The organism is Halococcus qingdaonensis, from assembly GCF_024508235.1.
GTDB classification, from domain to species: Archaea; Halobacteriota; Halobacteria; order Halobacteriales; family Halococcaceae; genus Halococcus; species Halococcus qingdaonensis.
Genome location: NZ_CP101943.1, coordinates 2,073,375 through 2,182,915, shown reverse-complemented (window position 1 = coordinate 2,182,915; position 109,541 = coordinate 2,073,375). Strand labels below are relative to the sequence as shown.

Annotated in this window: 114 protein-coding genes, 8 tRNA genes and 2 pseudogenes (2 of these 124 cut by a window edge); 72 read left to right on the top strand and 52 right to left on the bottom strand. The window is 65.7% G+C overall.

Annotated elements, in window-relative coordinates; all coding sequences use genetic code 11:
- Positions 1 to 32, bottom strand: partial view of a DUF7093 family protein gene (locus NO363_RS11265; RefSeq protein WP_256685152.1) — the beginning only. The gene continues 835 nt to the left of window position 1, outside the view; the window shows 32 of its 867 coding nt (coding positions 1-32); it begins with the start codon at positions 30 to 32; its stop codon lies off the left edge, out of view.
- Between the two features lie 88 nt (positions 33 to 120).
- Between NO363_RS11265 and NO363_RS11260 the strand changes: the two genes are divergently transcribed.
- Positions 121 to 414 carry a DUF6432 family protein gene (locus NO363_RS11260; RefSeq protein WP_007739776.1) on the top strand — a complete coding sequence of 98 codons (294 nt, stop codon included), beginning with the start codon at positions 121 to 123 and terminating at the stop codon, positions 412 to 414.
- 37 nt (positions 415 to 451) lie between these two features.
- On the top strand, positions 452 to 1,534 hold the full coding sequence (gene ygfZ / locus NO363_RS11255; protein ID WP_256685151.1) for a CAF17-like 4Fe-4S cluster assembly/insertion protein YgfZ: 1,083 nt from the start codon (positions 452 to 454) through the stop codon (positions 1,532 to 1,534).
- On the opposite strand, the gene NO363_RS11250 is transcribed toward ygfZ, so the two are convergent.
- Together NO363_RS11250 and hemB are read right to left on the bottom strand one after the other, a co-directional pair.
- On the bottom strand, positions 1,531 to 2,616 hold the full coding sequence (locus NO363_RS11250) for a geranylgeranyl reductase family protein (RefSeq protein WP_256685149.1): 1,086 nt from the start codon (positions 2,614 to 2,616) through the stop codon (positions 1,531 to 1,533). The genes ygfZ and NO363_RS11250 overlap by 4 nt on opposite strands.
- Before the next feature lie 83 nt (positions 2,617 to 2,699).
- Entirely contained in the window at positions 2,700 to 3,728 is a 1,029-nt protein-coding gene (gene hemB, locus NO363_RS11245) for a porphobilinogen synthase (RefSeq protein ID WP_256685147.1), read from the bottom strand.
- An 80-nt stretch (positions 3,729 to 3,808) separates the two neighbouring features.
- Here hemB and NO363_RS11240 point away from each other — a divergent pair, with 80 nt between their 5' ends.
- Positions 3,809 to 4,336: a DedA family protein gene (locus tag NO363_RS11240; protein WP_007739771.1), complete on the top strand. Its 528-nt coding sequence runs from the start codon at positions 3,809 to 3,811 to the stop codon at positions 4,334 to 4,336.
- A gap of 21 nt (positions 4,337 to 4,357) precedes the next feature.
- On the opposite strand, the gene NO363_RS11235 is transcribed toward NO363_RS11240, so the two are convergent.
- The 4 genes from NO363_RS11235 to NO363_RS11220 all read right to left on the bottom strand — a co-directional run bounded on the left by NO363_RS11235 (position 4,358) and on the right by NO363_RS11220 (position 8,668).
- The gene (locus NO363_RS11235; protein WP_256685146.1) at positions 4,358 to 6,514 is read right to left on the bottom strand and encodes a heterodisulfide reductase-related iron-sulfur binding cluster; all 2,157 of its coding nucleotides are present in this window, start codon (positions 6,512 to 6,514) and stop codon (positions 4,358 to 4,360) included.
- Between the two features lie 164 nt (positions 6,515 to 6,678).
- On the bottom strand, positions 6,679 to 7,383 hold the full coding sequence (locus NO363_RS11230) for an energy-coupling factor transporter transmembrane component T family protein (protein ID WP_256685144.1): 705 nt from the start codon (positions 7,381 to 7,383) through the stop codon (positions 6,679 to 6,681).
- Positions 7,377 to 8,090, bottom strand: a complete 714-nt coding sequence (locus NO363_RS11225; RefSeq protein ID WP_256685142.1) for an energy-coupling factor ABC transporter ATP-binding protein — start codon at positions 8,088 to 8,090, stop codon at positions 7,377 to 7,379. Before NO363_RS11225 ends, NO363_RS11230 begins: the two co-directional genes overlap by 7 nt.
- Positions 8,087 to 8,668 (bottom strand): biotin transporter BioY, encoded by a 582-nt coding sequence (locus NO363_RS11220; protein WP_256685140.1) that lies wholly within the window; start codon positions 8,666 to 8,668, stop codon positions 8,087 to 8,089. The genes NO363_RS11225 and NO363_RS11220 overlap by 4 nt, the downstream gene beginning before the upstream one ends.
- A gap of 105 nt (positions 8,669 to 8,773) precedes the next feature.
- Between NO363_RS11220 and NO363_RS11215 the strand changes: the two genes are divergently transcribed.
- Entirely contained in the window at positions 8,774 to 9,364 is a 591-nt protein-coding gene (locus tag NO363_RS11215; RefSeq protein WP_256685139.1) for a conditioned medium-induced protein 4, read from the top strand.
- A 341-nt stretch (positions 9,365 to 9,705) separates the two neighbouring features.
- On the opposite strand, the gene thiL is transcribed toward NO363_RS11215, so the two are convergent.
- Positions 9,706 to 10,575, bottom strand: a complete 870-nt coding sequence (gene thiL, locus NO363_RS11210; RefSeq protein ID WP_256685137.1) for a thiamine-phosphate kinase — start codon at positions 10,573 to 10,575, stop codon at positions 9,706 to 9,708.
- Positions 10,576 to 10,677: 102 nt separating this feature from the next.
- Between thiL and NO363_RS11205 the strand changes: the two genes are divergently transcribed.
- Together NO363_RS11205 and NO363_RS11200 are read left to right on the top strand one after the other, a co-directional pair.
- Positions 10,678 to 11,697: a lysylphosphatidylglycerol synthase transmembrane domain-containing protein gene (locus NO363_RS11205; RefSeq protein WP_256685135.1), complete on the top strand. Its 1,020-nt coding sequence runs from the start codon at positions 10,678 to 10,680 to the stop codon at positions 11,695 to 11,697.
- 61 nt (positions 11,698 to 11,758) lie between these two features.
- Positions 11,759 to 12,214, top strand: a complete 456-nt coding sequence (locus NO363_RS11200) for a 30S ribosomal protein S19e (RefSeq protein ID WP_256685133.1) — start codon at positions 11,759 to 11,761, stop codon at positions 12,212 to 12,214.
- A 108-nt stretch (positions 12,215 to 12,322) separates the two neighbouring features.
- On the opposite strand, the gene NO363_RS11195 is transcribed toward NO363_RS11200, so the two are convergent.
- On the bottom strand, positions 12,323 to 13,165 hold the full coding sequence (locus tag NO363_RS11195) for a polyprenyl synthetase family protein (RefSeq protein ID WP_256685132.1): 843 nt from the start codon (positions 13,163 to 13,165) through the stop codon (positions 12,323 to 12,325).
- 137 nt (positions 13,166 to 13,302) lie between these two features.
- On the opposite strand from NO363_RS11195, the gene NO363_RS11190 reads away from it, so the two are divergent.
- Entirely contained in the window at positions 13,303 to 14,352 is a 1,050-nt protein-coding gene (locus tag NO363_RS11190; RefSeq protein ID WP_256685131.1) for a phytoene/squalene synthase family protein, read from the top strand.
- Positions 14,353 to 14,368: 16 nt separating this feature from the next.
- Here NO363_RS11190 and NO363_RS11185 read toward each other — a convergent pair whose 3' ends face one another.
- The 3 genes from NO363_RS11185 to NO363_RS11175 are packed head-to-tail and all read right to left on the bottom strand — an operon-like array spanning position 14,369 to position 17,244.
- Positions 14,369 to 15,340, bottom strand: a complete 972-nt coding sequence (locus tag NO363_RS11185) for an electron transfer flavoprotein subunit alpha/FixB family protein (RefSeq protein WP_256685130.1) — start codon at positions 15,338 to 15,340, stop codon at positions 14,369 to 14,371.
- Complete coding sequence (locus NO363_RS11180; RefSeq protein ID WP_256685128.1) at positions 15,337 to 16,128, bottom strand: electron transfer flavoprotein subunit beta/FixA family protein; 792 nt, start codon at positions 16,126 to 16,128, stop codon at positions 15,337 to 15,339. Before NO363_RS11180 ends, NO363_RS11185 begins: the two co-directional genes overlap by 4 nt.
- A gap of 42 nt (positions 16,129 to 16,170) precedes the next feature.
- On the bottom strand, positions 16,171 to 17,244 hold the full coding sequence (locus NO363_RS11175; protein WP_256685126.1) for a helix-turn-helix transcriptional regulator: 1,074 nt from the start codon (positions 17,242 to 17,244) through the stop codon (positions 16,171 to 16,173).
- Positions 17,245 to 17,342: 98 nt separating this feature from the next.
- On the opposite strand from NO363_RS11175, the gene NO363_RS11170 reads away from it, so the two are divergent.
- Positions 17,343 to 18,662, top strand: a complete 1,320-nt coding sequence (locus NO363_RS11170; RefSeq protein WP_256685124.1) for a DUF7096 domain-containing protein — start codon at positions 17,343 to 17,345, stop codon at positions 18,660 to 18,662.
- 26 nt (positions 18,663 to 18,688) lie between these two features.
- Positions 18,689 to 19,150 carry a type IV pilin domain-containing protein gene (locus NO363_RS11165; protein WP_256685123.1) on the top strand — a complete coding sequence of 154 codons (462 nt, stop codon included), beginning with the start codon at positions 18,689 to 18,691 and terminating at the stop codon, positions 19,148 to 19,150.
- Here the strand turns inward: NO363_RS11165 and NO363_RS11160 are convergent, their stop codons facing one another.
- Positions 19,151 to 19,771, bottom strand: coding sequence for a methyltransferase domain-containing protein (locus tag NO363_RS11160; RefSeq protein ID WP_256685122.1), 621 nt, complete (start codon positions 19,769 to 19,771; stop codon positions 19,151 to 19,153).
- 419 nt (positions 19,772 to 20,190) lie between these two features.
- Here NO363_RS11160 and ahaH point away from each other — a divergent pair, with 419 nt between their 5' ends.
- The 9 genes from ahaH to NO363_RS11115 all read left to right on the top strand — a co-directional run bounded on the left by ahaH (position 20,191) and on the right by NO363_RS11115 (position 29,148).
- Complete coding sequence (gene ahaH / locus NO363_RS11155) at positions 20,191 to 20,517, top strand: ATP synthase archaeal subunit H (RefSeq protein WP_256685121.1); 327 nt, start codon at positions 20,191 to 20,193, stop codon at positions 20,515 to 20,517.
- Positions 20,518 to 20,527: 10 nt separating this feature from the next.
- Positions 20,528 to 22,735 (top strand): V-type ATP synthase subunit I, encoded by a 2,208-nt coding sequence (locus NO363_RS11150; protein WP_256685119.1) that lies wholly within the window; start codon positions 20,528 to 20,530, stop codon positions 22,733 to 22,735.
- Positions 22,736 to 22,903: 168 nt separating this feature from the next.
- Positions 22,904 to 23,167: an ATP synthase subunit C-like protein gene (locus NO363_RS11145; protein ID WP_004051688.1), complete on the top strand. Its 264-nt coding sequence runs from the start codon at positions 22,904 to 22,906 to the stop codon at positions 23,165 to 23,167.
- Positions 23,168 to 23,180: 13 nt separating this feature from the next.
- Positions 23,181 to 23,759, top strand: coding sequence for a V-type ATP synthase subunit E (locus NO363_RS11140; protein ID WP_007739727.1), 579 nt, complete (start codon positions 23,181 to 23,183; stop codon positions 23,757 to 23,759).
- Entirely contained in the window at positions 23,756 to 24,817 is a 1,062-nt protein-coding gene (locus NO363_RS11135) for a V-type ATP synthase subunit C (RefSeq protein WP_256685116.1), read from the top strand. Before NO363_RS11140 ends, NO363_RS11135 begins: the two co-directional genes overlap by 4 nt.
- A gap of 40 nt (positions 24,818 to 24,857) precedes the next feature.
- A complete protein-coding gene (locus NO363_RS11130) occupies positions 24,858 to 25,184 on the top strand; it encodes a V-type ATP synthase subunit F (protein WP_007739725.1) in 327 nt (108 codons plus the stop codon).
- A 3-nt stretch (positions 25,185 to 25,187) separates the two neighbouring features.
- Positions 25,188 to 26,945 (top strand): ATP synthase subunit A, encoded by a 1,758-nt coding sequence (locus NO363_RS11125; protein ID WP_256685114.1) that lies wholly within the window; start codon positions 25,188 to 25,190, stop codon positions 26,943 to 26,945.
- A gap of 9 nt (positions 26,946 to 26,954) precedes the next feature.
- Entirely contained in the window at positions 26,955 to 28,418 is a 1,464-nt protein-coding gene (locus tag NO363_RS11120) for a V-type ATP synthase subunit B (RefSeq protein WP_256685112.1), read from the top strand.
- A 25-nt stretch (positions 28,419 to 28,443) separates the two neighbouring features.
- Positions 28,444 to 29,148 (top strand): V-type ATP synthase subunit D, encoded by a 705-nt coding sequence (locus NO363_RS11115; protein ID WP_007739718.1) that lies wholly within the window; start codon positions 28,444 to 28,446, stop codon positions 29,146 to 29,148.
- On the opposite strand, the gene NO363_RS11110 is transcribed toward NO363_RS11115, so the two are convergent.
- Positions 29,145 to 29,438: a hypothetical protein gene (locus NO363_RS11110; RefSeq protein WP_256685110.1), complete on the bottom strand. Its 294-nt coding sequence runs from the start codon at positions 29,436 to 29,438 to the stop codon at positions 29,145 to 29,147. The genes NO363_RS11115 and NO363_RS11110 overlap by 4 nt on opposite strands.
- 40 nt (positions 29,439 to 29,478) lie before the next feature.
- Positions 29,479 to 30,072 carry a DUF6663 family protein gene (locus tag NO363_RS11105; RefSeq protein ID WP_256685108.1) on the bottom strand — a complete coding sequence of 198 codons (594 nt, stop codon included), beginning with the start codon at positions 30,070 to 30,072 and terminating at the stop codon, positions 29,479 to 29,481.
- Between the two features lie 69 nt (positions 30,073 to 30,141).
- On the opposite strand from NO363_RS11105, the gene NO363_RS11100 reads away from it, so the two are divergent.
- On the top strand, positions 30,142 to 31,059 hold the full coding sequence (locus NO363_RS11100; RefSeq protein WP_256685106.1) for a BtuF-related (seleno)protein: 918 nt from the start codon (positions 30,142 to 30,144) through the stop codon (positions 31,057 to 31,059).
- On the opposite strand, the gene ubaA is transcribed toward NO363_RS11100, so the two are convergent.
- Positions 31,056 to 31,868 (bottom strand): SAMP-activating enzyme E1, encoded by an 813-nt coding sequence (gene ubaA, locus NO363_RS11095; protein WP_256685105.1) that lies wholly within the window; start codon positions 31,866 to 31,868, stop codon positions 31,056 to 31,058. The two genes, NO363_RS11100 and ubaA, sit on opposite strands and share 4 nt — an antisense overlap.
- A 91-nt stretch (positions 31,869 to 31,959) precedes the next feature.
- On the opposite strand from ubaA, the gene NO363_RS11090 reads away from it, so the two are divergent.
- Complete coding sequence (locus tag NO363_RS11090) at positions 31,960 to 32,721, top strand: DUF7282 domain-containing protein (protein WP_256685103.1); 762 nt, start codon at positions 31,960 to 31,962, stop codon at positions 32,719 to 32,721.
- Between the two features lie 91 nt (positions 32,722 to 32,812).
- Here NO363_RS11090 and NO363_RS11085 read toward each other — a convergent pair.
- Both NO363_RS11085 and NO363_RS11080 read right to left on the bottom strand, forming a co-directional pair.
- Positions 32,813 to 32,885: transfer RNA gene (locus NO363_RS11085), tRNA-Ile, on the bottom strand.
- A 149-nt stretch (positions 32,886 to 33,034) separates the two neighbouring features.
- Positions 33,035 to 33,107 (bottom strand) — tRNA-Asn (locus NO363_RS11080).
- 84 nt (positions 33,108 to 33,191) lie between these two features.
- On the opposite strand from NO363_RS11080, the gene cca reads away from it, so the two are divergent.
- Complete coding sequence (cca, locus tag NO363_RS11075) at positions 33,192 to 34,541, top strand: CCA tRNA nucleotidyltransferase (protein ID WP_256685101.1); 1,350 nt, start codon at positions 33,192 to 33,194, stop codon at positions 34,539 to 34,541.
- On the opposite strand, the gene NO363_RS11070 is transcribed toward cca, so the two are convergent.
- The 4 genes from NO363_RS11070 to NO363_RS11055 all read right to left on the bottom strand — a co-directional run bounded on the left by NO363_RS11070 (position 34,520) and on the right by NO363_RS11055 (position 38,232).
- Positions 34,520 to 35,530 carry a histone deacetylase family protein gene (locus tag NO363_RS11070; protein ID WP_256685100.1) on the bottom strand — a complete coding sequence of 337 codons (1,011 nt, stop codon included), beginning with the start codon at positions 35,528 to 35,530 and terminating at the stop codon, positions 34,520 to 34,522. The genes cca and NO363_RS11070 overlap by 22 nt on opposite strands.
- A 34-nt stretch (positions 35,531 to 35,564) precedes the next feature.
- The gene (locus tag NO363_RS11065; protein ID WP_256685098.1) at positions 35,565 to 36,011 is read right to left on the bottom strand and encodes a histone family protein; all 447 of its coding nucleotides are present in this window, start codon (positions 36,009 to 36,011) and stop codon (positions 35,565 to 35,567) included.
- A gap of 45 nt (positions 36,012 to 36,056) precedes the next feature.
- Positions 36,057 to 37,493, bottom strand: coding sequence for a single-stranded DNA binding protein (locus tag NO363_RS11060; RefSeq protein WP_256685096.1), 1,437 nt, complete (start codon positions 37,491 to 37,493; stop codon positions 36,057 to 36,059).
- Positions 37,494 to 37,605: 112 nt separating this feature from the next.
- Positions 37,606 to 38,232 carry a hypothetical protein gene (locus tag NO363_RS11055; RefSeq protein ID WP_256685094.1) on the bottom strand — a complete coding sequence of 209 codons (627 nt, stop codon included), beginning with the start codon at positions 38,230 to 38,232 and terminating at the stop codon, positions 37,606 to 37,608.
- Positions 38,233 to 38,320: 88 nt separating this feature from the next.
- On the opposite strand from NO363_RS11055, the gene NO363_RS11050 reads away from it, so the two are divergent.
- Positions 38,321 to 38,393: transfer RNA gene (locus NO363_RS11050), tRNA-Arg, on the top strand.
- A gap of 290 nt (positions 38,394 to 38,683) precedes the next feature.
- On the opposite strand, the gene NO363_RS11045 is transcribed toward NO363_RS11050, so the two are convergent.
- Positions 38,684 to 39,310: a YegP family protein gene (locus NO363_RS11045; RefSeq protein ID WP_256685092.1), complete on the bottom strand. Its 627-nt coding sequence runs from the start codon at positions 39,308 to 39,310 to the stop codon at positions 38,684 to 38,686.
- A gap of 98 nt (positions 39,311 to 39,408) precedes the next feature.
- Between NO363_RS11045 and NO363_RS11040 the strand changes: the two genes are divergently transcribed.
- Positions 39,409 to 39,681: a hypothetical protein gene (locus NO363_RS11040; protein WP_256685091.1), complete on the top strand. Its 273-nt coding sequence runs from the start codon at positions 39,409 to 39,411 to the stop codon at positions 39,679 to 39,681.
- On the opposite strand, the gene NO363_RS11035 is transcribed toward NO363_RS11040, so the two are convergent.
- Entirely contained in the window at positions 39,678 to 40,118 is a 441-nt protein-coding gene (locus NO363_RS11035) for a MaoC family dehydratase (RefSeq protein WP_256685089.1), read from the bottom strand. The genes NO363_RS11040 and NO363_RS11035 overlap by 4 nt on opposite strands.
- Before the next feature lie 127 nt (positions 40,119 to 40,245).
- Between NO363_RS11035 and NO363_RS11030 the strand changes: the two genes are divergently transcribed.
- Positions 40,246 to 40,629, top strand: coding sequence for a DUF4112 domain-containing protein (locus NO363_RS11030; protein ID WP_256685087.1), 384 nt, complete (start codon positions 40,246 to 40,248; stop codon positions 40,627 to 40,629).
- Positions 40,630 to 40,655: 26 nt separating this feature from the next.
- Positions 40,656 to 41,267 (top strand): DUF309 domain-containing protein, encoded by a 612-nt coding sequence (locus NO363_RS11025; protein ID WP_256685086.1) that lies wholly within the window; start codon positions 40,656 to 40,658, stop codon positions 41,265 to 41,267.
- A gap of 1 nt (position 41,268) precedes the next feature.
- Here NO363_RS11025 and azf read toward each other — a convergent pair whose 3' ends face one another.
- Positions 41,269 to 42,024: an NAD-dependent glucose-6-phosphate dehydrogenase Azf gene (gene azf, locus NO363_RS11020; protein WP_256685085.1), complete on the bottom strand. Its 756-nt coding sequence runs from the start codon at positions 42,022 to 42,024 to the stop codon at positions 41,269 to 41,271.
- A 50-nt stretch (positions 42,025 to 42,074) separates the two neighbouring features.
- Positions 42,075 to 42,683, bottom strand: coding sequence for a translation initiation factor IF-2 subunit beta (locus tag NO363_RS11015; protein WP_256685083.1), 609 nt, complete (start codon positions 42,681 to 42,683; stop codon positions 42,075 to 42,077).
- A 367-nt stretch (positions 42,684 to 43,050) separates the two neighbouring features.
- Between NO363_RS11015 and NO363_RS11010 the strand changes: the two genes are divergently transcribed.
- On the top strand, positions 43,051 to 43,419 hold the full coding sequence (locus NO363_RS11010) for a dihydroneopterin aldolase family protein (RefSeq protein ID WP_256685082.1): 369 nt from the start codon (positions 43,051 to 43,053) through the stop codon (positions 43,417 to 43,419).
- 9 nt (positions 43,420 to 43,428) lie between these two features.
- On the opposite strand, the gene NO363_RS11005 is transcribed toward NO363_RS11010, so the two are convergent.
- Entirely contained in the window at positions 43,429 to 43,734 is a 306-nt protein-coding gene (locus NO363_RS11005; protein ID WP_256685081.1) for a MazG nucleotide pyrophosphohydrolase domain-containing protein, read from the bottom strand.
- A gap of 112 nt (positions 43,735 to 43,846) precedes the next feature.
- On the opposite strand from NO363_RS11005, the gene NO363_RS11000 reads away from it, so the two are divergent.
- Complete coding sequence (locus NO363_RS11000) at positions 43,847 to 44,323, top strand: DUF5790 family protein (RefSeq protein WP_256685079.1); 477 nt, start codon at positions 43,847 to 43,849, stop codon at positions 44,321 to 44,323.
- Here the strand turns inward: NO363_RS11000 and NO363_RS10995 are convergent, their stop codons facing one another.
- A complete protein-coding gene (locus tag NO363_RS10995; protein ID WP_256685078.1) occupies positions 44,324 to 45,049 on the bottom strand; it encodes a creatininase family protein in 726 nt (241 codons plus the stop codon). It abuts the gene before it with no gap.
- A 71-nt stretch (positions 45,050 to 45,120) separates the two neighbouring features.
- On the opposite strand from NO363_RS10995, the gene NO363_RS10990 reads away from it, so the two are divergent.
- Positions 45,121 to 45,441, top strand: coding sequence for a DUF5789 family protein (locus tag NO363_RS10990; protein ID WP_256685076.1), 321 nt, complete (start codon positions 45,121 to 45,123; stop codon positions 45,439 to 45,441).
- Here the strand turns inward: NO363_RS10990 and NO363_RS10985 are convergent.
- The gene (locus NO363_RS10985) at positions 45,438 to 47,360 is read right to left on the bottom strand and encodes an ABC transporter ATP-binding protein (protein WP_256685074.1); all 1,923 of its coding nucleotides are present in this window, start codon (positions 47,358 to 47,360) and stop codon (positions 45,438 to 45,440) included. The genes NO363_RS10990 and NO363_RS10985 overlap by 4 nt on opposite strands.
- Before the next feature lie 87 nt (positions 47,361 to 47,447).
- A complete protein-coding gene (locus NO363_RS10980; RefSeq protein ID WP_256685072.1) occupies positions 47,448 to 47,957 on the bottom strand; it encodes a DUF192 domain-containing protein in 510 nt (169 codons plus the stop codon).
- 80 nt (positions 47,958 to 48,037) lie between these two features.
- Between NO363_RS10980 and NO363_RS10975 the strand changes: the two genes are divergently transcribed.
- Together NO363_RS10975 and NO363_RS10965 are read left to right on the top strand one after the other, a co-directional pair.
- Positions 48,038 to 48,111: transfer RNA gene (locus NO363_RS10975), tRNA-Val, on the top strand.
- Positions 48,112 to 48,548: 437 nt separating this feature from the next.
- Positions 48,549 to 48,622 (top strand) — tRNA-Phe (locus NO363_RS10965).
- A 403-nt stretch (positions 48,623 to 49,025) separates the two neighbouring features.
- Here the strand turns inward: NO363_RS10965 and NO363_RS14160 are convergent.
- Positions 49,026 to 49,112 (bottom strand): annotated as a pseudogene (locus NO363_RS14160) (ArsR family transcriptional regulator); the annotation flags it as partial.
- Positions 49,113 to 49,396: 284 nt separating this feature from the next.
- Here NO363_RS14160 and NO363_RS10960 point away from each other — a divergent pair.
- Entirely contained in the window at positions 49,397 to 51,655 is a 2,259-nt protein-coding gene (locus NO363_RS10960; RefSeq protein WP_256685068.1) for an Aq_aa27 family P-loop NTPase, read from the top strand.
- A 139-nt stretch (positions 51,656 to 51,794) separates the two neighbouring features.
- On the opposite strand, the gene NO363_RS10955 is transcribed toward NO363_RS10960, so the two are convergent.
- A complete protein-coding gene (locus NO363_RS10955; protein ID WP_256685066.1) occupies positions 51,795 to 52,802 on the bottom strand; it encodes a glutathione S-transferase family protein in 1,008 nt (335 codons plus the stop codon).
- Positions 52,803 to 52,903: 101 nt separating this feature from the next.
- On the opposite strand from NO363_RS10955, the gene NO363_RS10950 reads away from it, so the two are divergent.
- Both NO363_RS10950 and NO363_RS10945 read left to right on the top strand, forming a co-directional pair.
- Positions 52,904 to 53,434 (top strand): 50S ribosomal protein L16, encoded by a 531-nt coding sequence (locus tag NO363_RS10950; protein WP_256685065.1) that lies wholly within the window; start codon positions 52,904 to 52,906, stop codon positions 53,432 to 53,434.
- 26 nt (positions 53,435 to 53,460) lie between these two features.
- Positions 53,461 to 54,324: an ATP-grasp domain-containing protein gene (locus NO363_RS10945; RefSeq protein WP_256685063.1), complete on the top strand. Its 864-nt coding sequence runs from the start codon at positions 53,461 to 53,463 to the stop codon at positions 54,322 to 54,324.
- A 271-nt stretch (positions 54,325 to 54,595) separates the two neighbouring features.
- Here NO363_RS10945 and NO363_RS10940 read toward each other — a convergent pair whose 3' ends face one another.
- Together NO363_RS10940 and NO363_RS10935 are read right to left on the bottom strand one after the other, a co-directional pair.
- Positions 54,596 to 54,976, bottom strand: coding sequence for an Hsp20/alpha crystallin family protein (locus NO363_RS10940; RefSeq protein ID WP_007739636.1), 381 nt, complete (start codon positions 54,974 to 54,976; stop codon positions 54,596 to 54,598).
- Between the two features lie 125 nt (positions 54,977 to 55,101).
- The gene (locus NO363_RS10935) at positions 55,102 to 56,115 is read right to left on the bottom strand and encodes a type II glyceraldehyde-3-phosphate dehydrogenase (protein ID WP_256685061.1); all 1,014 of its coding nucleotides are present in this window, start codon (positions 56,113 to 56,115) and stop codon (positions 55,102 to 55,104) included.
- Between the two features lie 120 nt (positions 56,116 to 56,235).
- Here NO363_RS10935 and NO363_RS10930 point away from each other — a divergent pair, with 120 nt between their 5' ends.
- The 5 genes from NO363_RS10930 to NO363_RS10910 all read left to right on the top strand — a co-directional run bounded on the left by NO363_RS10930 (position 56,236) and on the right by NO363_RS10910 (position 61,643).
- Positions 56,236 to 57,204 (top strand): aminopeptidase, encoded by a 969-nt coding sequence (locus NO363_RS10930; RefSeq protein WP_256685059.1) that lies wholly within the window; start codon positions 56,236 to 56,238, stop codon positions 57,202 to 57,204.
- A gap of 42 nt (positions 57,205 to 57,246) precedes the next feature.
- The gene (locus NO363_RS10925) at positions 57,247 to 57,891 is read left to right on the top strand and encodes an HVO_0476 family zinc finger protein (protein ID WP_256685057.1); all 645 of its coding nucleotides are present in this window, start codon (positions 57,247 to 57,249) and stop codon (positions 57,889 to 57,891) included.
- On the top strand, positions 57,891 to 58,511 hold the full coding sequence (locus NO363_RS10920) for a protein-L-isoaspartate(D-aspartate) O-methyltransferase (RefSeq protein WP_256685056.1): 621 nt from the start codon (positions 57,891 to 57,893) through the stop codon (positions 58,509 to 58,511). The genes NO363_RS10925 and NO363_RS10920 overlap by 1 nt, the downstream gene beginning before the upstream one ends.
- A gap of 50 nt (positions 58,512 to 58,561) precedes the next feature.
- Positions 58,562 to 59,299, top strand: coding sequence for a protein-L-isoaspartate O-methyltransferase family protein (locus tag NO363_RS10915; RefSeq protein ID WP_256685054.1), 738 nt, complete (start codon positions 58,562 to 58,564; stop codon positions 59,297 to 59,299).
- Between the two features lie 226 nt (positions 59,300 to 59,525).
- The gene (locus tag NO363_RS10910) at positions 59,526 to 61,643 is read left to right on the top strand and encodes a right-handed parallel beta-helix repeat-containing protein (RefSeq protein WP_256685052.1); all 2,118 of its coding nucleotides are present in this window, start codon (positions 59,526 to 59,528) and stop codon (positions 61,641 to 61,643) included.
- A gap of 172 nt (positions 61,644 to 61,815) precedes the next feature.
- Here the strand turns inward: NO363_RS10910 and NO363_RS10905 are convergent, their stop codons facing one another.
- Together NO363_RS10905 and NO363_RS10900 are read right to left on the bottom strand one after the other, a co-directional pair.
- Positions 61,816 to 62,760, bottom strand: coding sequence for an alkaline phosphatase family protein (locus NO363_RS10905; protein ID WP_256685051.1), 945 nt, complete (start codon positions 62,758 to 62,760; stop codon positions 61,816 to 61,818).
- Between the two features lie 107 nt (positions 62,761 to 62,867).
- Positions 62,868 to 62,940: transfer RNA gene (locus NO363_RS10900), tRNA-Asp, on the bottom strand.
- A 228-nt stretch (positions 62,941 to 63,168) separates the two neighbouring features.
- On the opposite strand from NO363_RS10900, the gene NO363_RS10895 reads away from it, so the two are divergent.
- The 12 genes from NO363_RS10895 to NO363_RS10840 all read left to right on the top strand — a co-directional run bounded on the left by NO363_RS10895 (position 63,169) and on the right by NO363_RS10840 (position 76,760).
- Positions 63,169 to 63,396, top strand: coding sequence for a DNA-directed RNA polymerase subunit H (locus tag NO363_RS10895; protein WP_256685049.1), 228 nt, complete (start codon positions 63,169 to 63,171; stop codon positions 63,394 to 63,396).
- The gene (locus NO363_RS10890) at positions 63,396 to 64,955 is read left to right on the top strand and encodes a DNA-directed RNA polymerase subunit B'' (protein WP_256685047.1); all 1,560 of its coding nucleotides are present in this window, start codon (positions 63,396 to 63,398) and stop codon (positions 64,953 to 64,955) included. The genes NO363_RS10895 and NO363_RS10890 overlap by 1 nt, the downstream gene beginning before the upstream one ends.
- Before the next feature lies 1 nt (position 64,956).
- Entirely contained in the window at positions 64,957 to 66,792 is a 1,836-nt protein-coding gene (rpoB, locus tag NO363_RS10885; protein WP_256685046.1) for a DNA-directed RNA polymerase subunit B, read from the top strand.
- A gap of 12 nt (positions 66,793 to 66,804) precedes the next feature.
- Positions 66,805 to 69,762, top strand: coding sequence for a DNA-directed RNA polymerase subunit A' (locus tag NO363_RS10880; protein ID WP_256685043.1), 2,958 nt, complete (start codon positions 66,805 to 66,807; stop codon positions 69,760 to 69,762).
- Positions 69,755 to 70,936: a DNA-directed RNA polymerase subunit A'' gene (gene rpoA2 / locus NO363_RS10875; RefSeq protein WP_256685042.1), complete on the top strand. Its 1,182-nt coding sequence runs from the start codon at positions 69,755 to 69,757 to the stop codon at positions 70,934 to 70,936. Before NO363_RS10880 ends, rpoA2 begins: the two co-directional genes overlap by 8 nt.
- Before the next feature lie 42 nt (positions 70,937 to 70,978).
- Positions 70,979 to 71,398 (top strand): NusA-like transcription termination signal-binding factor, encoded by a 420-nt coding sequence (locus tag NO363_RS10870; protein WP_256685041.1) that lies wholly within the window; start codon positions 70,979 to 70,981, stop codon positions 71,396 to 71,398.
- A gap of 340 nt (positions 71,399 to 71,738) precedes the next feature.
- Positions 71,739 to 72,167, top strand: a complete 429-nt coding sequence (locus tag NO363_RS10865; RefSeq protein WP_007739600.1) for a 30S ribosomal protein S12 — start codon at positions 71,739 to 71,741, stop codon at positions 72,165 to 72,167.
- Positions 72,164 to 72,775, top strand: a complete 612-nt coding sequence (locus NO363_RS10860; protein WP_256685039.1) for a 30S ribosomal protein S7 — start codon at positions 72,164 to 72,166, stop codon at positions 72,773 to 72,775. Before NO363_RS10865 ends, NO363_RS10860 begins: the two co-directional genes overlap by 4 nt.
- 284 nt (positions 72,776 to 73,059) lie before the next feature.
- A complete protein-coding gene (locus tag NO363_RS10855) occupies positions 73,060 to 73,737 on the top strand; it encodes a DUF6230 family protein (RefSeq protein WP_256685037.1) in 678 nt (225 codons plus the stop codon).
- A 45-nt stretch (positions 73,738 to 73,782) separates the two neighbouring features.
- Entirely contained in the window at positions 73,783 to 75,765 is a 1,983-nt protein-coding gene (locus NO363_RS10850) for a DUF6114 domain-containing protein (RefSeq protein WP_256685035.1), read from the top strand.
- Positions 75,762 to 76,136, top strand: a complete 375-nt coding sequence (locus tag NO363_RS10845; RefSeq protein ID WP_256685033.1) for a DUF6114 domain-containing protein — start codon at positions 75,762 to 75,764, stop codon at positions 76,134 to 76,136. Before NO363_RS10850 ends, NO363_RS10845 begins: the two co-directional genes overlap by 4 nt.
- A 90-nt stretch (positions 76,137 to 76,226) precedes the next feature.
- A complete protein-coding gene (locus NO363_RS10840) occupies positions 76,227 to 76,760 on the top strand; it encodes a hypothetical protein (RefSeq protein ID WP_256685031.1) in 534 nt (177 codons plus the stop codon).
- 16 nt (positions 76,761 to 76,776) lie between these two features.
- Here NO363_RS10840 and NO363_RS10835 read toward each other — a convergent pair whose 3' ends face one another.
- Positions 76,777 to 77,526, bottom strand: a complete 750-nt coding sequence (locus NO363_RS10835; protein ID WP_256685030.1) for a DUF5781 family protein — start codon at positions 77,524 to 77,526, stop codon at positions 76,777 to 76,779.
- Between the two features lie 312 nt (positions 77,527 to 77,838).
- On the opposite strand from NO363_RS10835, the gene NO363_RS10830 reads away from it, so the two are divergent.
- Positions 77,839 to 80,022, top strand: coding sequence for an elongation factor EF-2 (locus tag NO363_RS10830; RefSeq protein WP_256685029.1), 2,184 nt, complete (start codon positions 77,839 to 77,841; stop codon positions 80,020 to 80,022).
- 354 nt (positions 80,023 to 80,376) lie between these two features.
- On the opposite strand, the gene NO363_RS10825 is transcribed toward NO363_RS10830, so the two are convergent.
- Complete coding sequence (locus tag NO363_RS10825) at positions 80,377 to 80,595, bottom strand: hypothetical protein (protein ID WP_256685028.1); 219 nt, start codon at positions 80,593 to 80,595, stop codon at positions 80,377 to 80,379.
- A 123-nt stretch (positions 80,596 to 80,718) separates the two neighbouring features.
- Between NO363_RS10825 and NO363_RS10820 the strand changes: the two genes are divergently transcribed.
- From NO363_RS10820 to NO363_RS10785, 8 genes are all read left to right on the top strand, one after another.
- Positions 80,719 to 81,246, top strand: coding sequence for an amino acid-binding protein (locus NO363_RS10820; protein WP_256685027.1), 528 nt, complete (start codon positions 80,719 to 80,721; stop codon positions 81,244 to 81,246).
- Positions 81,243 to 82,193, top strand: coding sequence for a homoserine dehydrogenase (locus NO363_RS10815; RefSeq protein ID WP_256685026.1), 951 nt, complete (start codon positions 81,243 to 81,245; stop codon positions 82,191 to 82,193). The genes NO363_RS10820 and NO363_RS10815 overlap by 4 nt, the downstream gene beginning before the upstream one ends.
- A gap of 132 nt (positions 82,194 to 82,325) precedes the next feature.
- Positions 82,326 to 83,591, top strand: coding sequence for a translation elongation factor EF-1 subunit alpha (tuf, locus tag NO363_RS10810; protein ID WP_256685023.1), 1,266 nt, complete (start codon positions 82,326 to 82,328; stop codon positions 83,589 to 83,591).
- Positions 83,588 to 83,899 carry a 30S ribosomal protein S10 gene (gene rpsJ / locus NO363_RS10805; RefSeq protein WP_204365460.1) on the top strand — a complete coding sequence of 104 codons (312 nt, stop codon included), beginning with the start codon at positions 83,588 to 83,590 and terminating at the stop codon, positions 83,897 to 83,899. The genes tuf and rpsJ overlap by 4 nt, the downstream gene beginning before the upstream one ends.
- 57 nt (positions 83,900 to 83,956) lie before the next feature.
- Positions 83,957 to 84,565, top strand: a complete 609-nt coding sequence (locus NO363_RS10800) for a rhomboid family intramembrane serine protease (protein ID WP_256685022.1) — start codon at positions 83,957 to 83,959, stop codon at positions 84,563 to 84,565.
- A 10-nt stretch (positions 84,566 to 84,575) separates the two neighbouring features.
- A tRNA-Ala gene (locus NO363_RS10795) sits at positions 84,576 to 84,647 on the top strand.
- 171 nt (positions 84,648 to 84,818) lie between these two features.
- Positions 84,819 to 85,100, top strand: a complete 282-nt coding sequence (locus NO363_RS10790) for a hypothetical protein (protein ID WP_256685021.1) — start codon at positions 84,819 to 84,821, stop codon at positions 85,098 to 85,100.
- A gap of 49 nt (positions 85,101 to 85,149) precedes the next feature.
- Complete coding sequence (locus NO363_RS10785) at positions 85,150 to 85,422, top strand: DUF5827 family protein (protein WP_256685020.1); 273 nt, start codon at positions 85,150 to 85,152, stop codon at positions 85,420 to 85,422.
- Between the two features lie 12 nt (positions 85,423 to 85,434).
- Here the strand turns inward: NO363_RS10785 and surE are convergent, their stop codons facing one another.
- The gene (gene surE / locus NO363_RS10780; RefSeq protein ID WP_256685019.1) at positions 85,435 to 86,217 is read right to left on the bottom strand and encodes a 5'/3'-nucleotidase SurE; all 783 of its coding nucleotides are present in this window, start codon (positions 86,215 to 86,217) and stop codon (positions 85,435 to 85,437) included.
- Between the two features lie 72 nt (positions 86,218 to 86,289).
- Here surE and NO363_RS10775 point away from each other — a divergent pair, with 72 nt between their 5' ends.
- Both NO363_RS10775 and NO363_RS10770 read left to right on the top strand, forming a co-directional pair.
- On the top strand, positions 86,290 to 86,802 hold the full coding sequence (locus NO363_RS10775; protein ID WP_256685018.1) for a hypothetical protein: 513 nt from the start codon (positions 86,290 to 86,292) through the stop codon (positions 86,800 to 86,802).
- Complete coding sequence (locus NO363_RS10770; protein WP_256685017.1) at positions 86,799 to 86,954, top strand: hypothetical protein; 156 nt, start codon at positions 86,799 to 86,801, stop codon at positions 86,952 to 86,954. Before NO363_RS10775 ends, NO363_RS10770 begins: the two co-directional genes overlap by 4 nt.
- A gap of 1 nt (position 86,955) precedes the next feature.
- Here the strand turns inward: NO363_RS10770 and NO363_RS10765 are convergent, their stop codons facing one another.
- The 3 genes from NO363_RS10765 to NO363_RS10755 are packed head-to-tail and all read right to left on the bottom strand — an operon-like array spanning position 86,956 to position 90,344.
- Positions 86,956 to 88,407, bottom strand: coding sequence for a small ribosomal subunit Rsm22 family protein (locus NO363_RS10765; protein WP_256685016.1), 1,452 nt, complete (start codon positions 88,405 to 88,407; stop codon positions 86,956 to 86,958).
- Positions 88,404 to 89,138, bottom strand: coding sequence for a prephenate dehydrogenase/arogenate dehydrogenase family protein (locus NO363_RS10760; RefSeq protein ID WP_256685015.1), 735 nt, complete (start codon positions 89,136 to 89,138; stop codon positions 88,404 to 88,406). The genes NO363_RS10765 and NO363_RS10760 overlap by 4 nt, the downstream gene beginning before the upstream one ends.
- Before the next feature lie 48 nt (positions 89,139 to 89,186).
- Positions 89,187 to 90,344: a M24 family metallopeptidase gene (locus NO363_RS10755; RefSeq protein WP_256685014.1), complete on the bottom strand. Its 1,158-nt coding sequence runs from the start codon at positions 90,342 to 90,344 to the stop codon at positions 89,187 to 89,189.
- Positions 90,345 to 90,425: 81 nt separating this feature from the next.
- Between NO363_RS10755 and NO363_RS10750 the strand changes: the two genes are divergently transcribed.
- From NO363_RS10750 to aroC, 3 genes are all read left to right on the top strand, one after another.
- Complete coding sequence (locus NO363_RS10750) at positions 90,426 to 92,273, top strand: glycoside hydrolase family 15 protein (RefSeq protein ID WP_256685013.1); 1,848 nt, start codon at positions 90,426 to 90,428, stop codon at positions 92,271 to 92,273.
- Positions 92,274 to 92,735: 462 nt separating this feature from the next.
- Positions 92,736 to 94,028: a 3-phosphoshikimate 1-carboxyvinyltransferase gene (gene aroA / locus NO363_RS10745; RefSeq protein ID WP_256685012.1), complete on the top strand. Its 1,293-nt coding sequence runs from the start codon at positions 92,736 to 92,738 to the stop codon at positions 94,026 to 94,028.
- A 285-nt stretch (positions 94,029 to 94,313) separates the two neighbouring features.
- Complete coding sequence (aroC, locus tag NO363_RS10740; RefSeq protein WP_256685011.1) at positions 94,314 to 95,501, top strand: chorismate synthase; 1,188 nt, start codon at positions 94,314 to 94,316, stop codon at positions 95,499 to 95,501.
- Positions 95,502 to 95,503: 2 nt separating this feature from the next.
- Here the strand turns inward: aroC and NO363_RS10735 are convergent, their stop codons facing one another.
- On the bottom strand, positions 95,504 to 95,755 hold the full coding sequence (locus NO363_RS10735) for a hypothetical protein (protein ID WP_256685010.1): 252 nt from the start codon (positions 95,753 to 95,755) through the stop codon (positions 95,504 to 95,506).
- 121 nt (positions 95,756 to 95,876) lie between these two features.
- On the opposite strand from NO363_RS10735, the gene NO363_RS10730 reads away from it, so the two are divergent.
- The 4 genes from NO363_RS10730 to NO363_RS10715 all read left to right on the top strand — a co-directional run bounded on the left by NO363_RS10730 (position 95,877) and on the right by NO363_RS10715 (position 98,760).
- Positions 95,877 to 96,620 (top strand): hypothetical protein, encoded by a 744-nt coding sequence (locus NO363_RS10730; protein WP_256685009.1) that lies wholly within the window; start codon positions 95,877 to 95,879, stop codon positions 96,618 to 96,620.
- Positions 96,621 to 96,646: 26 nt separating this feature from the next.
- Positions 96,647 to 96,729 (top strand) — tRNA-Ser (locus NO363_RS10725).
- Positions 96,730 to 96,945: 216 nt separating this feature from the next.
- The gene (locus NO363_RS10720; protein ID WP_256685008.1) at positions 96,946 to 97,266 is read left to right on the top strand and encodes a DUF5785 family protein; all 321 of its coding nucleotides are present in this window, start codon (positions 96,946 to 96,948) and stop codon (positions 97,264 to 97,266) included.
- A gap of 60 nt (positions 97,267 to 97,326) precedes the next feature.
- On the top strand, positions 97,327 to 98,760 hold the full coding sequence (locus NO363_RS10715) for a hypothetical protein (RefSeq protein WP_256685007.1): 1,434 nt from the start codon (positions 97,327 to 97,329) through the stop codon (positions 98,758 to 98,760).
- 389 nt (positions 98,761 to 99,149) lie between these two features.
- On the opposite strand, the gene NO363_RS10710 is transcribed toward NO363_RS10715, so the two are convergent.
- The 3 genes from NO363_RS10710 to NO363_RS10700 are packed head-to-tail and all read right to left on the bottom strand — an operon-like array spanning position 99,150 to position 101,706.
- Complete coding sequence (locus NO363_RS10710; RefSeq protein WP_256685006.1) at positions 99,150 to 100,151, bottom strand: lysylphosphatidylglycerol synthase transmembrane domain-containing protein; 1,002 nt, start codon at positions 100,149 to 100,151, stop codon at positions 99,150 to 99,152.
- Positions 100,148 to 100,789, bottom strand: coding sequence for a PHP domain-containing protein (locus NO363_RS10705; RefSeq protein WP_256685005.1), 642 nt, complete (start codon positions 100,787 to 100,789; stop codon positions 100,148 to 100,150). Before NO363_RS10705 ends, NO363_RS10710 begins: the two co-directional genes overlap by 4 nt.
- Positions 100,789 to 101,706, bottom strand: coding sequence for a decaprenyl-phosphate phosphoribosyltransferase (locus NO363_RS10700; RefSeq protein WP_256685003.1), 918 nt, complete (start codon positions 101,704 to 101,706; stop codon positions 100,789 to 100,791). The genes NO363_RS10705 and NO363_RS10700 overlap by 1 nt, the downstream gene beginning before the upstream one ends.
- 140 nt (positions 101,707 to 101,846) lie before the next feature.
- Between NO363_RS10700 and NO363_RS10695 the strand changes: the two genes are divergently transcribed.
- Positions 101,847 to 102,941, top strand: a complete 1,095-nt coding sequence (locus tag NO363_RS10695) for an NAD-dependent epimerase/dehydratase family protein (RefSeq protein ID WP_256685001.1) — start codon at positions 101,847 to 101,849, stop codon at positions 102,939 to 102,941.
- 134 nt (positions 102,942 to 103,075) lie between these two features.
- On the opposite strand, the gene NO363_RS10690 is transcribed toward NO363_RS10695, so the two are convergent.
- The 3 genes and pseudogenes from NO363_RS10690 to NO363_RS14205 all read right to left on the bottom strand — a co-directional run.
- A complete protein-coding gene (locus NO363_RS10690) occupies positions 103,076 to 103,417 on the bottom strand; it encodes a type II toxin-antitoxin system PemK/MazF family toxin (protein ID WP_256684999.1) in 342 nt (113 codons plus the stop codon).
- Positions 103,414 to 103,773 carry a MarR family transcriptional regulator gene (locus tag NO363_RS10685; RefSeq protein ID WP_256684997.1) on the bottom strand — a complete coding sequence of 120 codons (360 nt, stop codon included), beginning with the start codon at positions 103,771 to 103,773 and terminating at the stop codon, positions 103,414 to 103,416. Before NO363_RS10685 ends, NO363_RS10690 begins: the two co-directional genes overlap by 4 nt.
- A gap of 87 nt (positions 103,774 to 103,860) precedes the next feature.
- Positions 103,861 to 104,000 (bottom strand): annotated as a pseudogene (locus NO363_RS14205) (DUF7558 family protein); the annotation flags it as partial.
- Positions 104,001 to 104,269: 269 nt separating this feature from the next.
- On the opposite strand from NO363_RS14205, the gene NO363_RS10680 reads away from it, so the two are divergent.
- The 3 genes from NO363_RS10680 to NO363_RS10670 all read left to right on the top strand — a co-directional run bounded on the left by NO363_RS10680 (position 104,270) and on the right by NO363_RS10670 (position 107,055).
- Positions 104,270 to 105,034 carry a GTP cyclohydrolase III gene (locus NO363_RS10680; protein ID WP_256684995.1) on the top strand — a complete coding sequence of 255 codons (765 nt, stop codon included), beginning with the start codon at positions 104,270 to 104,272 and terminating at the stop codon, positions 105,032 to 105,034.
- A gap of 68 nt (positions 105,035 to 105,102) precedes the next feature.
- A complete protein-coding gene (locus NO363_RS10675; RefSeq protein WP_256684993.1) occupies positions 105,103 to 105,630 on the top strand; it encodes a CBS domain-containing protein in 528 nt (175 codons plus the stop codon).
- 66 nt (positions 105,631 to 105,696) lie between these two features.
- Entirely contained in the window at positions 105,697 to 107,055 is a 1,359-nt protein-coding gene (locus tag NO363_RS10670; RefSeq protein ID WP_256684991.1) for an ABC transporter substrate-binding protein, read from the top strand.
- 9 nt (positions 107,056 to 107,064) lie between these two features.
- Here NO363_RS10670 and NO363_RS10665 read toward each other — a convergent pair whose 3' ends face one another.
- The 3 genes in view from NO363_RS10665 to NO363_RS10655 are tightly spaced (each overlapping or abutting the next) and all read right to left on the bottom strand, a layout consistent with a single transcriptional unit that may run on beyond the window.
- Entirely contained in the window at positions 107,065 to 107,829 is a 765-nt protein-coding gene (locus tag NO363_RS10665; protein ID WP_256684990.1) for an ABC transporter ATP-binding protein, read from the bottom strand.
- Positions 107,826 to 108,707 (bottom strand): ABC transporter ATP-binding protein, encoded by an 882-nt coding sequence (locus NO363_RS10660; RefSeq protein WP_256684988.1) that lies wholly within the window; start codon positions 108,705 to 108,707, stop codon positions 107,826 to 107,828. The genes NO363_RS10665 and NO363_RS10660 overlap by 4 nt, the downstream gene beginning before the upstream one ends.
- On the bottom strand, positions 108,700 to 109,541 hold the 3' portion of the coding sequence (locus tag NO363_RS10655) for a branched-chain amino acid ABC transporter permease (protein ID WP_256684987.1). It continues 490 nt past the right edge of the window; 842 of the gene's 1,332 nt are visible here — the last part of the coding sequence; the start codon falls outside the window, past its right edge — the gene reads right to left on this strand; it ends in the stop codon at positions 108,700 to 108,702. The genes NO363_RS10660 and NO363_RS10655 overlap by 8 nt, the downstream gene beginning before the upstream one ends.

Sequence of the window (109,541 nt, the reverse complement as noted above, 5' to 3'; positions counted from 1 at the left end):
TCGTGCCCGAGCAGCGAACACTTGACTCCCATCGGGATGTGCTTTCGTATCGCGTGCAATAAACTCTACTGTTGGCTGCCGAGGGATAAGCGTAAGACCGGTCCGGACGAACCCCGTTCCATGAGGGCAAAGCGCGAGTTTCGCGACCGCGGCGACGTCGAGGTGGCCATCCTCGACGCGCTGGTCGACCGTCAGGAGGGGCTGACGGTGTTCGAACTCCGCTCGCACGCCGACACCGGTATCGACGAACTCGAGGACGCACTCGCCGCACTCAACGACGACGGCCTCATCGAGACCGAAACCGAGGACGGGCGCTTACATATCACGCCCGACGAGCGAGTGGTGCCCGATCCCGACGAGGACAACCACGAGCCGACGTTCTTCGACCGCCTCCGCGAGCGCTTCGGGCTGTAAGACACGCCTTATCCGCGATCGGCCCCAATCGTGGGCAATGACGCTCGTCGAAACGCTTCACGAGTCCCACGGCGCGACCTTCGAGGACCGGGGCGGGGTCCGCGTCGCCGCCCACTACGGCCGGCCCGAACGCACGCATCTGGCCGTCAGAAACGTCGTCGGCGTCATCGAGATGGGCTACGGCGTTCTCACCGTCACCGGCGACGACCGGATCGAGTTCGTCGACAACGCCGTCTCGAACCGCGTCCCCCGCGAGGACGGAGCGGGCTGCTACGCGCTTCTCTGCGATCCACAGGGCAAGATCGAGACCGATCTCTACATCTACACCACCGCCGAGCGGCTGCTGGTGTTCACGCCCCCCGAGCGCGCCGCCGCGGTCGCCGAGGAGTGGTCGGGAAAGACGTTCATCCAGGACGTCGAGATCACGGTCGCGACCGAGGGGTTCGGCGTCTTCGGCGTGTATGGCCCGAAGGCGACCGAGAAGATCGCGAGCGTCCTCAACGGCGCGAGCTCGCCCGAGTCGAAACTCGCCTTCGTCCGCGGCTCGATGGGCGACGACGGCGTGACGGTGATCCGCGACGACGGGCTCACCGGCGAGGAGGGCTACACGGTCGTCTGTGACGCCGACGCGGCCGAATCGGTGTTCGACACGCTCATCAACAACGGCCTGAACGCCGCGCCGTTCGGCTACGATACGTGGGAGGCGCTCACGCTCGAAGCCGGAACGCCACTTTTCGAGACCGAACTCCGCGGGCGGATCCCGAACGTGCTCGGCCTGCGGAACGCGCTCGACTTCGAGAAAGGCTGCTACGTCGGCCAGGAAGTCGTCTCGCGCGTCGAGAACCAAGGTCGGCCGAGCCGCCGACTCGTCGGGCTCGCTCTCGATCGCCTCCCCGAAGCGGGCGCGGCAGTCTTCAACGGCGATGCGACGGTGGGCGAGGTGACGCGCGCCGTCGAGAGCCCCATGTGTGAAGAACCGATCGCGCTCGCGCTCTGCGAGTTCACTCTCGATGCGGACGAACTGACGGTTCGTATCGACGGCGAGGAACGTGCAGCGACCGTCGCGACGCTCCCGTTCGTCGACGGGAGCGACCGGTCGGCGCGACTCCCCAACTACTAGGATCGCGAGAGCAGCGTCTTGAGGCTCTCCAGCGAGAACAGCGTGGAGGGTTTGTCCATGTGGACGCCGATCTTCCCCGAGAGCGCCGACAATCCCGTCCGTTGGACGGCATCGGGCAGCGAGTACGCCCGGCGAACCCAGTGGCCGAGGCGGATCTCGCGCACGAGATCCGAGCGCCAGGCTCGTTCGTACTTTCCGAGAGTCTCGGGCTGCTGGGGGTCGATCTCGTGGGCAGCGTGATCGGCGGCCGTCATCCCGTAGAGAATGCCGCCGCCGGTGAACGGTTTGGTCTGGGCGGCGGCGTCACCGACGAGGAAGACCCGATCGCTCGTGACGCGCTCGGCCGGCCCGATCGGGATCATCCCGGCGCAGGTCTCGCCCGTCTCGACGCCGTACGCGTCGAGGAATCGGTCGAATAGGTCGGTGGCGTTCTCGCCCGGTGCGGCCCCGAGACCGTACTCGACGCCGGCGTCGCCTCTGGGGATGCGCCAGGCGAAGAACTCGGGCACTGTGAGGTGGACGTCGACGTGCGAGCCCGGATCGCGTTCTTCCGAAAAGGCGAGAATGCCCTGGAGTTTCTCGCCCGGTTCGGGCATGTCGAGTTCGCGCCGCACCCGGGAGACCGGCCCGTCGCAGCCTGCGACCATCCGCGTACGAACGGTCTCGGTGCCGTCGGGCGTTCGTACCCGGACCGTCACCCCGTCTGCGTCCTCGTCGAGGCCGACGACACTGTGGTTCTCCCGGAGATCGGCTCCCGCTTCGCGGGCCGCACGCGCAAGCGTGCGATCCAGACCGATCCTGTCGATGACGTTCGAGATGGTCTCGTCCTTGTAGAACAGGTGGCTCTCGCTTCCGGGGCCGCCGACGTGAAAGCGCGCCCCCGAGACCTCGTTCTGTAGTAGCTCGTTGCGTGCGCCTTCGGGCGTGAAGTTCCAGATATCGGTGCTGACGTGGCCCGAGCAGGCGAGCGGGCGTCCCACCTCGCCGCGTTCGAGACAGAGCACGTCGTGGCCCGCCCGCGCGGCCTGTCGTGAGAAGCGCGAGCCGGCGGGTCCGGCCCCCACGACGACGAAATCGTACATCGAGTAGGTCTACCCGCCGTCGGTCAAGTATCTTCTCTCTCGGCCTCGTTCCTTGTCTCCCCATCGACCCGCTGCGCGCAGCCTCAGAGCGACTCGGCGACGTCCTCGGCGAAGTAAGTGAGTATGAGGTCCGCACCGGCGCGCTTGATCGACAGCAGCGACTCGTGAGCCACGGCATCGATGTCGAGCCACCCTTTCTCGGCGGCGGCCTGCAACATCGCGTACTCGCCGGAGACGTTGTAGGCCGCCACGGGCTGGTCGGCTCGTTCGTCGACTCGCTGGACGATGTCGAGATAGGGAAGCGCCGGTTTGACCATCAGTACGTCCGCGCCCTGCTCGACGTCCAGATCGACCTCCCGGAGCGCCTCGTCGGCGTTCGCGGGATCCATCTGGTAGTGCCGGCGATCGCCGAAGGCCGGCGCGCCGTCGGCGGCGTCCCGGAACGGCCCGTAGAACGCGCTCTCGTATTTGGCGGCGTAGCTCATGATCGGCACGTCGGTGTGGCCCGCCCCATCCAATGTCTCCCGGATCGCGCCGACCATCCCGTCGGTCGCGCTACTCGGGGCGACCATGTCCGCCCCCGCCGCGGCGTGGCTTTCGGCGATCTTCCCGAGCAGCTCCAGGGTTTCGTCGTTGTCGACCGTGAGACTCGCTTCCCGCTCGCTCGTCGCTACGCCCCCGTCGGTTTCCGCACGCTCCCAGCGTTCACGCGCGCCGTCGTCGAGCACGCCGCAGTGGCCGTGATCGGTGTACTCGCAGAGACAGACGTCGGTGATCGCGAACACGTCGGTCTCGGCGGTGACGCGCCGGAGCGCGCGCTGAACGACGCCGTCCTCGGCCCACGCGCGCGTCCCGCGCGCATCCTTCGACTCGGGGATCCCGAACAGGATCACCGATTCGACACCCGTTGCCTGGATTTCCTCGACGCGCGCGACCGCCTCGCTCACGGGCACGCGCTCGTGGCCCGGCATCGATTCGATCGGTTCGCGTTCGTCGGTCGTGGCGTCGACGAACATCGGCGCGATGAGATCGTTCGCCTGCAACGCCGTTTCGCTCACGAGATCGCGGAGCCCGTCCCGGCGGAGCCGTCGCGGGCGACGTGTGGGATCCATGCGTTCACTCCGCTCGCGAGCGGCAAAACACCCGCGGCATGACGCAAACGATTTAGGAGCCTGCGGAGTAGCCCCGGTCGATGGCCGTTCCGGTCCTCCAAGTCGCCGAGATGCCGCCCTATCTCCGTGACCTGCTCGACTCCGAGTACGCCCTCGTCGCGCTCTTCGGCGTGTTCGTCCTCGAAGGAGCCATGCTGATGTACTTCATGCCGAGCGAGGCCATCGTCCCCGTCTCGATCGGCCTGCTCGGCCACTCGGTGCCGAGCATCGCGACGATCATCGGCGTCGCCGTGCTCGGCGCGACCGTCGGACAGGTCGGTCTGTTCGTGCTCGCCAAGCGCGGCGGCCGCGAGTGGCTGCTCGAAAAGCGCTGGTTTCGGGTCAGCGAGTCGACTCTCGACCGCTTCGACGGCTGGTTCGAGCGCTGGGGCCCCGTCGTCGTGCCGGTGAGCAACGCCCTCCTGTTCACCCGTGGGATGCTCACCGTGCCCGCCGGCTTCGCCGAGATGAGCACTCGGAAGTTCGTCGTCCTCTCGGCGATCGGCACCGTGATTTTCGAGTCGGCGCTCGCGGCGATCTCGCTCGGCGTCATCGAAGTCGCGTTCTGAAACTGCTTTCCGCAAACGATCTCAGTCGTCCGCCGGGGCCGCGTCCACGCCCGTCCCGGTCGCTCCGGCTACCGTGTCCGCTTCGAGCGCCTCGGCCAGTAGCTCGGAGAGTCCGATGATCTCGATGCGCTCCTCGAAATCGCCCGTCTTCCGGCCGTCCTCGTACATCGTCATGCACATCGGGCAGGCGACGACGAACTTCTCGATCTCGTTACCAGCGTCGGTATCCTCGAGCGCCTCGCGCAGGCGCTCCTCGCTGGGTTTGGGCTCCTCGTCGAAGTCCATCCAGAGCCCGCCACCGCCGCCGCCACAACAGAAGGAGTTCGACCGGTTTCGTGGCATCTCGTGGAGGCTTGCACCAGTACGCCGGACGAGATCGCGCGGCGCTTCGAACTCGTCGTTCATCCGGCCGAGATGGCAGGGATCGTGGTAGGTCACGGTGTAATCGAGTGCCGTCCCCGAGAGATCGAGCGCGCCAGCGTCGGCGAGCTCCTGAACGACCTGCGTGTAGTGGTGGACGTCGATCTCTCCATCAGAATTCCACTCGACGCCCTCCAGCTCGGGATACTCGTTCTTGAACGTGTTGTAGCTGTGGGGATCGGTACAGACGAGCGTCTCGAACTCGCAGTCCTCGAAGGCGGCGGCGTTGTCCTCGGCGAGCATCTCGTAGAGCCCTTCCTCGCCGACTCGCCGCACGTCGTTGCCGTCGTTCTGCTCGTCCTCGTAGAGGATGCCGTAGTCGACGCCCGCGTGCTCGAAGATCGTCGCCATCGAGCGCGCGATGCGCCTGTTGCGCTCGTCGTAGCTCGGGTAGTCGCCGACGTACCAGAGATACTCCACGGGGCCATCACGCGCGTCCGGCACGTCGAAGTCGAGCTCCTCGACCCAGTCGGGGCGTTTGCGCTCGGGCTCGCCGAACGAGTTGCCCTGCTGGAAGACGTCCATCATCGTCTCCTGGACGTTGTCGTCCATCTCGCCCATCTCGGTCAGCCGGCGGTTCATCTCGGTGAACTGCGGGACGTGCTCGATCTCGACGGGGCAGGCGTCCATACAGGCCATACAGGACATGCAGGACTCCATCGTGCGCGAATCGATGACGCTCGCGCCGCCGTCGGCGACGATCTCCTTGGTCTCGCCGCCGGCGCCGACCGACTCGCGATAGCTCTTGAGGTCGAGGATCACGTTTCGCGGATCGAGCGGTCGACCCGACGCCTTGGCGGGACAGACCGACGAACAGCGGCCACATTTGGTGCAGGCGTCCTGGTCGAGCATCTGTTTCCAGGACATGTCCTCGACCTCGGTGAAGCCGATCTCGTCGGGGGCCTCGTCGGCCGGCACTCCCGGGAGACGGACACCCGACTTCTCGTCGCGCGTGACGACGTTGGCGAAACTCGACAGCATGTGGAACGGTTTGGCGTACGGCACGGCGGCGACGAACCCGAGCGCGAGCAGCGAGTGCGACCACCATGCGGCCGGATACGCCGTCGTCGCCAGCTCCTGGGAGACGCCAGCGCCCTGGAAAACGAGCGCGACGAACCAGCCGACGAAGCTCACCGTCTCGAAGTCGGGGAAGCCGGTCGCGAGAATGCGCACGCCCTCGACGAGATAGCCGCCGACGCCGAGCAGGAACAGCGTCCAGACGAACGCGCCGTCTTCGAGGCTCGTGTGGCGATCCCAGAGTCGATCGTTGCGGACGCCGTACCGCCGGTAGATCGCCATGCCGAGGCCGACGACGAACAGCAGTCCCAGCGCGTCCATCACCAGCGAGTAGGAGAGATAGAAGTCGCCGATGAAGAAGGACTGCTCCTCGCCCAGGAGGCCGGTGACGAGCTGGTAGCCATCCATGTCGATCATCAGAATGGTGGTGCCGATCAGGAGAGTGAGAAAACCCCACATGATGAACGCGTGCATCAGCCCGCCGTAGAGATCGCGGTTGAACTGCTTCTCGTTCGAGAGCACGGTCTTGACGCTGCTCGCCACCCGCTCGGGCAGATCGTCGAGTCGGGTAACGGCGTCGTCCGTGCCCTGAAGATAGCCCGCGAACCGGTCGTAGACCCCGTAGAGCAGTATCGCGATCGCCAGGAAGGCGAGGAAGTAGAACAGCGCCTTCCCGACCGGGCCGATCCGCCAGAAGGTCTCCCGGGTGATGGTTTCACCGGCCTGCAGCACGAGTGTCATTGATTATCGTTGGAGTGTCGGGCGGCCGGGTTAAGTCTTGCCAACGCACACCGTCTGCCTGCTGTCGGGTGGGAACGAACAATCCGTTCCGAGTTTACGTGTCTTCCACGGCCGCCAAGCGAGGTCGTGTCGTCGCCATTCGTCCGCCGATATCGCCGATCGGTTCACAGCAGCGCCCAGACGAACAGCACGAGCGCGAACGCGAGGGCAGGACCGTCGAGCGCGGCGAACCGCAGCGCCGGCAGCGTCGGGTTCCAGGCGAAACAGCGGGCACGGAGCGCCACCGCGAGCCTGTCGGCCCGCATGTCCGCACGGCGAACGCCCGCGATGGCGACGAGTTTCATCCGTTCGGCGAGCGAGCGTTCGCTTCCGAGGCGCGCCCGCATCGCCGCCCGCGCCCGCGAGAGATCGGCGAGTACCACCGGTAGAAAGCGGAAGACGAGCGCCACGCCGACGCCACAGAGCCGTCCGAATCGCCCCGGCAGCAGTCGCTGGATGGCCGCTCGCGAATCGCGCACCGGCGTCGTCCTGACGTACGCGACGCTCACGACCAACACGAGCAGGACGCGATAGCTCGCGAGCGCCGGCGCGATCGCCTCGGCGGGGACGATCCACGGCGGAGCCGGCGAGAACGCGGCGAGCAGCGGTCCGGCGAGCACGAACGGGAGCGCGTAGCGAACCTCCCAGACGGCGACCTGCGGGAGGAGTTCCGCGACCACGAGAACGACGCCCGCGAGCACCGTTCCGATCGCGAGCCCGCGCGGGCTGGTGTGGGAAAACGCCGCGAGCGCGAACCCCACCTGCACGGCGAGTTTCGCCCGTGGGTCGAGTCGGTGGGCGATCGATCCTCCTGGCTCGTAGCTCAACACGGTGCGCGAACGGCGAGGCCCGACAACTGTTCGCGCGCGCGTTCGGGGTCCGCATCGAGCGCCACGCGCCCCTCGTTCATGACGAGCACGCGGTCGGCGAGCGCGAGCAGATCCCGCAGATCGTGCGTGACGACGACGATCCCCGTTCCCGCCTCACCGAGCGCTTCCAGCCGCGAGAGCACCGACTCGCGTGCCGGCTGATCGAGCCCGGCGAACGGCTCGTCGAGCACGAGATGGTCGGGCTCCATCGCGAGCGCGCCCGCGATCGCGACGCGTGCCTGCTCACCCCCCGACAGCCGATCGATGCGCTCGTCACCGCGCCCGTCCATCCGTACCGCCGCGAGCGCGTCCGCGACACGCTCGTCGATCGTCCCCCTCGCGAGTCCGAGGTTCTCCGGCCCGAAGGCGACGTCGGCGGCCACCGTCGCGGCGACGAACCCGTCGCGGGGGTCCTGAAACGTCATCGCCACGGCCGTCCGGGCGGCCACGACGTTCTCGTCGACAGGTTGGTCGTTCACCGACACGCTCCCCGCGTCGGGTTCGAGCAGCCCGTTGAACTGTCGGACGAGCGTCGATTTGCCCGACCCGTTCGGGCCGGCGAGCACGACGAACGAGCCATCCCGAATCGTGAGCGAGACGTCGTCGACGGCCGGAGCACCCGATTCGTCACTCCCGTACCGAAAGGTCAGCCCACGCGTCTCGATCATGCAGCGGTCATTACGTCGCTGCGGACGATGCCGACGGCGGCGGCGATCTTCACGATCTCGGCTGGAATGAACACCGCCGCGCCGACGAGAAACGCCTCGACGGGCCCAAGATTCTGGACGATCATCATCCCGGCCACGCCGATCGCGTAGATCACGACCGTGCCGAGCGCCAGCCCGCCGACCAGTCGACCGAGCCCAACCGCTCCCGGATCGACGGGTGTGCGACCACCGTGGACGACGCCCCCGATGACGGCCGCCGCGAGCGGATAGGAGAGCAGATAGCCGGCCGTCGGGCCGACCAGAACGCCGATCCCCGCCGCCCCGCCGGCGAAGATCGGCGCGCCGAGCGCGCCCGCGAGCAGATACAGCCCGCAGGCCACGCCGCCCCACAGCGGCCCGAGGAAGATCCCGGACAGGAAGACGCCGAGGACCTGCAGCGTCACCGGTGCGGGCGAGATCGGGTTCGGAAAACTCACGTAGGCGAACGCGCCGGTCAGAGCGGCGAACAGCGCTGCACGGGCGAGGTTGCTCACCACTTCGTCGCCGACGAGTTCGGTGTCGGTGTTCTCGATGCTCATACATCCACCCTTCCGTCAACCCATATAATACGATCGGTTGACGAACGCGCTGTTGCCGGCGGCAGGCTTTTACCGATAGCTCGCCGACAGTTCGGTCCCCCACTGATGGACGAGAAAACGGAATCGCTACGCGACATCTTCATCGACGTCACCGAGGAGTCGACCGTGACCGAACACCAAGAGGACGTGCGCGGCTCGCTCACGCGCGACGGCTCGACCGAGGAACGCACCGCGGATGTCATCACGGCGATGGCCGACCGCTACGACCTCCCGACGAGCCTCGACGACGCCCAGCGCGTCGACCTCGTCGCGGCGTTCTACGCGGGCGCGGACGACGACTCCATCGCCGAATCGCTCGACACCACCACCGAAACCGTCGAACGCACCCGCCTCGCGCTCCACCTCGTCCGCGAGCGCGAGACCGACAGCCCGATCGAACCGAGCGAGCTCCGCGACCGCCTCGCCGACGCCGACGTCGCGACGGTCGCCGCCGACCTCGACACCAGCCCCGAAACCGTCGAACGCCACCGCCGCGTCGCCGAAACGCAGGCCGCCCGCCGCGCCGTCGGCGATCGCTTCCGCGAAGCCTTCGACGAGATCTATCTCGACGCCGACCTCGCCAGCCACACCGACGACGTCACTCGCGACGGGCTCGACGAGGCGACCGAAGGAATGGAGAACGAGCTTTCGCTCTGAACGTTTTTGCAAGCGGGGGTCGCGCTCGCTCACCACGTTCGCTCGCCCGACCCCCGCTTGCAAAAACGTTCATGAAAAACTTCCCGCTCACTCGCTGCGCTCGTTCGCGGTGAACCGCGCTCGTTCCACTCGCGCGGATGCTGGCTTTCCGCAAACCACACAGCAGCGCAGAAGCCCTCGCTCCCTCACTTCGTTCGCGATCTCGCCCTTCATCCACCAGGAGGGCTATGCTCTCCTGAGCCTCGGCTCGCGCCGCTCGCCGAGACGCCAGGCCCGCACCGCAACCGCACCGCCGGCCGCAGCCGGCGGCTGCGACCGTTGCACCAGCTACCGCCTCGGTCCTATCCGTGAGTGAACCCGCGGTCGGGGAGGGACTCCCCGTCGAGCGTGACGCCGTCCTCGACGACCGTCCCGATGCGCGTGATGGCCACGGGTGAGTCCTCGCGGACCGCTTCGAGGTCGTCCTCGGAAACCGTGAATACCAGTTCGAAATCCTCGCCGAAAAACACGCCCAGTTCGTGAGCCTCGTCGCGATCGTCGGCGACTTCCTCGACCGATTCGTCGATCGGGAGCGTCTCTGAAACGCACATTCCGCAGTCGCTCGCGTCGGCCAACTGGTGCAGCGAGCGTGCGAGCCCATCGCTGCTGTCCATCATTGCGGTCGCGTGCTCGCTGATGGCCTTTCCCGCTGCGACCCGCGGGTTGAACTGGAACAGTTCGTTCGCGCGCGCGTCGTCGCCGCGCTCGAACAGCCTGAGTGCCGCCGCGCTCCGCCCAAGCGTGCCGGTGACGCAGATCGCCTCGCCGGGGTTCGCGCCGGAGCGAAGAACCGGATCTTCGGCCCGCCCGAGCACCGTCGTCGCCGCGGTGAACTCCTCGTGCGTGTCGAGATCGCCGCCGACGTACTCGGCAGCGACCGACTCGCAGACATCGCTGGCTCCCTTGACGAACGCCGTCAGCTCGTCCTCGTCGAACGCGGGGGCAGCGTAGACCGCGACCGCCGCGCTGGCCGCTCCGCCCATCGCCGCTACGTCCGAGAGCGAGGCCGCGACCGCCCGCCAGCCGGCCGTGTATCTGGTGGTGCCATCGGGGAAGTCGGTCGTCTCGTGGAGCATGTCCGTCGTGAGCAGCGACCCGTCGAAGACCGCACAGTCGTCGCCGGCTCCCGCGACGCGCCCGGAGAGCAGCGCGAGCGCCGCCCGTTCGTCCATGCCCCGCATGACGGGGCGGCGACCAAAACCGGTCCGGTTCGCCCGAGGGACCGACGGCGGGCGTTCCGGAGGGTTCATGCCACGGTCGGTCTTTCGGCGGATATGACACGCGGCGGAAACCTCAGAGCGACGCTCGTCGGTTTCGCGGGCGCGCTCGTCGCTCTCGCCGCTCTCTCGTTGCTCGTCGGTATCGAGGACATCCTCGGTGCGCTGTCGCTGGCCGACCCCTCGGTGATCTTCGTCGTGGTCGCCGTCGCGGTCTGCTGGCTCACGGCGTGGGGGCTCTCGCTGCGCACGGTGCTCGGCGTTCTCGGTGCGCCGATTACGGCTCCGGTCGCCGTGCTCGTCTTCGCGGGCGCGACCTTCGCCAACAACGTCACGCCGTTCGGACAAGCCGGCGGCGAACCGGTGAGCGCGCTGCTGGTCTCGCGGGCCTCCGACAGCGAGTACGAGACCGGGCTGGCGGCGATCGCCAGCGTCGACGCGCTCAACTTCGTCCCCTCGATCGTGCTCGCGTTGATCGGTTTGGGCTACTTCGCGACCACGATCACCTTCGGCGAGAACCTCCTGCTCGTCTCGGCCGTCGTCGTCGGTTTCGCGATCGCGCTGCTCCTCGCCGTCTACTTCGGCTGGACGAACCGCTATCGCGTCGAGCGCGTCGCCGTCGACACGTTGACGCCGCTCGCCAGACGGGTCGGCGCGTTCGTTCCAGGCGTCTCGCCGCCGAGTCGCGCGGGGCTCGAACGCCGGATCGAGGGCTTCTTCACCGCCGTCGAGCGCGTCGGCACCAACCCGCGGGGACTGCTGCTCGCGCTCTGTTTTTCGGCCGCTGGCTGGGTCGGTCTCGCCACGTCTCTCTGGCTCTCGCTGTTCGCGCTCGGCCACACTGTCCCGGCGGCGGTCGTACTCGTGGCGATCCCCGCGGGCGCGATGGCCGGTGTCACGCCGCTCCCTGGAGGGCTGGGTGGCGTCGAGGCGGTCCTCGGCGCGCTCGTGACCGCGACGACCGGCAGCATTCCGGCGGCGACGGTTCTTGCGGCCGTCCTCATCCATCGTGGAGCGACCTACGCGCTGCCGACGGTCGTCGGCGGGGCCACCGCCGCAGTGCTCGCCGACCGGTGACCCCGACCGGCGGTCGAACGCTAACGACGCGTTTAAACCCCGCGCCGAGCGTTTTGGAAGCATGGCAACTCTCTACGACGTTCCGGCGAACGAGCTCATCGCGGCCGTCGCCGCGGAGCTCCCCGATTCGGTCGAAGAGCCCGACTGGGCACGGTTCGCCAAGACCGGCATGAGTCGCGAACTCCCACCCGAACAGGACGACTTCTGGCGCACCCGCGCCGCGAGTCTCCTCCGTCGCGTCGCCATCGACGGCGAGATCGGCGTCGATCGGCTCACGACCGCCTACGGCGGCTCGAAGGGTGGCTCGAATCGGTACACGGTCGCCCCGACGAAATCCACCGAGGGCAGCGGGAAGATCATCCGTACCGCGCTCCAGCAGCTCGAAGAAGAGGGACTGGTCGAGACCGCCGAAGGCGAGGGGCGACGCGTCACGCCCGAGGGTCGTAGCCTGCTCGACGAGACCGCCGGCGACGTGCTCGCCGACCTCGATCGTCCGGAACTCGAACGCTACGCCTGAACTTTCTCGTACTGTCGGACGGGGCTGATCGGAATCTCCTGACACGAACAGCCGATCGCCAGAGTGTGGTTCCGAGACCCGTTCTTCGGAGACGTCTGTCTAACAGTATCAGCGCTCGCGTTCCACGACGAACTCTGCGAGATCACGGAGATAGCCCGCGGCCTGTTCGTCGGCCAGCTCGACGGAATCGAGTGCCGATAGCGCCGCGTCGGCCTTCCGGCGTGCGCGGTCGGTCCCCTCCGTGGGCGTGAGATCGGTGATCTCGACGAACGACGGCCGCTCCATCGCGCTGTCCTGCCCGGTCGGTTTGCCGAGCTCGTCGGCGTCGGCGGTCGCGTCGAGCACGTCGTCACGGATCTGGAAGGCGACACCCACCCCTTCGGCGTACTCGCCGAACGCCTCGACGGTGCGCGCGTCGGCGTCGGCCGCCACCGCACCCAGTTCCGCGGCCGCGCGAAAGAGCGCGCCCGTCTTCCGGCGCGCGAGTTCCATGTACTCGTCCTCGGCTGTCGGGCGGTCGACGAGTTCGGTCGCTTCGCCCTCACCGAGTTCGACCAGCGCCTCGCTGACGACCTCCATCGCGCGCTCGTCGGTCGCGAACAGCGCGAACGCCTCGCCGAGCAGGCCGTCCGAGGTGATGAGCGCCGGGCCGTAGCCGAACGATGCCCACGCGCTGTCGGTCCCCCGGCGGACGGCCGAATCGTCGATGATGTCGTCGACGACCAGCGACGCGCTGTGGACGAGTTCGATGCCGACCGCGAAATCGACCGCCGCCTCGCTATCGCCGCCGGCGGCCTCGCAGGCCAGCATCGTGACCGTCGGGCGGACACGCTTGCCACCCGAGAGCGCGACGTGGGCGATCCGCGCGCCGAGCGTGTCGGGTTCGACCACCTCGCAGACGGCTTCGAGGCGGTCCTCGACGAGCGCCCGCCGGCGTTCGAGATCGTCCATCGTCCGATGTTGGGTCGGCGCGTGAAAGTAGGTGACGGTCCCGCCATCGATCCCTCGCTGCCGATATGCCGTGTCACTCCTGAACGTGTGGTTCGTATTTCTCAGAGCTTTTGTAGTTCAGACGCCTATCAACAACGATGATTGCTGATACACCGACCGATTCCGAGCGCGAGTGGTGTCACGACGCGCTCGACGGTACTTCGCGCACCTTCGCCATCACCGTCGATCTGCTCGACGAGCCGATGGCGACGCAGATCTGTGTCAGCTACCTGCTCTGCCGGATCGCGGACACGATCGAGGACGCCGGTCACATCCCACCGGCCACCCAGAGTACGCTGCTTCGCGACTACGATCGCGTGCTCGATCCTGACGACGACCACACGGTCGAGGCGTTCGAGCACGCCGTCGAACCGTGGCTCCCCGACGATGGTGGCGAGGACTGGCGCGTCGTCGCCAACGCGCCGCGGGTGCTCCGGGCGTTCGAATCGCTCGCACCCGACGCGCGCGCCGCGGTGCTCGACCCGATTCGCGAGCTCGTCTCCGGGATGGCGCTGTTCGTCGAGCGCCACGCCGACACCGACGGCCTCCGGATCGAGACGATCGAGGAACTGGAGGAGTACTGCTGGTACGCCGCCGGGACGGTTGGCACGCTCGTCACGAACCTGCTCGCCCGCGATGCCGGCCCCGAGCGGACCCGCAGACTTCGCGAGACAGACCGTTCGTTCTCGTTGCTCCTCCAACTCGTGAACGTCGCGAAGGACGTCAGTGACGACTATCGCGAGGAGAACAACGTCTATCTCCCGACGGAGTGGCTCCGTGCCGAGGACGTCGATCCCGAGAACGTCTGTGAGCCGTCGAACACAGGGTCGGTCGCGCGCGTCATCCGCCGCGTCACCGATCGGGCGGAGAGCTATGCCGACGACGCACGGCGCTATCTCGCCGCCGCACCCGAGACGAACGGCAACACGCTCGCGGCGTGGGCGGTGCCGTATCTGCTCGCGATCGGGACGCTGCGCGAACTCGACGCCCGCGCCGAGGACGTGCTCCGCGAGGGCGGGGTGAAGATCTCCCGTGCGGAAGTGCTCGCGATCGTGGGCCAGTTCGCCACCGACGACAACCCGCCGCTCGAACGGCTGCGGACGGAGATCGAAGCGCAGCCGTACGATCTCGCGGTGGCCGAATCCTGAAAAAGTGGAACTCTCCTCAGAGTGCGGGCGGTTCGCCACCGAAGGCTTCGATGAGGGCGGGGACGACGTCGAAGAGGTCGTCGACGACGCCGTAGTCGGCGAGATCGTAGATGGGAGCGCTCGCGTCGGTGTTGATGGCGACGATGGTGTCGGCACCCTTCATGCCGGCGACGTGCTGGACGGCCCCCGAGATGCCGATGGCGATGTAGATGTCGGGCGTCACGACCTTCCCGGATTGGCCGACCTGCCGGTTTTTGGGCAGCCAGCCGTTGTCGACGATCGGGCGTGATGAGGAGAGCGTCGCGCCGAGGGTGTCGGCCAGCGCTTCGACGAGCGCGATGTTCTCTTCTTCCTCGATACCGCGGCCGACGCTCACCAAGACATCAGCGTCGGTGATGTCGACGTCGCCACCACCGACTTCTTGGAACCCAGTCACGGTCGAGCGGACGGCCGATTCGTCGATCGAGACGTCGAATTGGCTGATTTCGGCATCGCCAGTGCTCTCGGCGGGTGGCCACTCGCCGGGGCGGATCGTCAGTGCTACCCGATCGGCGTCGACCTCGACCACTGTCTCGACCTTCGAGCCATACATCTCGCGAGTGACGGCCAGTTCGTCACCGTACTCGACGTCGATGGCGTCGGTGACGAGTGGCAGTGACAGACTGTTAGCAACAGCTGGTGCGTAATCGAGCCCGTTGACCGTGTTGGGTAGCAAGAGCAGTTCCGGAGCCAGTTCGTCGAAGAGCGCTTCGACAGTTTGGGTGTAGACGTCGTGGTTGAACTCCTCGCCCTCACTAATCGTGTGAATCGTATCGACGCCCTCGCGGTTCAGTTCCTCGGCGAACCCGTCGACGTCGCCGCCGATGACGGCCACGTGAAGGTCGCCACCGGCGGCGTCGGCGAGGTCGCGCCCGGCAGTGACGAGTTCGAAGCTCACATCACGAAGATCGCCACGGCGGTGTTCGGCGACGGCGAGTACGTCGCTCATGCTTCGACCCCCTCGTCGCGGAGGAGCTCGGCGAGTTGGTCGGCCTCCTCGTCGGGGCTGCCCTCGAAGAGGGTGGCGTCGCTTTCGGTCTCCGGTTCGTAGAGCTCGGTGAGTGACACCGCACTGTCAGTAACGCTGGCGTCGAGACCCAGTTCGTCGAGGGTTTTGGGCGCGATCTCCTTGGACTGGGCCTGTCGAATCCCGCGCAGGCTCGCGTACCGTGGTTCGTTGATCCCCGTCTGGATGGTCAACACGGCGGGTAGTTCGACGTCAGTGAACTCCTCGACGCCGCCTTCGAGTTCTCGGTGGACCGATGCGGTGTCGCTTCCTGGCTCGTATTCGAGATCGTTGACGACGGCGGCCCACTCGAAGCCGACTTCCTCGGCGAGGGACACTCCGGTCGCGCCGAAGGCGGTGTCGTCCGATTGGACGCCAGTGAGAACGAGATCGGGCTGTTCGTCCTCGACGACGGCCGCCAGAACGTCGGCTTTGGTCTCGCTGTCGAGATACTCCGTCGCCTCCAGATTCTCGTCCCAGACACGGACGGCACGATCGACGCCTTTGGCGAGCGCCATGCGGATGGTTTCGTCGGCGCGCTCGGGCCCGATCGTCACCGAGACGACCTCGACGTCGTCGCCCGCTTCCTGGAGCTGGACGCCCGCCTCGACGGCGTAGTCGTCCCACTCGTTGAGATCGTAGTTCAGGTACTGCTCGTCGATGGCCAGCCCGTCGATTTCGAACTCGTCCTCGACGTCGGCCACCTCCGCCACTGCCACCAGAACCTTCATGAACGATTCACTCATCGCGCGGCTGTTAACGGTTCCGGAGTGTCACCCTTCCCCATCATCCGGGAGGCTGATGAGGTTCTCGCGCCCGATGCGGAGTTTCTCGACGCGGCCCTCGTCGGCCATCGCCGAGAGCAGCTGTGAGACCTTCGCGTTCGACCAGCCGGTCTCGGTGACGATGGCGGCCTGTTTCATCCGTCCGTCGTTGCGTTCGAGCAGGTGCTCGACGCGCTCCTCGTCGGAGAGCAGTTCGGTCTCCGTTTCCGTCGGCGGTGGCGCGGCGGGTTCGCTCGCCGTCGATTCGTCGGTGGATGGCGCGTCGGCCGTCGATGCATCGTCGCCGTTGTGCCGTGCGAACGCGTAGACCCCGACGACGGTGAGCGCGACGATCCCGACGCCGACCGCCAGCGCAGGCAGCGACGCCAGCGGACCGCCCGATTCAGGCGTCCGATTCGCACTCTCACGGCTCGTGAACACGGCTCTCGGCGATCCCGGCTGGAAGCTTTCCGGGCCGTTCCAGACGAGCGTGCCGTTGGTGAATCCGACCGGCGAACGGGTGACGACGTATCGCGGTGGCGACTCGACGATCAGGGTCTGGTTCGCGGCGAGGCCGGGCAGCCACGTCCCGCGGGTGGTGTTGAACGCATCTCCGACGATCAGCCGATCGCCGCTCGTCCGGGCGAATCCCGTCCACGTGAATCCCAGAACGAGCCGTCCGGTGTCGGGCCCGCTTGCGTTTTCGCCGACGATGGTCGCGTTTCGCGTGACGTTCGTCACGTTCATCGACCGGCCGGTGACGATGCTCGATTCGTTGGCGGCCCGCCGGAAGGTTCCGACCGAGAAACCGGCGCTTCCCTCCTCGAACCGTCGCCCGAGCGCGCGAAACGCCGACGAGTCGTTCGTGTTGTCGAGGACGAACCCCGTCGACACCCTGAACCGTGCGTCACCGTTCGACCGTGGGTGGATGGCGATGGTCGTGTTGGTCGCGCCGCTGGGTTGGCCGGCGTCCGCCTGCGCCGTCGGCGCGAGCCCCTCTGTATCGGGCGTGACCCCTCCGGTCACTGGAGTGGTGACGACGGCCACGAGGGCGAGGACGACGAGTACCGCCCGGACGCGCATACGGGCCGTCCTCGGGCCGACGCGAAAACGGTTTCCATCCCTGACCTGTCCGTCGTCGGCGACATGGTTTTAATACCAGCCGTTCGTTCCCTCTCCCAATGCGTCGTGCGCTCGTCGTGGTGGTGTGTTGCTGTCTGCTCGCCGGGGCTGCGGTCGCGGTGCCGAGCGCCGGCGATCGGCAGCACGCCCGGCCGGCGACGCCGGCAACGAACACGAGCGAGTATCTGACGATCGGCCCGAATACGGCCGAATCGTCCGGCTATCAACGGGCGACGCTTGACGTGTCGGGGACACTCGCGCTCGATACGCGCGGTCTCGACGGTCGCTACCGACAGCTCGTCCTCGACGAGCGCTTCGCCGCGACCGACTCGACGGCCAAACGTCGAGCAATGCTCCAAACGAACGCCGACCGCATCGAATCGCGTATCGACGGGCTGCAGCGCCAGCAGTCGACGGCGGTGCGCGAGTACAACAACGGGACGAGCACGGCCCGCGAGTTCGTCATCGAACTCGCGCACATCCACACGGCGGCCGGACGGCTCGGCGTGGCCGCCGGCCGTGTGGCCGATCGCGCACGCTCGATCCCCGGTTCGACCATCGACGGCCAGCCGGCGGTCAGCTGGGCACGCAACCGCGGCGTCGAGCTCGGTCCGCTGCGCGGCCCGGTCCGCGAGAGCATCGCCACGACGCTGCGCGGGCAGAACACGGTTCCGCTCGATGCGTCGACCGCTCCCGATCTCGAAGCTGCGCAAACGGCACCCGACGAGCGCCTCGAAGCGCTTGATCTGTACGTTGCAACCTCAAACGAGGGCGTCGTGCTGGCGACGGTCGACGACGGTCGCCACTCCCGCGAGGCGTATCTCCCGAGTGAACGGGCCAACGAATCGGCGGGCAGTCTGACCGACATCACCGCCGCGCTCGATCGCGTGGCCGATCGCTACCCGTGGGCGTGGAACAACTCCGTGTCACGGGACGCGAGCGGCGATCGACGGGCGGGCGTCTATCGCTTCACGCTGTTTTACGATCACGGCCGCCTGACAACCAACCTCGACAGCCGCTCGGGCGCGGTGTTCTCCGAACAGCAGCGAAACCGTCTCTCGGCCATGCCCACGACCGATCCGCTCCGCCGGACCAGCGGCGGCCTCCGACTGATCGTCAACCGTACCTACCCCACGGGCCCGGTCGAACTCTCGCTCGCGGACCGCGCGGGCGATCCGGTCGATGGGCGCATCACGATCGCCAACCACTCGATCGGTCGCACCGGCACCGATGGCTCCCTCTGGGCGGTCGCGCCACGGAACAGCGCCACCGTCGTCGCCCGGGCGAACGGCGACACCGTCCGGATCGAGACGGGATTCTCCCCGGCTGGCAACCGGACCACGACCATCGCTGGCTCTCCATCCACAACCGAACGTTGAAATAGCAGGCCGAGGCCAGCCGTGGTGTGTCACGCCGTGCCGTCGCCCCGGTCGTCGGCGTCGTCCTCCTCGTCGGCGTCACCGTCGTGCTCGCGGCTATCGTCGGGGCGTTCGCCATCGGCATCGGCGATTCGGGAAACGCACCGGAAGCCGCCATCACGGCGACGTTCGGCAACGAACATCCGAACCAGATCAATCTCACACATCACAGCGGCGACGTGCTCGACGTGACCGAACTCACCGTCCGTGTCTACGTCGACGGTGAACCGCTCGAAAAGCAACCGAATGTCCCGTTTACAGGAACTCCGGGTTTTAAAGACACGCCTACCGGCCCGTTCAATCCCGAAAGCGATCCTCGATGGACGGCAGGCGAGATGGCATCGCTGACCATCGCCAGCACGACCAACGCCCCACAGCCGACCGCTGGTTCGCAGGTCACGGTCAAGATCTATTCCGAGGGCGAACCGGTGGCGACAGCGCGAACCTGACTACTCAGGTACGCGTGCGAGCGTCGTGATCGCACGCGGGCTCCCGGGGTTGGCCTGCTGGATGCGATGTTCGACCACGTCGAGATCGGCCGCAGCGAACATCCGATCGGCTTCGTCCTCGTCGTAAAACAGCATGATCGCGTCGGCGAGTCGGCCGACCACCGAGGTCTTCGGCGCGTCGGGGCCGACGACCAGGACGTTGCCGCCCGGCTCCGTGACGCGCCGGCACTCGCGCAGGGCCGCCACGGGATCGGGCCAATATTCGATCGAACCGGACGACCAGAGCGCGTCGAACGTATCGTCCTCGAACGGCAGGCGCTCGGCATCCCCACGGTAGAACTTAACCGGTCCGTCCCGCCCGAACTTCCCGTGGGCACGCTTCAGCTGGTGGGGGCTCTGATCGAGTCCATGCACGCGTTCGGTGTGTTCGAGCAACCCCTCGGTGCCGAAGCCGGTCCCGCAGCCGACATCGAGCACGCGATCGTCCTCGTCGACGTCGAACAAGTCGAGCGCTTCCGCACGCATCTCGGCGTTCCAGACGAACGGGTTGATCTCGTCGTAGACGTTCGAGAGGTACTTGTAGAACACCTGTGCACGCGCCTTGTTCTCGAGGATGCCCATTGGCGGCTCTCCGGTCGCCGCCGGGATAAACACCCACCTTTTTCTGCGTCGGGTGCGCTCGCCTGCGGCTCGCGCACCACTCCTTGAAAAATCTGGACCAAAAACTCCCGCTCGTTCGCTCCGCTCACTCGCGGCGAACCGCGCTCACTCCGTTCGCGCGGATACTATCGCTTACTGCACCGCGACAGCCACATACCTCCCCAACCGATTCGCTCCGTTCAGGCTTTGCCCTCACTTCACTCATCCGCCGTCAGAACGAAGTTCCGACGAGCCTGCACTCACTTCGTTCGTGCAGACCTCGCACGTTCCCCGGCCGGAGGCCGGATTCATCGCGCGCCACAGCAGTCTCGGGTGCGTTCACGATGGCTGACGGACATTCGCAACTACCAAATAGCCGCTCACACAACCCTCGCAGAAGAATGGCGAGACCAGAGGTTCTCGACCGAATCCAGGACGCCGAGCGGGAGGCCGACGAGATACTCGACGAGGCCAAACGCGAGCGCGAGGAACGCATCGCCGAGGCCCGCGAGGAGGCCGAGGAGATCCGCGAGGAGGCCCGCGAGGAGGCCGATGAACTCGAACAACAGCGCTTCGAGGAGGCCCGCGCGGAGATCGAGGCCGAGCGCGAGGAGATCCTCGCCGCCGGCGAGGCCGAGCGCGAACAGCTCGAAGCGGAGGCACGAGAGCGCAGCGACGAAACCGTCGAGTACGTCGTCGAGCGCTTCGTCGAGAAGGTACATGCTTAGGCCAGAGCGGATGAGCCGGGTGTCGGTCACCGGCGCGGACCGCGTGCTGGAAGACGTCATCGAGACGATCCACGAGCTCCGGCTGGTCGACGTGACCGACTACGACGGCGCGTGGGACGGGTTCGACCCCGGCAACCCGATCGCCGGTGCCGACGAGGCCGCCGAACGCCTCGTCACCGTCCGCTCGCTCCAGTCGCTACTCGACGTCGACCCCGAGCGCGAGGGCCGTATGGGATCGGTCGACGTCGCCGACCGGCTCGAATCGGTCCGCGAGGAGGCCAACGCGCTCGACGACCGTCGCGAGGAGCATCGCGAGGAACGCCGCTCGGTCGACGAGCGCATCAGCGCGATGGGGCCGCTCCGAGCGCTCGGCATCGACCTCGACCTGCTGTCGGGCTACGAAAACCTCGAAACGCGCGTCGGCGAGGGCGAGCCTGACTCCGTCCGCGCGGCGCTCGACGCGACCGACGACGTCGCCCGCCACGAACTGTTCGTCGAGGACGACGCCATCGCGGTGTTCGCCGAACCCGCTGCTGGCGAGGAAGGAGTGCTCGAAGACGTGCTCGTCGGCGCGGAGTTCGCGGCGATCGACGTGCCGGAGGGCGACGGCGCGCCCGCGGAGTACGTCTCGGAGCTCGAAACGCGCCGCGACGAACTCGATCGGGAGATCGCGGACGTCGAGGACGAACTCGACGCGCTGCGCGAGGAACACGCCGACTTCCTACTGGCGGCCGAAGAGCAGCTCGCCATCGAGGTCGAAAAGCGCGAGGCACCGCTCTCGTTTGCGACGACCGAGAACGCCTTCGTCGCCGAGGGCTGGATCCCCACCGAGCGATTCGTCGATCTCGCCGAGGCGCTCTCCGACAGCGTCGGCGAGCACTGCGAGGTCGAGGAGCTCGAACGCGCCGACTACGACAGCGATGGCCGCCTCGTCAACCGCGAGCAGACCGACGCCGACGAGGGTGGCCGCGGCGAGCCGGAGACGGCCGCCGACGGCGGTGTCAGGGTCGAGACCGACGGCGGCAGCGCCGAGGCCGACCGGCCGATGTCCGGCAGCGAGCCGCCGGTCGTCCAGGAGAACCCCGATCCGGTACGACCGTTCGAGATGCTGGTCAATCTCATCGACCGGCCGAAATACTCCGAACTCGACCCGTCGGTCGTGCTCTTCCTGACGTTCCCGGCTTTCTTCGGGTTCATGATCGGCGACTTCGGCTACGGACTGCTCTATACGGCGATCGGCGGGCTGGTCTACACGCGCTTCGAGAGCGACGGGATCCGCAGCCTCGGCGCGATCGGCCTCTGGGCGGGCGGATTCACGATGCTGTTCGGCATCCTCTACGGCGAGATCTTCGGACTGCATCTCATCACCGACTACGTCTGGGGCGGCCACCCTCCGATCGAAAAGGGGCTGTCGCCGGCCGGCGTCGAGTGGGCCCAGCTCTGGCTCGTCGTGAGCCTGCTCGTGGGGCTGCTGCACATGACCGTCGGCTACCTCATCGGCTTCGTCGAGGAGTTCATGGAGGCCGACCTGCGCACGGCCGTGCTCGAATCGGGCTCGTGGCTCATCCGGATGCTCGGCATCTGGATCTGGATCTTCAGCGAGTCGGCCGCCGACTCCAAACCCGAGTTCCTCTTCACCGTCTTCAACGGTGAACCGTTCGCGCTCGGCTTTTCGGGCTTCTCGGCGACGGTCGGGATCGTCGGCCTGGTCGGCGGCTTCCTGCTCGGCGTCGTGCTGTTCATCATCAGCGAGGTGGGCCACTTCGGCGTGCTGCCAGGGATCGTCTCGGGAGCGCTCGAGAGCCTCCAGGTGCTCGTGAACGTGCTCTCGTACACCCGTCTCGCGGCGGTGTTGCTGGCGAAGGCCGGGATGGCGTTCGTCGTCAACCTGCTGTTCTTCGGTGCCTATCGGGAGGGTCCCGCGGGTGCACAGGAGTTCCACTTCCTGCTCGATCACGGACCCGACTACGTCGACGGGCTCGGCTCCGGAGCCGAACTGATGTTCCCCGGACTGATCCACATGGGCATCGGCGGCGTGATCGGCGGGATCGTGGTCTTCCTCTTCGGGCACGTGGTCGTGCTCGCGCTCGGAATCACCAGCGCGGGCCTGCAGGCGATCCGCCTCGAATACGTCGAGTTCCTGAACAAGTTCTACGAGGGCGGCGGCGATCGGTACAACCCCTTCGGTCGCGAGCGCGAACACACGGCCGAAAACTGACGGATCACCTCCCGAACGAGGGGGTGTCACTCCAACCTTTTTACTCCGCTGTGTGGGGTTATGAGCCTGTCCATCCGTGGTTGACGGGATTTTTTGGGAAGCTTTATGAATCCGGTCGCGGGAGTAGACACTGTTCGGATACGAGCGAACACGCAACGGAACTAATCCATGATAGGACTCGAACTCACGGCTGCGTTTATCGACGCGATGGTACTGCTTCAGCAAGGTGGCCCGGCGATCACCGGGACCGGTGTGGCGGCGCTTGCGGTCGGGTTGGCCGGCTTCGGCGCGGGCTACGCCGAGCGCGGGATCGGTGCGGCGGCGATCGGTGCGCTCGCCGAGGACTCGATCTCGTTCGGTATCGCGCTGGTGTTGACCGTGCTGCCGGAGACGATCGTGCTCCTGACGCTGGTCACACTGTTCCTGCAGTAGCGCCCTCCCATCAATGAGTCTCGATACGGTCGCCGAAGACATCAAAGACGACGCCAGGGAGCGCGCCGAGCGCATCGAACGCGAAACCGACGAACGCGTCGACGAGATCCTCGCCGATGCCGAGAGCGATGCCGACGATATCATCGCCGAGCGCGAGGACGATCTCGATTCGCGAATCGAGCAGGAACGCGAGCAGAAACTCTCCAGTGCGAAGCTGGAGGCCAAACAGAAACGCCTCGAAGCCCGCCGCGACAGCCTCGCCGACGTCCGCGATCGGGCCGAGGCGGCGGTTGCGGACATCTCCGGTGACCGGCGCGAGGAGCTGACGCGCGAGCTGCTCGACGACGCCGCAGGGGAGTTCGACGACGGCCCCGTCACGGTGTATGGTCGCGACGACGACGCCGCACTCATCGAATCGATCGTCGCCGACTACGACGGTTTCGAACACGCCGGCTCGGTCGACTGTCTCGGCGGCATCGTCGCCGAGAGCGACGCCTCGCGCCTGCGGGTGAACAACACCTTCGACTCGGTGTTCGACGCGGTCTGGGACGAGGAGTTGAAGGCGGTCAGCGAGCGACTGTTCCAGCAATGAGCACGCGAACGAACGGATCGGGGTCGAACTACGAGTACGTCACCGCGCGCGTGCGTTCGCGCCGGGCAAAACTGTTCGACGAGGACGATTATCGGAAACTGATCCGGATGGGGCCGGGCGAGATCGCCCGGTTCATGGAGGAATCGGAGTACGAGGAGGCGATGAACGCTCTCGGCGCGCGCTATTCGGGCGTCGATCTCATCGAGCACGCCCTCCACCGCAACCTCGCGAACCACTTCGACGATCTGCTTCGGTTCGCCGAGGGACGACTGTACGACTACATCGCGCGCTATCTCCGCCAGTTCGACGCCTGGAACATCAAAACGGTGATGCGCGGGATCTACTCGGATGCCGAGCGCGAGGCGGTCGAAACCGACCTCATCCGCGCCGGCGAGTTCTCCGAGCGACGCATCGAGCGCCTGCTCGGCGCGGAGTCGATCGAGGCGGTGATCGACGTGCTCGCCGATACGATGTTCGGCGACGCGCTCGCCGGTGCTTACGGTGAATACGAGGAGCGAGCAGTGCTCGTCCCCCTCGAAAACGCCGCCGATCGGGCGTTCTACGAAGCGTTGATTGCGGGGCTGCCCGACGAACCGAACCGGGCGACGCAGCTGTATATCGACTTCCTCGAAGCCGAGATCGACTTCCGCAACATCGAGAACGCGTTGCGGCTTTCGCGAAGCGGTGCGGACATCGATCCCGCCGAATACTACATCGACGGTGGGCGGCTGTTCGACGAGGAGGAGCTCGGTGCGCTGGTGGCCAACACCGACGAGCTCGTCTCGCGCCTGCGCGAGAGCACATACGGCGATGATCTCGACGCGGCGCTTTCCGAACTCGAATCGGCCGAGGGCCTCTCGGGCGTCGATCGTGCCCTCAACAGGGCGCTGCTCGAGTATTCGCGGACGCTCTCGAACCGGTATCCGCTCTCGGTCTGTCCGGTGTTCGCCTACGTGCTGGCGAAGATGCGCGAGGTGGACAACGTCCGCGCGATCGCGCGCGGCAAGGAGGCGGGGCTCGACCCCGAGACGATCGAGGAGGAGCTGGTGATGGTATGAACCGACAGGCCGAAACCGACGCAGTCCCGATGGGGAACGCATGAGCCAGGAGATCGCCGTCGTCGGCAGCCCGGAGTTCACGACGGGCTTTCGGCTCGCGGGCGTCAGAGCCTTCGAGAACGTACCCGACGACGAGAAAGACGCGGAACTCGATGCGGCCGTCGAGCGGGCGTTCGACGACGAGGAGATCGGTATCGTCGTGATGCGAGAGGACGATATGGACCATCTCTCGCGCGGCGTCAGACAGGACGCCGAGACGAGTATCGAACCCACGTTGGTGACCCTCGGCGGTGAGGGAGCCGGCAGCGGCGGACTGCGCGAGCAGATCAAACGCGCCATCGGCATCGACTTGATGGACGAGAACTAATTTATGAGTCAGGCAACCGATACACAGGGCGATGAGGACGGCACGATCGCGAGCGTGAGCGGCCCGGTCGTCGTGGCGGCGGACCTCGGCGCGCGGATGAACGACGTGGTCTACGTCGGCGACGAAGGGCTGATGGGCGAGGTGATCGAGATCGAGGGCAACCGGACGACGATCCAGGTCTACGAGGAGACCTCGAACGTCGCCCCCGGTGAGCCCGTCACGAACACCGGCGAACCCCTCTCGGTCGATCTGGGGCCCGGCATGCTCTACTCGATCTACGACGGCGTTCAGCGCCCGCTCGACGAGCTCGAAAACCAGCTCGGCGCGTTTCTCGACCGCGGTGTCGACGCGCCGGGCATCGAGATGGACGAGACCTGGGAGTTCACGCCCACCGTCGAGAAGGGCGACGAGATCGAGGCCGGCGACATCGTCGGCACGGTCCCGGAGACCGAGAGCATCGAACACAAGGTGCTCGTGCCGCCGGACTACGAGGGTGGCGCAGTCACGAACGTCGAGGAGGGCGAGTTCACCGTCACCGAGACGGTCGTCGAACTCGATTCGGGCGAGGAGGTCACGATGCATCAGGAGTGGCCGGTGCGCGAGGCCCGCCCGACCGTCGACAAGGAGACGCCGAAAACGCCCCTGATCACGGGCCAGCGCGTCCAGGACGGACTGTTCCCGCTCGCGAAAGGTGGGACGGCGGCGATCCCGGGACCGTTCGGCTCCGGGAAGACCGTCACCCAGCAGAGTCTCGCGAAGTACGCCGACGCCGATATCGTCATCTACATCGGCTGTGGCGAGCGCGGCAACGAGATGACGGAGGTGATCGACGACTTCCCCGAGCTCGAAGACCCGAACACCGGGAAGCCGTTGATGTCTCGTACGTGTCTCATCGCCAACACCTCCAACATGCCGGTCGCGGCACGCGAGTCGTGTGTCTACACGGGCATCACGATCGCCGAGTACTACCGCGACATGGGCTACGACGTGGCGCTGATGGCCGACTCCACCTCGCGGTGGGCGGAGGCGATGCGCGAGATCAGTTCGCGTCTGGAAGAGATGCCGGGCGAGGAGGGCTATCCGGCCTACCTCGCGGCGCGCCTCTCGGAGTTCTACGAGCGCGCGGGCTACTTCCAGAACATCAACGGCACCGAGGGATCGATCTCGGCGGTCGGCGCAGTCTCCCCGCCGGGTGGCGACTTCTCCGAACCCGTCACCCAGAACACGCTGCGCATCGTGAAGACGTTCTGGGCGCTCGACGCCGATCTCGCCGAGCGCCGGCACTTCCCGGCGATCGACTGGGACGAGTCGTACTCGCTCTATCGCGACCAGCTCGACCCGTGGTTCGAGGAGAACGTCGCGAGCGACTGGCCCGAGGTGCGCCAGTGGGCCATCGACACGCTCGACGAGGAGAGCGAGCTCCAGGAGATCGTCCAGCTGGTCGGCGAGGACGCGCTGCCGGACGACCAGCGCCTCACCCTGGATATCGCGCGCTATCTGCGCGAGGCGTTCCTCCAGCAGAACGCGCTCGACGACGTCGACGCCTACTCCGCGCCGGAGAAGACCTACCTCATCATGCAGGCGATCAAGACCTACAACGACGAGGCGTTCGCGGCACTCGACGCCGGCGTTCCGGTCGAGGAGATCACGGGTATCGACGCCGCACCGCGGCTCAACCGCATCGGCGCGACCGCGGAGTACGAGGAGTTCATCGACGACGTCGAGTCGAACATCGAGAGCCAGCTCCGGGAGAAATACTGACTACCAAAAATGAAAGAATACAAAACCATCGAGGAGATCAGTGGGCCGCTCGTGTTCGTCGAGATCGACGAACCGGTGGGCTACGACGAGATCGTCGAGATCGAGCTACCGAACGGTGAACAGAAGCGCGGTCAGGTGCTCGAATCGAACGAGGAGTTCGCCTCGATACAGGTCTTCGAGGGCACCGACAGCATCAACCGTGATGCCTCGGTCAGGTTCCTCGGCGAGACGATGAAGATGCCCGTCACCGAGGACCTCCTCGGCAGAGTGCTCGACGGCTCGGGTCGCCCGATCGACGACGGTCCGGAGATCGTCCCCGAGGAGCGCGAGGACATCATCGGTGCGGCGATCAACCCCACCGCCAGAGAGTACCCCGAGGAGTTCATCCAGACGGGTGTCTCGGCGATCGACGGGATGAACACCTTGGTACGGGGCCAGAAACTGCCGATCTTCTCGGCGTCCGGCCTCCCGCACAACGATCTCGCGCTCCAGATCGCCCGGCAGGCGACGGTGCCCGAAGAGATCGACGAGGAGGGCGACGACGAGGACGGATCGGAGTTCGCAGTGGTGTTCTGTGCGATGGGCATCACCGCCGAGGAGTCCAACGAGTTCCTCGCGGACTTCGAGCGCACCGGTGCGCTCGAACGATCGGTCGTCTTCTCGAACCTGGCGGACGACCCCGCCGTCGAGCGCCAGATCACGCCGCGACTCGCACTCACCACGGCCGAGTATCTCGCCTTCGAGAAGGGCTATCACGTACTCGTCATCCTGACGGACATGACGAACTACTGTGAGGCGCTGCGCGAGATCGGGGCCGCCCGCGAGGAGGTGCCCGGTCGGCGTGGCTACCCGGGCTACATGTACACCGACCTCGCCCAGCTCTACGAGCGCGCGGGTCGGATCAAGGGTCGCGAGGGATCGGTCACGCAGATCCCGATCCTGACGATGCCCGGCGACGACGACACGCATCCGATCCCCGACCTCACGGGCTACATCACCGAGGGCCAGATCATGATGGACCGCGACCTCAACAGTCAAGGTGTGCAGCCGCCGGTCAACGTGCTGCCGAGCCTCTCGCGGCTGATGGACGACGGGATCGGCGAGGGCCTCACGCGCGAGGACCACGGCGACGTCTCCGATCAGCTCTACGCTGCCTACGCGGAGGGTGAGGACCTGCGCGACCTGGTGAACATCGTCGGTCGCGAGGCGCTCTCCGAGCAGGACAACCGCTATCTCGATCTGGCCGACCGCTTCGAGACCGAGTTCGTCGATCAGGGCTTCGACAACAACCGCGACATCGAGGAAACCCTCGACATCGGCTGGGACCTGCTCTCGATGCTCCCGAAATCGTCGCTCAACCGTATCGACGAGGAGCTCATCGAGGAGCACTACCGAGAGGACGTCGACGAACCGGGCGAGGAATCGGCGGGCGACGAGAGCGACGGTGCGGCCGAGTCCGAGGCCGAAGCTTAAGGGTCTCGGTCGACTATTTCAGGCAATGGCAAACGACGTCAAACCCACGCGCAAGGAGCTGATGGCGATCGAGGATCGCATCGATCTCTCCGAGCGCGGTCACGACACCTTGGAGCAGAAACGCGACGGGCTCATCATGGAGTTCATGGACATCCTCGATCAGGCCCAGGACGTGCGCTCGGGCCTCGGCGACGACTACGAGGAGGCCCAGGAGACGATCGACATGGCACGTGCGATCGAGGGCGATCTCGCGGTGCGCGGGGCGGCCGCGGCGCTCAAAGAACATCCCGAGATCACCATCCAGTCGAAGAACATCATGGGCGTCGTCGTCCCCCAGATCGAGTCCTCGAAGGTGCAGAAGGGGCTCGACGAGCGCGGCTACGGCATCCTCGGTACGAGCGCGCAGATCGACGAGGCCGCCGACGCCTACGAGGAGCTGATCGACTCGATCGTTCTCGCCGCCGAGGTCGAGACCGCGATGAAGAAGATGCTCAACGAGATCGAGACCACCAAACGGCGGGTCAACGCCCTCGAATTCAAGCTGCTGCCCGAGCTCCACGAGTCACAGGAGTACATCGAGCAGAAGCTCGAAGAGCAGGAGCGCGAGGAGATCTTCCGGATGAAGAAGATCAAGAACAAGAAAGAGGAAGAGGAGCGCGAGGAACGTGAGGCGGTCAGCGCCGAGGAAGCCGAGCGTCCCGAGGGCGAAGTCGCCGTCACCTCCGATTAATCGTCGGTACGCTCGCTGTAGGCCGCATATCGTAGCAGGTTCATGCTCCATTCTTCCGGGAGATCGTCGACGAGTTCCGTGACGCTTTCCTGACCGTATTCGTTGTCGAGCAGCGCCGCGATGTGATCGGCGGCTTTCCCGTAGGCGACGCTCTTGCCTTCGGCGTCGCCCGCGTCGTGCTCGGCCATCCCGTCGCCGTTCTCGATCGCGTCGAGTTTGTGCATCCCGCTCAGCACGCGCAGTCGCAGTCGCACGTTCTCCAGGTCTTCGCGGTCCGTCTCGTCGAGCATGGGTGGTCGCGTTTGGGTAGCGTGGCGTATAAACGACGCGTCAGAGGCCGTCGTAGCTCTCGACCATCGTCTCGGCGAACCGACCGTCGCGGTCGGCCGCGATGACGACGAGGACGAACGGCTCGTCGGCCGGTTCGAGGACGAACACCGCGAACGGCGGATCGGCGCTCGCGGCCAGTCGACCGATGAGCGGTTCCAGCGGCGTGATCCCGTCGGCGAACTCGTCGTAGAGTCGTCGCTGGCCGGCCTGTTTGGCGAACGTGTAGACGACGCCGTTGGCCTCGCCATCGGTGTTGCGCGTCGTCCGTGCGTTCATCGCTCGTCCCTCGCGTTCGGCCTCCTGCCACGTCTCGCGGGCGACCTCGAAGATACCGGTCGCGCCGTCGGCGAACTCGATCGTCGTGCGCGTCTCGATGTCGACGTCGGCGAAGCGGGGCGTTCCATCGGTCCAGGAGAGCGTGGCGGCGATGCGGTTGCCCGGTTCGATGTCGTCGACCGTCCGTCCGAGAGTGCCGTCGTAGCCCTCGGTCGTGACGTAGGTCGGGTCCTGGCTGCTCGTATCGAGCAGGAGGAGTTCGGCCGGATCGCGCGGACTGGCGAGCACGCGGAAGGTGCCGCTCGTCGTCGATTGCATACGTGTTGCTGGCTCCGTACGGTGAAACCGTTCACGAAGGGCTATGGTCGTCGCGCCCCTCGCTCGGGCATGCGCGTCGTTTCGCTACTCCCCTCGGCGACCGAGATCGTCGCGGCGCTCGGCATCGAGCCGGTCGGCGTCTCCCACGAATGCGACCACCCACCGCGAATGGCCGACAAACCCGCGGTCAATCGCTCGCGAGTCGACCCCACCGCGTCGAGTACGGAGATCGACGAACAGGTGCTCGAAGCCGAGCGGTCGGGTGGCGTCTACGACATCGAACTCGACACGCTCGCGCGCCTCGATCCCGATCTCGTCGTCTCGCAGGGGATCTGCGAGGTCTGTGCGGTCGACGCGGTGGCCGTCCGCGAGGCGGTCGACGAGCTACAACTCGACTGTGAGGTACTCACGACCGATCCACACAGCATCGGCGATGTCTTCGACGACATCCGTCGTATCGGCGCGGCGACGGGGACCGAGGAACGGGCGACGGAACTCGTCGCCGATCTCGAAGCACGCGTGCAGGCCGTCGAGCGAACGGCCACGATGACCACCGAGCGCCCGCGCGTGGCGGTGCTCGACTGGACCGATCCAGCGATGGTCGCCGGTCATTGGATCCCCGAGATGGTGGAAATGGCCGGCGGTTCCTACGGACTGACGGACCACGGAGCAGCCTCGCGCCCGGTCGAATGGGAGACGATCCGCGAGTACGATCCCGAGGTGCTGGTCGTCGCACCCTGTGGGTTCGATCTCGATCAAACCACGGAGAATCTCGTCGACCTGACCGATCGCCCAGGCTGGGACGAGCTGACCGCCGTGCAGGACGGCCGGACGTACGCCATCGATGGTCACCAGTACGTCAACCGGCCCGGGACCCGGCTGGTCGACTCGCTCGAACATCTCGCCGGCGTGATCCACCCCGAGGCCTTCGAGCGTCCACCGAGAGAGGCTGCGCGCCCGCTGTCGGCGCTGACGATCTCTTCTTAGTCGGCGACTGCACAGGAACCGGCGTACTCGATCTCCTCGATCGAGTCGATACCGCTCTCGCCGCAGACCGGACAGTCGGGGTCCGCCCCGAGCGGGAGTTCCTCGAAACTCATCGCCAGCGCGTCGTAGGAGAGCAGTCGGCCGTCGAGGCGCTCGCCGATGTCCATCAGTGATTTCACCGTTTCGGTCGCCTGTATCGTCCCGATCACGCCGGGGAGCATGCCGAGCACGCCCGTCGTCGCACAGTCGGGGACCGTGCCTGCTGGGGGTGCCTCGGGGAACAAACAGCGATAGCACGGCGACTCGCCCTCGAAGGTCGTCACTTGGCCCTCGAAGCGGTAGATCGCGCCGTGTGAGAAAGAGATTCCGGCGAGCGTGCAGGCGTCGTTGACGAGATATCGAGTCCGGAAGTTGTCGGAGCCGTCGACGACGAAATCGTAGCCGTCGACGAGCGAGCGGACGTTTTCGGGACCCAGCCGTTCGTCGTGGGGCTCGACGGTCACGTCGGGGTTCAGCTGTGCGACGAACCGGGCGGCGCTGTCGACTTTCTTCTCGCCGACGTCGTCGTCGCCGTGGACGACCTGGCGCTGGAGGTTGCTGCGCTCGACCACGTCGTCGTCGACGATCCCCAGCCGACCGACGCCCGCGGCGGCGAGATACTGGATCGTCGGCGCGCCGAGCCCGCCTACCCCGACGACGAGCACGCGCGCGTCGAGCAGCGACTCCTGACCGGCCGGACCGACCCCGTTCATGATAATGTGGCGGGAATAACGGTCGAGCTGGGTCGCGTCGAGGCTGAGATCGCTCATACAACCCTTACGTCGCCGGCGGAATAAACGCGCGGGTCGTCCGACCGATATCTCTACATTTATGTCGGATGGATTTGTAGACGCACTCAGTATGCAACCACGTTCGATCGCCGTCGCTCTCGTCGCGGCCCTCCTCGCGGTGAGCGCCGGCACGGGCGGCGCGCTCGCCGTCACTGATTCCCTCCACGCACAGCAGTCACCGGCCGGCACGACCGACGCGGGCACGGCAACGGGCAGCACGGGCGACTCGGCAAGCGGAACGAGCGGGCCGTCCGTCACGTTCGACGACCAGAACAGCAGCGGCGAGAGCGTGCTCATCTCGTCGGCAACGCTGCCCGAGAAGGGGTTCGTCGCCATCTACGACAGCACTCGCTCGGGCAACGAGACGAACCAGGTCGTCGGTGCCTCCTACCCGCTCAGCGCCGGCACCTCCGACAACATCCGCGTTCAGCTCGACGAGCCGGTCAACGGTTCGACGTCGCTGACGGCGGTCGTCCACACCGACAGCAACGGTAACGACCAGTTCGACTTCGTCTCCTCGAACGGTCAGCAGGACCCCCCGATCACGCAGGGTGACCGCCGCGTTGTCGATATCGCTCAGGTCACCGTCGAGGACGCCGGCAGCACCGGTGCAGCGACCGACAGCGCGGGCAACGACAGCGCTGCCACCGACACCGGCGGCGACGCGACCGAGGCTGGCGGTGCCGAGAGCACCGATGCGAACGCCAGCGGTAACAAAAGCGGTGGGAACGAAAGCGGCGGCGACAGTAGTTCGTCCGGTCCCGGCTTCGGCCTCGCCGTCGCAGTCGTCGCACTGCTCGCGGTCGCGCTGCTCGCGACGCGTCGGAACTGAGCCCGAGCCACACGGTTTTTCGCGCGAAGACAGCCGACCGCCGATTTCCTGCGCGAACGAGGAGAAAAGTCTGGAGTGACCGAAGAATCGATGGGCCCTGTCGGATTCGAACCAACGACCACTCGGTTATGAGCCGAGCGCTCTTACCACTGAGCTAAGGGCCCGTCTACGGGCATAGTCATCCATCGTGGCATAAAAGTGCGTCTGTTGGCGAAATCGGTGTCGTACAGCCGGCACAGCCCGACGAATCCGCTGATTACCTTCACTGCTGTCGCGAAGCTACCCCTCGTGGATCGGAATCGAAGAAGTTCGACGCCGCCGCCAGGGCTCGAACCTGGGACAACCTGGGTAACAACCAGGTGCTCTACCAACTGAGCTACGGCGGCCCTATCTCGACAAAGCGGGAGTTCGTTGATAGCCGTTTCGCTTTCGACCGACACGCTTTCGCCCAGCGCCGCGGGAGGAACGGCATGACCGACGCCCTCGACACGCTCCTCGCGCGGGTCCGCGAACGCGTCACGCCCGACGCCGACGAACGCGCCCGCCTCGACGCCGCGACCGCCCGGCTCGACGAGCGCGTCGCGGCGGCCATCGACGAGTGCCCCGTCGCGGCCGACACGCTCCACGTCGGCTCGACCGCCCGCGGGACGTGGCTGCCCGGCGATCGCGACATCGACCTGTTCGTCCGATTTCCACCCGACCTCCCGCGGGCGGAGCTCGAACGCCACGGGCTCGCCATCGGCCACGCCGTGCTGCCCGACGGCCACGAGGAGTACGCCGAACACCCCTACGTCACCGGCGAATTCGAGGGGTTCGCCGTCGATCTCGTCCCCTGCTATCGCGTCGAGAGCGCGACGGCCATCCGCTCGGCCGTCGATCGCACCCCCTTCCACACGCGCTATCTCGCCGCCCGCCTCGACGACGCGCTCGCAACCGACGTCCGCGTTACCAAACGGTTCCTCTCGGCGATCGGCGTCTACGGCAGCGACCTCCGCACCCGCGGCTTCTCTGGCTATCTCACTGAACTGCTCGTGCTCGAACACGGCGGCTTTCGAGAACTCGTCACGGCGGCCGCCGACTGGCAGCCTCCCGTGCGCTTCGATCCGGAAGGCCACGGCACGCGGCGCTTCGACGATCCGCTCGTGGTGATCGACCCCACCGACCCCGAGCGCAACGTCGCGGCAGTGCTCTCGGTCACCAACCTCGCACGCTTCCAACACCACGCGCGCCGGCTGCTCGCCGATCCCGACGACGACCGCTTCGCTCCCCGCACGTCGACGGTGCTCTCGCCGGCGGACGTTCGACGTGAACTCGATCGCCGTGAGACGACGCCCGTCGCCGTCCGCTTCGACGCGCCGTCACTCGTCGACGACCAGCTCTACCCACAGCTCGAGAAGTCGCTCGCGGGCGTTCGCACCGCCCTCGACGACCACGGCTTCGACGTGCTCCGCTCGCGGGCGTTCGCCGACCGCATGGGAGTCCTGCTCTACGAACTCGCCGTCGCCGAGCGCCCCGCCATCGAGCGACACGTGGGTCCGCCGGTGAGCGCGCGCGAGCACGCCGAACGCTTCTACGAAACCTACGCGACCGCCGACTGCGACGGCCCGTTCGTCGACGGCGACCGCTACGTCGTCGAGCGCGAACGCGACTACCGAACGGCGGACGACCTCCTCGCCGACGGGTTCGACGGGATCGCACTCGGGACCGATATCGAACGGGCGATCGACGACGGCTACTCGGTTCTCGTCGGCGACGACGTCCCGGCGCTCGCCGACGAGTTCGGTGTCGATCTCGCCGACTACTTCTCGCCCAGCCCGTGAGCCGTCCGTGCGTCGTCGATGACTGACTGTAACCGATCGTCGACATCGCCGTCGGGTGCGGCCGGTTCGTAGCCCTCGAACACTTCGTTCACCTTGTTGATGCTCTCCGAGAGCGTCTCCAGACCGTAGCCACCTTCGAGAACGAAGCCGAGGCCGGCCCCGCAGCGCTCGGCGAGATTGCGGATGCGCGCGGCCAGCACGCCGTACCCCTCCGTCGAGACAGTCATCCGCGAGATCGGGTCGTGTTCGTGGGCGTCGAAACCGGCGCTCACGAGCAGTAGATCCGGATCGAAATCGGCCAGCAGCGGCGCGAACACGTCGTCGACGGTGGCAAGGTAGGCCTCGTCGTCGCCGCCGGCCGGGAACGCCACGTTCGCGGTCGTTCTCTCGCCATCGCCCTCGCCGGTCTCACCGATCTCACCGGATCCCGGATAGAGCCCCCGTTCGTGGATCGAGCAGTAGAACACGTCGCCGCGATCGTAGAAGATGTCCTGGATGCCGTTGCCGTGGTGGACGTCCCAGTCGATGATGGCGACGCGCTCTGCGGCCCCGTCGAGCGCCGACTGGGCGGCGATGGCGGCGTTGTTGAGGAAGCAAAACCCCATCGCGTCGTCGGCGACCGCGTGGTGGCCGGGCGGCCGACCGATGGCGAACGGCGTTTCTCGTCCCTCGCTGCCATCGAGCGCCTCGTGCGCGCTCCAGACGGCCTGTCCAGCGCTTTTGAGCGCCGCCTCCCAGGTCGCCTCGACGGCCACCGTGTCGGGATCCCACTGGCCGCCGCCGTCGGCGCAGAACTCGCGAACCTCTTCTACATATTCGTCGTCGTGGACCGCACGGGCCTGCGCCTCGTCGATCGCGTCGGCCTCGACGTACTTGACGCCGTGGCGGCTGGAGAGTCCCTGCCGGATCGCGCGTAGGCGATCGGGACTCTCGGGATGGCGCGGGCCGGTGTCGTGGTTGAGACAGTCGCTCGAATAGCCGTATCTCATCTTCCCCACCCCACGGCGGCTCGATCGACTGGGCTCACGACGCCTCCTCTGTCGGGTAGTACGGTTCGAGTTCGAAATACGCCTCGACGTCGGCGAGCGTGATCGTCCGCCGGTCGGCGTGGCGCGCGAGAACGGCTGCGGCCGACGCGACCCGGCCGGCGTAGCGTTCGAGAATGCCCGCGAGCGCGACCCGTGCGTCCATCGAGACGCGATACCGTTCGTCGATGTCGAGCCGAGCGATGCGATCGACGGGCGCGATCGGGAGCTCCGAGTCCGTCGAGCCGCCGCCGTCGAAATCCGCCACGCGCAGCGTCTTCCGATCATCGTCGGTCGCCCGATCGGCGGCCTCGCTGGCGAGTCGCGCGCCCCGCCGCTGGATCCGACGTGCGAGTTCCTCGGTGGCCTCGCTACTCACGCGCAACGAGCCCGCGTGCCGCCGGATGATCGCATCGACCGGGGCGAACGGGAGCTCGACACTCATGGCCATACGGGAGTCTGTTTCGGTCTTAAGGGTTTCCGTGCCGGCTCAGAACAGCTCATCTGCGTCGAGTCGGCCCTCCGCAACCGACCCGCGGGCAGTGAGCTCTTCACCGAGACCGACGTCGGCGTCCGTCTCGACGCGCATCGTCTCGCTGCCGTTGTCGAGCACGACCGGATCGCCCGCCTGGACGACCGTCCCGGTGAACTCCGTCGGTTCGTCCTCGTCGCTCTCACTGTCCGCACTTCCTCCGTCCCCGCTTTCTTCGTCCGATACTGCTCGGTCGCTTCCCGATTCGTCGCTTGTTCCATCCTCCGCATCGCCACCGCCGAACGCGTCCAACCCATCCGCAGAATCGTCGTCTTCGTCGGCGCTCGTGGCCGCCCCGCCGTCGATGGCGAACACGCTCGTGCGCCAGCCGGCGGAGGCTTCGAGATCGTCGCGCCAGCCGTCCTGGATCTCGACGTCCGCGAACTGGAGTTCGTCGCCCGCGGCGATATCGCGATCGGCCTTCTCGCCCCAGAGCGCCACGCGGATGTCGCCGCTGTCGTCCTGGATCCGGACGTTTCTGACCTGGCCCTCGGAGCCGTCGTCGCGATCGAAGGTGCGTTTCGGATCGGTCGAGCGAACTACCCCGCCGATGTCGGTGATCGTATCGATCTCCAACGCCTCGATCGGCGTCGTCTCGGGGACGTACTCGACGTCGGCATCGACGGGTTCGAGCGTGCTCCGCGCGCTCAGATGGACTTCGAGCTCGCCGTCGCGTTCGCGAACGTAGCCGTCGACGAGTTCGACCGTCGTTCCCGGTTTGAGTTCGGCGGCGTGCTCGGTTTGCTCGTCCCAGAGCGTTACTCGAACCTTTCCCGTCTCGTCGCCGAGCGTGAGGTTCGCCACCTTCCCCTCGGAGCCGTCGTCGCGCTCGAAGGTCCGGATCGAGTCGGTGTCGAGCACGACGCCCGTGAGCGTGACGTCGGATTCGCCGAGCGTGAGCCCCTCGATGCTCTCCGCGCCGTCGAGGTCGACGTCGATCTCGACGTCCGCCGGTTCGGCGCGGTCGGCACTCACCTCGATCCCGTTGTACCCCTCGCGCGGGCGACCCGCGATCTTGAGCACGTCGCCCGGTTCGAGCTCGTCGACGGCCCCCTCGGCGCGCTCGTCCCAGAAGGCCACCCGCACGCGCCCCGTCTCGTCGGCGACCTCGACGTTGACGACCTTCCCGTCCTCGTCCTCGCCGTCGCGTTCGAAGCTGCGGAGCTCGCCGACGTGTGTGACCTTCGCCGCGAACTTCGCCTCCTCCATGCCCGCCTCGATGTCCGCGACGCCCTCGATCTCCCCGTCGGCGAGTTCGTGGGCGATGAGCATCGCCGCGGTCTCCTCGTCGGCGAGCCCGCCCATCTCCTCGACTTTCTCCTCGACGGCCTCGCGGAACTCCGTCTCGGGGACCTCGGCATCGAGGTCCGCATAGATGTCCGCTATCGCACCCATTGAACAAAACCATAGGCGGTGGCCGCTTAAGCGTTGTCGTCGCCGAACAGCCCGCCGCTGGCCGTCGATTTGTCATTTCTCTCGCTCGCACGACATGCCACCGGTACGGCCCTCACGGGGTCGCGGTCGTCACCGTTTGCTCACCGCCAGCGCTGCGATGGACGACGGTCACCGAGTCGGGCGGGCTGTCGCGCCGGACGACGAACCGGTAGTCGAGTTCGGTCAGCGCCATCGAGCAGGCCCGGCCCGTCCCGGCCTCGTTCTCCGTGGCGATCGTGACGATCAGCTCCGAGCCCTCCTGCCGAACGGAGTCGAGCACCGCCGACTGACAGCCGTTCTGCCCGACGATCGTCCCCTCCACGACGATCCGCGAGCCATCCCCCTCGCTCGTCACGCGTGCCGAACCGCCCGTCGACGTGCCATTCCCATCACCGGGCACGTCGACCGACGGCGAATCGGTCGTGCTCTCCCCTCCTTCCGTCGCATTCGGCGTTCCTGTCCCAATTGGTGTCGCTTCGCCTGGCTCCGTCGCCGGCTCGTCCGTCGCCGGTCTCCTCGTCGGTGCGGGCCCCGCGGTGGTCGGTTCGGGACCCGCCGCGGTCGGCTCGTCCTCCATCCGACTCGTTCCGGTCCCGGTCGGCGACGATCCGTTCTCCCCACCATCGTCACCGATACAGCCCGCGACGGCGACGGTCCCACCGGCGAGAAGCAGCTCCCGGAGTAGCTCGCGGCGTTCCATGTGGGTCGGGCGACCACCAGCGGCATGGGTCTTGCGGCGAACCGCGAATCGTAACGGGTTTAACCGGATGTCCGCTACTGGTGAGTGAGTCCTGGTTGGGTAGTGGACTATCCTACTGGCCTGCGGAGCCGGTGACCGGAGTTCAAATCTCCGCCAGGACGCTCATTCACTTCGTTCGTTCGCGTCCTGGCGTGTCCCACGCTCGCTGCGCTCACGTGGGACTCCGCCAGGACGTTTCGGACTCACAACGCGACAAGCACAGCGCAGCGCTCGTCTCACCAAATATTGTTCCAATTTTCACACATCGACAACACGAACGACGAACGGTTTGAGACGATCCCGAGAACCCTGGCTGCCCGCCTCGGACATCCTCGGCGGTGCGTCGGTCGTGATCTCGATCGGAAGAACGAGGACTCGGTGAAACGAATAAAGGGTCGATGAAAGGGGTGCGCTATTTCTCGATGTCCGCGCCGAGCACGTTCTCCTTGATCGTCGTGATCGTCGCCTCGGCGTCGTCGCGCGAATCGTAGCCCGACGGACTGACCGCGAGCGTCTCGTCGTCGTGGACCAGCCGCCAGCGCCAGTTGCCACCGTCGTCCTCGTAGAGATCGAACGCGGCCGCGGCCTCCGACAGCGAGACGTCGATCGTCGCCCCGCCCGGTCCCGGCACCTCGACGGTCTCCGGCATCCCGGCGTCCAGACTTGTATCCCCGCTCCCGCGGAGCCCTGCCACGCCGGCCTTCGCCCGCCGACCGTACGTGCCCGCGACGCTCAGCGCGCGCTGGAGGCGATCGTCGTCGGTCAGCGATCGTTCGCCGTCGAGAACGCGATCCACCCCGCGATCGAGCGCCGCCTCGACGTTCTCACCGAGAACGGCCTCGCCGTCGCGCGCGAGCGCGATCTCGTAGCCACGCCACGCGATCCCCTCCGCGGTCGCGTCGTCGCCATCGAGCCCCTCGCGACCGTATTCGACGGCGAGAAACGCGTCCGCCAGTTTCCCGTCGTCGGTGCTGTAGGCGAGATGAACCGTGGCGTTCGGCCGGACGGCGAGGGTGTACTCGTGATCGTGGTCACTCATTCGCCCCCGTTTCGACGGCAGCGCTTATCAGTGTTCATCCGGCAACTGCAATCCATCGGACCCATGATTATTACTGTCATGGTGCACGATATCGCCGTATGGAGGGCAAAACGGGCGTCGGGATCGCCGTCGTCGCGCTCGGCGTCGTCGCCATCGCCGCCGTCGCCGTGCTCGAACCGACCGCGACCTGTACGCAGACCGGCGAGGCGATCGGCGGACTGGGACCGGTTCAGTTCGTCGAACTCGCCGACGGGGCGCTCGTCTACAGTCGCGACGGCGGCGCGAGCATCTGCTCGATCCCCCAGACCGTGCTCGCGGTGCCGGCCGGGTTCGTCCTCGCCAGTTTCGGACTGTTCGTCCTCGGCTCCTAGCGCTCGCGGCGCTCGTAGAGCACGAGTCCGACCATCGACATGACCTCCGTCTCGCCGGCCAGCGTCGTGGTTCGACGCCTCACGAGCCCCAACTCCTCGTTCCACGGTTCGGTATCGATGACCTCCGTCCGCACCGAGAGCACGTCGCCGGGTCGGACGGGGTTCGGCCAGCGCAGTTCGTCGACGCCGACCGCACCCGTCGCCGCCGAGTCGGGGAAGACGTTCGTGACGAGTAGCTCCATCGTCATCGCGGCGGTGTGCCAGCCGCTGGCGATCAGTCCACCGAACAGGGAGTCGCTCGCGGCCGACTCGTCGGTGTGGAACGGCTGTGGATCGTAGCGCTCGGCGAATTCGAGTATCTCCGCACGGGTGACGTCGCGCTCGCCGAACGTGCGCGTCTCGCCGATCTCGACGTCTTCGAAATAGTCGCGGCCCATGCATCCCCTCGACCCGCCGGCGTGATAGCCGTTCCCGTGCGGATTCCGAGGAGGGAGACAACGGAGAACCACGCCGTCGGCGATTGCTGGCAACGCACCTATCCGTGCGGGGTTCTCATCGAGATGCATGACAGACGAACTCGACGAGAACGCGCTCACGGGCCGCGAGCAAGCGGCTCTCGCGCGTACCAGAACGATGGCGCGACTGCTCGACGAGGCGGTCGCCATCCCCGGTATCGGCTACCGCGTCGGTCTCGACCCGCTGCTCAGCATCGCCCCCGTTTCGGGCGACGTCGCCGGCGCGGCGCTGTCGTGCTACATCATCGGCGAAGCGACTCGGCTCGGCGTCCCGCCGAAGACGCTACTTAGGATGGTCGGTAACGTGACTCTCGACACTCTCGGCGGGTCGGTGCCGGTGCTCGGCACGCTCGTCGACGCCGCCTGGAAGGCGAACAAGCGCAACGTCTCGCTGCTCGAAGACCACCTCGCCGACCGCGAGGACGTCGTCTGAATCCACCGATCGGGGATCGAGCAGCCATGCGATCGCATCTCCGCGCCGGCATCGCCATCCACAACGCCGGCAACCATCACGCCGCCCACGACGCCTGGGAGGAGCGCTGGCTCGAATCGGATGGCGACGACGAACGGTTTCTCCACGGACTCATCCAGTTCACCGCCGCGATCCATCACGCTCGCGAACGCAACTGGACCGGGGCGACCGGGCTCGCCGACAGCGCCAGCAACTATCTCGCCTCGCTCTCCTCGCCCTATCGTGGCGTGGACGTCACCGCGGTGCGGACGTTCCTCGCAAGCCTCCGTGCGGACCCCGAGCGCATCGAACGCGCACCACCCCTCTATCTCACTTACGAGGGTCGGGAACTCACGCTCTCCGAGCTCGATTTCGACGCGAGCACGATCGCTGCGGTGGTGTTCGCGGAGAACAGCGACTACGACGAGACGATGATCGAGCGCGCCGTCGGCTACGCTCGCACGGATCTCGACGACGGTCGACCGACCAGCCCGTTCGTCACGCTCGTGCTCGATTTCGCGCGCGGGGAGAACAGGGGGATCGTCCACCAGCGCCTCGCCGAACACACCGAGCGCCGTCGCGCCCGCGAGCACGACGTCGACGGTCTGTTCGAGGCGTGACTCAGTATTCCGCCGAGTTGTCCTCAGGCTCGTAGCCGAGCACTTCGCGAGCACCCTCTAGCGAGTAGTATTTCCGGTCGTTGTCGGAGATGCCGTAGACGATCTCGTAGTCGTAGTCGGCCTCGATGGCGCGCTCGAAGAGTTGTGCGCAGTCCCGATGGGAGAGCCACATCGCCTGCCCGCGTTCGTAGTCCTCAGGGGGATGGTTCTCCGTCAGGTTGCCGATGCGTAGACAGATGACACTCATGTCGTGTTCGTCGTGGTAGTACCGAGAGAGCGTTTCGCCGGTGGCCTTGCTCACGCCATAGAAATTGCTCGGACGCGGGAGTTCAGTACCGTCGAGCTGGAAGCCGTCGTCCGAGCGGTACATCCCTGGCGTCCGCTCGTCGGTCTCGTAGCCGCCGACGGCGTGGTTCGAGGAGGCGAAGACGAACTTCTCGACGCCGGCGGTCGCGGCCGCATCGAGCACGGTCTGGGTGCCGTCGATGTTGTTCGCGAGCACGCTGTCCCACGGCGCTTCGGGGCGCGGGTCGCCCGCGAGATGGACCACGACGTCGACATCGGCCATCGCTTCGACCATCGCCTCCGAATCGGTGACGTCGGCGACGAGATAGATGTGTTCGGTCTCGCCGGTCGGTGGCTCGCGGTCGACGAGCCGCCAGTCGTAGGTGTCGCCGAGCCGGCCGAGGATCGCACGACCGACGCGCCCGGACGCGCCGGTGAGCAACACCGTCGGCTCCCGTGGCCTCCCCGACATTCGGGTGTGGATCGGGCAGGCACCGGTAAGTACCGTGCGGTTTTTTCCGCTCAGGCCAACCGCGCGAACGCGAGCGTCCCGCTGATGTTCTCGATGTAGATGTCCACGACATCGCCCTCCTGCGCGCCGGGAACGAAGATGGTGTACTTGCCCTGTTCGGCCACGCCGTCGCCCTTGCGACCCGTGCCCGTGATCTTCACTTCGTAGGTGCGGCCCTCCTCGACATCGGGGCGCTGTTCGGTCTCCTGGGAACCGGTGTTCTTCTCGACGGGACGGAACGCGCCACAGGCCTCACAGCGCAGCATCTGCGTGCGCCCCTCCATCTCCAGTCGCGTGTCGGGCAACCCGCACTCCGAGCAGATGACGAACTCCTGGCTGTAGCTGTCGATGGCCGCGTCGAAGTCGTCGCCCGAAAAGGAGCCGTTGTAGCGCGCTCGATCGCCGCTGAACTGGCCGTTGGTCCCGAGATCGCGTTGGATCACTCGATGAAGATGTTCGGGATCGCGCGAGAGCGCATCGGCGACGTCCCCGAGGTTCGTCAGCCGGGTGAACGCACCGTCCTTCTGGGCCTCCGCATCGGGGACGTCGAGGCGCGAATCACCGGTGTCGAGATCCGGCACCGAGTCCATCGCGCGGTCGAGGCTTGCTTCGTAGTCCATACCCGAGATCGATGCTTCCGACCTAAATGGATTCCGTGAGAGACCGAGACAGGCCCGTTGTCCGTTCGCAGCCCGTCACTTCCCGAATCCCACAAATATCGGTTGCGGTGACGCGCGGGAGCGCACCGAAGATACGCGACTCGCGCGGGGGATGAGCGGAGCGAACGTAGCGAGCGAATCGGTTGGGGAGGCATGTGGGCTGTGCGAGGCGGTTGCGGTCTCTCCTTTTTGTTAGTTTACGCGGCGGCTGAGATCGCTGTTGAGGACGTGATCGTCGTCGCCGATCCGCTGCTGCTACCCGTCGTCGATCAGCTCTCATGTATCCGATTGACAGCGCATTTGTCCGGGCACCACGAAACTACTGATAATGAGCAGCGCAGAGAGCGACGATACGGACCCGACGAAGGCCGAGATCGCGTGCTTCGAGGTCGGCATCAAGTTCGGCTCGCTGTATCACCAGTTCGCCGGCACCCCCGTGAGTTCCGAGAGCGCCGACAGTCTCGCCCGCGCGATGGAGGAAGCAATCGAAAATCAGCCCCACTGCGAGTCGGTCACGATCGAGATAGACGAGGAGGCGCTCGCGGCGGCCGCCGATGGGGCATACACCGAGCTCACTGGTCGGTTCATGACCGTCGAGATCGTCGTCGCACGCGAGGGGCGGAGCGTCACCGCACGGATGGCGATGGACGACGGCTACCCGCTGATGGAGATCGTCTCGGTCGCAGACGACAACTAACCCACTGTGTCAGTTGCCGGATGCAGCGCTTCCGGTTTCCGTGAGCCGTCGTTCGTATTTTTCGAGCGACTCTTGTAGTGCCTCGTCGGCGTCGATGTCGAGCGAATGAGCGACCGCGAGTAGTGAGAACAGCGCATCGCCGATCTCGTCCGTTGCAACGTTGATCTCGTCCGATTCCGTCCCGTAATTCGTCGAATCGGTCGCCTCCGCAGCGATTTCACCCACTTCGGCAGCCAAATCTAGGATTCGGAACGCCGGCTTGCCATCTAGATCGTGCTCGTCGATGAAGGCTGCAACTGTTCGCTGTTCTTCCATGCCCTCGCCCGACTCCCGGCGTGAATCAGCGTTTCGATGACGTGATCTCGAACCCGCTTTCACTTTCGCTTTCGGGCACGCTTTTAAATCACATGAGAGCGAATGCCACGGTATGAGCCAGGCGACGTTCGACGAGGACGACCTCTTCGACGAGGCAGCCGACGACATTCGGGCGGACGTCGAGGAACATCTCGACGCGGCCGAGGCGGCGTTACCTGAGGGCGACGCCATCTGGGAGGCCGAAGCCGAGAACACGCTCGGGGTGCTCAACGCGCTGCGCTCGGCGCTCGACATCGGCGACGCCACCGGCCATCTCCGCGACGCGAAGAAGTCGTATATGATGGGCGACCGCGCCGAGGTGTTCGACGATTCGGACGAACTCGACGAGCGGATCGCGGCACTCGAAGACGCGATGGCCGATGTCGAAGCGGCCCACGAGCACGCGAGCGAACTCGCAAGTACTGTTCCCGAACTCCGCGGTGCGCTCGACGATCTCCACGCGGACGGTGGGGCTGTGGACGGGGAGCGCGAGGACGACAGCGAGATGAGTACCGAGGCGGCCGACGACCGCGAGGAAGTCGCCGAGTAGTCAGGCTCGATCCCGTTCGTCGACGGCATCGAGCAGCGTCACGAGCGCCGTCGTCGCCTCCTCCAGCAGCTCCTCGCCGCGTTCGATGGTTCCCTCACCGGGGTCGCCGACCGCACCGTTGTCGGTGAATTCCGCCGAATCGAAGGCGAGATTCGTCCCCGACACCCACTCGCCCCAGCGATCGCTTGCGCCAGCGCTCGCCTCTCCGATGCGCTCGTCACGGACGAGCTCCGGATCTGTGGCTCTGAGCATGGCCGTCTCGACCGGCCCGCCGTGGCCCATCTCCGTCGCGCCGATGGCGTCGAACCATGTGAACGGGACGGCGTAGGCCTCCTCGTGGCGCGTCACGTCCGCACAGACCTCCCGCAGCGCGCCGACGTTGCCCCCGTGGCCGTTGACGACCACGATCTTCCGCCAGCCGTGTGACGCGAGGCTCGTGAGGACGTCGCGGACGTATTCCCGGAAGCTGTCGGGCGAGACCCAGAGTGTCCCCGTGAACTGGCGATGTTCTTCGGCGATGCCGACGGGGATCGCCGGCGCGACGACGATCTCTTCATCGTTCTCCTCGCGGACATCGGCCGCGTTCGCTGCGACCGCGCGGGCGGTCAGGTGATCGGTGCCGAGCGGGGCGTGCGGGCCGTGCTGTTCGGTGCTGCCGACGGGGAGGAGTGCGAGGTCCGTATCGAGCCCGTCGGCGTCGGTCCACGTCGCCTCGGTGAGCTGCATATCCCGACGAACGGAGCCAGCGGCTTAAGCAGGCAGAACTGATTTGACCGTGCTCCGTGCAGATATGATGCATGACTGACGTAGACGACACGCGACAGCATGGCGTCGAGTTCGGTGAGTTCGGCGATCGCATGGAATCGTTCGACTACCCGATCGATCACGAGACGCTCGTCGACGAACACGGCGACGCCGAGATCGGACTGCCCGACGGCGAGACGCGTCTCGACGAACTGCTCGCGCCGCTGCAGGACGAGGAGCAGACCTACCAGGATGCCGCCGAGCTCGAAACGATGATCCTGAATCTGGTCGGCGACGACGCGATCGGCCGCGAGAACTACTCCGATCGCGGCCCCTCGACCGCGACCGACGGCGACGACGAGCAGTCGCTCTAGTCGCCCGTTCCGGCTTCCGTCTGGGCCTGTCTCTGGGTCGCGCGCTCGACGAACTCTTCGGGAAGTTCGTCGATCTCGCCGGCCTGGACGGCCCAGAGGTTCGCATACAGCTCGCCCAGTTCGAGCAGTTCCTCGTGGGTGCCGTGTTCTTTCACCTGGCCATCTTCCAAGACGACGATCCCGTCGGCGTCCTTGATCGTCGAGAGTCGGTGGGCGATCGAGAAGGTGGTGCGATCCTCGGTCAGCCGGTCGAGGCTGCGCTGGATGAGCATCTCCGTCTCGGTGTCGACGTCCGAAGTCGCCTCGTCGAGCACGAGGATCGCGGGGTCCTTGAGGATCGCTCGTGCGATGGTGATGCGCTGGCGCTGGCCGCCCGAGAGTTTGACGCCGCGCTCGCCGGCCATCGTCTCGTAGCCATCCGGGAGGTTCTCGATGAACTCGTGGGCCTCGGCCGCCTTCGCGGCGTCGACGATCTCCTCGTCGGTGGCGTCGAAACTCCCGTAGGCGATGTTCTCCTTCACCGTGCCGTAGAACAGATAGGAGTCTTGACTCACGTAACCGATCGACCGGCGCAGGCTCGACAGCGTCACGTCACCGATGTCCTGGCCGTCGATCCGGATCTCGCCGTCGTCGACGTCGTACATCCGGAGGAGGAGTTTCAGCACGGTGGATTTCCCCGCTCCCGTGGGACCGACGAGCGCGACTGTCTCACCACCGGCCACGTCGAAGGAGACGTCCTTGACCGTGCGCTCGTCCTCGTCGTAGCCGAAGTTCACGTCGTCGTATTCGACGCGTCCCTCCGAAACGGCGAGTTCCTCGGCGTCGGGATCCTGTGCGAGCCGGCTCGGTTCGTCCATCAGCCCGAAGATGCGCTCGGCGGAGGCGCGGGCGCGCTGATACATGTTGATGATCTGGCCGAACTGCGCCATCGGCCAGATGAACCGCTGCGTGTAGAGGATGAACGTGGTGAACAGCCCGACCGAGAGGTTGCTCGTGAACGGCCCCGGTGGACCCTGGAACACCCAGATGCCGCCGACGATGAACGTCGCGACGAAGCCGATCCCCGAGATGACGCGCAGCGTGGGGAAGAACTTGATGCGCACCTTGATCGCTCCCCACTGGGCATCGTAGTACGACTGCGAGACGTCGTCGACGCGGTCGGACTCGTACCCCTCGGTGTTGGTGGATTTGATCACCTGGATCCCGCCGAGGTTGTTTTCGAGGCGGGAGTTCATCTCGCCGACCGACGAGCGGACGGCGGCGTACTTGGGCTGGATCTTCTTCACGAAGTAGTAGGTGAACCCCCCGATCAGCGGGATCGGCGAGAGCGCGATGAGCGCGAGCTGCCAGTTCGTGAGGAACATGACGGTCGCGATCCCGAGCACCATCGCCGTGAGCCGGAACACCGAGTTCATCCCGCCATTCAAGAACTGCTCCAACCGATTCACGTCGTTCGAGAGCACGGACATCATCTCGCCGGTCTGTTTGTCGGCGAAGAAATCCATGTTCAGCCGCTGCATCTTGTCGTAGGTGTCCGTCCGGATCTGATGCTGGATGTTCTGCGAGAAGGAGTTCCAGCCCCAATTGCGCCCGTAATGGAAGATCGCGCCGCCGAAGAAGGCGAAGGCGATGATGCCGGCGATGAGCCAGAATTGCTGGGTGCGGGTGGTCGGCAACCACGCCTGTGGAACCGGCCCCAGCCCGAACGGCTGGTTCTGATTGAGCACGGCGTCGATGGCGATACCGAGCAGTAGCGGCGGCAGCAGATCGAGCATCCGCGCGACCAGACTCGTCAGCGTGCCGACGAGAAAGGAGAAAGCGTTCTTGCGACCGTACTCGGCGAACAGCCGTCGCATGGCGTTGTCGGTCCCCTCCCGTTGATCCTCAAAAGGATCCTCGTCGTCGGAAGAAAAACTCATTGAACCAATAAAGCGGATGCGCACCTAAAAGGCTTCTCGGGCCTGTGAACCACTTCCATACCCTCGAACTCGGATGTCGCCGCCGGTTCACGAGCGGTCGACCGTTACGCGATGACCGACATCGATCCCGTGACTCTCCATCCAGCCGCGAGGTACTTCGAGGACGTATTTCCCCGTGCCGGTGCGTTGGATGTCGTTGCCGTCCTGGTTCGGTCCGGGTGCGGGCGCGCTCTCGATGGCGTTGATGCGACCGTCGTCCCCAATGAACACGATGTCGAGCGGGAAGTCCATCCCGCGCATCACGTAGGTGTGGTCGCCCGATTCGTCGTATGGGAAGAGCATGCCCGAGCCGTTCCGGAGGGTGGCGGTCTCGGAGAGGCCGACGATCTTCTGCTGGCGCGATTCGGCGATGCGGACGTCGACCGTCCCCAACTCCTGTGAGCAGTTGTTCGTGATCATGATCTCGGCGTGATCGTACTCGCCGGTGTCGAACAGCGTCGCTGGCGGCGGCACGACGCCGGTGGCGACGGCCGTCGTCAGGGCCAGCGCGACGACGGCCAGCGCGAACAGGACGTTGAGAACGCGCCCGCGGTTCACGGATGGGAATTGACGAGCGGAGGCCTAAACGTTCCGACAGAGAGAAAGGGTTATTCGACGTGCGGCAGTTCTCCCGATGAGGGCTCGTGGTCTAGTTGGTTATGACGCGGCCTTTACAAGGCCGAGATCGGTGGTTCGACTCCGCCCGAGCCCACTCAGTTCCTGTGAGCGACAGCGAGCAGCGAATTCTGGATCGAGGGCGATTCGACTCCGCCGGGGTCCATCGGATTCTGTGACTTCGTCGATCAACTGAGGAGGATGATGACCACGAACCCCGCCGCGAACACCAGCATCGCGAGCGCGAAGAGCGCCGCCACCGTCTGTGAAGACGTCATGGTGTGAGTTGTCGCTGGAGCGCAAAAACCGGTCGGGCGACGTTCGCCGAGCGAAAGTGGCTTTGCCCGCCGTGGCGAAATTACGGTGATGATATCCGGCTCGACGTGTCCCGAATGCGGTGGTCACGTGCAGACCCAGGACGGGCTCGGCTACGTCTGCACCGACTGCGGGACCGAGTTCGACGTGGCGGATCTGTTCGTCCACTGAGCCGCCTTTCGAAATCCTTTTTCGTTGGGTCGACATCGATCGGAGTGAGCCGCCTTAGCTCAGACTGGGAGAGCACTCGACTGAAGATCGAGCTGTCCCCGGTTCAAATCCGGGAGGCGGCATGATTTCTCCGCGAACCAGCGAGGGAGCGATGCGACCGAGTCTGTGAGCAGGAAATCTGCATTCGGACCGCGATTTGAACCCCGCAAGTCGCAGCCCGTACTGTGAGTGAGGCGAACGAGCAGGACCGTCTTGCTCCGGTTCAAATCCGGGAGGCGGCATACTTCGAGACCGTGAGCGACGCGAACGGTCGAGAAGGAATACCGGACGGATTTGAACTGTGGAAGTCACGCGTAACGAGCGAAGAGAGTGGCACGTCTTCCTTCGGCTCAAACCCGGAGGTGGCACTCGTTTTGCCGACGACACATGAGCGAATGAACTGTCGTCTCCTCCGATCCAAATCCGAAGCGGAAAGGGATCATACCTGAAATCATTGACGTCTTCCTTCAGCTCCGTGAGCCGATGCTCGAGCTCGTCGTCGGCGGTTGCACGCGAAACTTCCGCGCGGTCGGCGATCGTCTGCACCGGGGTGGGCTCCTCCAACAGCTCCACGACGTGCCTGACGCGCTCACGCCCACTCGTACGCTCCGTCTACGAATTCCGACCTGATTCACCCATCGTCGGCCCTCGTGGTACATATGATTTTTCCACTCAAATATTCAAACTCGAAGCTCGATTATTCCCGAGATGTGTGGCGGTTTTGAAATAGAGAATAGATAATACCCCATATTGAGATGGGGGTGCTTTCGTACTCGTGTGTGAGAACGAAACACATCTATCTTCATGTGAGAGTAATACAGGCATGGACTTATTCACTCCAGTCCGTTGTTCTCCGTATGGATAAGCTGACAGCGACTATCTCGTTCGATAGGTTTTCCGATATGCCGGAGTTCTACGGCCCAGGTGCCGCCGGATACCGCTTGGAGATGGTAAAGCAACGAGCTGATTTTCTCGATCTATTCGAGGGTGCTCGTCACGTGGACGCTGTGACGTACGCCGAGACGCCCGAGCTGATGGTGACGATGCTGACGGAGTACGGCGTCGGATCGCTGGACGTGCTCATCGGGAACGCCGACAACTACGCGGATCACGTCAACGAGGTTTCGACGGCCCGCTCACTCGTCCAGTTGCGCCAAGACGATCGTCTCGTGATTCGGTTGAAGAATCGCAAGACCGTACATTCGAAGATCTATCGGATCGTCATGCCGGACGACACGGTAAAACTCGTGCAGGGGTCAGCGAATCTCTCGCGGAACTCGTGGGAGTATCATACCAACCAGATCTCCGTTTTCACGACCGACATCGGGACAGAGTTCGACGAGGCGTTCGAGACGTTCATCGACGAGTATCGGGAGAGGTATAGCGATCAAACGCTCCTCGAAGGCTTGGTCGAAGCGATCGCGGGGGCGGACTCGCCTCAAGAGCGGGAAAATCGTATCGAGTACTGGGTCGGTGCCGGTGACCTCGACATGAGCGACACAGCCGCTCTGAATCGGGATGCGGTCGAGGATCTGAAAGCTGTCGCTGATCGGATCACCGCAGTTGTCGATGATCCAGAGGAGGCTGCTGAGACTGTCGCGTTCGTCGAAGGACCCGAGAACGCCGACCGGAATATCACCGAGCGCGACGATTCGACCGACGAGAACCATTCCGAGACGACTGACAGCACCGCAGAACCACCGGAGGTCGGGCTCGTTGAATCGGCCCACGAGACGGGCTTGACTGACACGCTTGACCGGCCGCGGGTCCGCGCACCCGAGGAAAAGATACGGATGGGTACGAGCACGGTCGACAAGGACGTCGCCGACGAGTTCGGGATCGGTCTTCGCAACCGCGGTGGCACTGTCGAAGATCATAGCATCGTCGCGCCGCTGAGTGCGTACAACAACCAGGTCAGGGAGTCGACGGCCATTCCGACGATGTCGGTTCTTCCAGAGGCCGAACAGATCGTGATCGGAGAGGACGACGAGATGATCCTCGTCGCCACCGAGGATCCGACATCCGGAGTCCTGAATCACTGCCTCGAAACCATCGAGGAATACATCGAGACCGTCGAAAACCACGGCCACACGCAATCCGAGACCGCAGTGATGGCAAAGATGTACGAAGCGTTCCTCTATGGGTTCTGGGCTCCGTTCGCCAATCAGTACGCCGAGGCCTTGTCGTCGCCGTCACGGACGCTTGACAACGTTCTTCAACACCTCTACATCGAGGGGAAGAGCGACGCCGGGAAGGACAAGCTCACCGAGTACATCCTTCGGCTCATCTCCGACAATACGGTTATCTCAGGAGTCGACGCGGACGAGATCGGTGTCAAGGCGATCCGCGGTATCCGTGAGTGGGACACTAGCTTCCCGTATGCCATCATCGATGCGGAGAAGGAGAAACTCCATGGATGGAGTCCGATCCGAAACTACTGGAGCGACTGGATGCCAACCAGTGTCGATCAACCCTGTTTGATTTTCACGACGAACGACGCGCTTCCGACATCGGAGTTCCGCAACCGAATGAAGATCCTGAATATGGACGTCTCCTTCCCGTCCAATCCGGAAGATCCGGGGTTCCATGAAGCCCAAGACGACCTTTCGAACGTGCTGGAGCGCCGGAACCCGATCTTCAGTTACGTCGCCCGCCGGATGCTCACCGAGCGACCGTGGACCGATTCGCACGGAACCATCGAAGACGTTCGGCAGATCTTCCGCGAGTTCTACGACGAAGCCGACCGACCGCAGCCCGAATATTTCCCTGCCGACGAACCGGCCGAGAAAACGTACGACACGGGGCGTCTGAAATGGCAGCGTGATATTCAGGGTGGTCGCATTACGTTCGCATCCGAACCCGGCGCGATCACCGCTGACTTCGACCGCGAAGAATACGAAGTGTATGACTACGAGAAGCGCCTGCCCAAACGGTTCATGTCCGAGAAATCCGCTACCAGCGTCTACATCGGTGCCCCTGTGGAATTCGCCGAGTGGATAGGGCATTCAGTCGAAGATCTTCTCAACGGTACTGCTGCAGTCGGCATGAACTCCACGCAGTCTGACGAGGTACAGGACGAATCCAGTGGATTCTTTGCTCGACTGTTTGGCGACTAGCCGCTACAGCGCGATGATTGCAGACGGGTGCTCTCCGCTGATGAGGTGTTTTGATGTGTCTGGCGGGTTCAGGTGGTGTATCGACGCCGCAGCGAACTGTTTTCGCAGCACGTAGCGGTCGATTGCTTGCGACGGGGCCTCAGTCGGCGGTCGAGGTGGTCTGCCGAAGTTCCTCGGGCGGCCCACCGGCCAGCCGATCGCGATCGTGGTCGGCGTCGAAATCGTGATCGGGACCGACGGCGACGATGCCTTTCGGATTGACGTCGGTGTGGGTCTCGTAGTAGTGTTCCGTGATGTGGTCCATCCATACCGTGTCGGCCACGCCAGGCAGTTGGTAGAGCTCCTTCAGGTAGTTCCAGAGGTTGGGATATTCGGCGATCTTTCGGACGTTGCATTTGAAGTGGGTATGGTAGACATCGTCGAACCTGACGAGCGTCGTGAACATGGCGACGTCGGCTTCGGTGGGGACGTCGCCACAGAGATAGCGCTGGTCGGCGAGCACTCCCTCCCAGTGGTCGAGCGCGTCGAAGAGATCGCCGACGGCGTTCTCGTAGGCCTCCTGCGTGTCGGCGAAGCCTGCCCGATAGACGCCGTTGTTGATGGGATCGTAGATGGCGTCGATGGTCTCGTCGATCGCCTCTCGATAGCCCTCGGGATAGAGGGTTACGTCGTTGCCGAACTCCGCGAAGGCCGTGTCGAGCATCCGCATGATCTCCTCGGATTCGTTGTTGACGATGGTCTCCTTTTCTTTGTCCCAGAGCACGGGCACAGTCACGCGACCCGTGAAATCGGGATCGGCCGCGACGTAGGTTTCCCGGAGGTAGTCGAAATCGTTCTGCGAGTCGGTCGTCGCGCCCTCGCGCGTGGGTGTGAACTGCCAGCCGTCGTTCTCGCGGTAGGGATCGACGATATCGACCGAGATGACGTCCTCGAGGCCGCGTAGTGCGCGCGTCACGAGCGTCCGGTGTGCCCACGGGCAGGCATAGGAGACGTAGAGATGGTAGCGCCCCGCCTCGGCCGGGAATTCCGCGTCGGGATCGGCTTTCACCCAGTTCCTGAAACTGGTCTCCTCTCTGTCGAATTCTCCGTCGTCGTTCGTCGTTTCGTAGATGTCGGTCCGCCACTCCCCGTCGACGAGTTGGTTCACGTAGCGGGTAGTGCCTCGACGAATAAAGCCCCGTCGCGGGTGTTTCCCGCCCGCTACGGTGGCTTCGAAGGGTTTATTCGCGCCCTCGGCCTCCGATTCCCATGGCCGACAAACCCGCCTCGATGTATCGGGAGATATCCAAACCCGCATACACCCGCAAGGAGTATATCACCGGCATTCCCGGGTCGAAGATCGCCCAGCACAAGATGGGCGACGTCCGCGCCGACCCCGAGGAGTTCCCGGTCCAGATCAGCCTCTCGGTCGAGGAGGAGATCCAGCTCCGCCACGGCGCGCTCGAATCTTCACGGCTCTCGGCGAACCGCTATCTCCTCAAGAATCTCGGCGAGGGCAACTACAAGATGATCCTCCGGAAGTTCCCCCATCACGTGCTTCGGGAGAACAAACAGGCGACCGGCGCGGGCGCGGACCGCGTTTCGGACGGGATGCGCCAGGCGTTCGGCAAACCCGTGGGCACCGCTGCCCGCGTCGATGCCAACGAGCGCATCTTCACCATCTGGTGTGACGTCGATCAGGCCGACGTGGCCAAAGAGGCGCTCCGACGTGCGTACAACAAGCTCGGCTCGCCCTGTGACGTCACCGTCGAGCGCGGTGCCGAACTGCTCGTCAGATAAGGCTTTCTGCGACCGTTTTCGCCTCCATGCTCACTCTCGCCGTCGCCACACGGAAGGAGACCTTCGAGCGAATGGCCGCCCCGCTCGCCGAGCGCGGCATCGAGGTTCGCCACGTCGCAACCGAGGAGCGAACCGTCTCGATCACCGATCCAGACGACGAGTGGGCAGGCTTCGACGTCGGCTTCGTCCATCCGTCGCGCCTCATGGAGGGTGGCGTCGCCGACGCGCTGCTCGACGTACCGTGGGTCAACGACCGCGACGCGATCTTGACCTCGCGGAACAAGGCCGGGGTCATCGCCCGCCTCGCGCGCGCGGGACTCCCCGTCCCGCGGACGACGCTGATCTCGAACCCCATTGACGAGGCCGAGCTCGTGGAGCTGTTCTCCCGATTCGATCCGCCGATCGTCGTGAAACCGAACTCGACGACGCGGGGGACGGGCGTGGTGAAGATCACCGATCGCGATTCGTTTCTCGGCGTGGCGGACTATCTCGGGCTCATCCACCGGAATCCGGCGACTGGCGACCGTTCGTTTCTGGTCCAGGAATATATCGAGGACGCGACCGACTACCGCGCGATGTGTATCGACGGACGCTACGCAGGCGCGGTTGAGCGCCGACTCCCTGACGCGGCCCGCGCCGCGGGCGACTGGAAACACAACGTCCACCGGGGGGCCGAGGCCACGGGCGTGGATCTCTCCGACGATCTCCGAGATCTCGCCGAGCGCACTGCACGACTGCTCGACATCCCGTGGCTCGGCGTCGATCTACTCGTCACCGACGATCGCGTAGTGGTTTCCGAGACCAACGCGCGCCCGACGATCGACGACGAAACGAAGTACGAACCCCGGTTCTACGACGATCTCGCGGCCCTGATCGAAGCTCAAGTGTGATCGCGGTGCGGCCGATTGTGGCGGCCGCGGTGCGGTTGCGGTAGCGGTGTTGTCCTGGCGGATGAAGGGCGAGACTGTGAGCGTAGCGAGCAGTCGAGGGCTTCGGCGGTGCTGTGCGGGCCGGTTGCGGAGAGTGGTCCTATCCGTGCGAGTGCAACGAGCGCGGTTCGCCGCGAGCGAACGTAGTGAGCGAGCGGGGAGTTTTTAGTCCAGGTTTTTGCGAGGAGAGGTGCGCGCTCCGCGCGCACCCGACGAGTAAAAAAGTGGGTGCTTAGAGGTCGATGTCGGCGGAGGTGTCGGCGCGCTCGAAGACGACTTCGAGGACGCCGTTGTTGTAGGAGGCGTTCGCGGACTGTTCGTCGACGCGGACCGGCAGCGAGACGCGTTCGTCGAACTCGCGGCGGTTGCTCGCGGCGTCGATGGTGACGTGGCGACCGTCGCAGGTGAGATCGATGGCGTCCTTGGCGACGCCCGGCATGTCGGCGATCACGCGCACGAGCTCGCCGTCCTCTTGGATATCGATGTGGGCGTCGGTGCCCATCCCCTCGGTTCGGATGTCGACGTTGCCGTTCATCATGCCGTTCATCATCCGCTCGATTTCGTCGAAGATGTCGTCGAAGGGATCGCTGTCGTCACGGTCGCCCGGTTGCATGACCATCGGTTGGTGCGGACGGGACAAAAGGGTTCGCGTCAGGGGAACGATTGCGACCGATCATCGTCGAGATGATCGACCAACACCTGCGTTTCGGCCAGATTGTGATTCGTGTTCGTGAGGTCTCAGAAACCCATGCCGAGGGCGTCGTTCGTCGTCTCGATGCTTTCGTCGGCGTCGGCCGTCTCGCTCACCGCGCGGATGGCATCGATGTTCTCGGGGACGACGTCGGATTCCTGGTGGATCGCCTGGAACAGGTAGAGGTCGTCGCCCTCGACGGAGATCGACTCGCCCCAGATGCAGTTCTCCCAGAGGTCGCCGCGCGGGCGGCCGGCGTCGAGCGCGAACTCCTTGAGTTTGCCCGCGCCGTCGATGTCGAGGTGTTCGGGGATGACGAACGTCCGTGATTGGGAGTCGAGCAGCTCCCGGACCTCGTCAGCGGTTGCGTCCCCGTTCAGGGAGACGTTGATCGAGTGGGTGTGCATCAGGGTCGCGGGCACCTTGAGCCCCAAGGTGTCGATGGCGAGATCGGGGAAGATCGTCTGGACGTCGGGCCCGTGGTGGGAGGGGATCGTCCGCGGGTTCGGCAGGATGTCGTTGATCGGGCCGCGGTCGGTCTGAGCGGGGTCGCCGCCGCGCCGGACGAGCGTCGCGCGCACCTTTTCGATGCCGTACTCCTCTTCGAGCGGGGCGACGAGCCGCGACAACCCTGTCGTGTTGCACGAGACGACGCGCACGTGGTCGGCCCCCGCGGCGTCGGCGAAGTTCGCGCGGGCGTTGAAGCTCGTATCGACGAGATCGGCGTCCTCGCCGCCCTGGTAGAGCGCGGGCGTATCGCGTTCTTCGTACAAGGACTTGTTCTCCGCACCGATGCCCGACGGGGTGGCGTCGACCATCACGTCCGCCTCCTCGATGAGTTCCTCGACCAGCCCCGCGAGCTCGATGTCCGCCGCGTCGAACTTTTCGGCGCGCTCCTCGATGGCGGCGTAGAGCGGATAGCCGTTCGTCACGGCGCGCTCGGCCTCGTAGTTCGGTCGGGTCTTCGCCACTCCCACGAGCTCCATGTCCGGCTGGGCGACCACCGCGTCCGCGACGCGTTTGCCGATCGTGCCGTAGCCGTTGACGCCGACGCTGAGCATAGTAATGCTGTTCGACCGACCGGGATAATCGTTTCTACTGTCGCTCGATGGGTGGGAGGCTGCGACGGGACGGCTCCGACAGCCGAAAGCCTCAGGCATGGCTGCCCCGTCGGTGGTTTCATGAGCCGGACGAACATCGGCGCGACGCTCGACAGCGCCGCCGAGACGGCCGTCGACCAGTGTCTCGCGCTCGGGGCCGAGGAATCCTGTGCCGTCGTCACCGACGACGAACGCCTCTCGATCGGGCAGGCGCTGTACGACGCCGCGTGTGCGGTGAGCGACGACGTGGTTCTGGTCCAGTATCCGCCGGGCGACCAGCACGGCACCGAACCGCCGGCACCCGTCGCCGCGGCGATGCGCGGGGCGGACGTCGTGTTCTGCCCGACGACGAAGAGCCTCAGTCACACGCGCGCCCGCTCGGGGGCCAACGAGGCCGGTGCACGCGTCGCTACCCTCCCCGGCATCACAGAGGAGGTGTTCCGCACGGGTCTCGACGCCGACTACCGCTCCATCGAGGGCTGTTGTGAGTCGATCCTGGATGCGATCGCCGACGCGAGCGAGATCCGCGTCACCTCGCCCGCGGGCACCGATATCACCTTCGAGCCGGGCGAGCACGAGTGGCTTGCCGACACGGGCATCGTCCACGAGGCGGGCGCGATGTCGAACCTCCCGGCGGGCGAGGTGTTCGTCAGCCCCGAGAGCGCATCGGGAACCTACGTCGTCGACGGCACGATGATGCCTCACGGCCTGCTCGACGAGGAGCTGGAGTTCACCGTCGAGGACGGTTTCGTGACCGAGATCTCGGATCGGGACGTCCGCGAGCAGGTCGAGCGCGGTGCCGAGGAGGTCGGCGACGACGCCTACAACCTCGCCGAGCTCGGCATCGGGACGAACGTCGCCGTCACCGAACTGGTTGGATCGGTGCTGCTCGACGAGAAAGCCGCCGGAACAGTTCATATCGCCATCGGCGACGACCACGGTATCGGCGGCGACACGCAGGCACCGCTCCATCTCGATGGGATTCTCCGCGAGCCAACCGTCTATGCCGACGGGGAAGAGATCGACCTGCCGACGCCGAACGGGGCGTAGCGAACGCCACGGGCTTTTATCCGTGCGACCGATAGGTCGTCCATGAGCGAAGCCACCGAGCGCGTCGGCACCACCTGCCCGGCGTGTTCACCCGACACACCCGTGGTCCACGAACTGCTGAAATCCGGCGGCCAGGCGACCGTCCGCTGTGGCGAATGCGGCCACGTCCACAAGACGCGCCTCGAAGAGCCCGCCACCGAACAGCGCGACGTCATCGTCTCCCAGGACGGCGAGTCGTTCTCGACGACGACCGAGATCCCGCGCGAGGAGCAGCTCGCCGTCGGCGAAGAGTTCGTCCTCGACACGCCCGAGGCACTTCTGACTGTGCGGATCACGAGCCTCGAAGTCGAGGGTGGACGCACCGAGGAGGCCGACGTCCCCGACATCCGGACCGTCTGGACGCGCGTCGTCGGCAACGTCGCTGTCGACGTGACGCTCAATCCCACGGGTGGAAACGACGAGACGCGCGGCATCGAACTCCGCGTACCCGGCGACTACGAGTTCACCGTCGGCGAGCGGGAGGACCTCGCCGACGAGCGCTTCACGGTGAAGGGGATCCACCTGCGCGCGGACGCCGAGGGCTACGGGTTCGACCACCTCGACCACGAGGGCGACATGGCCTTCGCCAAGGATGTCAACCGGGTGTACGCCGACGACGAGTCGAGCTCGGCCTGGTCCGTCTGGTGATGGACCACGAGCGCGCCCGCGAGCAGCTCGTCGCCCGACTCGACGAGCAGGGTCGCATCGAGCGCGACTCGACCCGTGAGGCGCTGCTCTCAGTCCCCCGCCACGAGTTCGTGCCCGAGAATCGACGGAAAGACGCCTACGACGACCGGCCGCTGCCGATCGGTGCGGATCAAACGATCAGCGCCCCGCATATGGTGGCGATCATGACCGACCTGCTCGCGCCGGAAGCGGGCGACTCGGTTCTCGAGATCGGTACCGGCTGTGGCTACCACGCCGCCGTCACGGCCGCGATCACGGACGGCGTGAAGAGCGTCGAATATCACGCATCGCTCGCCGAGAGCGCTCGCGAGCGCCTCACGGAGCTCGGCTATGCCGTCGATGTCCGCGTCGGCGATGGCCACGATGGCTGGCCCGAGCACGCGCCCTACGACGGCGCATATCTCACGTGTGCAGCGCCCGCAATCCCCGAACCGGTCGCCGAGCAGGTCCGTCCCGGTGGAGCGATCGTCGCCCCGATCGGCACGCATCGACAGACGCTCGTGCGTGCTCGCCGGCGGGCCGACGGCAGCCTCGATAGGACCGAGCACGGCGGCGTGCGGTTCGTCCCGATGCAAGGCTAGCGCGCAGCCGAAGGCACGCGATTCAAGGCTCTACGCGGCGTTCGTTTCGCATGGAGCCTGCGGCGGTGCGCGAGGACATGGTCGACGGCCTCGAACACGAGAGCAAGGGGGTCGTCGAGAGCGAGGCACTCAGCGTGGCGATGCGGACCGTCCCGCGTCACGAGTTCCTCCCCGAGGAGCGTGCGGCCTACGCCGACCGGACGACCGAACACGCGAACACGCGCGTGCTCGCGCCGAGCACGGTCGCGCGACTGTTCGAGGCGCTGTTGCCCGCTTCCGGTGACAGCGTGCTCGTCGTCGGTGCGGGCGTCGGCTATACGGCCGCGGTGGCCGCCGAGATCGTCGGTCAGGAGAACGTCCACGCGGTCGACATCGCCCGCCGGCTCGTCGTCGACGCGCGCCGGAACCTCTCGCACGCGGGCTACGGCGGCGTACTCGTCGACAGACGTGACGGAACGCACGGCTTTCCCGACTACGCACCCTTCGATCGCATCCTTCTCGAAGCCGCCGTCGTCCGACCTCCGAGCGCGCTCGTCGACCAGCTTGCCCCTGATGGACGGCTCGTCGCACCCGTTGGAAATCACGAACAGTCACTGGTCGCCGTCGACGAACGGGGGGCGCGCGAGCGGTTCGGCCCGGTACGGTTCGCGCCGCTGCTCGTCGAGGGTGAACAGTCCGATGCGGTCGAGCGCAACAGGACTGTTCGCGAGGACCGCGAGCGTGCACGGGCGAGCGCCGAGCGGCGCAACGGCTGGGAGCACGACTGGATCGACTGGGACCGTCAGTAGCCCGTTTCCCGACGAGACGGCCCGTGGCGGCCGCTACCGTGCCATGCCAGGGTCTACCACTCGCGCACGGATCACCGTCTCGATGCCCTCAGACAAATTATTACAGGAAAACCGAAAGTGCATCTATGCCGGTTCGTCACGAAATGCCGTCTATGCTAGCTGAAAAATACGTAAACGTAACTAACTGGCCAGAAGCGGTATTTTACAAATGCCTAATGAGCAGACGATGCCACGCGACGGAGCACGCAACGATAGCGATAGCACAGACGACGGTTTCAAACCGAGCCGACGGTCGTATCTCAAGGCTGCCGGTGCGGCTGCCGTGTCGGTTCCGCTGCTCGCTGGGGAGGGGGCGGCGGCGACCGAGCGCCACGGGATCAGCTTCGATAACGTCGTGAACATGGCTGATGCCGGTGCCGACCCGAACGGCAACGAGGCGTCCGACGGCGCACTTCAGTCGGCCGCAGGCAGCAACACCCTGCTCAAGTTCCCCTCGGGAACGTACAAGTTCACCCAGAAGAACGTCATCAGCGGTGGTAGCGTCGGTATTGTCGGCGAAGGCGACGTCACCTTCACCGTCCCCGACGGCTTCAACGACACGCTGCTGGCGATCAACGGCGGGTCGGGCGCGCTGGTCGAAAACATCACGATCGACCAGAGCGGCGCGTGTCCGAACCTCCAGGTCGCTCCCGACGACAACCTCCAGGTCCACGACGTCACGATCAAAGGCCAGAGCCTCCAATCGAGCGATAGCGCCGAGGACGCGTTCACGCCGATGATTCGCTCCTCGGGCGGTTCGGGGACGGTCAAAAACCTCGTCGCGCACAACGAGGGCCGGATGGGTGCCTACGCCCGCTCCGGTATCTGGATCGGCAGCTCGAACAAGGGGACCATCACCCTGCGCAACTGCAACGTCGAAGGATTCTCGAACAACGGCGTCTACGCCAGCCGTACTCCCGGTGCGGTGAAGGTCGAGGGCGGCACCTACAAGAACAACGACCTCTCGCAGGTCCGGATCGGCAGCTCGGGCAGCTACGTTGATGGCGCGACGATCGAGGCCGACGTCTCCGACAGCCGATCGCCGAACCCCAAGGACATGCTCAACGGCTCGGGCATCCGCCTCGAAAGCGATCGTGGCGGCTCCGGTGCCGTCGTCCGCAACTGTGACGTCCGCATCGGCCCCGAGGTCAACGCCGACGGCGGGATCCAGATCTTCGGCAACTACGGCGAGTTCACCATCGAGAACACGAACGTCGAGTACAACCCGCAGGGCTACTCGATCCGCGCGAAGCCCGGCGGCTCCGGCAGCGGCACGCTCAAGAACGTCAGCGTCACCGGCGACGCCTCCGACTGGGTCGGCGTCCTCATCGCGGACCGCTCCGGCACGACCGTCAAGGACTGCTGTATCCAGCAGACCGGTAGCGGTCGGACCGGTCTCGCACTGCACAACTGTGGTGGCAGTACGGTCAAAAACTCCACCATCAACGCGGGCGCACAGGCGGTCCGCGTTCGCAACGGTGACGTGAACGTCAGCGGGATCGACAAGAGCGGCAGCTGTCCCGCCCCGAACCTCGACTCGTCGAGCTACAGCGGCTCGTCGGGTTCGAGCGGTTCCGATTCGGATAGCTCCGACAGCTCTTCGGGCGATGACTCGTCCAGCAGCGACTCGTCCAGTAACGAGTCGTCGGGCGACGATTCGTCGAGTGAGTCCTCGTCGAACGATTCCTCCTCGGAATCGAGCGACGACTCCGATTCCAAGGATTCCTCGTCCGATTCGGACGACTCGTCGAACAACGACGACGGCGCGGGCTCCGACGACGAGCTGAGCGGCGACGTCAACGAATCCGACGTCCCCGAACCGTCCGACAACGCCAACTTCGTCGTCACGGATACCGACACCTCGGGCGGGCGTATCCCCTACAACGTCGAGACGAGCGGCAACATCGACAAGGCCGGGACCGGTGGGGCGACCAAGGACTCCAACGACGACATCTCCGGCAAGAGCGCCTCGGGCGGCGTCAACGAGTGGCGCGACGCCTACGAGTACGAGGGCGAGATCGTCTCGCTCGAAGTCGACGACCGCGCGACGATCAAGCTCGACGGTGACGCGGGCACGATCACGGTGATGGGCGAGGACGGGAGCGGCACCGACTACTCGCTCGAAGTCACCGGCGAGCTCGAACACGCCGACGACTCGTCCGACCCGATCTCCGACGACAACAGCTCGGTCTCGGGTGGCGTCGGCAGCTTCCGCGACGAGTACACCTACACCGGTGAACTCGTCCAGGCGTCGATCGAGGACTCGGTCTCGATCACCACCGACCCCGAAACGCTCGACGAGTAACGACCCCCGACGGGTCGTCCCGTTTTTGCGTGCGGCACCGACACACAGCCGTCCGAGCGGCAGTCGTGAACCGTTCCCTCCACCGATCGCCACGGATCTCTGAAAACACCCCCGCTGACGCTCACGGACACGACGCTGCTCGTTCGCGATGCGGTTCCTGACTGGATGAGAGTTACATCTTGTAACCGAGGTCTTCGAGCCGGTCGGCCACCACGTCGTTGTCCATGCCCATGTCCGCCGGTTCCGTCTCGTCGCCGCGTTCGGGTTCGTGCTCGGGTTCCTCCGCGACGATCTCCCGGCGTTGGCCGTTAGTGTGGACGTGCCACGGCACCGAGAGCAGTTCGTCGGTGTAGATACCGGGCGGGTGGCCGTACTCCCGGAACGGGATCGGGAACGAACGCTCGCCGATCATCTGGCCGTGGTCGGCGGTGACGACCGTCTTGCCGCCGAGCGTTTCGAGGAGGTCCTCGACGTGCGGGAGTATCGCGTCGAGGTTCTCGACGAACGCACGCCGGAGCACCGAATCGGGAAGATCGAGCCTGCCGCTGTTGATGGCGTCCCACGCCCGCAGGTCGTTGAGTTCGGGATGTTCGCGTCCGGTCTGGCCGATCGCGGGGAAATGCGGCTGGAGGAAGTGGACGAACAGTCGCTTGTTGGGATACTCTTCGGCGGCGCGTTTGGCGTGTTCGGCGGCCGTCTCGGGCCGAACCGTATTGAACTCCTCGTCCCAGCCACCGTCGCGCCAGACGTTGATCTCGCGGTGGAAGCTCGCCTCGACGTCGCCCCGGTTGCGGTTCCAGTAGAGCATCGGCGTGGCGGTGACGTACACCGTGTCGTGCATCTCCCGCCCGTCGAAGTTGGCCGCGAAGAACTCGCTGGTCATCGACGAGCGCGAGCGCCGCTTTTCCAGCCGTCCGGGTAGGTCAGCGCGGGCAGCGAAGGCGTCGTATCGGCAGGCATCGAGGAGCAGGAGGTTGTCCCAGTCGGCGGCCATGACGTCGACGCCGTCGGTGTTGTACTCCCGACTGTTGAGACGGGTGTAGTAGAGTCGGTTCAGTTCACGGACGAAGAGTTTCGGTTCGTCGAGCGCGCGCCGCAGCTGCCGCAGTTCGTACATTGGGTATGTAGTTCATGCCGGACCACATAAACGATCGGCATTCGACGTTCCCGGCGCCGTTCCGGCTGCGTCGCTCCTCTGGCTCACGAGTTGGCGTCGGCAGAAAACGCCCGAGGCGGGATTTGAACCCGCGTCATCACCGTGACAGGGTGATATGATGGGCCACTACACCACCCGGGCAACAACCATCCGTACTCCGGAGACGGACTTAAGGGTTTTCAAACGACCTCGTCTGCGGTGGCCCAAAACGCTATATTCCACGGTCGCGTCGGGCCGGGCAAGCGCGGTCTCCACGAGCGCTGCGCTGTCGGCGACCCGTTTGGGTCGTCGGTAGCAATGCTTAAGTTCGCCGGTGATATATGGACTGTAGTCTCTCGTGATAGCAACTTCTCCCCCGGATAGGTACACATGGTAGAGGTCAGCCAACACACACTCGTTCCCGAGCATCGCCTCGTCGACGACGACGAGATCGACGCGCTGCTCGCGGAGTACGACATCAGTCGCACCGACCTTCCGAAGATCAAACGGACGGATCCGGCGCTGCCCGACGAGGCGGCGACCGGCGACATCGTCCGGATCGAACGGGACTCGCGAACGACCGACCGTGCGGTGGTCCATCGACTCGTCATCGAATAATGAACAGGGAACTCAGACGCTCGATTTCGAGGGAGTACTTCTCCCGTGAACGGCTCGCAGAACACCATTTCAGCTCGTTTAACGCCTTTCTCAACGGCGGCATGCAGCAGGTCGTCGACGAGAAGGAGACGATCGACACCGACATCGGCGACAAGGAGGGCGAGGAGCCCGTCTTCGTCGAGCTCGGCGACGTCCGTGTCGTGACGCCGCGCGTCCGCGAGGCCGACGGGAGCGAGGAACGGCTCAACCCCCAGGAAGCCCGCCTCCGAAACATCACGTACGCCGCGCCCGTCTTCATGGAGATGGCGGTCGTCGTCGGCGGCGAGGAAGAGGAAGAGCGCGTCGTCGACACGACCGAGACCCAGATCGGTCGCATGCCGATCATGGTCGGCTCGGACAAGTGTAATATCGCCGATGCGAGCGACGAGGAGCTGATCGACCTTGGCGAGGACCCCGCCGACCCCGGTGGCTACTTCATCGTCAACGGCTCCGAGCGCGTACTGATGACCAGCGAGGACCTCGCGCCGAACAAGATCCTCGCGGAGTACGACACGAAATACGACGACGAGATCCAGGTCGCCAAGACGTTCAGCCAGCGCCGTGGCTACCGCGCCCTCGTGCTCTGTGAGCGAAATCGTGAGGGGCTCCTCGAAGTCTCGTTCCCGAGCGTCTCGGGCTCGATCGACTTCGTCACCCTCGTTCGCGCGCTCGGCCTCGAATCCGACGAGGAGATCGTCCACCGGGTCAGCGACGATCCCGAGGTCGTGAAGTTCATGCTCGAAAACCTGGAGACCGCCGACGTCCAGACCGAGGAGGAGGCGATCGAGACCCTCGGCGAGCGCGTCGCCTCCGGCCAGGGGAAGAACTACCAGCTGAAGCGGGCGAACTACGTCATCGATCGCTACCTGCTGCCGCATCTCCACGAGGAGGGCGTTCCCGACGAGGAGACGCGGATCAACAAGGCGTTCTACCTCTGTCGGATGGCCGAGGCCTGTTTCGAGCTCGCGCTCGGCCGGCGCGAGGCCGACGACAAGGACCACTACGCCAACAAGCGCCTCAAGGTGTCGGGCGATCTGATGACCGACCTGTTCCGCACGGCGCTCAACAAGCTCGCGCGCGACGTGAAATACCAGCTGGAGCGGGCGAACATGCGCAATCGGCAGCTCTCGGTCAACACGGTCGTTCGTTCGGACGTACTGACCGAGCGTCTGGAGCATCCGATCGCGACGGGCAACTGGGTCGGCGGGCGCTCTGGTGTGAGCCAGCTCGTCGACCGCACCGACTACATGGGTGTTCTCTCGCATCTCCGGCGGCTCCGCAGTCCGCTCTCGCGGAGTCAGCCACACTTCGAGGCGCGCGATCTGCACGCCACGCAGTGGGGGCGCATCTGCCCCTCTGAGACGCCCGAAGGCCCGAACTGTGGGCTGGTGAAGAACTTCGCGCAGTCGATGGAGCTGTCGCAGGACGTCGACGACGAACGGGAACTCAAACGCGAACTGTCCTCGATGGGGGTCGACGGCATCCCCGGTATCGAGGGCGCGACATCGATGGGGGACTGATATGAGTAGCCAAAGCCAGGCACGCGACGCGAAAGTCTACGTGAACGGAAGTCTGGTCGGCACGCACGCCGACCCCGAACAGCTTGCAACCCAGGTCCGGCAGGCACGCCGACGCGGCGACATCGGTCGGACGGTCAACGTCTCGGTCAAGGACACGACCAACGAGGTCATCATCAACGCCGACGCGGGACGGGCCCGCCGACCGCTGATCATCGTCGAGGACGGCGAGCCGCTCATCACCGAGTCGGAGGTCGAGTCGCTCACCGAGGGCGACACCGAGTTCGAGGAGCTCGTCGAGCGGGGCTACATCGAGTTCATCGACGCCGAGGAAGAGGAGGACATCCTCGTGGGTGTCGACGAGGAGGATCTCACCGAGGATCACACCCATCTGGAGATCGACCCGCAGCTCATCTTCGGTATCGGCGCGGGGATGATCCCGTATCCCGAGCACAACGCCTCTCCCCGGATCACGATGGGTGCGGGGATGATCAAGCAGTCGCTCGGGCTGCCGTCGGCGAACTACCGCATTCGCCCGGACACGCGCCAGCATCTGCTGCATTACCCGCAGCTATCGATGGTCAAGACACAGACCACCGAGCAGATCGGCTACGACGACCGGCCGGCGGCCCAGAACTTCGTGGTCGCCGTCATGAGCTACGAGGGGTTCAACATCGAGGACGCGCTCGTGCTCAACGAGGGGTCGGTCGATCGCGCACTGGCGCGCTCGCATTTCTTCCGTACCTACGAGGGCGAGGAGCGCCGCTATCCGGGTGGTCAGGAGGACCACTTCGAGATCCCCGACGACGACGTGCGCGGCGCACACGGCGAGGAGGCCTACACCCATCTCGACGAGGACGGGTTGGTGAACCCCGAGACGAAGGTCGGCGAGAGCGCCGTCCTGCTCGGGAAGACGAGCCCGCCGCGGTTCCTCGAAGAGCCGGACGACATGGGCGGTCTCAGCCCGCAGAAACGTCGCGAGACGAGCGTGACGATGCGCAGTGGCGAATCGGGCATCGTCGACACGGTGACGCTGATGCAGGGCGAGGACGGCTCGAAGCTCTCGAAGGTCTCCGTGCGCGACCAGCGGGTGCCAGAACTCGGCGACAAGTTCGCCTCCCGGCACGGACAGAAGGGCGTCGTCGGTCACATCGCACCCCAGGAGGACATGCCGTTCACCGAGGAGGGTGTCGTCCCTGACCTGATCGTCAACCCGCACGCGCTCCCCTCGCGGATGACGGTCGGTCACGTTCTGGAGATGCTCGGCGGCAAGGTCGGCTCGCTCGAAGGCCGCCGCGTCGACGGGACCGCCTTCACCGGCGAGGAGGAGGAGGAGCTCCGCGACTCGCTCGAGGAGCACGGCTTCGATTCGAGCGGCAAGGAGATCATGCACTCGGGCGTGACAGGCGAAAAGATCGACGCCGAGATCTTCGTCGGGACCATCTTCTATCAGAAACTCTATCACATGGTCTCGAACAAGATCCACGCCCGTTCCCGCGGGCCGGTGCAGGTCCTCACTCGCCAGCCGACCGAGGGGCGCGCCCGCGAGGGTGGGCTCCGGGTCGGCGAGATGGAGCGCGACGTGTTGATCGGGCACGGTGCGGCGATGGCGCTCAAGGAGCGCCTGCTCGACGAATCCGACAGGGAGTTCATCTACGTCTGCGGCGAATGTGGGATGAGTGCGGTCGAGAACGTCGAACAGCGCCGCGTCTACTGTCCGAACTGTGGCGAGGAGACCGACATCCACGAGATCGAGATGAGCTACGCGTTCAAGCTCCTACTCGACGAGATGAAGGCGCTCGGCATCGCCCCGCGGCTCGAACTGCTGGACGCGGTCTGAGATCACGAAACCATGAGCACCAACGCAACACCGAAAGAGATCGGCGCGATCGACTTCGGGCTGATGAACCCGGAGGAGTATCGCGACATGAGCGCGACGAAGATCATCACCGCCGACACCTACGACGACGACGGCTACCCGATCGACATGGGGTTGATGGACCCGCGATTGGGCGTCATCGATCCCGGGCTGGAGTGCAAGACCTGCGGCCAGCACTCGGGCTCCTGTAACGGCCACTTCGGCCACATCGAGCTCGCCGCACCCGTCATCCACGTCGGCTTCACGAAGCTCATCCGGCGGCTCCTCCGGGGAACCTGCCGTGAGTGTTCGCGCCTGCTGCTCGACGAGCACGAGCGCGACGAGTTCGCCGAGCGCCTCCAGCGGGCGCGCGATCTCGACGACGACGTCAACGACGTGACGAAGGCAGCCATTCGGCAGGCACGGAAGGCCGACCGCTGTCCGTACTGTGGTGAGGAGCAGTACGACGTCCAGCACGAGAAGCCGACGACCTACTACGAGGTCCAGGACGTGCTCGCTGCCGAGTATCCTCAGCTCATCGCCGAGGCGATGCAGCCCGACGAGGAGGAAGACCGGCCGGCGACCTCGCCGCAGGAGCTCGCCGACGCGACGGATATCGAGCTCTCGCGGATCAACGACATCCTGGGCGGCGAGTTCCGCCCGCGCGAGGAGAGTCGGGAGGCGATCGAGCGCGCGCTCGACGTCGATCTCTCCGAGGAGGATCTGAACAAGCTGATGCCGTCGGACATCCGTGACTGGTTCGAGGCTATCCCCGACGAGGACGTCGAAGTGCTCGGGATCAACGCCGAGCGCTCGCGCCCCGAGTGGATGATCCTCACCGTGCTTCCGGTACCGCCGGTGACGGCACGGCCCTCGATCACGCTCGACAACGGCCAGCGCTCCGAGGACGACCTCACACACAAACTGGTCGACATCATCCGCATCAACCAGCGGTTCATGGAGAATCGTGAGGCTGGTGCGCCCCAGCTCATCATCGAGGACCTCTGGGAGCTGCTCCAGTATCACGTGACGACGTTCATGGACAACGAGATCTCGGGCACGCCGCCGGCCCGTCACCGCTCCGGCCGCCCCCTGAAGACCCTCTCTCAGCGACTCAAGGGGAAAGAGGGTCGGTTCCGCGGGAGCCTGTCGGGCAAGCGCGTGAACTTCTCGGCGCGCACAGTAATATCGCCTGATCCCACACTGAGCCTGAATGAGGTCGGCGTTCCAGAACGGGTCGCGCGCGAGATGACCCAGACGATGAACGTCAACGAGCAGAACATCGAGGAGGCGCGCCAGTACGTCCGGAACGGTTCCGAGGCGCATCCGGGTGCGAACCGCGTCATTCGACCGGACGGAAAGGTGATGAAGATCCTCGATCAGGCGAAGGAGGAGCTCGCCGAGCGCATCGAGCCGGGCTGGCAGGTCCAGCGCCACCTCTCGGATGGGGACATCGTGATCTTCAACCGCCAGCCGTCGCTCCACCGAATGAGTATCATGGCCCACGAGGTGGTCGTGATGCCGTACAAGACGTTCCGGCTGAACACTACTGTCTGTCCGCCGTACAACGCCGACTTCGACGGCGACGAGATGAACATGCACGCCCTCCAGAACGAGGAGGCGCGTGCCGAGGCGCGCGTGCTGATGCGCGTCCAGGAGCAGATCCTCTCGCCGCGGTTCGGTGAGAACATCATCGGTGCGATCCAGGACCACGTTTCGGGCACCTATCTCCTCACCCACGACGACCCCGAGATGGGTGGGCTGCCGCGGTTCAACGAGACGCAGGCGCTCGACCTGCTGCGTGCGACGGGCGTCGACACGCTGCCCGAGCCTGACGGCGACGACGAGCAGGGACGGCCGTACTGGACCGGCCGGACGATCTTCTCCGAACTGCTGCCGAGCGCACTCGATCTCGAATTCACGAGTTCGACGGGCGACACGGTGACGATCGACGAGGGTGCGCTCGTCGAGGGCACGATCGACGAGGACGCCGTCGGTGCGTTCGGCGGCGAGATCGTCGACACGATCGTCAAGCAGTACAGCGAGACGCGCGCCCGCGTGTTCATCAACGAGGTCGCCTCGCTGGCGATGCGCGCCATCATGCACTTCGGCTTCTCGATCGGTATCGATGACGAGTCGATCTCCGACGCCGCCGAGGCACAGATCGACGAGAGCATGGAGAACGCCTACGAGCGGGTTCAGGAGCTCATCGACACCTACGAGAACGACGATCTCGAATCACTGCCCGGGCGGACGGTCGACGAGACTCTGGAGATGAAGATCATGCAGACGCTCGGGAAGGCGCGTGACTCGGCGGGTGACATCGCCGACGAGCACTTCGACGACGACAACCCGGCGGTCATCATGGCCGAGTCGGGCGCGCGTGGTTCGATGCTCAACCTCACGCAGATGGCCGCCTGTGTCGGTCAGCAGGCGGTGCGTGGCGAGCGGATCAACCGCGGCTACGAGGGGCGCACGCTGAGTCACTTCAAGCCGGGCGATCTCTCGGCCGAGGCTCACGGCTTCGTCGAGGACTCCTATCGCAGCGGGCTGACGCCCCGGGAGTTCTTCTTCCACGCGATGGGTGGCCGTGAGGGGCTGGTCGATACCGCAGTCCGGACCTCGAAATCCGGCTATCTCCAGCGCCGGCTCATCAACGCGCTCTCCGAGCTCGAAACGCAGTACGACGGCACCGTCCGGGACACCTCGGACAACATCGTCCAGTTCGAGTTCGGCGAGGACAACACGAGCCCGGTGAAGGTCTCCTCGAGCGACGAGAACGAGATCGACGTCGACGAGATCGCCGACCGCGTTCTCGCCGCGGAGTTCGAGGACGAAGGCGAGGAGTTCGCCGGCGAACAGGCGACGAACCTCTCGGAGAGCGCCGACGACCGGATGGATCGCGATCGGCCGAGTTCCCCGATCGACGTTCCGGAGGTGGGCGATGACTGAGATCACGAACGCGATCGAGCGCACCGTCGAGGGGACGGATCTCCCGAAGCGGCTCAAGGACGAGGTGTACGAGAGCATCGAAGGACGCGACGTCACCGACGAGCAGGCGGCCTCGATCGCCGAAGCCGTCGAGTCGCGCTATCTCGACACGCGCGTCGAACCGCTCGATCCCGTCGGTACCGTCTCGGCACAGTCGATCGGCGAGCCGGGAACGCAGATGACGATGAACACGTTCCACTACGCGGGCGTCGCCGAGATCGACGTCACGCAGGGGCTGCCCAGGCTCATCGAACTGGTGGACGCGCGGAAGACGCCCGACACGCCGATGATGACGGTGTATCTCGACGAGCAGCACGCCGAGAACCGCGAGAAGGCTCACGAGGTCGTCTGGAACATCGAATCGACGCGGATCCTGGCGCTCGGCGACGTCTCGACGAACGTCGCCGACATGCTCGTCCAGGTGAGCCTGAACGAGCAGACCCTCGAAGAGCGGATGATCTCGGCCGAGACGGTCGCCGAGATCGTCGAGGACTCGCTCGGCGTGGAGGTCACGCAGACGGGGACGACGATCGAGTTCGGGCCCGAACAGCCGAGCTATCGTCGCCTGCTCCAGTTGGTCGAGGAGCTGCGCGAGATCGTCTTCAAGGGCATCGAGGAGGTCTCGCGGGTCGTCATCCGTAAGGAGGAGGTCGACGACAACGAGGAGTTCGTCCTCTACACCGAGGGGTCGGCCTTCGGCGACGTGCTCGACATCGAGGGCGTCGACGCCTCGCGGACGACCTGCAACAACATCCACGAGGTCTACCGGAACCTGGGTGTGGAGGCCGCCCGCGAGACGATCATCGACGAGACGATGAACACGCTCGAAGAGCAGGGCCTCGGCGACGTGAACATCCGCCATCTCATGCTCGTCGCGGACATCATGACCGCCGAGGGGACGATCGAGTCGATCGGCCGCCACGGCATCTCGGGCAACAAGAACTCCGTGCTCGCGCGCGCGGCCTTCGAGGTGACCGTCAACCACCTGCTCGACGCCGCGGTCCACGGTGAGGTCGACGATCTCGACGGCGTGACCGAGAACGTCATCGTCGGCAAGCCGATCAAGCTCGGCACCGGCGACGTCAACCTCCGGATGGGTGGCGCGACGACCGACGGCTCCGGCCGCGCGGACTGACTCCCGACCCCGTATCGCTCGTCGAACCATAGCTCATTCACCATGCGCGTCACGCTTTCCGATACCGCACTCCGACACATCGCCCTGTTCGAGGACGTCACGGGCGCGACCGCGGTCGACTGTCTCGTCGGCGACGACCGCGTCTGCTTTCTGGTGGCTGCCGGCGAAATGAGCGACGCGATCGGCCCCGACGGGACGACCGTCGAGCAGGTCGAAGAACGACTCGACAAGCGGGTTTCGCTCGTCGAGAACGCCGACACACCCGAACTGTTCGTCGCCAACGCGCTCGCCCCCGCGGTGGTGCACAACGTGACGATCAGCGAGAACGCTTCGACCGTGGCCTACGCGGAGGTCGATCGGGCCGACACTGGTGTCGCGATCGGCCGTGACGGCGAGACGATCGAGACCGCGCGCCGGCTGGCGGACCGCCATTTCGACATCGACGACATCGAACTGGCCTGAATCGATTGTTTCGAATTTCGATAGTGGTCGTGCTATAGTCCTGCTGCAACACCGGAATTGGGTTGCGTTCGGTGTTCCACCGCAACGCTGCGAAAACCGACGACAATGAGGGACCGCAACCGCACCGCCCCGCACAGCCCACATACCTCCCCAGCCGATTCGCTCGTTCGTTTCACTCACTCGCTCATCCCTCGCGCGTTCTCCGGCCTTCGGCCGGATTCATCGCGCGCCACCGCTACTGACTCGGCTCATGATCGACTCGTTCCAGGAACTCGCCCGTCGGCGCTCGGGGCGGCCTGAAACGGGAGGCATAAGTGCGCCCATCGGGTAGCGGGGGTATATGGCCAACGGCAAGTACGCTGCGCGGAAACTCAAAAAGGACCGTCAGAACCATCGGTGGTCCGACTCGGAGTACGCCCGACGCGCTCGCGGGCTGAAGGAGAAAACCGACGCGCTCGAAGGCGCGCCGCAGGGTCGAGGGATCGTTCTGGAGAAGGTCGGCATCGAGGCCAAACAGCCCAACTCTGCGATCCGCAAGTGCGTGCGGGTCCAGCTCATCAAGAACGGCCAGCAGGTCACGGCCTTCTGTCCGGGTGACGGTGCGATCTCGTTCATCGACGAGCACGACGAGGTCACGATCGCCGGCATCGGCGGCGCGAAGGGTCGTGCGATGGGCGATCTCTCGGCGGTCAACTACAAGGTCGAGAAAGTCAACGGCGTCTCGCTCATCGAACTCGTGCGCGGTAACGCGGAGAAACCCGTCCGATGAGCGAATCCGAAGCCCCCGAGCCCGACCAGCCCGCCGGCGCTGAGGAAGCGACCGGCGCGAAACTGTTCGAGCGCTGGGACGTGACCGGGATCGAGTACGACGATCCGAGCACCGAGCGCTACATCACCGTCACTCCTGTGGAGCACACGATGGGTCGTCACGCGAGCAAGCAGTTCCAGAAGAGCGAGATCTCCATCGTCGAGCGCCTCATCAACCGGCTGATGCAGACCGACGAGAACACGGGCAAGAAACAGCAGGCCACCCGCATCGTGCGCAACGCCTTCGATCTCGTCGCCGAGCGCACCGAAGAGAGCCCGGTGCAGGTGCTCGTCAGCGCCGTCGAGAACGCCGCCCCGCGCGAGGAGACCGTCCGGCTGAAATACGGTGGGATCTCCGTCCCGCAGGCCGTCGACGTCGCCCCGCAGCGTCGCGTCGATCAGGCGCTCAAGTTCATCGCCGAAGGTACCCACAGCGCCTCGTTCAAGTCGCCGACCGACGCCCACGAGGCGCTCGCCGACCAGCTCACCGGCGCGGCGAACTACGACGTCCAGACGTACGCCGTCAACCAGAAAGAGGAGAAAGAGCGCGTCGCGGCCGCCGCCCGCTGACCGTTCGCACAGTTCTTTTTCGTTTCCGATCCTCGCTGTTCGGTCAGCCATCGCTTTGACAACAACGACTGTTATATAAATGCCCATGTATAGCGGGGGGAACAGTCACAGGCGTGGGTATGGTTAGTACGGGTGTCATGGACGGTGTCGTAACGTGGGACGTCGACGCGACGCGGGAGTCGCCACGCGGGCGTCCCTCGGCCGCATACGCGGGGAGCCACCGATGGCGGTGGATCGCCGGCGCACACCGTTCGGGCGTCGCACTCGACAACAGGTGATACATCATGTACGATAAGAAAGTCTTGGCGAAGGGGACGGCGGTGTCGTTCGGCGTCGTCGCGCTCGTGGCGATGCTCATCGTGAGCAGCGGCATGGCCTTCGCCGCACCGATCAGCGGCATCGGCGGGTTCACGATCGAGGCCGACGAGCTTCGGGGCGACGACCTGTACCTCTATCCGGGCGTGAGCGACACGAGCGAGCGTGAGGGCGTCCCGGTGGCGACCGCGGAGTTCTCCTCGGTCGAGATCGACGGTCTCGAACTCACCAAGGAGCTCGAGGACGTGCCGGCCATCGGCGGTAACGCGCGAATCGTGATCACCTCGACGGATACGGTGACGGCGGATTCACTCCTCGTCAAACAGACCAAGCTCCAGGCCAGTTCGTCGACGTTCAACGGGCTGCTGATCGACGAGGAGAACGCGAAATACAGCGATTCGTTCAAGCAGGTCGCCCCGTCGACGGGTGAACAGCGCCAGGAAGGCGTCGACAGCGCGACGGGCGGTCCGAAGACGCTCGATCTCTCGAACGCCTCGAACCCGGGGATCGTCCTCCAGAACGCGACGATCCGCGCTCACTATCAGGCGGTCAACGAGATCTCGATTCCGGGTCTCACGCTCGCCGCCGAGTACGACAACAACGGTGACGGCGACTACACCGACGGCGGCGACGTCACGTTGAGCTAACGACGGTCGATACGTTTTTCCACCACGACACACAGAATGGTTGAAATGACACAGTCCGGATCGGGCGGTGGTAACGGGTCGGTTGGAACGCGACGCGCCCGGTTCGACCGCTGGCGGCGTGGCCGGCCGTTCGCCGGCGGTGCGCTGTTGGTGGTGGCGTCGCTCGTCATCGCGTGGATTCCGATCAACATCGCGCCCGATACCATCCTCATCGGCGAGACGCTCTCGCCGATCGGGCTGTTGTTCGCCGCGCTGGTGTTCCTCTGTGGCATCTTCGCGCTCACCCGGCCCGGCAACGCCGATATCTTCGGGATTTTCGGCGTTGTGTTCTCGATCTTCTCGCTGTACGGCGCGCTTGGCGGCTTCATCATCGGTACCGGTCTCGGCATCGTCGGCGGCGTGCTCTGCTACGCCTGGCGTGATGAGGACACCGAAGACGGGGACAACGGCGGGGGCGGCTCCGGCGGGACCACGGAGGCCGATTTCGAGTTCACCGACGACGAGACGGCTGCCGAGGAGTCCGACGACGGACTGTTCGGGACGCGATCGCGCGTGCGTCGTGCGGCGAGCGCCGACGGCGGCGGTGCGGGCGGCCGAACCGCGTCGATCGCCCTCCTGCTCGTCTCGGTGATCGTCCTCGGCGCGTTCGCCCATCCGCTCATGACGGCGGCAGCCCGCGACTTTCCCGAACAGGAGGGGATCGACGGCACCGTCGTCGTCGCCGACGAGTTCTCGGGCAGCGGCTTCAACCACGAAAACGTCACGACCGACAGTTCGAACCGCGAGAGCGTCCCAGCGGGGGAGTTCTCGTTCAAGAGCAACGTGAACATCGAGGGGCTGACGATGTACAAGAACTTCCGTGGCGGCCCGGGTGGGACTTCGCATCTCACGATCAAGGGATCGTCTGCGTCGGCCCCGGACGGGCTCTCGCTGACGGCCTCGGAGGCGTACTTCGGGCGACTGGGGATCGGCAAGGATCCGGTCGTCATCCCGGCGGCGCGCAAGAAGTGGTCGACGTGTCCCGGTGAGGACTTCCTGTTCTCGATCGGTGATCTGGGGCCGCTGCCCGGCCCGCCGATCGATTCGAGCAAGGTGGTGACGAACACGCATCAGCTGTCCGCGCAGTCGATCACCATCGAGAACCTCGAGCTCACGATGCAGGGCGGGACGAAATCGACGAGCGTCTCGGGAACGCCCGAGTGTACCCGGAATCCGATCGAGCCGGTGTTGGACCTCATCACGGCGAACGCGCTCGCGCTGCTGACCGACGAGGGCGTCATCAGCCCGAACGTGACGACCAACAACTTCACGGTCAGCGACTTTGCGGCACCCGCCGAAGTCCAGCGAAACGAGACCTACGACGTGAACGCGACCGTGACGAACGCGGGCTACATCGAGGACGAAACGACCGTCACGTACCGCCGTGACGGCGAGACGCTAGCCCAGCGCAACGTCACGCTCGGTCCGGACAACGAGACGACCGTCTCGTTCACCGACATCGGGACGGACGGACTGAGTCCGGGCGAGTACGACCACGCCATCACGGCCGGCGCGAACGAGACCACCGGAACCCTCACGATCACCGCGCCGAACAGCTCGGCAAACGGGTCCAACGCCTCGGCCAACGCGAGCAACGCCTCCACCAACGTGTCGACTGCCGCCGCAAACGGCACGAACGAATCGGCGAACGCGACGAGCAGTACGAACAAGACGAGTGTAGGGAACGAGACGACCACGCCCGGCGAAAACGGCACGACGGCCGAGCCGACGACATCGACGACGCCCACTCCGACCCCATCGGGTGACGCTCCGTCGACGAGCGCAACTGACACCGCCTCGCCGACGCCGACGGCAACCGATGCATCGACGGCGACGACCACGGAAACCGCCACGGCCGCGGCAGTGGGAGCCGAAAACGCGTCGGCGACTACGGCAACGGCGGCCCCGACCGCTCGGCAAAACAGTACGAACGGCTCAGCACTCATCGGCGCTTCCGTGTTGACGAGCGATCGTCGGGGGCACCGATGAGCACCGAACGGCTGGGGCTGTCGGCCCATCGGGCACGGTTCGGCGAGTGGCGGGCGTCGCGGCCGTTTCTCGGCGGCGTGCTGTTGGCACTCGGCGGCATCACCGTTGCGTTCGTGCTGATATTTTCGATGGGGATCACGTTCGCCCGGGCCAGCCCGTCGGCGTTCGCACTCGTCGCGGCGACGGCGACCTTTCTCTGTGGCGTCTTCGCGCTCGTCGAACCCGATCTCGCGGGGCTGTTAGGCGTGGTCGGCGTCGTCTCGGTCGTCGTTTCGCTCGTCGGCACGCCGCTCGGAGCCGTCCTCGGCGTGGTGCTCTCGATTCTCGGCGGCAACCTCTGCTATGCCTGGCAGCCCGAAGCGGAGAGCTAACTCCCCGCGCGGTCGAGTACGACCGATGACAGCACCGAGTTCGTTCCGTATCCCCTGTCTTCCAACCGTTCGTCCAACACGGGTGGATCGATGAGCGACGATGACGACGGGTTCGTCTTCGGTGACGACGAGAACGAATCGCTGTTCGGGTCGTCCGAGACGGCGTCGAGCGACGGCGACCGTCGTTTCGGATCGAACGACGGAGCCACATCCCCTGAACGATCGCCGCTCGACGGCATCACTACGACGGTCGCGACGGTGGTGCTGGTGGCCGTGGTGGTCGCCGTCGCTGGGGCGATGGCCTATCCGGTCGTGATGGGTACGTTCGACACCGGCGGATCGACCAACGGGCATGCACCGAGCGACGGTGGTGGCTCCGCTGGTGTTTCGACATCGGCAGCATCGACCGATCCTTCGACGGAGATCGTGGTGACGGTCGCACCACCGACGACGGACGCATCGGACCCCAACCACTCGTCGACGCGAGCAACGGCGCGATCGACGCGGACAACGTCGACAGTAACTTCGTCGACGACCGAACGGACCACGACGGAGCGATCGACCGTCGCTGTCGAGGAGTTCCCGGCCGGTGAGCCGGCCGACGGAAACGAGACGTCCGATTGAGTACGGTGCAGGTTCGTCAGTCGGCGGCAGAGTCCGTTTGGAGAGCGTACTCGCGGGTCGCGTCGACGAGCGCCTGTCGATACTGACTCTCGTCGGGATCGGCGACGAGCTCCCGGAAGCGGTGTTTGAACGCCGCGAGATCGGTTCCCGGAGCGTCGTTGGCGGCGGCGTGAGCGAGGTCGTAGAGGCGGTGGTTGTCGGTGATGCAGTCGTGGCGCTCCAAGAGGGCGAGCGCGAAGGCCGCGTTGACGGCCGTGATCTCGGGGTCGGCCGCGGGCGTCAGCCGCGTCCAGCGGGGTGGATCGACCGGTCTGTCGGCGAGCGCGCCCGCGAGACTCGATTCGAGGAAGGACACGAGCTTGTTGGCCGGTCCAACACTCAGGGTAATGTCGTCGGCGTAGATGTCCTTCATGTGGTTCGCGATCTGATGGCAGTGGACGAGTCGCCGGCGCTCGACCGAGTGGCCCGCGAGCGCGAGCGTGAGCGCCTCCGTGGTCGATTGGATATGTGACGGGTGTGACTGCTCGTACCGACGCATGTGTGAGTACTCGTGGAGCGCGAGCGGACGCGCCATCGCGCTGGTCGCGGCCTGCCGGGAGATGTTCAGGACGTGGCGATCGTCGTAGTGGGCGCTCCACGTCCGCGAATCGGGATCGGTGCGAACGTGGACGTGAACCGGGAGCGCGAGGTCGTGTTCGGTCGTGAAGAGGTCCCGCGCCCCCAGAAACGGGTCGGCCGGACCGGGCGAATGCACGCGAACGTCCATGTGTTCTATTAACACGGGACGGCAGAGTATGATTCTTGTGTCGGGGGCAAGACGCCCGCTACATAGTTCGCGATCAACCTGGTGGCGCTGGTCGTCGCCGGTATCGCCGTCGAAGACGCCCGCTACGTAGTTCGCGATCAACTGTGGTTCTTGCTCCCCGTTCCCGTTCGTTGGATGCTGCGTGCCGCGACGGTTCGCCGCTCGATTCCTCGCTTGTCGTGAGTAGCGAAGCCGGCCGAATTTCCCGACGTCATCGGCTCCGGGACTGGAAACAGCACCCTTTTGACCCTCCTTCCGATACGAGTTCGCATAATGGGCCGACGTAAGAAGATCGTTCAGGAATGCGAGCGGCTGATGGACACTCCGGAGAACATCCGGAACATCGCCATCGCCGCCCACATCGATCACGGCAAGACCACCCTCACCGACAACCTGCTCGCGGGCGCGGGCATGATCTCCTCGGATCTCGCCGGCGAGCAGCTCGCGATGGACACCGAGGAGGACGAGCAGGAACGGGGCATCACCATCGACGCGGCGAACGTCTCGATGACCCACGAATATCAGGAGACCAACCACCTCATCAACCTCATCGATACTCCTGGCCACGTCGACTTCGGCGGCGACGTGACGCGGGCGATGCGTGCGGTCGACGGGGCCTTAGTGGTGGTCGACGCGGTCGAGGGGACGATGCCCCAGACCGAGACCGTGCTGCGCCAGGCCCTTCGTGAGGGCGTCAAGCCCGCGTTGTTCATCAACAAGGTCGACCGGCTCATCAACGAGCTTCAGGAAGGGCCCGAGGAGATGCAGGAGCGCCTCCAGTCGGTGATCGGCGACGTCAACGAACTCATCCGCGGGATGGCCGAGGAGAAATACGAGGAGGGCTGGAAAGTCTCCGTTCAGGACGGCACTGTGGCCTTCGGCTCGGCGCTCTACAACTGGGCGACCAGCGTCCCCCAGATGCAGGAGACGGGCATCGACTTCGCCGACATCATCGAATACAACCGCAACGACGAGATCGACGAGCTCCGCGAGTACTCGCCGCTCTCGACGGTCGTGCTCGACATGGTCGCCGAACACTTCCCGAACCCGGTCAAGGCTCAGCCCGAACGGGTGCCGACCGTCTGGCGTGGCGACGATACGACCGAGCTCGCCGAAGGGATGCGTCTCGTCGACGACGAGGGTGATGTCGTCTTCATGGTGACCGATATCGGTATCGACCCCCACGCCGGCGAAATCGCCACCGGACGGCTGTTCTCGGGAACGCTCGAACGCGGTCAGGACCTCTACGTCTCCGGCACCGCCGGCACGAACCGCATCCAGTCGGTCGGGATCTTCATGGGCGGCGAGCGCGAGGAGGTCGAGAGCGTTCCCGCGGGCAACATCGCCGCCGTCACCGGTCTCCGGGACGCGATCGCCGGCTCCACCGTCTCGTCGATCGAGATGACGCCGTTCGAGTCGATCGAACACATCTCCGAGCCGGTGATTACCAAGTCCGTCGAGGCACAGAACATGGACGACCTGCCGAAACTGATCGAGACGCTCCAGCAGGTCTCGAAGGAGGACCCCACGATCCGGATCGAGATCAACGAGGACACCGGCGAGCACCTGATCTCGGGGCAGGGCGAGCTCCACCTCGAAGTGATCACCCAGCGCATCGAGCGCAACCAGGGCATCCCCGTCACCACGGGTGAGCCGATCGTCGTCTTCCGCGAGGCCGTCCAGCAGCCCTCCGACATGGTCGAGGGGCAGTCGCCGAACCGGCACAACCGGTTCTACCTGACCGTCGAACCGCTCTCGCAGGACGTCGTCGAGACGATCAAGCGCGGCGAGGCGTCGATGGACATGCCCGAGCAGGAACGCCGCGAGGCACTCCAGGAGGCCGGGATGGACAAGGAAACCTCCCAAGAGATCGAGACCATCCACGGCACGAACGTCCTCGTCGACGACACGAAGGGGATCCAGCATCTCAACGAGACGATGGAACTCGTCGTCGAAGGCTGGGAAGAAGCCCTCGACGACGGGCCGCTCGCCGCCGAACCCGTCCAGGGCACCCTCATCCGACTCGACGACGCCCGCCTGCACGAGGACGCCATCCACCGCGGCCCGGCACAGGTCATCCCCGCAGTGCGGCAGGCCGTCCACGGCGCGCTCATCGACGGCCGCATCTCGATGCTCGAACCGATTCAAAATGTGCGCATCGACGTCCCGAGCGAGCACATGGGTCCCGCCTCCGGCGAGCTTCAGGGTCGCCGCGGACGCGTGGACGACATGTACCAGGAAGGCGATCTGATGGTCGTCGAGGGCGTCGCCCCGGTCGACGAGATGATCGGCTTCGCCTCCGACATCCGCTCGGCCACCGAGGGACGCGCCTCCTGGAACACCGAGAACGCCGGCTTCCAGGTGATGGCCGACAATCTCCAGCCCGACACGATCATGGAGATCCGCGAGCGCAAGGGCATGAAGCTCGAACTGCCCGCGAGCGTCGATTACTTCTAAGCACCCACTTTTTTAGACGGGGGCGTCGCGCTCGCTCACTCCGTTCGCTCGCGCTCAACCCCCGGCCAAAAACCTGGACTAAAAACTCCTGCTCACTCGGCCTCCGGCCTCGTTCGCAGTGTTCTCGTGAACGACCGCAGGGAGTGAACGAGAGCCAGAGAGACGCTTCGCGTCTCTCGTGAACCGCGCTCGTTTCACTCGCGCGGACGCTCGCCACCGCAAACCGCACAGCACCGCAGAAGCCCTCAGTCGCTCGTTCCACTCGCTCCCTCGCCCTTCATCCGCCAGGAATCGCAAACCACCACCGCGCCGCAACCGCACCGCGGCCGCAGCCGCCGCGGCGGCTCGATCCGCTCAGAACGGCAGGTAGCGCTCGTAGAGATCGTCTATTCGGCGGTTGAGATCGTCACCGTTCTGGGAGCCCCAGGGGTTGCGCGAGAAGTAGTACATGCTCGCGAGGATCACGCCGATGGTGACGGAAAATCGCGGCGTGATGGCGCTGAGGACGAACGCCGAGAGGCCGGCGACCATCCCCGCGATGAGCACGTCCACGATCTGATAGGCGACGGACATGCGGCCGATAGCAGCGCCGGCGGCCTAAACGGTTCGGACGCGAGCGGAAACGCTGGTGTTTATCACTGCCGCTGTGTGACAGCGTGGTATGCATCGAGTCGAGCGGCCGACGGGAGTGAGGCGATGAGCGACGCGTCGGAATCGCGCTCGGCCTACACCGTGCGCCTCGAACTCGTCGACGAACCCGGCGAGCTGCTCCGCGCGCTCGCACCCATCGCCGACAACGGCGGTAATCTGCTCTCGATCTTTCACGAGCGCGGCTCGCTCACGCCGCGCGGCCACATCCCCGTCGAGGTCGATCTGGAGGCGACGCCCGAGCGCTTCGAGACGATCGTGAGCGCGCTCCGCGAGGCCGGCGTCAACGTCATCCGGGCGGGCGCGGAGCGCTACGGCGAGGAGCTCTCGGTCGTGCTCGTCGGCGATCTCGTCGAGACCGACCTCTCGGATACGCTCTCGCGCGTCGAGCAGGCGAACGCCGCCGTGGCCGACGTCGCGCTCTCGGCACCGGCGGGCACCGACGAACCGTCGAGCGCGCGACTCCGACTCGCGACCGAGACCGGCCAGCGCGAGCGCGCACTCGACACCGTTCGCGAACTCGCCGACGAGAAGGGCCTTCATCTCGTCGAGCCGCTCGCGGGGGGCGATCGATGAACCTCGCTGTCGCCGGGTGTGGCGCGGTCGGACGCGCGGTCTGCGAACTCGCCGGAAGCTACGGCCATCGCGTGACCGCCATCGCCGACTCGACGAGTGCCGCCGTCGACGAGAGCGGTCTCGACGTCGAAACCGTTCTCGATCGGAAAGCCGAGCGTGGCAGCGTCGGTTCGGGCGATCGGGAGCGCGCGCTCGCCGGCGACTACGACGTCCTCGTTGAGGCCACGCCGACGACGCTCGGCGACGCCGAACCCGGCTTCTCCCACGCCGAGCGCGCGCTCGCCCGCGACGCACACGTCGTGCTGGCGAACAAGGGACCGGTCGCCGAGCGCTACGGCGATCTCCGCGCCGCGGAGCGCGACAGTGCAGGGACTGTCCTGTTCGAGGCGACGGTCGGCGGGGCGATCCCGATCCTCTCGACGATCGCCGATCTCGGTTCGGCGGACGTGACGGCGGTCCGTGGCGTTCTCAACGGGACGGCGAACTTCGTCCTCTCGCGGATGAGCGCCGAGGGCCTCGATTACGAGCACGTCCTCGCCGAGGCCCAGGATCTCGGTGTGGCCGAAACCGACCCCACCTTCGACGTCGAGGGCACCGACGCCGCGCTCAAGTGCGTCATCCTCGCGAACGTGCTCGGCGACGGCGACGTGACCCTCGACGACGCGCAGGTCGAGGGGATCACGCGACTCACCCCGAGCGCGCTCGACCTTGCGAGCGAGGACGGGCGCACGGTGCGGCTCGTCGGTGAAGTCACTGACGGCGAGGATCCCACCGTTCGCGTCGGCCCGCGACTCGTCCCCGAGCACGGGACGCTCGCGGTGACGGGCACCCAGAACATCGTCCAGCTGGAGACGCGCCACGCCGGACAGTTGAACCTCAGCGGGCGCGGTGCGGGCGGGCGGGCGACGGCGTCGGCGGTGCTCGCCGATGTCGGCCGACTGCCCTGAGTCGAGACCGAAACCGTCGACAATCGGGTCGAATCGCCCGTGTGCGCCCGATTCGCTGCGTGCGGTATCGTAATCGTTTTAACTGAAACCACAGTAACCATCCGACATAGCGCCACTGCGCGTGAGACACCAATGGCAGACAAACCACACCAGAACTTGGCCGTCATCGGCCACGTCGACCACGGTAAGAGCACGCTCGTCGGACGACTCCTCTACGAGACGGGGAACGTTCCCGAGCACGTCATCGAGCAGCACAAGGAGGAAGCCGAAGAACAGGGCAAGGGTGGCTTCGAGTTCGCCTACGTGATGGACAACCTCGCCGAAGAGCGAGAGCGCGGTGTCACGATCGATATCGCCCACCAGGAGTTCGACACGGACGAATACTACTTCACCATCGTCGACACCCCTGGCCACCGCGACTTCGTGAAGAACATGATCACGGGCGCGAGCCAGGCCGACAACGCCGTGCTCGTCGTCGCGGCGGACGACGGCGTCCAGCCCCAGACCCAGGAGCACGTCTTCCTCGCCCGCACGCTGGGTATCAACGAGCTCATCATCGCGGTCAACAAGATGGACCTCGTCGACTACGAGGAGAACCGCTACGACGAGGCCGTCGAGGAAGTCAAGGGCCTGCTCGATCAGGTCAGCTTCGACACCGACAACGCGGGCTTCATCCCGGTGTCGGCGTTCGAGGGCGACAACATCGCCGACAGCTCCGACGACACGCCGTGGTACGACGGCGAGACGGTGCTGGAGGCACTCAACGACCTCCCCGAGCCCCAGCCGCCGACGGACGCACCGCTGCGGCTGCCGATCCAGGACGTCTACACCATCTCGGGCATCGGTACTGTGCCCGTCGGCCGCGTCGAGACCGGTGTTCTGGAGACCGGGAACAACGTCTCCTTCCAGCCGAGCGACGTCGGCGGCGAGGTCAAGACCGTCGAGATGCACCACGAGGAAGTCCCCAACGCCGAGCCGGGCGACAACGTCGGCTTCAACGTCCGCGGCATCGGCAAGGACGACATCCGCCGCGGTGACGTCTGTGGGCCGGCCGACGACCCGCCGACGGTCGCCGAGACGTTCCAGGCACAGGTCGTCGTGATGCAGCATCCGAGCGTGATCACCTCGGGCTACACGCCCGTGTTCCACGCCCACACGACACAGGTCGCCTGCACGATCGAGTCGATCGACTCGAAGATCGACCCGGCAAGCGGCGAGGTCGCCGAGGAGGATCCCGACTTCATCCAGTCGGGTGACGCCGCCGTCGTCACCGTGCGCCCGCAGAAACCGCTCAGCATCGAGCCATCGGGCGAGATCCCCGAACTCGGGAGCTTCGCCATCCGCGACATGGGTCAGACCATCGCCGCTGGCAAAGTGCTCTCGGTCGACGAAGCATAATGCAGCAGGCGCGCGTCCGCCTCGCCGGCACCAGCCCCGAGGATCTGGACGACATCTGCGACGACGTCCGCGAGATCGCCACCAAGACCGGGGTCAACCTCAGCGGGCCGATCCCACTGCCGACGAAGGAACTCGAAGTTCCGGCACGGAAATCGCCCGACGGCGAGGGGACTGCGACCTGGGAGCACTGGGAGATGCGCGTCCACAAACGGCTGATCGATCTCGACGCCGACGAGCGTGCGCTCCGCCAGCTCATGCGCATTCAGGTGCCAAACGACGTCAGCATCGAGATCGTCCTCGAAGACTGAGCCGTTCGCCGGTTTTTCACCCGTAACGCTTTCCATCCCCAGCCGTGAGTGGGGCGTATGGCTCGTCTCGGGGGCAGTCCGACCGTCCAGACGCTCACGGTGATGGCCGTCGTCTTTCTCGGTCAGCAGGTCGCCGGGCTGCTCGGCGCGATGGGCTTTTTCTTCGTACTCGGGCCGACCGTCCCGCTCCGGCCGTGGACGCTACTGACGAGCATCTACGCCCACGGCAGCCTGGCCCATCTGCTCGGCAACGCGACCATGCTCCTCCTCGTGGGGTTGATCGTCGAGTCGTTCACGACGACCGCGCGCTATCACGCCTTCTTCGTCGCGGCCGGCGCGCTCTCGGGGCTCGCCCAGATCACGCTGTTGCCCGGTAGCCGTGTGCTCGGTGCGAGCGGTGCGATCTTCGCCTTTCTCGGTTATCTCGTCGCCGCCAACCCGGTGTCGAGTTCGGTGCTCGACGTGCTCCGTCTGCGCCGGCGCACCCAGCTCGTGCTGTTCGCGCTGCTCGCGGTCGTCGTCACGCTGCTGACGGGCGCGCCGGGCGTGGCGCTCGTAGCGCATTTCACCGGCTTCCTGCTCGGGCTGCTCGCCGGTCGCCTCGGCGTTCTGGGGACGAGTCGGCATCGCGGACAAACACAACATACAAGCGGACCGCCCGGATAATAGTGGGTGCGGGCTCGTAGATCAGTGGTAGATCGTCTCCTTCGCAAGGAGAAGGCCTCGGGTTCGAATCCCGACGAGTCCATTCTACTTTTTGGCCGGCTGAGCGAGTCGACGACGAGCGAAGCCGGCCAAAAACGTAGTGAAAACCGTACCGCGGCCGCACCACATGCTACTCCCTGCCCTCGTATCGCACAGTCGCCTCGCACCGATATCGAACCGTGAAAAATACGGACCGGGCGGACGGCGATATCGTATGGTCGCTGCTGAGATGGTTTTTCTCGGTGCAACAGTCTTCCAGATCGCGTTCACACTGCCCGTGCTCCTCGATAGCGGCTCGACCGTTCCGCGTGAGACGAGCGTCCCGACGGCGCTCGTCTGGTTCGTCTACGCGGCGACGTACGTCACGATCTCCTACCCGCTGGCGGCGATCGCGAGTGCGCTCGGCGGCGCATTGTGGCTGGTCGTGGCGTTCTATCGGGGTCGCCCGCCGGGCCAGCACCCGAACTACGATGTCGATAGCTCGCTGGCGGACTGATCGAGTCCAACACCGCCGAGGATTTAGGCCGTTCCGGCCTATCGCCGGTATGCCGCGCCAGAAATCCTCCTTCGATCGGTTGCGCCCTTTCGAGTTCCGCAAACCGGCCGACGTGCTCGATCCCGACGTGATGTACACCGTCTACGAGATCGCTCGCCTCTTGCAAGGATTGGAGCCCGACACCGAACTCGACATCGAGACCGAGGGTATCCTGCTCGACTGGGCGATCCCGTGGTTGGTCACGAACGCCGACGAACTCTGTTTCGGCGATCCCGAAAGCGACGACGAACCGGGCCACTACGGACTGCTCGATACGGAGTAACGCTGGCTCGAACTACCGCCCGTACGATTCGGCGACCGCGCTGAGTGCGTCGTGGGCTTCGGTCGTGTGTGGTGCGGTCAACGGGGAGACGCTCACGCGCCCCTCGAAGACCGCCCGGCGATCGGTGCCCTCCGGATCGGGGATCGTCCCGTCGGCCATCCGTTGCCAGATGTGATCCCGGAGCGTGAGATCGCCGTCGTCGCCGACGGCGGTCAGCTGGTAGACCTCCGATGGGTAGGTGATCTCCATCTCGCCATGTTCGCCGTCGGTGGCCGCCGAGGTTGGTGCGTTGACGTTCAGATAGTCCGCCCGCTCGAAGATCCCGTCGCCGAGCGCGTTCGTCACGAGATGGCTCGTCGCCCGGACGGCCTCGTCGTACTCGTCCTCGCGGGCGACGTACTCGCGGAAGTCGATGTCGCCACCGGGGACGTACAGCGAGACGGCGATCGCCGGAACGTCGAAGAAGGTCGCCTCGACGGCGGCGCTGATCGTCCCCGAGCGCCCGAGCGTGTACTCGCCGAGGTTCGCGCCCTGATTGCAGCCCGAAACCACGAGATCGGCATCGGGACGGAGCGAACCGAGACCCGCGACCACGCAGTCGGCGGGCGTTCCGTCGACGGCGTAGCCGAGGTCGTGCTCCTCGACGACGACGCGATCGGAGAGCGTGCGCCCGACGGCGCTCTGGTCCTCGGCGGGCGCGACGACCGTCACCTCGCCGTGAGCGGCGAGCGCATCGGCCAGCACGGCGATCCCCGTGCTCTCGATGCCGTCGTCGTTCGTCAGCAGGATCTGCATGGTCGGTCTGCGGTGGCCCAGCGCAAAAGCGCACCGTTAAGGGCCATCGCTTCGCTGTGCGAGAACGAACGGATGAGCGAGGGATCCGACGCACCGCGCCGGGGCTGGTCGAGCAAGCGCCGCGAGACCGTCTACCGCGAACTTCGGGACGTCCTCGACAGCCAGCAGTCCGTGATGGACGACATCGACGACAAGGCGCTGCGTACAGTACGCATCACGGCGCTCCTGCTCGGCGTCGTCGTTCCGGCAGCCGGTCTCGCGGCCGTCACGTTCCAGCCGTTGCTCGCCGCCGTGGGGGTACTCGCACTCGTTCTCTCGGCCATCGTCGGCGTGCTCACCTACGGTGAATCGGACCTCGTGGTCGGGCCGAGCGGCGCATACGCCGTCTCGCTGGCGACGGGCGACGACGGCGACTGGGAGCTTGACTTTCTCGTCGAACTCGCCTCGTGGACCGAGAGCAACGCCGCCGACATCGCCGACAACGGTCGCCTGCTCTTCTACACACAGGTGCTGTTCGTCGTCGGGATCGTCACACTCACCGCGAGCGTGGCTTTTTACCCGATCGTGACCTATCTCGGAGCATGAGCGGGAGCGACGACGGACGCCCGGACGAAACCGGTCAGCGAAGCCACAAGGGACCGGCGCTGCTCTCGAAACTCCTCGGTCACGATGGGCGCGAGCGACAGCAGGAACAGCGTGCCCGGCTGCAGGCAGAGATCGACGAGTCGACGGAGTAGCTCAGACGGGGATCCGGTCGACGATCGTCTCGTCGTCGACGACGAAATTGTAGGACTCTTCGTCGTCGTTCCAGAGCACGAGCACGTTCTCGAACGCCAGGAGCGCGCCGTAGTCCGCGTCCGAGAGCTCCCGGTTGAGTGCCGTTTCGCGGGTGAGCACGGCGTAGTGATCGACCGCCTCGCTGCCGTCGCTGATCTTGAATATGGGATTGCCGTCGGACAGCGAGTGGCTGAGTTTCGCGGCGATGCAGTCGATTCGACTGGAGACGTGGCGCTCGCTGTCGGCCATTTTCGCCACCCGGTTCGAGTCGGGCGTGAACTCGATGCGGCGCGCTCCGTCCCGGCGAAGGATCGAATACGAGTACTGGACGTCGACGTTGATGAACGCCGCGCCCTCGCCGGCTGTCTCGGCGAGGCGGCGCTGGAAGGGCGGCACGTCCAGATCGCCCTGCACGTCGAACGACCAGCCCCTGTCGGTCGGTGCGTGACCGGGCCAGAGGCGGACGGTCGGTGCGTACGCCGTCGCCGGACTACCGTCGGACTCGCTTCGCTCGACCGACGAGGATCGCGCGCCGGAGGCGCGCTCACCGTCGACGAGCGCGCGCTCGATTCCCCGAAGACCGATCGACGTCTCGCGGTCGGCGGGTGCGATGGCGACGAGCGAGCCGTCGGGTGCGAGCGCGTCCAGATACCGCTGCGCGACCGCGGTCGGGTCGTCGAGCTCGCTCAGTACGTTCGCCAGCAACACCAGATCGTACTCGCCGTCGGGAGCGAACGCCTCGGCGCTCGTGTGATGCACAGTCGAGTGGAAGTTTTTCCCAGTAGCACCGAGCAGCGTTTCCAAGACGTCCGCGGCGGCGCTCGGCTCGACCGCGTGGTACTCGCAGAGCGCGTCGTCAGGGAGGAAGTCGGCGAGGCCGAGCGCCGGTCCGCCGACGCCGGCGCCCACGTCGAGTACGCGGAGCCCCTTCGGTAGCAGTCCGTCACGCGCGAGATCGGCGAGGACGTACTGGACGGTCGCGTAGTAGTCCGGCAGGTGGTAGATGGCGTAGGCGAGCGCCGTCTCGCGATCGTAGTGCACCGACTCGCCGGCGAAGTACGATTCCTTGACTTCTCGAATCCGCTCGCGGAGGCGCTCGCCCGACTCGCCCGTCGGCCAGCCGGGCCCGTACTCGTCGACGAGCAGGTCTTCGAGCGCTCTGACGTGGTGTTCGGGCAGCGCCGCGACACCTGCGAACTCGGTTTCGATCGGTTCCGCGGCGACGGGGACGAACGTGCCGTCGTCGCGTTCGATGAGGTCGAGCTCGGCGGCCGATTCGCGGAGCACCTCGCGGACGACGGCAGGGTGTGGCTGGCCGGAAACGTACTCGTCGATCTCCTCGGGGTCGATCGGGCGCACCTCCCGGAGATAGTTCGCGTTCGCACGGATCGCCGCACGCTGGTCGTCGTTCATCGTCGCTCGCGCGCCTCGCGGTACAGCTCCTCGATACCCGCCCCGTCGGCCGTGGCGATGCGCTCCGCGGCCTCGGCGACCGCCTCTGCGCCGTCGAACCGCTCCTGGATCTCGGCGTAGACCCGCGGTGATCCCGACAGTACCTGGCTCGCGAGGTCGTCGAGCGGGCCGGAGACGGGCGTGTGAAACTCCTCGCGGACGTCCTCGGCTGCGAGCGCGTAGGCGAGCACGGCCGCGTGCGCGCCAGCCTGGACCGTCTCCATCGCACTATCATGTTCGTCGGATGTCGTCTCGAAGGGTTCGTTTTCGGCGGCCAGCGCCGTGCGAACCTCGTCGGTCGCCGGGCCGGTCGCGTCGGCGACCGTCGCGATCCGGCCGGGGGCGTTTTCGGGCGCGAAGAGGGGATGCAGGCTCAGTCGCTCGCGATCGGGTGCGTGTGTTCGCATCGCCGCGAGCGGTTCGGCCATGCTCCCGGTGACGTCGATCACGGCGCGCTCGGCCTTCGGCGCGTGCTCGGCGACGGCCGCTTCGACTGCCGGCATCGGCACGGCGAAACAGACGGTGTCGAACCGTTCGTCGGTGTCGAGCGCCACCGACCGCGCGTCGAGGCGGTCGGCGACTGCGGCGGCTCTCTCGGGATCGGTGTCGGTGAGGGTGACTGTGGTCGTTTCGGCGAGCGTGCGGGCGAACCACTCGCCCATCGTGCCCGCGCCGACGACGAGAAGGGTCATTGTGCGCCGTTGCGAGCGGCTGGCAAAAGCCCCTTCGAGTGATCTCGACTACTCGACGCGGAGTCGTTTCGGGTAGTCGGTGAGGTTCTCGTAGCCGTCGTCGGTGACGAGCACGAAGTCCTCGACGCGCACGCCCCCGACCTCCGGGTCGTAGAGCCCGGGCTCGATCGTGATGACGTTGCCCGCTTCGAGCTCGCCACCCTCGAAGCTCAGGCTCGGCAGCTCGTGGACTGCGAGCCCGACGCCATGACCCGTCCCGTGGATGAATCCCGTCTCAGTTTCGGGGTCGTCGCGCAGGGTCGGCTCGCCGGCGTCCTCGTAGACGTCACAGACCGCGTCGTGGACCTCCTCGCCGGTCGTGCCGGGTTCGACGACGTCGAGCGCCGCGTCGAGCGCCTCCTTCGAGAGGTCGTACCACTCCTCGGCGCGTTCGCTTGGTTCGCCCTTCACGAACGTCCTGGTCATGTCGGCGTGATAGCCAGTCGAACTGCTCTTCGGGAAGATGTCGACGATGATCGGCTCGCCGGCGGCGAGGGGACCGCTGCCGTCGTTGTGCGGGTCGGCGGCGTCGGCACCGCCGGCGACGATCGTCTCGCCAGAGGTGTAGCCGTGCTGGAGCAGCGTCGTCTCGACGGTGGTCTTGACGCGCTCGGAAGTGAGTGGTTCGCCGTCGGCGACGAGTCGGCCGTCCTCGACGTCGGCTCCTTGGATGGCGTTCTCGGCGGCGACCATCGCACGCTCGTTGACCTGCTGGGCGTCCCTGACGTTCTCGATCTCCTCGTCGGTCTTGACCGCGCGGATGTCGACGAGGATCCCGTCGTCCTCGGCGGTCACGTCGATGCCCTGCTCGCGGAGCCCGTCGGCGGTCCCGACCGGGAACCGCTCCGGGACGAGCAGCGAGTCGACGTCGTGGTCGTCGAGAAAGCGTCCGAGCATCTCGGTACCTGCCTCGCGCCCGCCGGCGTCGTCGGCGTAGTCGGCGTGTCGGGAGACGGTCGCGGCGCGGCTCTCGGTTTTCGCACGGCCGTATTCAAGCGCCGACACCAGGAGGTGGGTGTCGCCGTTGTAGAGCGTCACGAACGGGTCGGGTGCGACGAACCCGGAGAGATAGCGCTGGTCGGGGTCGTCGCCGTCGGCATCGAGCAGGTAGCCATCGGCGTCGCAGTCGGCGAGCTCCGCGTCGAGCGCGGAGAGATCCGGATCCATAACGGACGTTCGGGTGTAGCCGACAAAACGATGGCGTCTCACGGGCGGGAGCGTTATGTGGCCGCCACCGTAGCCCTCGGTATGGATTTCCTTCCGATCGGCGACTACGGCATCGTCGGCAACCTCGAAACCTGCGCGCTGGTCGGGCGCGACGGGACGGTCGACTGGTGGTGTCTCCCACATATCGAATCGTCGAGCATCTTCGCCGGTATCCTGGATCCCGAGGTCGGCGGCCAGTTCGCGATCCAGCCCACCGGCGAGTTCGAGAGCGATCAGGAGTACGTCGAGCGGACGAACGTGCTCGAAACCTCCTTTACGACCGAATCCGGTACGGCGACCCTCACCGACTTCATGCCGGTCGTCGGCGAGCAGCAGACTCTGGATATCGCCGAGCACGCCCTCTATCGACGCGTCGAGTGCGGGGAGGGTTCGATCGAACTCGACATCGAGTTCGCCCCTCGATTCGACTACGCGCGCGCCGAGACGATCGTCGAGGCGGTCGACGGTGGCGTGCTCGCGACCGGCAACGACGAGGAACTGTTCTGTCGGAGCTCGATCGCCTTCGACGCCGAGAACGGGACGGCGACGGGGACCGTCACGCTCGACGAGGGCGATGCCGTCTGGTTCGTCTGCCAGTACGGCGAGCGCGAACGGATCGACGACGAGGAAGCGGCGGCGATGCTGGAGGCGACGACCCAGTTCTGGAAGGGCTGGGTGCACCACTGTACGGACTCAGAGCGCTGTCTGTTCTACGGGCCGTGGCACGAGCTCGTCATCCGTTCCGAACTCGTGCTCAAGCTGTTGATGCGCCGCGAGACCAGCGCCATCGCCGCCGCGCCGACGACCTCGCTGCCGGAGACGATCGGCGGCGAGCGCAACTGGGACTACCGGTTCAACTGGATCCGTGATGCGGCGTTCACCGTGCAGGCGCTCCACGAACTCGGCCACGCCGGGGAGGTCGAGGACTTCTTCGAGGAGTGTCTCTCCAGGATCGCCGAGGGAGAGTCCGGTCGGGTCGAACAGCCGTTTTATGGGGTCGACGGCGAGGAGATTCCTGAGGAGGAAGAGCTCGACCATCTCGAAGGCTATCGTCATTCCTCACCAGTGCGCATCGGCAACGCGGCGGGCGACCAGCGTCAGCTCGACGTTTACGGCGAACTCGTCTTGGCGATCCACGAGACGACCCAGTATAGCGAAACTCTCTCCGAGGCAAACTGGAGGGTCGTCAGGGATGTCGTCGATCACGTCTGCGAGGTCTGGGACGAACCGGGCTACGGCATCTGGGAGGACCGCGTCGATCCCAAGCAGTTCGTCTACTCGAAGGTGATGTGCTGGGCGGCCATCGATCGGGCGCTGACGATGGCCGAGGCGACCGACTACGAGGCCCCGACCGACGAGTGGGAGGCCGTCCGCGCCGAGATCGAAGAGCGCGTGCTCGACGAGGGCTACGACGAGGAGATGGGAAGTTTCACCCGCTCGTTCGAGACCGACAACGTCGACGCCTCGCTGCTTCGCCTGCCGGTCGTCGGCTTTCTCGAACCCGACGACGACCGGATTCTCGGGACGATCGAGGCGGTCCAGGACCATCTCGCGACCGACGAGGGACTCGTCTATCGTTACGACACCGACGACGGGCTTGACGGCGAGGAGAACCCGTTCGTACTCTGTTCGTTCTGGCTGGTCGACGCGCTCGCGCTGGCTGGCCGTCGCGAGGAGGCCCGCGAACTCTACACGGACGTGCTCGAACACGCGACCTCGCTCGGCCTGTTCGCCGAGCAGGTCGACGGAGAGACCGGCGAACAGCGGGGTAATTTCCCGCAGGCGTTCAGCCATCTCGGTCTCATCAACAGCGCCATCTACGTCAGCGAGGGTGCCGACCCCCGAACTCCGACCCCCATCGGCGTCGACGCACCCGATGGGACCAGTTGAGGCGAGCGCGTGAATCACGATGGACGATGCGTCGCTGGCGGTTGCTGTGGCGCGCGCTCGCGCTCGTGTGCGAACGAAGTGAGCACCGAGCATGAACATTGTGCGAGGGATGAGCGACGCGAACGAAGTGAGCGGAGCGAATCGGCTGGGGAGGTATGTGGGCGTCGTTGGTGCGGTGCTGTGAATGAACCGTCCGCGCGAACGAACGTGAGCGCGGTTCACCGTGAGCGACCGTCGGGAGCGAGCGGTCCTTTTTAGTCCAGGTTTTTGCGAGTAGTGAGGGACCTCCGGTCCCTCATACCGTGCGAGCGGGCCATGCGCGGCGCGTAGCGCCGCGAGTTCGAGGCGGCGAAGCCGCCTCGCACGCCCGCGAGCAGAGAGTGGTGCGCGCTCCGCGCGCACCCGACGAGTAAAAAAGTGGAGGTCCGGCAGTCTGATAGCCCCGCCGTCCGAGGGGCGGGTATGAACGCCGACATCGGGAGTTCGCGCGTGAGCGGCACGGTCAGAGCACCGCCGTCGAAGAGCTACACCCACCGGGCGATCCTGGCGGCGGGCTACGGCGATGGCACTACGCGGATCGAGCGGCCGCTCGTCTCCGCCGACACGCGCGCGACGGCGAGGGCCGTCGAGGCGTTCGGCGGGCGTGTCGAGGGGCTCGCGGACGACAGTGAGCATATCACGGTGGAGGGGTTCGGCCATCCAGAGACACCAGCCAATGTCGTCGACTGTGCCAACAGCGGGACGACGATGCGTCTCGTCACGGCGACGGCAGCGCTCGCCGAGGGGCTGACGGTGCTCACCGGCGACGGATCGCTGCGCTCGCGCCCGCACGGGCCGCTGCTCGCTGCGATCGAGGAGCTGGGTGGGCGTGCGGAGAGCACGCGCGCGAACGGCCAGGCCCCATTGGTCGTCGGCGGACCGATGGAGGGTGGGCGGGTTTCGATGCCCGGCGACGTCTCCTCACAGTTCGTGACCGCGCTCCTGATGGCCGGTGCGCGCTCCGAGTCGGGGATCGAGATCGATCTCGAAACGGAACTGAAGTCATCGCCGTACGTCGAAATCACCCGCGAGTTGCTCGCCGACTTCGGCGTCGAGACCGAGAACGAAGGAGAGGGTTTCGCGGTCGCGGGCGGGCAGGCCTACGATGCGGGCGGCGAGTATCGAGTGCCCGGTGACTTCTCGTCGATTTCCTATCTGCTCGCCGCCGGCGCGCTCGCCGCCGATGATGAACTCACCGTGGAGGGTGCACGTCCGAGTGCGCAGGGCGACAGCGCCATCGTCGAGATCCTCGACCGGATGGGCGCGGAGATCGCGTGGGAGCGCGACGCTGGCACGATCTCGATCGCGCGCTCGCCGCTCTCGGGCGTCGAGATCGACGTCGGCGATACGCCCGATCTCCTGCCGACGCTCGCGGTCCTCGGGGCCGCGGCCGACGGCGAGACGCGACTCGTGAACGCCGAACACGTCCGGTACAAGGAGACCGATCGCGTGAGTGCGATGGCCGACGAACTCGAAACGATGGGTGCGACCGTCACCGAGCGCGAGGATTCGCTCACGATCCACGGCGACGACTCGGCCCTCCAGGGCGCGCGTGTCGATGGTCGAGGTGATCATCGGATCGTGATGGCACTCGCGATCGCCGGGCTGGTCGCCGACGGGACGACCACCGTCGTCGGCGCGGACCACGTCGACGTCTCGTTTCCGGATTTTTTCGCCATACTCTCCGATGCTGGTGCCGACGTGACCCTCAACTGAAACGACAGTGCTTGTGGGGCGATTGCAGCGGAGCGGGGCGGGCGGTCCTGGTGGATGAAGGGCGAGCATCCCAAGGGATGCGAGGGCTTCGGCGGAGGCGGGCGGTTTGTGGGGGTGTTCGTATCCGCGCGAACGTAGTGAGCGCGGTTCACTGCGAACGAGGCCGGAGGCCGAGTGAGCAGGTGTTTTTAGTCCAGGTTTTTGCGAGGAGTGGTGGGGGGGGGGGGGGGCCCCCCCCCCCCCCAAAAAAAGTGGGTTCAAATCCCTGCGCGCCAACGCGAAGCCATGAACGGCAACGAGTTCGGTCGGCTCTTCCGGGCCACGACCTTCGGCGAGAGCCACGGCGAGGCGATGGGTGTCACGGTTTCGGGCTGTCCCGCGGGGCTGGAACTCGACGAGGAAGACGTCCAGCACGAGCTCGACCGGCGCAAACCTGGCCAGTCACAGATCACGACCAGTCGCGGCGAGCCCGACGCCGTTTCGATCAAGAGCGGCACGCAGGACGGCTATACGACCGGAACGCCGATCGGGATGGTCATCCAGAACAAGGACGCCCGCTCGGGCAAGTACGAGCCGTTCATCACCGCGCCGCGACCCTCACACGGCGACTTCACCTACTCGGCGAAATTCGGCACCAGGAACTGGGGCGGCGGCGGGCGCTCGTCGGCCCGCGAGACGGCCAACTGGGTCGCGGCGGGCGCGATCGCCAAGCAAATTCTCGCAAACGAGGGCGTCGAGATCCGGGCGCACGTCAACCAGATCGGCGAGATCGAAGCTCCCGACGTGAGCTTCGAGGCGATGGGGGAGCACGCCGAGGAGAACGAAATCCGATGTGCTCACCCGGAAACGGCCGAACGAATGCGCGAGCGCATCGACGAATACCAGGAGGAGGGCGACTCGATCGGCGGTGCCATCGAGTTCGCAATCCGGGGTGCGCCCCGTGGGCTCGGTGCGCCACGGTTCGACTCGGTGCCGGCGCGACTCGGGCAGGCGATGCTGAGCGTGCCCGCCGCGACGGGCTTTGAATTCGGGCTCGGACGAGAAGCCCGGCGCTATCGCGGCAGCGAACGCAACGAGGACTGGGAGTTCGACGACGATGGCAATCCGATACCCGTCGGCAACGACCACGGCGGGCTCCAGGGTGGGATCACGACCGGCCAGCCGATCCGCGGCGAGGTCACCCTCCACGCACCGACCTCGATCCCGCAGAAGCAGACCACCGTCGACTGGGAGACGGGCGAGGAGAAGGAAGCGCAGGTCATCGGCCGTCACGACCCCGTGCTCCCGCCGCGTGGCGTCCCCGTCGTCGAGGCGATGGCCGCGCTCACGATGGTCGATTTCATGCTGCTCGCCGGGCGCGTCAACCCCGATCGCCTGGACGGCGACGTGGGCGAATACGACACCGACTACCACCCGAGTAGTCCCGAGAACGATCCCGACGCGCCGACGAGCGCCGAACCGACAGAGGACTGATCTTACCAGTAGGGGTTCGACAGCCATCGCCGCGAGCGCGCACCGACGGCGCTCATCCCGACGAGGGCGACGACGACCAGTGCGAGTACAGCTACCGTCGCCAGCACGGCGACCGCGCTCGGCGCGAGCGCATTCAGCACGAGGACGACGAGGCTACCGATTGCTGCAATGGCGACGAGCAGGGTGACGAGTCCGGCGAGCAGCCGTGAGAGCCACATCTCAGGCACTCCGTGGTCGTTCGTCGCGTTCGTCATCGTCGGTACGATCGGGATCGAGGTTCATGCGTGAGAGCGAGTGACAGCGCCAGTGTGAATAAACCCCGCGATCGGACGGGCGAGCCACGCCGTTCAAGAGCGCCGCGCGCCGAGTGCGTCCATGACCACCGTCGCCGTCCTCTGTGATGCGCCGAACGAGGGCGTGCTGGCCGACCTCGCAGCGTCGATGTCGCTCACCGAGGGCGAGACCGCCGACCTCTACGCCGCGATGTGCGCCGACGTGTTCCGCGCCGTCGAGACGAGCGCGAGCGACCTGCTCGTCAACTACCGCCCCGACGAGTCCGGCGATCCCGAGTCGGAACTGCGCGCACTCGCCGATGCCGCGCTCGAGAACCCGGATGGCGTGCGCTACGAGACGCAAGCCGGCTCGACGTTCGCGGGGCGCGTCGGCAACACGATCACGCATCTGCTCGAAAGCGAGGAGGAGAGTTCGGCGATGGCCGTCGAGCCGACCGCTCCGTTCCTCACGCGCGGCGTCATCGACGGGCTGATGATGAAGCTCCGCCGGAGCGAGGTCGTGCTCGGTCCCACCTCGGAAGGCCGGGTCTACGCCGCCGGCTTCTCCACGCCGATCGACTTCGAGGATGCCTACACGCCACCGGCGGTCGAGACGCTCACCGCGCGCGCGAACGATGCCGGGCTCGACGTCGATTACGGACCGATGACTTCCGTGATCGAGACGGGCACGGACCTCACGGGCGCGCTCGCGCTCGTCCGTGCGCGTGACCGAGCCGGTCGCGAGGTGCCCCAGCATACTGCCGCGTGTCTCGACGATCTGGACCTGACGCTCGTCGAGGCAGACGGCGACCTCTCGTTGCGGAAAGCGGACACCGACAGCCCTTAGACGTCCGCGGAGATAGTCGTGGCTGTGGTGGGGTGGCAGAGTGGACGATTGCGCCTGTCTTGAAAACAGGTGGCCGATGGCCTCATGGGTTCGAATCCCATCCCCACCGTTTCCGAGCGAACCATCCTGCGAGCGCTTCGTGCGCGAGCAACCGCGTGAGCGAGTGAAACGAGTACGGTGGAATTCGAAGCAGAGAGTGGAGCGAACGGAGTGAGTGAAACGACCGTGGTTCGAATCTCATCCCCATCGCGTTTCTCGTGACGACTGAATTACTAACACAATAGCGAGCAGCAACGCTTTTGCGGCGACCGACCGGGTTTGATACATGGCCGACTGGCCCCACGACCCCGACGGCGAGGAAGGGAGCGAAGGGATGCGCAAGTACGGACAGGCAGTCATCGCGAAGAAGGTCGACGAGCACGATGACTTCCCGCTCGACGTCTCGGCGTTCATCGACGAACACGGCGACGACCCCATTCGTCTGAATCACGAGCGGGTCGTCAGCCTGGCGGAGATCTTCGATAACGTCGACAGCGACGAAATCGAGGACATCCAGACGATGCATCAGCAGGTCGGTGACACGATGCGCGAAAACGGCTACTGGGAGTACGACGCCGAAACTGAGGGTCCCGGTACCGAGGCCTGACTCCACCACCCATCCGGCGCGGACGAAAGCACCTAAGCGCCGTCGGCTGGATGGACGTGCATGACCGGCGGTACCGACTCCACACGTCACTTCGCCGGCCTCTTCTCGCTCCGACGTGTTCTCGTGATCGGCTGGGTGACGCTCACCACGGTCGTCTTCTGCAACGTCCTCATCAAGTTCGTCGATCGCCAGCTACTCGGCGCGAACACACGGATTCCGAAGTTCTGGCCGCTCAGCAAGTTCACCCTCCGCATCGAGCGGATTCCCCTGCCCGACGCGCCGATCCTCGCCATCGTGGCGATCGTGGTCTTCCTCGTCGCGACCGTCTATCTGCTCCGTACCGACCGTAACTCCGTCGTACCGGTCATCGTTGCCGGCATCGCTCTTCTCGTGCTGACGACGCTCACCCACGGCGTTGGACCGGGATTGCTCAGGCCGCTCTCTGCACCGGGCAGCTACGAGCGGGCGGCCATCGGCATCGCCGACCCCGGCGGCTACTACGAGGCCGCCGTCACCGTCGTCGATCCGATCCGATTCCTCGAAACGTTCGAACAGCAACAGCTGAGCCTCCCGTTACACGCGCGCACCCACCCACCAGGGGCAGTGTTCACCTTCTATCTCTTCGAGGTGCTCCTTCCGTCGTCGCTCGCGGTCTCGCTCGTCGTCGGTACGCTCTCGCTCGCGCTCGCGGCGCTGCTCCTCTTTCAGCTGCTCGAGACGTACTACCCGCGCGACGTCGCACAGTTCACGACCTTCCTGTTCGTCCTCCTGCCGGCCGTCCAGATCTACGCGCTGACGACGCTCGACATCGTCATCACGGTCGCGATGCTCGGGGCGATCTACTGCTTCACGCGCGAGTCGCCGCTCCTCGCGGCGCTCGGTACGCTTGCCTGCGTCTTCATCGCCTCGACACAGACGTTCGTCTTCGTCTTCATCCTCCCCGTGCTCGCCGCGTTCGCGGCCATCCGCCCCGCGAAACGCCGCCCGTTCGTGGTCGTGCTCATCGGATTGCTCGGTGCCTACACCCTGCTCGCGGTCGTCTTCGAGTTCAACTACCTCGATTCGTTCGCCGCCGCCTCCCAACAGCAGAACCCCGGCGGCTTCCTCCTGTTCGCCGAACCGCTGCGCTATCTCTACACGCGCATCGAGGACGTCGCCGAGATCGCGCTGTTCTTCACACCCTACCTGGGTCTGCTCGCGATCGCCGGCACGCGCGTTCTCTGGCGGGGCGCACGCGGCCTCAGCACGCGCGATCGTGAACCGCTCGTGCTGTTCGGCGCTGCCCTGGCCTCGATCCTGGGCCTGTTCGCCGGCGGCGTCTATCACACCGGCGAGACCGCCCGTGGCGTGCTCTTTCTCTATCCGTTCCTCCTCCTCCCGGTCGCCGCCGCACTCCGCGCGACGAACGCCTCGCGGGCCCGGCGGGCACTCCTCGCCGTGGCGGTGTTCGGCCAGGCACTGCTGCTGCAACTGATCGGCGATTACTGGTGGTAGAACCCCACTTTTTTGGTCGGGGGCATCGCGCTCGCTCACTGCGTTCGCTCGCGCTCAACCCCCGACCAAAAACCTGGACTAAAAAGAACCGCTCGCTCGGCTTCGCCTCGCTCGCGGTGAACCGCGCTCGCCGATGGCTCGCGCGGACACGAATCATCCCCACTACCGCACCGCGACAGCCACATGCCTCCCCAACCGATTCGCTCACTCGCTTCGCTTGATCGCTCATCCACCGTCAGAACAGAGTTCTGACGAGCCTGCACTCGCGGTGCTCGTGCAGACCTCGCACAATGTTCACGCTCGGTGCTCACTTCGTTCGCACACGAGCGCGAGCGCGCGCCACAGCAACTAGTGTGTCTCCAATTTCCGCTTCCGGCTCCGATCCACTGTCAGACTTCGGCGCTCGACCCGGTGAAGAGTTTGTGTGCGCTGAACACGACGAACCCGAGGATGGCGGCGTACCAGAGCGTGCCGACGCGAATGACCATCGTCGCGCCGACCGCGATCGGCTCGGCGATGCCGAACGTGAGGAGCACACCGGTCATACTCGCCTCGGCCGCGCCCAGTCCGCCGGGCAGCATGCTCACCGCGCCGACGACCGAGCCGAGCGCGAAGACGAACAGACCGACCAGCAGGGAGGTCTCGATGCCGAACCCGCGGAGCGTGAGCCAGAGCGCGACGCCTTCGAGCCCCCACGCGACGATGCCGAGCAGCGTGGCTACCGAGAGCGGACGAAGCCGAAAGAGCCTGTACGTACTCTCGTAGAGCGTTTCGAGCCCTTCGGCGTAGTCTCCGATCACGGGCAGCGAACCGATCCACGAAAGGAGACGGAGACAGCCCGTCCGCCACTGGAGCAGCCCGATGCCGAGCGCGAAGACGACGGCGACCGCCACCAACACCGCGGGCGAGCGCCCGTAGGCGACGACGCCGAGCGCGGCCAGCAGCGACAGCGAGAGCAGGTCGGTGATACGCTCGGCTCCCACGACGGAGGTCGTCCGACTCGCGGGCACACCTGCCTCGTCGCGCAGCAGCCACGCCTTCCAGACCTCGCCGGCCTTTCCTGGCGTGACGACCATCATCAGCCCGCTGAAGAAGACGGTGAGACTCGTCTTCAGGGGGACGTGGACGTCGAGTTCGCGCAGGTAGAACTCCCACTTGGCGAAGCGAAAGCCGTAGCCGACGGTCGTCAGAAGAACGACTGCGCCGAACGCCCAGAGCTCGAATTCCGAGAAAGCCGCGATCACCTTTTCGGCGTCGGCGAGGACGAACAGCGCCGCGAACACCACCACGGTCAACACCGCCGTCACCCAGACGCCGTGGTCGCTCACGAGCTGTCGGATGCGACCCGTCGATTCGTCGGCCTCGCTCCCCGTCCCCAGGGAGTCGCTCATCGCAGCCCTCCGATCGCTCGTCGCGCCTGCTGGACCTTCGTGGCGACGTGACCCGAGAGATAGCGCCCGTGCCCGCACGGCGTCGTCGTTCCCTCACGAATCGCCTCGCGGAGCGAACCCTCGAACTCGGTCGCCGCGCGCCCGACCTCCATCGGGAAGTGGGCGTCGCTGCCGCCCGTGATCGCCAGCCCGTGATGGGCAGCGAACGCGCGCGCCTGCCGGTTGAACAGCGGGCGCACACACCGGGAGTTCGTCGCTTCGACGCCGTCGACCGCCGCCGCGATCGCCGGGAGATCCCGGTCGTAGAACTGTCGCATCGTGTCGAACGGATGGGAGAGCACCGCGATCCCGTCCTGTTCGTGAATCTCGTCGATGACCGTCAGCGGGTCCGTCTTGTTCGGGGCTTCCTCGATATCGATGCCGAGCAGGTGGCCCTGCGTGGTCGTCACCTCGACGCCCGAGACGACGTCCAACCCTGCTGGCGCGTGCTCGCGGACGCGGCCGACGTTCGCGAGCGTGTCGTGATCGGTCACGACGATGCCGTCGAGCCCGGCATCTGCAGCAGCTGCGGCGACCTTTTTCGGTGGTGTGGCTGAACACGGTGACGCATCGGTGTGGACCTGGAGATCGTAGCGCATCAGCCGAACACCCCGACGAGCCACGCTCGCGGGCGACCGTAGAGGACGACCACCGCGATCAGCCCCCAGAAGGCGAAGTTGACGAGCAGCTGTCGATCGACGAGCAGCGCGCCCGGCGACGCGCCCGCCTTCGTGGTGTAGACGAGATGGTGATAGCGGAAGACGCCGAAGAAGGCGAAGGGCAGCGTGAGCATCATCGCGAGCTTCGCGCCCGTGAACGTGTAGATCGAGTAGGACATCAACAGCGTCGAGATGACGATCCCCAGCAGCTGATCGAGCGTCTCGGTGGTGTAGTCGGCGAGCGTCGCGCGCGTCTCGCCGGGGACTTCGCTGGCGGCGAACTCGTGGCGACGCTTGCCGAGCGCCAGCAGGAGTGCCGCGAGGAACGTACAGACGACGAGCCACGGGCTGAGCGCGACGCCGATGGCGACCACGCCTGCCACGGCCCGGAGGACGAACCCGATGGCGATGAGCAGCACGTCGACCAGCACGACGTCCTTGAGATACAGCGAGTACGCCGCGTTCTGGACCAGATAGGCGACGATGATCGCGACGAACAGCGGGCCGAGCGTGTACGAGAGCGCGAAGCCCGCGACGAGCAGGGCGATCGCGAACGCACCCGCCGTCTGGACGCTCACCTGCCCGCTCGCGATCGGACGATTGCGCTTTTCGGGATGTTTGCGGTCCTCCTCGACGTCGCTGATATCGTTGAAGATGTAGGTCGCGCCGGCGACCGCACAGAACGCCGCCACGGCGATCGAGACCCGTCCCCACGCCATCGGGTCGAACAGCTGCTTCGAGAAGACGATCGCGATGAGGATCACGCCCTGTTTGTACCACTGCCACGGACGGATCTCGTAGGCGAGACCGGCGGCCGTGCGCACGAACCCGGCCTGCTGTGTCTGCGCCTCACCCATTAGCTCTCATCCACGGTCGCGAGACATAAACCTGACCGATCGATACGCACCGTTTCGGACCGTTTCAGGCATGAGAGACACTCACGTGCAGTCGTATCGTATCGGTAGATAGTTGAAACGCCCCCCATTACGGCGAGCCTATGCAAGCGCACGCACACGACGACGACCGACTCGCCGAGCCCGGTTCGCTGCTCGTCACCGGCGGTACGGGGTTCCTCGGACTCCACACCTGCGAATACTTCGCCGAGCGCGGCTGGGACGTGACGGCGTTCGATCTCAAACCATTTAAACCCGAAGACGAGATCGATGGCGTCGATTTCGTCGAGGGCGACGTGCGCGACGAGGAGACGGTACGTGACGCGATCGACGAGGTGGCCGCCGACGCGATCGTCCACACCGCCGCCGCGCTTCCGCTCTGGGACGACCAGCGCATCCGCGAGACGACCATCGACGGGACTCGCAACGTTCTCTGGGCCGCCAAGGAAGCAGACGTCGAGCGCGTCGTCTACGTCTCCTCGACCGCCGTCTACGGCACCCACGACTCCCATCCGATCACCGAGGAGTCGCCGCTCGACGGCGTGGGGCCCTACGGCGAGGCGAAGATCGAGGCCGAGAAGATCTGCCGTGACTTCCGCCGGATGGGCATGTGCGTCCCTATCCTCCGCCCGAAGACGTTCATCGGGCCGAAACGCCTCGGCGTCTTCCAGGTTCTCTTCGACTGGATCGAATCGGGCGCGAACGTCCCGATGGTCGGCTGGGGCAACAACCAGTACCAGCTGATGCACGTCTACGATCTCGTGCGCGCGATGGAGTTCATGTTCGCGAAGGACGAGGAGGACGTGAACACCACGTTCAACGTCGGAGCCGAGGAGTTCGGAACGATGAAGGAGGACTTCCAGGCACCGATCGACTACGCAGGCACCGGCAAGCGCACCGTCGGAACGCCGACGTCGCTGACGGTGTTCGCCCTGCGCGTGCTCGAAAAACTGAACCTCTCGCCGCTGTATCCGTGGGTCTACGAGACTGCCCACGAGGATTCGTACGTTTCCGTCGAGAAGCTGCAGTCGCTCGGCTGGGAGCCGAAATACTCGAACAAGGAGGCGCTCGTCGAGACCTACGAGTGGTATCTCGAGAACTACGACGACCCCGAAAGCGAGGGAACAGGATTGGACCACCGCGTCGCCTGGGATCAGGGTGCGCTCACGCTCGTCAAGGGCGTGTTCAAACACATCTGAGAAGGATTAACACTGATCTTCGCGATTTTCACATCACGGATACCCGACCTGCTGAAATCGGTGTGCGAGATGCAGGGCGCGTATCGCAGGGATGTTCGACCTATTTCGCTCCATCGTTCTCTGTGCGTGACAGTCTATGCGGAGATGTAGTCGATTACCTCGCTCGCCACATCCTCGGTGCGGTCGTCCACGAGCGATGTCAGGTAGTGGTCAACGTCCGCAGCACTGTTGAGAGTCGCAAGCGACCACGGGAGAACGTGACTTCGTTCCCCGAGTGCGTCGCCTTCGTAGTCGTCGTCTCCGAGTGTGAGTGCCGCCTCGTGATAGGTCTTCGTGGAAATCATGACCGTGATGAGTTGCACGCCGTGGTTCGTGAATCGGGGAGTACCCAGCACGAGTATCGGGCGACCTTTCTCCGAGAGCGGGTCGGTCGCCCAGACGATGTCACCGCGTTCCAGTTCTTTGAACGAAGTCACTGTACCTCTTCCATCTCCTCGGTTTGGAGGGCTTCGAGACGCTCTTCACCGTACTGGTCGTCTGCCGTCTCGTGATGCCGGTGGAGCCGATAGGCCGACTGGAGCCGTTCTTCATCGTCCGTGATCGCCCAGTACGGGCGCTTGTGCCGCACGAGATCACGTTCCTTCAATCGTGAGAGGATCGCACTGACGGCGTCGGTCTTCAGTCCGAGTCGTTCGGCAATCGTCGCCGCCTTCCACGCCCGGTCGCCATTCTTGTCGAGGAACAGTACAATTCGCTCGGTGTCGTTCCGCTCCTCGAATTCGTCGGCGTCAGCGTTTTCGAACTCGTCGATATCGATAGTACCGCTCGACATAGACCGATGTTGGGATTGTTGGAACATAGTTGTTTGGCATGTTTGTTGCTATGGACGGCGCTATCGTGCCAGGAAATGCAGGAAAGGTCACTTCGCCGGTATCGCGACGAGGTGCTCGGGGTCGCGCGTCCAGCACGTCGCGAGCCCGCCCGGACGACAGTGTTCGCATAGCTGCAACGGGCCTTCGAGGTAGCCGGTTCGACGCGGAACCGTGTGGGTCGGGCGAGATGAAGAGTCTCGCTGGAAGCCGGCGTGAAACGCCAGCGACGCTGCGAGTGCGTCGACGACGAACGGCTTTCGATACGCACGGCTTTTTCAGCTCATTCGGCTTTTCGATACGAAACACGGACCGACGGATTGCTGCACGGACCCTCTGTATCTCGCACGCTATATCTCCCAACTACTGGAACGGATTCACACAAAAATATGGATCGGCCTGATTGAGCCGTCGTCGACCGAAGCGCCGATACCGCCCCGCTGCCAACCGCTCACAACCGTGACGAACACGCAGCTCACACTGATCCAGATCGACAACTACGGCCCGTGGACGGTGACGCCGGAACCGCGGCGCGAGGTCGACCTCCAGACCCTCCAGTCGCGGCTGTACGCCGACCTCTCGCAGCTGTTCGGCAACCGCGACGGCTACGTCTTCTTCTCGCGGTTCGACAACATGGTCGCCGTCACGAACGGGATCGACGAGGATGCTCACGCGCTCATCCAGGAATCGATCGGCAACCGCTATCCGGTGACGGTGAGCCTCTCGATCGGCACCGGCGAGACGCCGGCGACGGCGATCGAGACCGCGAGCGAACAGCTTCAGGCTGCCGGCAGCGCACAGGCCAGTGATCGCCGCGAGATCCTGCGCGGCGAGCCGGTCGCCAACCCGGAGCGCACCGCCGAGGACGTCCAGATCGCCCACTTCGACGTGAACGACGCCACCGGCAAGTATACGGACAGACTGAACGAGTTCGATACGTTCATCAACATCGAACAGAGCTACGCCGAGCTGATGCGCTATCTCCGCGAGACGCACGACTCGCTGTCGTTTTTCGTCGGCGGCGACAACATCATCGCCACCTGTCCGGATCTCGACGCCGAGCAGTATCACGACGCCATCGATCACGTTAGCGAGGCGGTCGGTGTCGAGCTCAAGGTCGGCGTCGGGCGGGCGGCGGATGCCCAGTCGGCGGGCATGGCCGCCAAACACGCCCTCGAAACCTGTCGGTACGACGGCCGTGACGTCGTGTTCGGCGACCGATGAGATAGGACGGCTGCACCCTTAACCCTACTGGAGATACTTTTTAGCAGGCACGGCCGGAACGGACCGGTATGAGCAGTGCTATCACCGTGCGGGAGATAATGACCCGGGAGTTCCTCGGGGTGAGCGAGAGCGACGACCTGCTCGAAACGGTCGAACTGCTCCTCGACGAGGCTGCCGACTGTGCGGTCGTCCTCCGCGGACGCGACCCCGTCGGGGCGCTCGACGAGCGCGATGCGCTTTCGCTGCTCGTCGGCGAGACCGACCCTGCGGCGGCGACGGTGACGGACGTCATGGACGACGGAGTCGTTCAGGTCGCCTCCGATGCCTCGCTCACGGCAGCGGCCGAGGCGATGGCCCGCGAGGAGGCCGACTGGCTGCTCGTCGTCGAGGACGAACCGGTGGGCGTGGTCTCGGCGTACGACATCGCCACCGCCTCGACGATCGCGCCCGTCGTCGGGGACGGCACCGTCTCGACGGCGACGGAGCCATCCCCGACTTACGACACACAGGGGATCTGTGAACACTGTGGGACGCTCACGCACGATCTCGTGACCGTGAACGGCCAGTCGATCTGTGCGAACTGCCGCGAGAACTGAAACCCGCTCCCGGCGGTCGGTCCTAGAGGCAAGACTTATATTGCCATCAGGAAACATACTGGTGACATGGCACGAACTACCAATCGGCGTACGTTCCTCGTCGGTGTCGGAGCTGCGGGTCTCGCTGGCTTCGCTGGCTGCATCGGCGGTGGCGGCGACAACGGAAGCGGCGGTAGTGGCGGAACAGGTACCAGCGGTGGTGGCGGTGGCGGCAACGGAAGCGGCGGCGGGGGCGGAGGCGGTGGGCAGACGATCAAGATCGGGATTCTCCAGCCGACGACCGGCGACCTCGCATCGGTCGGCACACCGATCCAGAAGGCCGCGCAGCTGCCGGCACGACAGTTACAGAACGCCGACATGGAGTTCTCCATCGAGACACAGATCGAGGACACGCAGACGGACCCGCAGGCGGGTATCAGCGCCGCCCAAGCGCTCGTCGATGCGGGCTACCCGGCGATAACGGGTGCAGCGTCTTCGGAAACGTCGATTCAGGTCGCAAAGAACGTCACGATCCCCAATCAGATCGTCCTGACCCCGCCGGCGAGCACTTCGCCGGCGATCACTGGCCTGCAGGACAACGGCTACGTCTACCGGACGGCACCGAGCGACGCGCTGCAGGGTGAGGTGCTCGCACAGGTCGCCAGCCAGCGTGTCAACGCCTCGGCCGTGTCGGTAATGTTCGTCAACAACTCCTACGGACAGGCGCTCGCCGACAGTTTCGTCCAGGCGTTCGACGGCAACGTCCCGGCGCAGGTCTCCTTCGAGAAGGCACAGTCGTCGTACACCTCGAAGCTCCAGGAGGCGATGTCGCCGAGCCCCGACGGACTGCTCGTCATCGGCTATCCCGAGAGCGGCAACCAGCTGTTCCGCGATTTCTACTCGAACTACGGCCGCGATACGACCATCCTCGTCACTGACGGGCTGCGCGCGCCCGAACTGTCGAGCGATGTCGGCCAGTCGATGACGAACGTTATCGGCACCGCGCCGATCGCCGCCGGACCGGCCCAGCAGTTCTTCACGAAATCGTTCAAGGACGAGTTCGGCAACGAACCCGGCGTGTTCACCTCGCAGGCCTACGACGCGACCGCGGTCCAGATGCTCGCCATCGCCGCGGCCGGTGAGAACACCGGCTCGGCCGTCCAGCAGAACATGGATTCGGTCGCGAACCCCGGCGGAGCCGAAGTCACGCCGGAGAACCTCGCCGAGGGGATCGGGATGGCCGCCAACGGCGACGACATCAACTATCAGGGCGCATCGAGCAGCGTCAACTTCGACGACAACGGCGACATGCAGTCGGTCGGCTACGAGATCTTCAGCTACACCGAGGGTGGCGACATCGAACAGCAGGACACCGTCGAGTTCGAAGCCGGCGGCGGTGGCAGTGGGGGCGGCAACAACAGCAGTGCGGGCACGACGAGCGCCTGAACGCGCGTTTCAGCCGCCGAGGAACTCCCGGCGGACCTCGTCGTTGCCGAGCAGTGCCGCGCCGGTGTCGGTGAAGCGGTTCTGGCCCTGGACGAGCACGTAGCCGCGATCACAGCGCGAGAGCGCCTCGATCGCGTTCTGTTCGACCATCAGGACGGCCGTTCCGGCGTCGTTGATCTCGTCGATCCGATCGAACATCTCGTCGACGAGATCGGGTGCGAGCCCGGCCGACGGCTCGTCGAGCAGCAGCAGGTCGGGATCGAGCATCAGCGCGCGTCCCATCGCCAGCATCTGGCGCTGGCCGCCCGAGAGCGTGCCCGCGCGCTGGGACTGACGCTCTTCGAGGATCGGGAACCGCTCGAAGACGTCCGCGAGCCGCTCCTCGGGCACCGAATCGAGGATGTACGCACCCATCTCCAGGTTCTCGCGTACCGAGAGCCCGCCGAAGACGTTCTCGTTCTGTGGGACGTAGCTCACGCCCCGGCGGATCACCTCCTCGGGAGCGAGCCCGCCGATCCCCTCACCGTCGAAGGCGATCGAGCCATCCATGTGGGTCGCCAGCCCGAAGACCGCCTTCATCACCGTCGATTTGCCCGCGCCGTTCGGGCCGACGATACTGACGTACTCCCCGGCATCGACCGCGAGATCCAGTGCCGAGAGGATCTGCAGATCGCCGTAGCCCGCGTCGAGATCGGTGATCGAGAGCAGGTCGTCGGCGATCGTGTCGCTTTCGCCCGTCTCCGGGTCGTCCGTGACTGCGCGTTCGTCGCTCATACGTTCGCTCCCAGATAGGCGTCGATCACCTGCTCGTTCTCGCGGATCGCCGCCGGCGCATCGTCGGCAAGCACGCGCCCCTGATGCATGACGATGACGCGCTCGCAGTTCTCCATGATCACGTCCATGTCGTGTTCGACCAGCAGGAAGGTGTAGCCCTGTTCGCGGAGTTCGTCGATCCGTTCGAGCAGTTTGCGTTCGAGCGTCGGATTGACACCGGCGAGCGGCTCGTCGAGCAGGACGACCTCCGGATCGGTCAGCAGCGCGCGGGCCATCTCCAGCAGTTTGCGCTGGCCACCCGAGAGATTGCCCGCGTACTCCTCGGCGAGATGGTCGATCTCGAAGAATTCGAGCGTCTCCCACGCCCGCTCGCGCAGCTCTCGCTCTTGAGCCTGTACCGAGCGGCGTACACCCGGCAGCACCGCCCGCCAGAGCGCCTCGCCTTGCTGGCCGCGCGGCGCGAGCAGCATGTTTTCGAGCACCGTCATCTCCTGGAGTTCGCGCGTGATCTGAAACGTGCGAACGAGCCCACGGTCGGCGATCTCGTACGGCCGCAGCCCGGTGATCTCCTCGTTGTGGAGCTTCACCGAGCCACCGGTCGGACGATGGACGCCGGTGATGCAGTCGAATGTGGTCGATTTGCCCGCGCCGTTCGGCCCGATCAGCCCCGTGAGCGATCCCTCTTCGATGGCGAACCCGGCCCCGTCGACCGCCGTCAGCCCGCCGAACTCCATGCGGAGATCGTCGACCCTGAGCGGTCGCCCGGGTGGTATCTCGCGGGCGGCACGCTCGACATCCGAGTCCTCTTCGGGGTCGATATCCGTGATCTCCTCCGGGTTCTCACCCTCGATCGCCACCCCGGTATCGCTTTCACTCATCGTCGACCTCCGTCGCGCCGCCGTCTGCTTGGCCGGCCGCGGTCCGCTCGCGCGCGAGCGAGACGGCCGCGGCAGTCTCCTTACGGTGGCCGAGCAGTCCATCGGGTCGGTTCTGCACGAGATAGACCAACACCACACCGACGAGCACGAACCGGAGGCTGGAGACGTCGGCGAGTGCGTAGGCGAGCAGTGGCCCGAAATCCAGCGAGCCGAGCGCGGCGATCGCGTCGGTGAACGTGTTCGGTGCGCCGCCGAGGTCAACAGTTTGTTGGACGAGCCGGCGGACGAACGTCGGCCCCTCGAACAGCAGCCCCGCGAAGAGCGCGCCGCCGATGACGCTGCCGGTGTTCGAGCCCGAGCCACCGATGATCAGCGCGATGAAGACGTAGAAGGTGATGATCGGGAGAAACAGTGCGGGGTTGACGAGCGCCTGACTGCCCTGCCAGAGAATTCCTCCTAAGCCCATCAGCGCACAGCCGAGCATGAACGTCTTGATCTTGAAGCGATCGGTGTTCTTGCCGAGCGAGCTCGCCACGAGCTCGTCCTCGCGGATGGCCTTCAGTACCCTGCCGAACGGCGAGTTGCCGACGCGCGTGAGCAGGAGATAGAACAGGCCGACGAAGATCACGAGCACGATCGTGTAGGTCCAGTCGACGACGACCGGCTCGCCGAGTCCAAGCGTGCCGAAGAAGCCGAAGACGGCCTCGCCGAGCCCCGTCGTACCGGCGGCGGGGCTCGACGGCGTCGTGTAGTAGAGCGCCATCACGGGGTTGGTCGGCGTCTGGATGCCCTGAGAGGCACCGGTGCCGAGATCCGCGCCCGCGATCGAGAAGG

Coding starts and splice junctions, on each gene's coding strand:
- NO363_RS10925 (WP_256685057.1), top strand. CDS start 57,247: ATGAGCGAAGCCACCGAGCGCGTCGGCACCACCTGCCCGGCGTGTTCA.
- NO363_RS10835 (WP_256685030.1), bottom strand. CDS start 77,526: ATGGACGTTCGCGTGCATTCGCCCGGTCCGGCCGACCCGTTTCTGGGG.
- tuf (WP_256685023.1), top strand. CDS start 82,326: ATGGCAGACAAACCACACCAGAACTTGGCCGTCATCGGCCACGTCGAC.
- NO363_RS10790 (WP_256685021.1), top strand. CDS start 84,819: ATGGTCGCTGCTGAGATGGTTTTTCTCGGTGCAACAGTCTTCCAGATC.
- NO363_RS10755 (WP_256685014.1), bottom strand. CDS start 90,344: ATGGATCCGGATCTCTCCGCGCTCGACGCGGAGCTCGCCGACTGCGAC.
- NO363_RS10915 (WP_256685054.1), top strand. CDS start 58,562: ATGGAGCCTGCGGCGGTGCGCGAGGACATGGTCGACGGCCTCGAACAC.
- NO363_RS10930 (WP_256685059.1), top strand. CDS start 56,236: ATGAGCCGGACGAACATCGGCGCGACGCTCGACAGCGCCGCCGAGACG.
- NO363_RS10765 (WP_256685016.1), bottom strand. CDS start 88,407: ATGAACGACGACCAGCGTGCGGCGATCCGTGCGAACGCGAACTATCTC.
- NO363_RS10820 (WP_256685027.1), top strand. CDS start 80,719: ATGAGCGACGCGTCGGAATCGCGCTCGGCCTACACCGTGCGCCTCGAA.
- aroA (WP_256685012.1), top strand. CDS start 92,736: ATGAACGCCGACATCGGGAGTTCGCGCGTGAGCGGCACGGTCAGAGCA.
- NO363_RS11015 (WP_256685083.1), bottom strand. CDS start 42,683: ATGGACTACGAAGCAAGCCTCGACCGCGCGATGGACTCGGTGCCGGAT.
- NO363_RS11135 (WP_256685116.1), top strand. CDS start 23,756: ATGAGCACGCGAACGAACGGATCGGGGTCGAACTACGAGTACGTCACC.
- NO363_RS11100 (WP_256685106.1), top strand. CDS start 30,142: ATGCGCGTCGTTTCGCTACTCCCCTCGGCGACCGAGATCGTCGCGGCG.
- NO363_RS10825 (WP_256685028.1), bottom strand. CDS start 80,595: ATGTCCGTCGCCTATCAGATCGTGGACGTGCTCATCGCGGGGATGGTC.
- NO363_RS10735 (WP_256685010.1), bottom strand. CDS start 95,755: ATGACGAACGCGACGAACGACCACGGAGTGCCTGAGATGTGGCTCTCA.
- NO363_RS10960 (WP_256685068.1), top strand. CDS start 49,397: ATGGATAAGCTGACAGCGACTATCTCGTTCGATAGGTTTTCCGATATG.
- NO363_RS11025 (WP_256685086.1), top strand. CDS start 40,656: ATGCGATCGCATCTCCGCGCCGGCATCGCCATCCACAACGCCGGCAAC.
- NO363_RS11140 (WP_007739727.1), top strand. CDS start 23,181: ATGAGTCTCGATACGGTCGCCGAAGACATCAAAGACGACGCCAGGGAG.
- NO363_RS11010 (WP_256685082.1), top strand. CDS start 43,051: ATGAGCAGCGCAGAGAGCGACGATACGGACCCGACGAAGGCCGAGATC.
- NO363_RS10670 (WP_256684991.1), top strand. CDS start 105,697: ATGGCACGAACTACCAATCGGCGTACGTTCCTCGTCGGTGTCGGAGCT.
- aroC (WP_256685011.1), top strand. CDS start 94,314: ATGAACGGCAACGAGTTCGGTCGGCTCTTCCGGGCCACGACCTTCGGC.
- NO363_RS11250 (WP_256685149.1), bottom strand. CDS start 2,616: ATGTACGATTTCGTCGTCGTGGGGGCCGGACCCGCCGGCTCGCGCTTC.
- NO363_RS10720 (WP_256685008.1), top strand. CDS start 96,946: ATGGCCGACTGGCCCCACGACCCCGACGGCGAGGAAGGGAGCGAAGGG.
- NO363_RS11215 (WP_256685139.1), top strand. CDS start 8,774: ATGGACGAGAAAACGGAATCGCTACGCGACATCTTCATCGACGTCACC.
- NO363_RS11045 (WP_256685092.1), bottom strand. CDS start 39,310: ATGAGTGACCACGATCACGAGTACACCCTCGCCGTCCGGCCGAACGCC.
- NO363_RS10715 (WP_256685007.1), top strand. CDS start 97,327: ATGACCGGCGGTACCGACTCCACACGTCACTTCGCCGGCCTCTTCTCG.
- hemB (WP_256685147.1), bottom strand. CDS start 3,728: ATGGATCCCACACGTCGCCCGCGACGGCTCCGCCGGGACGGGCTCCGC.
- NO363_RS11180 (WP_256685128.1), bottom strand. CDS start 16,128: ATGAAGGTTCTGGTGGCAGTGGCGGAGGTGGCCGACGTCGAGGACGAG.
- NO363_RS11110 (WP_256685110.1), bottom strand. CDS start 29,438: ATGCTCGACGAGACGGACCGCGAAGACCTGGAGAACGTGCGACTGCGA.
- NO363_RS10880 (WP_256685043.1), top strand. CDS start 66,805: ATGAGCACCAACGCAACACCGAAAGAGATCGGCGCGATCGACTTCGGG.
- NO363_RS10850 (WP_256685035.1), top strand. CDS start 73,783: ATGACACAGTCCGGATCGGGCGGTGGTAACGGGTCGGTTGGAACGCGA.
- NO363_RS11170 (WP_256685124.1), top strand. CDS start 17,343: ATGCGTCGTGCGCTCGTCGTGGTGGTGTGTTGCTGTCTGCTCGCCGGG.
- NO363_RS11000 (WP_256685079.1), top strand. CDS start 43,847: ATGAGCCAGGCGACGTTCGACGAGGACGACCTCTTCGACGAGGCAGCC.
- NO363_RS11065 (WP_256685098.1), bottom strand. CDS start 36,011: ATGAGTGTCGAGCTCCCGTTCGCCCCGGTCGATGCGATCATCCGGCGG.
- NO363_RS10935 (WP_256685061.1), bottom strand. CDS start 56,115: ATGCTCAGCGTCGGCGTCAACGGCTACGGCACGATCGGCAAACGCGTC.
- ygfZ (WP_256685151.1), top strand. CDS start 452: ATGACGCTCGTCGAAACGCTTCACGAGTCCCACGGCGCGACCTTCGAG.
- NO363_RS10990 (WP_256685076.1), top strand. CDS start 45,121: ATGACTGACGTAGACGACACGCGACAGCATGGCGTCGAGTTCGGTGAG.
- NO363_RS10660 (WP_256684988.1), bottom strand. CDS start 108,707: ATGAGTGAAAGCGATACCGGGGTGGCGATCGAGGGTGAGAACCCGGAG.
- NO363_RS11090 (WP_256685103.1), top strand. CDS start 31,960: ATGCAACCACGTTCGATCGCCGTCGCTCTCGTCGCGGCCCTCCTCGCG.
- NO363_RS10870 (WP_256685041.1), top strand. CDS start 70,979: ATGCGCGTCACGCTTTCCGATACCGCACTCCGACACATCGCCCTGTTC.
- NO363_RS11115 (WP_007739718.1), top strand. CDS start 28,444: ATGGCAAACGACGTCAAACCCACGCGCAAGGAGCTGATGGCGATCGAG.
- NO363_RS11145 (WP_004051688.1), top strand. CDS start 22,904: ATGATAGGACTCGAACTCACGGCTGCGTTTATCGACGCGATGGTACTG.
- NO363_RS10920 (WP_256685056.1), top strand. CDS start 57,891: ATGGACCACGAGCGCGCCCGCGAGCAGCTCGTCGCCCGACTCGACGAG.
- NO363_RS10675 (WP_256684993.1), top strand. CDS start 105,103: ATGAGCAGTGCTATCACCGTGCGGGAGATAATGACCCGGGAGTTCCTC.
- NO363_RS10910 (WP_256685052.1), top strand. CDS start 59,526: ATGCCACGCGACGGAGCACGCAACGATAGCGATAGCACAGACGACGGT.
- NO363_RS11160 (WP_256685122.1), bottom strand. CDS start 19,771: ATGGGCATCCTCGAGAACAAGGCGCGTGCACAGGTGTTCTACAAGTAC.
- NO363_RS10985 (WP_256685074.1), bottom strand. CDS start 47,360: ATGAGTTTTTCTTCCGACGACGAGGATCCTTTTGAGGATCAACGGGAG.
- NO363_RS11105 (WP_256685108.1), bottom strand. CDS start 30,072: ATGCAATCGACGACGAGCGGCACCTTCCGCGTGCTCGCCAGTCCGCGC.
- NO363_RS10770 (WP_256685017.1), top strand. CDS start 86,799: ATGAGCGGGAGCGACGACGGACGCCCGGACGAAACCGGTCAGCGAAGC.
- NO363_RS10760 (WP_256685015.1), bottom strand. CDS start 89,138: ATGACCCTTCTCGTCGTCGGCGCGGGCACGATGGGCGAGTGGTTCGCC.
- NO363_RS10695 (WP_256685001.1), top strand. CDS start 101,847: ATGCAAGCGCACGCACACGACGACGACCGACTCGCCGAGCCCGGTTCG.
- surE (WP_256685019.1), bottom strand. CDS start 86,217: ATGCAGATCCTGCTGACGAACGACGACGGCATCGAGAGCACGGGGATC.
- NO363_RS11055 (WP_256685094.1), bottom strand. CDS start 38,232: ATGGAACGCCGCGAGCTACTCCGGGAGCTGCTTCTCGCCGGTGGGACC.
- NO363_RS11220 (WP_256685140.1), bottom strand. CDS start 8,668: ATGAGCATCGAGAACACCGACACCGAACTCGTCGGCGACGAAGTGGTG.
- NO363_RS11150 (WP_256685119.1), top strand. CDS start 20,528: ATGAGCCGGGTGTCGGTCACCGGCGCGGACCGCGTGCTGGAAGACGTC.
- NO363_RS10860 (WP_256685039.1), top strand. CDS start 72,164: ATGAGCGAATCCGAAGCCCCCGAGCCCGACCAGCCCGCCGGCGCTGAG.
- NO363_RS10815 (WP_256685026.1), top strand. CDS start 81,243: ATGAACCTCGCTGTCGCCGGGTGTGGCGCGGTCGGACGCGCGGTCTGC.
- NO363_RS11260 (WP_007739776.1), top strand. CDS start 121: ATGAGGGCAAAGCGCGAGTTTCGCGACCGCGGCGACGTCGAGGTGGCC.
- NO363_RS11060 (WP_256685096.1), bottom strand. CDS start 37,493: ATGGGTGCGATAGCGGACATCTATGCGGACCTCGATGCCGAGGTCCCC.
- NO363_RS10710 (WP_256685006.1), bottom strand. CDS start 100,151: ATGAGCGACTCCCTGGGGACGGGGAGCGAGGCCGACGAATCGACGGGT.
- NO363_RS11190 (WP_256685131.1), top strand. CDS start 13,303: ATGATTGCTGATACACCGACCGATTCCGAGCGCGAGTGGTGTCACGAC.
- NO363_RS11130 (WP_007739725.1), top strand. CDS start 24,858: ATGAGCCAGGAGATCGCCGTCGTCGGCAGCCCGGAGTTCACGACGGGC.
- NO363_RS11070 (WP_256685100.1), bottom strand. CDS start 35,530: ATGAGATACGGCTATTCGAGCGACTGTCTCAACCACGACACCGGCCCG.
- NO363_RS10685 (WP_256684997.1), bottom strand. CDS start 103,773: ATGTCGAGCGGTACTATCGATATCGACGAGTTCGAAAACGCTGACGCC.
- NO363_RS10855 (WP_256685037.1), top strand. CDS start 73,060: ATGTACGATAAGAAAGTCTTGGCGAAGGGGACGGCGGTGTCGTTCGGC.
- NO363_RS10995 (WP_256685078.1), bottom strand. CDS start 45,049: ATGCAGCTCACCGAGGCGACGTGGACCGACGCCGACGGGCTCGATACG.
- NO363_RS11040 (WP_256685091.1), top strand. CDS start 39,409: ATGGAGGGCAAAACGGGCGTCGGGATCGCCGTCGTCGCGCTCGGCGTC.
- NO363_RS11175 (WP_256685126.1), bottom strand. CDS start 17,244: ATGCGCGTCCGGGCGGTACTCGTCGTCCTCGCCCTCGTGGCCGTCGTC.
- NO363_RS10895 (WP_256685049.1), top strand. CDS start 63,169: ATGGTAGAGGTCAGCCAACACACACTCGTTCCCGAGCATCGCCTCGTC.
- ahaH (WP_256685121.1), top strand. CDS start 20,191: ATGGCGAGACCAGAGGTTCTCGACCGAATCCAGGACGCCGAGCGGGAG.
- NO363_RS10730 (WP_256685009.1), top strand. CDS start 95,877: ATGACCACCGTCGCCGTCCTCTGTGATGCGCCGAACGAGGGCGTGCTG.
- NO363_RS10940 (WP_007739636.1), bottom strand. CDS start 54,976: ATGCAACCGGGCGACCGTGACGACAGCGATCCCTTCGACGACATCTTC.
- thiL (WP_256685137.1), bottom strand. CDS start 10,575: ATGGACGAACGGGCGGCGCTCGCGCTGCTCTCCGGGCGCGTCGCGGGA.
- NO363_RS10830 (WP_256685029.1), top strand. CDS start 77,839: ATGGGCCGACGTAAGAAGATCGTTCAGGAATGCGAGCGGCTGATGGAC.
- NO363_RS11035 (WP_256685089.1), bottom strand. CDS start 40,118: ATGGGCCGCGACTATTTCGAAGACGTCGAGATCGGCGAGACGCGCACG.
- NO363_RS10665 (WP_256684990.1), bottom strand. CDS start 107,829: ATGAGCGACGAACGCGCAGTCACGGACGACCCGGAGACGGGCGAAAGC.
- NO363_RS10775 (WP_256685018.1), top strand. CDS start 86,290: ATGAGCGAGGGATCCGACGCACCGCGCCGGGGCTGGTCGAGCAAGCGC.
- NO363_RS11030 (WP_256685087.1), top strand. CDS start 40,246: ATGACAGACGAACTCGACGAGAACGCGCTCACGGGCCGCGAGCAAGCG.
- NO363_RS10950 (WP_256685065.1), top strand. CDS start 52,904: ATGGCCGACAAACCCGCCTCGATGTATCGGGAGATATCCAAACCCGCA.
- NO363_RS11205 (WP_256685135.1), top strand. CDS start 10,678: ATGACACGCGGCGGAAACCTCAGAGCGACGCTCGTCGGTTTCGCGGGC.
- azf (WP_256685085.1), bottom strand. CDS start 42,024: ATGTCGGGGAGGCCACGGGAGCCGACGGTGTTGCTCACCGGCGCGTCC.
- NO363_RS11195 (WP_256685132.1), bottom strand. CDS start 13,165: ATGGACGATCTCGAACGCCGGCGGGCGCTCGTCGAGGACCGCCTCGAA.
- NO363_RS11200 (WP_256685133.1), top strand. CDS start 11,759: ATGGCAACTCTCTACGACGTTCCGGCGAACGAGCTCATCGCGGCCGTC.
- NO363_RS10705 (WP_256685005.1), bottom strand. CDS start 100,789: ATGCGCTACGATCTCCAGGTCCACACCGATGCGTCACCGTGTTCAGCC.
- NO363_RS11185 (WP_256685130.1), bottom strand. CDS start 15,340: ATGAGCGACGTACTCGCCGTCGCCGAACACCGCCGTGGCGATCTTCGT.
- NO363_RS10840 (WP_256685031.1), top strand. CDS start 76,227: ATGAGCGACGATGACGACGGGTTCGTCTTCGGTGACGACGAGAACGAA.
- NO363_RS10890 (WP_256685047.1), top strand. CDS start 63,396: ATGAACAGGGAACTCAGACGCTCGATTTCGAGGGAGTACTTCTCCCGT.
- NO363_RS10800 (WP_256685022.1), top strand. CDS start 83,957: ATGGCTCGTCTCGGGGGCAGTCCGACCGTCCAGACGCTCACGGTGATG.
- cca (WP_256685101.1), top strand. CDS start 33,192: ATGACCGACGCCCTCGACACGCTCCTCGCGCGGGTCCGCGAACGCGTC.
- NO363_RS11235 (WP_256685146.1), bottom strand. CDS start 6,514: ATGACACTCGTGCTGCAGGCCGGTGAAACCATCACCCGGGAGACCTTC.
- NO363_RS11240 (WP_007739771.1), top strand. CDS start 3,809: ATGGCCGTTCCGGTCCTCCAAGTCGCCGAGATGCCGCCCTATCTCCGT.
- NO363_RS11005 (WP_256685081.1), bottom strand. CDS start 43,734: ATGGAAGAACAGCGAACAGTTGCAGCCTTCATCGACGAGCACGATCTA.
- rpoA2 (WP_256685042.1), top strand. CDS start 69,755: ATGACTGAGATCACGAACGCGATCGAGCGCACCGTCGAGGGGACGGAT.
- NO363_RS10945 (WP_256685063.1), top strand. CDS start 53,461: ATGCTCACTCTCGCCGTCGCCACACGGAAGGAGACCTTCGAGCGAATG.
- NO363_RS10845 (WP_256685033.1), top strand. CDS start 75,762: ATGAGCACCGAACGGCTGGGGCTGTCGGCCCATCGGGCACGGTTCGGC.
- NO363_RS11125 (WP_256685114.1), top strand. CDS start 25,188: ATGAGTCAGGCAACCGATACACAGGGCGATGAGGACGGCACGATCGCG.
- NO363_RS10865 (WP_007739600.1), top strand. CDS start 71,739: ATGGCCAACGGCAAGTACGCTGCGCGGAAACTCAAAAAGGACCGTCAG.
- NO363_RS11225 (WP_256685142.1), bottom strand. CDS start 8,090: ATGATCGAGACGCGTGGGCTGACCTTTCGGTACGGGAGTGACGAATCG.
- NO363_RS11120 (WP_256685112.1), top strand. CDS start 26,955: ATGAAAGAATACAAAACCATCGAGGAGATCAGTGGGCCGCTCGTGTTC.
- rpoB (WP_256685046.1), top strand. CDS start 64,957: ATGAGTAGCCAAAGCCAGGCACGCGACGCGAAAGTCTACGTGAACGGA.
- NO363_RS10785 (WP_256685020.1), top strand. CDS start 85,150: ATGCCGCGCCAGAAATCCTCCTTCGATCGGTTGCGCCCTTTCGAGTTC.
- NO363_RS10905 (WP_256685051.1), bottom strand. CDS start 62,760: ATGTACGAACTGCGGCAGCTGCGGCGCGCGCTCGACGAACCGAAACTC.
- ubaA (WP_256685105.1), bottom strand. CDS start 31,868: ATGAGCGATCTCAGCCTCGACGCGACCCAGCTCGACCGTTATTCCCGC.
- NO363_RS10700 (WP_256685003.1), bottom strand. CDS start 101,706: ATGGGTGAGGCGCAGACACAGCAGGCCGGGTTCGTGCGCACGGCCGCC.
- NO363_RS10750 (WP_256685013.1), top strand. CDS start 90,426: ATGGATTTCCTTCCGATCGGCGACTACGGCATCGTCGGCAACCTCGAA.